Genomic DNA, 111,873 nt, shown 5'->3' on the forward strand with positions numbered 1-111,873 from the left:
CGCTCTGGGGCGCCGCGGACGACGACGCGCCGAACGAGCGCACCATCGACGTCCACGTCCGCCGCCTCCGGCGCCCGACGCACCCGCCCGCTGCCCGCCGGAGTCCGCAACGAACTGCACCGATCCCCTGACCCCCCAGACCCGAGGATCGACCTCTGCTCTCGTTCGTCGCCGACGCGGCCCGGGCCCGATCATCCAGCCCCGCGGGCGCGCCCCGCCCCGACCCGCCTTCGACCACGCAGCGGGCCGTCGAGCAGCCCTTTCCGGGGGAGGGGCGGTGCGCGCACATCTCCGGAGGCCGAGAGGACGTTCCGCCCTCCAGGCGAACGCGGGAAACGCGTGTCAGCGTTTCCCGCTAGCCGGTCGCGACCCGCTCTCCGAATCGCGACCACCGGTGAAGCCGACCGCGGTAAGGAGAGCGCAAGCGCTCTCCTGACAATTCAGAACAGATCCGGCGACGGCGTCGACGCGTAGCGGATGGCGACGTCGGCGTGGCGGTCGAAGCGGTAGCCGACTCCGCGGACGGTGCGCACGATCTCCTCGTAGCGGCCGAGCTTGGCGCGGAGGCGGCGGACGTGGACGTCGATGGTGCGCTCGTTCGGCGCGTCGTCGTCCGCGGCGCCCCAGAGCGAGGCGATGAGCTCGGCGCGCTCGATGGTGCGGCCCTCGCGGAGCACGAGGTACTGGAGGAGCTCGAACTCCTTGTAGGTGAGGGGGGTGGTCTCCTCGTCGAGGATGACGCGCTTGCGGGAGATGTCGATGACGACGCCGCCGGGTGCACGGTCGGGGTCGGGCTCGGCGTCGGAGCGGCGCTTGGCGACGGCGGCCGGGTCCTGCAGCGCGAGGCGGACCACGTCCACGTCGCGGCCGCCGGCGCCCTGCGGGGCGAGGGCGACGGAGGCGTACGTCTCGGCGTCGGGGGCGAGCTGCGCCGTGACGCGCTTCAGCTCCTCGACCAGGCGGCCGAGGTCGACTCCGGCGGCGCGGGCCTTGGCCTCATCGATGCCGACGTAGAGGGCGAAGCCGCGGGCCTCGGTGCCCTGGGGGACGGCGCGGAGGCGGGGCGCTGCGGGCGCGGCGTCGGCGACCGGCTGGAGGCGGGGCGCCTCGGTGGAGGTGGCGGCGGTGACGGGGCGGGTGTGGAGGAGGGTCATGACGAGTCCTTGGCTGGTCGGATCCGGGACGAGTGTCCGAGGGAGCGGATCCGGGTGTGCGCGGTCGAGCCGGCCCGCGGTGCGCGGTGGCGGCAGAGACGGATGCGGGGCATCCAGGGGATCGTCCGCGCCTCGGACGCTCAGCCGATCGTGACGATCAGCGGGCGGAGGCGGTGCGGGGATCCGGCGAGGTCAGTTCCTCATGCACACATTCGACAGCACATGACGGGGCCACCGGCCATCATCATGCCGGCATTCCCGATGGCCTCGAGGGAGGTCGGGGCGTGCAGGGTGTCAGTCATGTCCGTCAGTAAAGCGGAGGCCGGTGCGGTGCGTCAACACTTCCGTGGGGATGGACGGCGCGTCGCGGGTGGTTCCGGTGCTCGGGAGGAGGCGCGAGCCGTGTCGGGGTTCTCGATGCGCCCGCTGAGCGGGCTGCTCGATCAGCAGGACGGGCGGTGCCGGACGGCCGCGGCGGGGGTCGTCGAGACCCTCGCTGCGCCGGCCGACCGGCACGGCTCAGCGGGGCTCCCTGTTCCGGGGCGCGACGCGGGGCCCGCTCGTCCGGGGGTCGGCGGGCTCAGCCCGCGAGGCCGTAGAGGCGGTCGCCCGCGTCGCCGAGGCCGGGGACGATGTAGCCGAGCTCGTTGAGCCTCTCGTCGAGGGAGCCGAGGACGATGGTCACGTCGCGGTCGCCGAAGGCCTTCTCGACGGCGGCCAGGCCCTCGGGGGCGGCGAGCAGGCAGACGGCGGTGACGTCGACCGCTCCCCGGTCGAAGAGGAACTGGATGGCCGCGACGAGCGAGCCCCCGGTCGCGAGCATCGGGTCGAGGACGAAGCACTGGCGGTTCGACAGGTCGTCGGGCAGGCGCTCCGCGTACGTGGTCGGCTCGAGCGTCTCCTCGTTGCGCGCCATGCCCAGGAAGCCGACCTCGGCGGTCGGGATGAGCTTGACCATGCCCTCGAGCATCCCGAGGCCGGCCCGGAGGATCGGGACGACCAGCGGCTGCGGGTCGCTGAGCGCGAGGCCGGTGGTCTGCGTCACGGGGGTCTCGATGGTGACGGTGCGGGTGCGGACGCCGCGGGTGGCCTCGTAGGCGAGGAGCGTCATCAGCTCCTCGGCGAGCTGCCGGAAGGTGGGGGAGGGGGTGCGCTTGTCACGCAGCACGGTGAGCTTGTGGGTGATCAGCGGGTGGTCGGCTACGTGGACGCGCATAAGCTCAATCTACTGGCCGGAGCGGCGCCCCACCGGCCGCAGCGGGCCGCCGCAGGAGGGGGAGCGATGCGCGACAGCGATCTCCGCGTCCCCCGCCGCTCCGAGGAGTGGATGGGCCTGGCGCTCGACGAGGCGCGGCGGGCCGCGGGCTGGGGCGACGTCCCCGTGGGCGCGGTGGTCCTCGACTCGGCGGGTGCGGTGCTCGGGCTCGGGCGCAACGAGCGCGAGCTGCGGCGGGATCCGACGGCGCACGCCGAGGTGGTCGCGATCCGCGCGGCGGCCGAGGCCCGCGGCGACTGGCATCTCGAGGGCTGCACGCTGGTGGTCACCCTCGAGCCGTGCGTGCTCTGCGCCGGAGCGATCCTGGCGGCGCGGATCGACCGCGTCGTCTTCGGCGCGTGGGACGAGAAGGCGGGCGCCTCCGGATCCGTGCACGACCTCCTCCGCGACCGCCGGCACAACCACGTGGTCGAGGTGTACCCCGGGGTCCGCGCCGCAGAGAGCTCGCGACTCCTGCTCGACTTCTTCGCCGACCGCCGCTGACGCCGACTGCCGCTGACGCCGACCGGCGCTGACGCCGACCGGCGCCGAACCCCTCAGCTCGGAGCGCCCAGCCACTCCGTCAGCGCGAGCCGCGTCGCCGCGTGCATCCGCTCGAAGCGCTCCGCCGCGACGTCGCCGGCGAGCGCGGCGGCGTCGTAGCCCGCCGCTCCTGCCCACTCCCCGTCGCCCTCGAGCCACTGCGCGGCCATCGTGCCGGTCAGCTCGGGGTGGAACTGCACGCCGAGGAGCCAGTCCTCCACGGCGAACGCCTGCACCTCGCCCGCCGGCGACGACGCCAGCAGCGCCGCTCCGCTCGGCAGCGCGAAGGTGTCGCCGTGCCACTGCATCACGTCGACGCCGGCCAGGTGCCGGAGCGGGGAGCCGGCGCCCTCCTCCGTGAGCACGACCGGGCGGAAGCCGACCTCGCGGGCCGATCCGGGATGGACGGACTCGCCCAGGGCGGCCGCGATCAGCTGCGCTCCGAAGCAGACGCCGAGCGTGGGACGGCGGTGGTGCATCCGGTCCTGCAGGAGCGCGATCTCGGGGCTGATGAAGGGGTGCCGCGAGGTCTCGTAGACGCCGGCGCTGGAGCCGAGCGTGACGACGAGGTCGGGGGCGAGGATGTCGATCGCGTCGAGGTCCGTCCCTGCGACGGCGTCGACGGCGAACCCCCGCTCGGTCAGCATCGGCTCGAGCGCGCCGAGCCCGGCACCGCGCTCGTTGACGATCGCCAGGGCCCGGCGCATCTCAGGCGCTCCCGTGCGGCGCGGCCGGCGGCGAGGCGGCGGGCGGAGCGACCGTCCCTTCCGCCTCCGTCACGGCCGGACGGGCCGCCGCCGATCCTGCGCGTCCACGGTCGACGTCGGGCTCGAGGTAGATCGTGGTGGCGGCGGGAACGGCCTCGCGGATCCGCCTCTCCGCCGCGTCGATCCCCGCGGCCACGTGCTCGAGGGTCTCGGCGGCCGGGAAGGCGAGCTTCGCGGCCACGAGGATCTCGTCCGGTCCGAGGTAGAGGGTGCGCATGTGGATGACGCGCTCGACGTCGCGCCCGGCCTCGAGCGCGGCGCGGATCGAGGCGGCGTCGGCGGGGGTCGCCCCCTCGCCGACCAGCAGGCTCTTCGTCTCGACGCCCAGCACGATCGCCACGACGATCAGCAGGGTGCCGATCATGATCGTTCCGATCGCGTCGTAGACCGAGTCGCCGGTGATCACGGTCAGCCCCACTCCGAGCAGCGCGAACGTCAGGCCGGTGAGCGCGGCGACGTCCTCGAGGAGCACGACCGGCAGCTCCGGCGCCTTCGCCCGGCGGATGAACTGGAACCACGACTGCGAGCCGCGGACCCGGTTCGACTCCTTCACTCCGGTGCGCAGCGAGTAACCCTCGAGGCAGATCGAGATCACGAGGACCAGGATCGGCAGCCAGGCGTTCTCGAGCTCGTGCGGCTCGGCGATCTTCTCGATGCCCTCGTAGAGCGAGAAGACGCCGCCAACGGAGAACAGGATGATCGACACCACGAAGGCGTAGACGTAGCGCTCGCGCCCGTAGCCGAACGGGTGCTCCTCGTCGGCGGCCTTCCGCGACTTGCGGCCGCCGAGCAGCAGGAGCAGCTGATTGCCGGAATCGGCGAGCGAGTGCACGCCCTCGGCGAGCATGGAGGCGGATCCGGAGAAGAACCAGGCGACGAACTTCGTCAGGGCGATGCCGAGGTTGGCCGCGAGCGCCGCGATGATCGCGGTGCCGCCTCCGGATGCGCTCACGTGGTCTCCTCGGGCTCGCCGCTGGATGGTCGGGCCATCCTACGAGGCCCCGGGCCGCCCCGGTCCCCCTTGCCGCGGGCTCTTCGTAGGATGAGCGGCGTGACCGATGCGCCCGTCCTGCTCCCGTCCATCGCCGTCCTCGGCCTCGGCTCGATGGGGGGCGCGATCCTCCAGGGCCTGCTGGCTCCCGGCGTCCGCGTCGAGGGGGGCGTGCGGGTGACCAACCGCGACTCCGCGAAGGCCGCCGCGTGGGACGGCCACCCGGTGGTCACCGCCTTCGCCACCGCGGACGACCCGGAGGCCAACCGGCGCGCGGTCGAGGGCGCGGCGATCGTGCTCGTGGCCGTCAAGCCGCACATGGTGCCGGACCTTCTCGACGAGATCGCCGATTCGCTCGCCCCGGGCGCGGTCGTCGTCTCCGTCGCCGCCGGCGTGACCGCGTCCACGTTCGAGCGGCACCTGCCGGCGTCCGTCGCCGTGCTCCGCTCGATGCCGAACACTCCCGCGGTCGTGGGCCGCGCCGTCACCGGCCTCAGCGCGGGCACGCGGTCCGGCGACGAGGACCTGGCGCTCGTGCGCCGCCTGTTCGAGACGGTCGGCGAGGTGGTCGAGGTGCCGGAGTCGCAGCTCGACGCGCTCTCGACGATCTCCGGCTCGGGGCCCGCCTACGTGTTCCTGCTGATCGAGGAGCTCATCGCGGCCGCTGTCGCGAAGGGCTTCACTCCGGAGCAGGCGTCGACGATGGTGGTCGGCACGTTCCGCGGCGCGGCCGAGCTGCTCGCGGAGTCCGGCGAGGAGCCCGCGGAGCTGCGCCGGCGGGTCACGAGCCCGAAGGGCACCACCGAGCGGGCCGTCGCGGTCCTGCAGGAGGCCGACCTCGCCGCCCTCTTCACGCGGGCGACCGACGCCGCGCTGGCCCGCGCCCGCGAGCTCGCCGCCTCCTGACTCCGCCCTCCTCTCCGCGAGATGCCGCTCGGGTACGCGACACCCCGGAGCGGGCGTACCGGAGCGGCATCCCGCAGAGGAGGAGGAGGGAGGGGGCGCGGGTCAGGAGCCGAGGGCCGCGAAGCGCTCGATGTCGCTGGGGGTGCCGCTGACCACGATGAGGTCGTGGTTCGAGACGACGGTCTGCTCGGTCGCGTAGGTGAAGGGCTTGCCCGGGCTCTTGACGCCGACGACGGTCACGCGGTGCTTGCGGCGCACGCCCGACTCCGTGAGCGTCAGCCCGCGGATCGGCTTGGGCGGGTACATCTTCGCGAGCACGAAGTCGTCGTCGAACTCGATGAAGTCGAGCATGCGGCCCGAGACCAGGTGCGCGACGCGCTCGCCCGCCTCCGCCTCGGGGTAGATCACGTGGTTCGCGCCGATCCGCTCGAGGATCTTGCCGTGCGAGCGCGAGATCGCCTTCGCCCAGATCTGCGGGATCTTGAGGTCGACGAGGTTCGCGGTGATCAGCACGGACGCCTCGATGGAGGAGCCGACCGCGACGACGGCGACCTGGAAGTCCTGCGCGCCGATCTGCGCGAGGGCGTCGAGCGAGCGGGCGTCGGCCTGCACCGCGTGGGTGACCCGCTCCGACCACTTCTGCACGAGACCGGCGTCGGCGTCGATGGCGAGGACCTCGCGGTCGAGGCGGTCGAGCTGGCCGGCCGTGGCGGCTCCGAAGCGCCCGAGGCCGATCACCAGCACCGGGGCGTCGTACCTGATGCGGTCAACCAACGATGGGCCTCTCTTCCGGTCGTCTGAACAACTGCCTCCGCTGGCTCGCGGCGAGCGCGGCGGCGAGAGTCACGGTACCAACGCGGCCCATGAACATCGTCAGCGCCAGGATGTAGACCCCGGACGGCGGCAGCTCCGCGGTGAGCCCCGTCGAGAGCCCGGAGGTCGCGAAGGCCGAGATCACGTCGAAGAGCACGTGGTCGAGCGAGGCCTTGGTGATGTGCAGGATCAGGACGCTCGACACGGCGACCGTCGTCGCGCCCCACAGCACGACCGAGACGGCCAGGCGCAGGACGTCGTTCGGGATCCGGCGGCCGAACGCCTCCATGTCGTTGTTGCCGCGGGCCTCGGCGAAGGCGGCCAGGAACAGGATCGCGAGGGTCGTGACCTTGATCCCGCCGGCCGTGGAGGCCGATCCTCCGCCGATGAACATCAGCATGTCCGTCACGAGCAGGCTCGAGCCGTTGAGGTCGGGGATCGAGATCGTCGAGAAGCCGCCCGACCGCGTCATCGTCGAGAGGAAGAAGGACTGGAAGACGGTGTCTCCCGCATCGAGGCTGCCGAAGGTCCTCGGATTGTCGAACTCGAGCACGATGTAGAGGACTGCCCCGGCGACGAGCAGGATCACGGAGGTGACCAGCGTCAGCTTCACGTGCACCGACCACTTGCGCGGGCGCCGCCAGCCGCGGGAGAAGGCGTAGATGACGGGGAAGCCGATCGAGCCGAGGAAGACGCCGAGCATCAGGATGCCGAGGAACCAGTAGTCGTCCTCGAACGGGGTGAGGCCCGCGGCGTTCGGGGCGAAGCCGGTGTTCGTGAACGCCATCGCGGAGTAGTAGAAGGAGTGCCAGACGGCCTCGCCGATCGGGATCCCGTCGATCAGCATCCGCGGGAACAGCAGGAGCGCGACGATGATCTCGATCGCGGCGGCGCTGATCGCGACGGTGGCGAGCAGTCCGCCGATCTCGCCCAGGCGCACGGCCTGGCCCTCGGCGACGGGGCCGGAGTGGATCCGCAGCGGGTTCGAGTCGCTGGCGACCATGAGCTTCGCCCGGAGCCCGAGGCGGCGCGAGATCGCCAGGCCCATGATCGAGGCGAGAGTCAGCACTCCCAGAGCGCCGATGTTCACGCCGACGAAGATGATCGAGTGGCCGAACGCCGACCAGTGCGTCGCCATGTCGACCGTCGCGAGGCCGGTCACGCAGATCACCGACATCGCGGTGAAGAAGGCGTCGTGCAGCGGAGTGACGGTGCCCGTGGTGCTCGACACCGGCAGCGAGAACAGCAGGGTGAAGACGAGCACGAGCGCCGAGAAGATGAGGATCGCGAAGCGGGACGGCGAGCGTCCGGCGAAGTCGTCGATGAGGTCGCGGGCCCGCTCGAACCCCGACCAGGGGGAGACGGGCGAGACGCCCACGGGGCTGCGGAACTGCTGCCGAACCACCACGGCGGATCCTCCACTCGATCGCGGCCATGCTACCCGCTCGGTGCCGGGCCCCCGGGGCGCTGACTAGCCTGGGCGCATGGCTGACATCTTCGGGGTGATCGCGGACGGGACCCGCCGGGACATCCTCGCCCTGCTGCTCGAGCAGCGGCGGGACGGCTCGGCCGAGGGCATGAGCGTGTCGCGGATCGTGGCGCGCCTCGAGCTGAGCCAGCCGACCGTCTCCAAGCACCTCAAGGTGCTGCGCGAGACCGGCCTCGTCACGGTGCGCGAGAGCGGACAGCACCGCTTCTACGCGCTCGAGTACGCGCCGCTGGCGGAGGTCGAGGACTGGCTGCTGCCCTTCCTCGCCGAGGACGAGGCGGCCGGCGCCCTGCTCGACGCTCCGACCGCGGCCCGGGCGGAGTCGCTGGGCCGGGCGCTCGCCGAGCGCACCCACCAGGTCAGCACCGTGGTGCAGGACATCCAGCGGGGCGTCAGCGAGGGAGCGACGAAGGTGGCGGAGGCGCTGCGCATCCGCAAGTGAGGGGCGCCGAGGAGCCGGAAACGGTGGAGCCCCGGGTCGTGTAAGCTCGCGGGAGCCAGTTTTTCGTAAGCGGCCGCCCGTCGGGCGGTCGACCCCCTGAACGTTGTGAGGTCTTCGTGGGTTCTGTCATCAAGAAGCGTCGCAAGCGTATGGCGAAGAAGAAGCACCGCAAGCTGCTTCGCAAGACTCGCCACCAGCGTCGCAACAAGAAGTAGGCTCGCGCCTCTTCCCACTCGAGCGTCCGCCCTTCCGGGGTCGGGCGCTCGTCTGCGTTCGGGAGATGATCCCGGCGGCGCTCGCCGTCTCGGCGCCCGTCGCCGGGGCCGCCGTACACTGACCGCATGGTGGACGTGGAGCTGACGCTCGTGGGCAAGCCGGGCTGTCATCTCTGCGACGACGCGCGGACCGTGGTCGAGCAGGTGGTCGCCGATCTGGGCGGCGAGGTGTCGGTCGCCGTCTCGGAGGTGTCGATCCTCGACGATCCCGAGCTGCACGAGCGCTTCGTCGAGGAGATCCCGGTGGTGCTGATCGACGGGCGCGTGCACACCTTCTGGCGGGTCGATCCCGCGCGGCTCCGGCGGGCCCTCCTCGATCGCGGGTGAGCTTCGACCGGGCCGTCCGGACGGAAGCACGACCGCGACGTCCCTCTGACGGGGGACAGGGCGGCTCGCGATAGCTCGCCTCTCGCCCTTACCCTCGTGAGGGGGGAGTGCGCTCCTCCGTGCGCGGACGCAGATCGTCGCCCGTGGAGGAAGGAACCGCCATGCCGTCATCCCGCCGACTCGCCCTGCCCGCCGCCGCTCTCGCGGCGCTCGTGCTCGGCCTGGCCCTCCCCGGAGCGGCCGTCGCGGCACCCTCCGCCTCGACGGTCTCGACCACGGTCGAGCAGCCGGCCGCGACGACCATCCCCGGGGTGCCGGAGGATCCCGAGCAGCCGGGCGACGGCGGCTCCGACCCCGTTCCCGGCGTCCCCGAGGAGCCCTCCGTTCCCGGAGTGCCCGAGGAGCCGGCAGAACCCGAGCAGCCCGCGCCCGTCGACCCCGCGCCCGTGGACCCCGCGCCGGTCGATCCGGCACCGGTCGACCCCGCGCCCCAGCAGCCGAGCCAGCCCTCCACCGGCGGTGGATCGACCGGCGGCGGCTCGACCGGCGGCGGCCAGCAGGGCGGCTCCGGCGGCGGTCAGCCCTCCACCGGCGGCGGATCGTCCTCCGGCGGCTCCGGCTCCGGCGGCGGCACCACCTCCGGCACCACCACCTCCGGCACCGCCGGCTCCTCCGGTGCGGGCGCCGTCACTCCGGCGGCGTCGGCCCCCGGACGCACCGAGCTCGGCACCTCGACCGAGGGCGCGAAGCCGGCGGCCGGTGCGGCGACCGCGGACGTCTTCCTCACCCGCGAGCTCGCCGTCCAGCCGGAGGCGCTCACCGTCGAGCTCGCCCGGTTCTACGGCGTCGGCTTCTCGTACACCGGCTTCGCGAGCGATGAGGCGGTCTCGGCGGTCCTCCGCGACCCGAACGGCACCAAGACCCCGCTGACCCTCGAGGCGGGGAGCGGCACCGCGACCGTGCCGACCGCGCTGATCACCAAGTCGGGCGCCTTCACGGTCGACCTCACGGGCGACCAGGGCTCCGCCGCCAAGGTCGTCTTCCGGCTCGCGCCCTCCACCGGCAACGGCCTCCTGCTCGAGCCGCGCGAGCTCGGCGACGGCAGCACCGAGGCGCCCCGCGGCGCCGTCTGGGGCTTCGACGCCGACGAGGAGGTCGCCGTGGGCGCCTTCGAGACCTCCGGAGCCCGCGCCGACCTGGCCGCCGGCGACGTCGCCGTGCAGTCCGACTCCATCGGCTGGGCCGAGCTGGCGCTGGGCGACGCGGTCGTCGCCGACCCCGACCCCTCCGTCTACTGCGTCGTCGCCTTCGGTCGCGAGTCGCACCGCACGGCAGCCGTGACCGTCTCCTACCGCGACAGCGACACCACGGCCGCACCGTGGGAGGCGCAGCAGGTCTGCGGCACCGCGATCAGCGCCGCGCGCACCGCCTTCCTCAGCACGGCCGCCTCGGCGGGACCGGCCGGCATCACGCCGACCACCGCGCTGATGATCGGCGGCGGTGCGGTCGCCGCGTCGCTCGTCGCCTGCGCGGCCGTCCTGGTCGTGATGCGCCGCCGGCGCATGAACACGGACCTCTTCATCGGCGGACCGCTGCCGCGCACGCAGAGCGACTGACGCGTCCCGAGGACGAGGGAAGGCCCGCGGGACGCGATCCCGCGGGCCTTCCCTCGTCCTCTCCCGGCGCTCAGCCGGCCGCGGTGAAGCGGAGGAGGATCGTCCGCGCCTCCGGCCGCAGCTGGAAGTCGGGCCACACGTCCGGACCGCACGCACGGGAGCCCAGGCCGTGCTGGGCGGCGTCGATCACGAGGACCGCGCGCTCCGACTCCGGCAGCTCGTGCGGGTGCGCGGCGGCCGTGATCTCCTGCGGCGTGTGCCGCGCCAGGGTGAAGCCGGGGAGGCGCCCGTGCAGGTCGCGCGCGGCTTCGATGCGGAGCCGGGGCGAGCCCGCCTCCGTCAGCGTCAGCTCGCGCACGCTGCTGCGGTGACCGCTCTCCTGCGGGCGGGCGTACGGAGTCGTCAGCCGGTCCATGTCCGCCGTGAAGCGCCCCACCCGCGCGGCCCGGAGGCTGTCGGGGTAGGACTCGAGCGGGCCGGTGCCGAACCACTCCGCGCCGTCGATCGACGCGGGCAGGTCGATCCGGATGCCCAGCCGCGGCCAGACGGAGTCCCAGCCCCGGGTCGGCACGAGGTCGACGCGGAGGACCGTGCTCTCCCCGTCGACGCTCCAGCGCTCCTCCATCAGGAGTCCCGCATCGAGGTCCGCGGCCGAGAAGCGGGTCACGCGGCGGAGCCCGGCGGAGGCGTCCACCTCCTGCACGCGGCCGACCAGGCGGTCGAGTCCGGCCTCGCGCCAGCGGGCGGCGGAGGAGGGGGCCGGCATCCCGCGGCCGTCGCCGTCGTACGGGTCGCCGGTGACGTAGCCGGGGAAGCCCGCGCCCTCGTCGTTGTCGGTCGGGGCGCGCCAGAGCTCGGCGCGCGGTCCGTCGACGGGCAGGCCGGCGAGGGAGGCGAGCCGGCCCTCGCGGAACCGCGCGACTCCGAGCGCGCCGCCCTCGAGGGGCGGAGCGGCGCGGACGGCGCGGGTCCACGCGGGCACCGCCGACGGCACGGCGAGGAGGTGCTGACCGGTGGAGAGCACGTGGCCCTCCTCCGCCCAGGCGGTCGAGGCGTCGAGGACCGCGTCGACGGTGAGCCAGGTCTCGCCGCCGGGGCGCACCTCGAGCGGGGGGAGCTCCACGTGCACGGCGTCGCCGGCCGCGATGACCGGGGCGTCGAGCACTCCCTCCGCGGTGACCCGCCCGTCCCGCTCGACCCGCCACGCGAAGCGCAGATCGGCGGTGGAGGCGTCGTGCCGGCGGTTCTCGATGACGACGCCGTCGCCGCGGACCGTGAGGCGCACCGGAGCGACGATCTGCTTCCACTCGAAGAGGCCCGGGCTGGGCGTGCCGTCGGAGAGCACCATGCCGTCCATCACGAAGTTGCCGTCGTGCACCACCTCGCCGAAGTCGCCGCCGTACGCGTAGTACTCGACGCCCTCCGGCGTGCGCGCCCGCAGGCCGTGGTCGCGCCACTCCCAGACGAAGCCGCCGTGCAGCCGCGGGAAGCGGTCGACGAGGTCCTCGTACTGGTCGATCGCTCCCGGGCCGTTGCCCATCGCGTGCACGTACTCGCAGAGCAGGAAAGGCTTGGAGCGCTGCCGAGCGGACTCGCCGGGGGAGCAGCCGAGCAGCGGAGTGAGCGAGCCGTCGGTGCCGATCCGCTCGGTCTCGGGGATCGAGGAGTACATCCGCGAGTAGACGTCGGTGTACGCCCCGGTGTAGTCGCCCTCGTAGTGGACGGGGCGCTCCGGGTCGCGCCCGTGCACCCAGGCGGACATCGCGGCGAGGTTCGCGCCGGTGCCCGCCTCGTTGCCGAGGGACCAGAGCACGATGCTCGGGTGGTTCTTGTCGCGCTCGACGGTCCGCTCGATGCGGTCGAGGTAGGCCTCGCGCCAGGCGGGGTCGTCGCTGGGGTTGCCCGCCCAGCCGACCCGCTCGAAGCCGTGGGTCTCGAGATCGCATTCGAGGACCACCCAGAAGCCGAGCTCGTCGGCGAGATCGAGCAGACGGGGATGCGGCGGGTAGTGGCTGGTGCGGATGGCGTTCACGTTGAAGCGCTTCATCATCGCGAGGTCCTCGCGGGCGGAGTCCTCGTCGAACGCTCGACCGCGGTCGGGGTGCGTCTCGTGGCGGTTGACTCCATGGAAGACGACGCGCTCGCCGTTGACCAGGAAGCGGTCGCCGCGGATCTCGACCGTGCGGAAGCCGAGCCGCAGCGAGACCGTCTCGCCGGCGGAGGCGAGCGTCGCGTCGTAGAGGCGCGGAGCCTCCGCCGACCACGGCTCGACCTCGGGGACCTCGATCGCGGCGATCTCCTCCGCCGAGGCCCAGACCGTCTCGATCCCGAGCCCGGGCACGCGCAGCGTCAGCGGGAACGCGTCGGCCGCGGCGGTCACCTCCGCCTCGATGCGGCCCGTGCCGCCGGCGAAGGAGGAGCGCAGCCACACGTCCTCGATCCCGCCGACGGGGCGCGCGAGCAGGTGCACCGAGCGGAAGATCCCCGGCAGCCACCACTGGTCCTGGTCCTCCACGTAGCTCGAGGCCGACCACTGGTGCACGCGGACCACGACGAGGTTCTCGCCCGGGCGGACGACGCCGGTGACGTCGAACTCCTGCGCGAGCCGGCTGCCGGAGCCGATCCCGATCTCGACGCCGTTGACCCAGACGCGGTAGCGGGACTCGACCCCGTCGAAGCGCAGGACGACCGCCTCGGCGGACTCCCACTCCTCCGGTACCACGACGGTGCGGCGGTAGTCGCCCGTCGGGTTCGCGTCCGGCACGAACGGCGGCTCGGTCGGGAACGGGAACTGCACGTTCGTGTAGGCCGGCAGTCCGTAGCGCCCGTCGCCCTGCAGCACCCAGTGCGAGGGCACCGGCATCAGGTCCCAGCCGGAGTCGTCGAACGACTCGTCCCCGACGGCGTCCACGCCCTCGCCCTCCGGCAGCACGCCGGCGCCGCCCGGGGTCCCCGGAGCGGCGGGGAGCAGGCGGAAGCGCCACTCCCCGTCCAGCGGGAGCGCAGGGGCATCGGTGTGCAGCCACGAGCGGGGAGCCCGGCGGCGGCCGGAGCCCGGTCCGGTGTCCGTCAGGTAGTGGGGGGTCGTCGGGGGAGTCGTCACTTCACGGAGCCTTCCGTCAGGCCGCCGCGCCAGAAGCGCTGCAGCACGATCATGGCGATGGCGAGCGGGATGATCGACAGCAGGACGCCGCCGGTCGTCAGCTCGTAGAACTCGGGCAGGCGGTCGACCTGTCCGAGCCAGTTGTTCAGTCCCAGTGTGATCGGGAACAGGTTCGTGTCCGAGAGCATCACCAGGGGCAGGAAGTAGTTGTTCCAGATCCCGACCAGCTGGAAGAGGAACACGGTGACCAGCGCGGGAGTCAGGATGCGCAGCCCGAGCGTGTGGAAGATCCGCAGCTCCCCGGCGCCGTCGATGCGCGCCGCCTCGATGATCGCGGTGTCCACCGTCGCCTGAGCGTAGATCCGGCAGAGGAACAGCCCGAACGGCGAGACGAGCGAGGGGATCAGCACGCTCCAGTAGGTGTTCGCGATGCCCATCTGGCTGAAGAGCAGGAACAGCGGCAGAGCGGTCGCGGTGCCCGGCACCAGGACGCCCGCGAGGATCGTCCCGAACACGAGCCTGCTGCCGCGGAACTCGTACTTGGCCAGCGCGTAGCCGCCCGCCGCGGCGAGGTAGGTCGCGAGCAGGGCGCCCACTCCGGCATAGAGGACGGAGTTGAGGAACCAGCGGACGAAGATGCCGTCGCCGTAGGTCAGCACCTGCGTCAGGTTGTCCCAGAGCGCGAACGTCGGGGCGAACCAGAAGCCGTAGGTGGCGAAGAGGTCCTCGGTGGTCTTGGTCGCCGCGACGACGACCCAGTAGACGGGGATGAGGAAGTAGACCGCCACGACGACGAGGATCGCGGTGACGATGATGGTCGAGGCGCGGTTGCGGCCGGCCGAGCGGTCGGGCCCGCGTCCGGCTTTCACGGGGCGGTCGGCGGTGACGACTCCGGTGGTCGTGGTCGTCGGGGTCTCGGTGCGGCTCATGACGACCTCCTGTTCGAGATCGAGAGGAACGTGAAGGAGAGCAGGAACGCGACCAGTGCGATCAGGACAGCCTGGGCGGCGGCGACGTTGTAGTCGTTGTAGGCGAAGGCCGTGGTGTACGCGCTGAGGTTCGGCGTGTACTGGCTGTCGATCGCCGGAGCGACCGTCTTCAGCACCTGCGCCTCGGCGAACAGCTGGAGCGTTCCGATGATCGAGAAGATCGTCGTCAGCACCAGCGCGGGGCGGATGAGCGGCAGCTGGATGCTGCGGGCGACGCGCCAGGTGGAGGCGCCGTCGACCTTCGCCGCCTCGTAGAGCTCGACCGGGATCGCCTTGAGCTGGGCGACGATGATCAGCATGTTGTAGCCGGTGTAGCTCCAGAGCGAGATGTTCGCGATCGACCAGAGCACCGTGTCCGCACCGAGGAAGTCGGGCTGGAGCCCGACCACGTTCGCCGCGTCGATGAGCGGGCTGAGGCCGGGCACGTAGAGGAACGACCACAGGATCGTCGCGATCACTCCGGGCACTCCGTAGGGTAGGAAGTAGGCCGCACGGAAGAAGCCGGGGAACTTCGCCGACGCCGACTCGAGCATCAGCGCGAGGACGGTGCAGAGGGCGATCATCACCGGCACCTGGACGATGCCGAAGAGGAACATCCGCCCGATGGAGGCGATGAAGTTGCCGTCGGCGAGGGCCTGCGCGTAGTTGTCGAAGCCCGCGAACCCGCTGGTGACCCCGGCCTCGCCGAAGAGGCCGGAGCGCGTCACCTTCGTGAAGCTGGAGCCGACGGCGACGACGATCGGGACGATGAACGTGAGGACGAACAGGGCCAGGAAGGGTCCGAGGAGGATCCATGGTGCGCGGGCGACCGCGCGGCTGCGCCGGGGCGCGCCCGGCGTCCGCGTGGTGGCCGCGACCGCGGCGGCGGCGGGGGAGGTCGTGGTGGTCATGCGGAGGCCCTCCTGATGCTCAGGCCCTTGTTCTCGAAGACCGTGATGATCTGCTGCTCCGCCTCGGCGACCGCGTCCACGAGCGAGAGCCCGGACGCCTTCTTCCGGAAGCCGTCGCTGAGGATGTTGAAGGACTGCTGCGTGACGGGCCACCAGGACCAGTCCGGGTTCTGCTCCGTCGATGCGGGCACGAGGACGTCCTCGTTGTAGTTCTGCCCGCTGAAGAAGTCGCTCGGACCCTTGCGGGCCGTGCCGATCTCGCCGACGGCGGGAGACCAGCCGATGCCGCTGTTGGCGATCATTGCGTCGATGCCCTCCTGCGTGGTGGTCATCCAGACGGCGAACTCGATCGCCTCCTCCGGGTGCTTGCTGCTCGAGAACACCGCCGCGGTCGATCCGCCGAGGAAGCTCGAGCCGAAGCCGGTGTCGCCCCAGACGGGCATGGGAGCCGCGCGCCACTTGCCCGCGCCTCCGCTGACCCCCTCGATCAGGGCGTCGCCCCAGCTGCCGGTGGCGCAGGAGGCGATGCCGCCCTTCGCCGCGGCCGCGAACCACGCGGGGGAGTAGGCGCCGTAGCCGGTCTGCACCAGATCCTGGTCGATGGCCGTGTCGAAGAAGGAGGCGACGCGCGTCGTGGCGTCGTCGGTCATGTCGATGACCCAGCCGTCCTCCTCCGGGCGCAGCCACTGCGCGCCGGCCTGCGTCGCGAACGCGGCGAAGACCGAGGCGTCGGCGAGGGGGAAGCAGTCGATGTAGGAGCCGGCTCCGCGCAGCTCCGTCGCCACCGCAGCCCAGTCGTCCCAGGTCGTCGGCGGCTCCGCACCCACCTTCCCGAACACCTCGGGCTGGTAGAAGAGCGCCATCGGGCCGCTGTCCTGCGGGATGCCGTAGACGCCGCCGGTGTAGCTGACCTGGCCCCAGAGCGTGGGGTCGTACAGGTCGCGGTACTGCTCGACGCCGTACCGGGTGAGGTCGACCAGGCCGTTGACGAGCATGAACTCGGGGACGGAGCGGATCTCGACCTGGCCGAGGTCCGGCCCGCCGCCCGCGGCGAGGGCCGAGTAGAGCTTCTGGTACCCGCCCGCGTTGCCGCCGGGGATCCAGACGGCCTCGACCTGGATCTCGGGGTGCGAGGCGTTCCAGACGTCGCAGACCTTCTGCAGGTCCTTCAGCCAGCCCCAGTACTGCAGGCGGACCGGGCCGGTGGCCGGCGCGATCGTCGGCGCCGTGTTGACCGAGACGGTGCCCGGTGTCGCGCAGGCCGTCAGGCTCCCGAGTGCCGCGGTGCCGAGACCGGCGGCGATGAGCTGTCTCCGGGTGAACGGATGCATCTTCCCTCACTTCGTCGTGGTGGAGAGCCGGGGAGTCTCACCCGGCGATGATCGGGACGCTACCACGAATTCGAGTAGGTACTCGAAATTGGCGGCACTGCTCCTCCGCCGCCGCTACGCTGGCCGTTCGAGGGGCACGGCGAGGCGCCTCCAGTGCGGAGGAGGGGTCGATGGCGGAGGCGACGAGGCGACGCGGCCCGTACGCGAAGTCGGCCGAGCGCCGCCGCGCCATCATCGAGGCCGCCCACCAGGTCTTCGCCGCACGGGGCTACGCCCGCGGCTCCCTCCAGGAGGTCGCCGACCGCGTCGGGCTCAGCCAGACGAGCCTCCTGCACTACTTCCCGTCGAAGACCGACCTGCTCTTCGCGGTCCTCGAGCACCGCGACCTGATCACGGGCGACGGTTCCTCGCCGCCGGACCCGGAGGAGGGGCTGGTCGCCGGCATCCTGCGGCAGACCCGCTACAACGAGACGGCGCCGGGAGTGATCGAGCTGTACGCCGTGCTCTGCGGCGAGTCGACGACGCAGGAGCATCCGGGGCGCGACTTCTTCGCCGCGCGGTTCCGCCGCCTCCGCAGCGAGTACGCGGCCGAGCTGCGCGAGCTCCAGGCCGCCGGGCGCCTGCGCGAGGGGTCCGACCCGGAGCGGGTGGCGGCGTCGCTCATCGCGCTCTGGGACGGCGTGCAGCTGCAGTGGCTGCTCGAGCGCGACGCGGTGGACATGGTGGCGTGCCTGGCCGACTACCTCGACCTCGTGGTGCTGCCGGCTCCCTAGACGCTTGCGCGAGGGAACCCCGTCCCGTCGAGGGGACCCGCCGTCCGCGGCGGTCTCGATGGTCCGGGGTTCCCGCGACCGGGATCCGCGTCTAGGGCAGCAGGCGGGTCGGGCCGCGGAACAGGTAGGTGACCTCGCGGAGGTTCGCCTGGTTCAGCATCAGCATGATCACGCGCGAGAGGCCCATGCCGAAGCCGCCGTGCGGCGGGACGCCGTAGCGGAAGAAGTCGAGGTAGAACTCGAGCTCCTCCGGGTCGAGGCCCTTCTCGCGGGCCTGCTCGACGAGGACGTCGACGCGGTGCTCGCGCTGCGCTCCGGTCGAGATCTCGACGCCGTTGTAGATGAGGTCGTAGCTGTTGGTGATCGTCCCGTCGCCCTCGCGGCGCATGTGGTAGAACGGCCGGATGCTCGACGCGTAGTCGGTGAGGAACACGAAGTCGTGCCCGAACTCCTCCTGCACGTAGGCCGCGATGCGGCGCTCGCCCTCGGGGTCCATGTCGTCGTCGGCGCGGGGCACCTCGTAGCCGCGCTCGGCGACGATGCGCTTGGCCTCGGCGAGCGGGATGCGCGGGAACGGCGTGGTCGGGACGGTCAGGTCGATGTCGAAGAGCGCCTTCACCTCGGCGCCGTGCTTGTCGACGACGGCGGTGAGGCCGGCGACCATCAGCTGCTCGTGCAGCTCCATGACGTCCTCGTGCGAGTCGATCCAGGAGACCTCGGCGTCGACGCTCGTGAACTCGGTCGCGTGACGCGAGGTGAAGCTCGGGTCGGCGCGGAAGGCGGGGCCGACCTCGAAGACCTTGCCGAACCCGGCGGGCTGCGCCATCTGCTTGAAGAACTGGGGGCTCTGCGCCAGGTAGGCCTTCGTCTCGAAGTACTCGACCTCGAAGAGCTCGGCCCGCGACTCCGAGGCGCTCGCCATGAGCTTCGGGGTGTGGATCTCGATGAAGTCGTGCTCGATCCAGTACGTGCGCAGCGCGTGCTCGAACGTGGTCTGCACACGGGCGATGAGGTTCTGCTCGGGACGGCGCAGGTCGAGGAAGCGCCAGTCCATGCGCTTGTCGATGCCGGAGTCGGGCGCGATCGGCGCCTCCGGGATCGACGCGGCGACGACCTCGAGCGTCTCGAGCTTGACCTCGATGCCGCCGAGCTTCACGCGCTCGTCGTGCTTGAGCGCGCCGGTGACGGTGATGAAGGAGCCCTGGGCGAGGCCGGAGATCTCCTCGGTGATCGCGAGGCGCGCAGCCGACGCGTCGTCGCCCTCGACGGCCTCGCGCACGGCCGGGTTCACCAGCTGCACGGCACCGGACTCGTCGCGCAGGACGACGAACTGCACCTTCTTCTGGTCGCGCACGGTCTCGACCCAGCCGGACACGCGGACGGGTCCGTCCTCGAGCGCGGCGAGCTTCTTGACAGTGGTTCGGGGGAGGCGGGTCTCGTCGGTCACGGTAGGGGAGTCTACTCGGGGGCCGCCGGGCGGGCGCGGAGCAGGAGCACGCGCCGGCCCGCGGCCTCCGGCGCAGCACGAAAGGGGGTGCAGTCGGTCCCCCTGCGTGCTCCGGCGTCGGGCTAGCATCGCGGAGCGAGCGCGCGGCTCGAGAGGATCCGAGGGGGATGTGCCATGGCGGGACCGGGATTCGCGGTCATCGACTTCGAGACGACGGGGGTCCGTCCCGAGCGGGGCGACCGCGTCATCGAGGTCGCTGTCGTCCATCTCGATGCGGAGGGGCGCTTCGAGGTGGCGTTCGAGACGCTCGTGAACCCGGACCGCGATCTCGGTGCGCAGAGGATCCACGGCATCTCGGCGCGCGAGATACTCGACGCACCGTCCTTCGCCGCGATCGCCTCCGATCTGCTGGCACATCTCGACGGTCGGGTGGTCGTCGCCCACAACGCGAGCTTCGAGCGGCGGTTCCTGACAGCGGAACTGGCCCGACTCGGCGTCGAGACGACACTCTCGAGCGAGATGCTGCTGTGCACGATGCAGCTCGCACGCGAGTTCCTGCCGGGTGCGGGGCGCTCGCTCGCCGACTGCTGCGCCGCTTTCGATATCCCGCTGGAGAACGCTCACCGAGCGGTCGTCGATGCGACCGCCACGGGCCGCCTGCTCGCGGAGTACATCGCCGTCTCCGGTGGTCGCGACCCCTGGGACGATCACCTGAGAGAGGCACTCGCCTACGGCTGGCCTCCCGTTCCGCGGAGGCGCACACTGTGGACGCCCCGACCCGCGACCGCCGTGGCTCCCGCCTCCTTCCTGGAGCGCGTCGTCCAGCGGATGCCCGACCACTCCGGACCCGTGGAGCACGGCGAGTACCTCGCCCTCCTGGACCGCTGCCTCCTGGACCGCGTCATCTCAGCGCACGAGGAGCGCGAACTGGTCACCGCGGCCGACGACCTCGGAATCGGTCGTGCGGTCGTGCGCGTCCTCCACGACCGCTACTTCGACGACCTGACCGCGGTCGCCTGGTCGGACGGCGTCCTCGCCGACGACGAGCTGATGGACCTCGCGACTGTCGCCGATCTGCTCGGCATCGATCACGAGCGGCTCGTCGCGGCCACGGAGCCGCGGGACGCCGTCGAACAGCCCGCGCCCGTCGTCGACCGCTTCTCGCTCGAGCCGGGCGACCTCGTCGTCCTGACCGGGGAGATGCGCCGGACCCGCCAGGAGTGGACGACCGTCCTCGAGGACTGCGGGCTGATCGCCCACCCCGGAGTGACGAAGAAGGTCAAGCTGGTCGTCGCCGCCGATCCCGACTCCCTGTCCGGCAAGGCGAGGAAGGCCCGCGACTACGGGATCCCCGTCGTGAGCGAGGACGGCCTCGCCGCCCTCCTGCGCGCATGAGCACCGCACTGATCACCGGCGCGTCCTCCGGCATCGGCCTCGCCTTCGCCCGGGCGTTCGCGCGCCGCGGCTGGAGACTCGTCCTCGTCGCCCGCAGCGAGCAGCGCCTCCAGGAGGCGGCGGCCGGACTGCGCGGCCTCGGCGCCGCGGCGGTCGAGGTCCTGCCCGCGGACCTCGGCGACCGCGAGCAGGTCGAGCGCGTGCGCGCGCGGCTCGTCGATCCGGCCCGACCGGTCCGCGTCCTCGTCAACAACGCCGGCTTCGGGATCGACGGGACCTTCGCCGAGCCGGACGTCGCCGCCCAGGACCACGCCTTCGAGGTGATGGTGCGCTCGGTCGCCGTGCTCTCGGGTGCGGCGGCGGAGGCGATGACCACCCGCGGCCGCGGCGCGATCCTCACGGTGTCGAGCGTCGCGGGCTTCGTGCACCTCGGCCCCTACTCCGCGGTGAAGGCGTGGGCGACCGCCTTCGCGCAGTCGCTGGCCGTCGAGCTGCGCGGCACCGGCGTCCGCTCGGCCGCGCTCTGCCCGGGCTGGGTGCGCACCGAGTTCCACGAGCGGGCGGCGATGGACACCTCCTCCATCCCCTCCTTCCTCTGGCTCGATGCGGACGCAGTGGTGGAGGAGTTCCTCCGCGACGTCGCGCGAGGCTCCGTCGTCTCGGTGCCGTCGGTTCGCTTCGGGGTCCCGATGGCGGTGGTGCGGCACCTGCCCGGCCCGCTCGTGCGCCGGCTCTCGGCGGCGGTCTCGGCGCGCCGCTGAGGCTCCGCTCAGGTCCGGCTCAGGCGACCCTTTCCCGGCGTTCCCCCACGCCGCGTTCCGTACACTTGACGCTCGTGGTTGCCGATCAGATCCATCTCGTGCGGCACGGCGAGGTGTTCAACCCCGACCGGGTCCTCTACGGGCGACTCCCGAACTTCCGGCTCTCGGACCTGGGCCATCGCATGGCGCGCTCCGCGGCGGACGACCTGCTCGAGCGCAAGCGCCACGTCACCGCGCTGATCGCCTCGCCGCTCCAGCGCACGCAGGAGTCCGCGCAGCCGATCTCGCAGGCGTTCGAGCTCGAGATCCGCACCGACGAGCGGGTGATCGAGCCGAGCAACCGCTTCGAGGGGAAGTCCCTCGCCGCACGCAGCTCCGCCCTGCGGAACCCCAAGCACTGGCCCTGGCTCCGCAACCCCTTCGAGCCCAGCTGGGGCGAGCCGTACCTCTCCATCTCGGCGCGGATGTACGCGGCGATCGAGTCGGCGTGGGAGAGCACGGAGGAGGGCGACGCCGCGATCGTCAGCCACCAGCTCCCCATCTGGACGGTCCACCGCGCCCTCGCCGGCGAGCGCCTCTTCCACGATCCGCGCAAGCGCCGCTGCGCGCTCTCGAGCATCACGACCCTCGAGCGGCGCGGGGACGGCTTCGTCGAGGTCGGCTACTCCGACCCGGCCGCCGGCCTGCAGGGCCTGGCCACCGACGTGGGAGCGGTCTGATGCGCCGGCCGATCCGCTTCCGCGCCGCGGGTGCCCTCGCGCTGGTCGCCGCGCTCGCGCTGACCGGCTGCACCCAGGATCCGCTCGCCGACCAGTACCGCAACGGCAGCAACAAGGGCTACATCTCGGGGGACGGCACCGTCACCGAGATCGCCGCCGCCGACCGGGACGACCCCATCGTCTTCTCCGGCACCGACGAGACCGGCGCCACCATCGACTCCGCCGACCTCGCCGGGCAGGTCGTCGTCGTCAACTTCTGGTACGCCAGCTGCGCCCCGTGCCGCGCCGAGGCCGCGGACCTCGAGACCGTCAACACGGAGTTCGCCGACAAGGGCGTGTCGTTCGTCGGCGTCAACGTGCGCGACCAGGCCCCGACCGCGGCCGCCTTCGCCGAGACCTTCGGGCTCGGCTACCCCTCCATCGTCGACACGGACTCGTCAGTGCAGCTCGCCTTCACCGGCACCGTCCCGCCGAACGCCGTGCCCACGACGCTCGTCCTCGACAGGGAGGGGCGCGTCGCGTCGCGCATCCTCGGCCAGCTCCAGGAGGCGTCGATCCTCTCGACCCTCGTGGGCGACACGCTCGCCGAGGGGGAGTAGCGGCGTGGGCGACATCGTCGTCAGCGGTCAGCTCCTGCTGGCCGTGCCGATCGCGCTCCTGGCCGGGCTCGTGTCCTTCGCGTCGCCCTGCGTGCTCCCGCTGGTGCCCGGCTACCTCGCCTACGTCGGCGGATTCACCGACGCCGACGAGCGTGCGGCCCGCGGACGCCGCCGGGTCGTGCTGGGCGTCCTCCTCTTCGTGCTCGGATTCTCGCTGGTGTTCGTCCTCTACGGTGCGGCGGCGGGCACGGTCGGCTTCTGGCTGCGCCAGTACACCGACCTGATCACCCGCGTCCTCGGGCTCGTCGTGATCGCGATGGGGCTCGTCTTCATCGGCCAGTTCTCGTTCCTCCAGCGCACGCTCCGGCCCGGGATCCGTCCCGCCACCGGGCTGATCGGAGCGCCGCTGCTCGGCATCGTCTTCGGCGTCGGCTGGACGCCCTGCCTCGGCCCGACGCTGAGCTCGATCCTCGCCCTCAGCTACGGCGTGGGCTCGCCCTGGCGCGGCGCCCTCCTCGCCCTGGTCTACTGCCTCGGACTCGGCATCCCCTTCCTCCTCGTCGCCTTCGGCTTCACCTGGGTGACCAGCACGCTCGCCTTCGTGAAGCGCCACATCCGCGTGGTCAACATCCTCGGCGGCGCCGCCCTCGTCCTGATCGGAGTCCTGATGGTCACGGGCATCTGGAACACCCTCGTCTACGGATCCCTCTCGGCGGTGATCGATGGCTTCCAGCCGGCGATCTGAGCCCGAGGAGAGCACGCGCCGCCCCGACGAGGCCGCACAGCGGAGGACGGACGCCTCCTTCCGCCCCGCCGACCACTACGACTCCGACGGCACCGTCACGCAGCCGGCGCTCGGGTTCACCGGCTGGCTCCGCTGGATGTGGCGCCAGCTCACCAGCATGCGCACGGCGCTGTTCCTGCTGCTGCTGCTGGCGATCGCGGCGGTCCCCGGATCGCTCGTGCCGCAGCGCTCCTCCGACCCCAACGGCGTGACCCAGTACTTCGTCGACAACCCCGACCTCGCGCCCCTGCTCGACAAGGTGCAGGCGTTCGACACCTACACCTCCGCCTGGTTCTCGAGCATCTACCTGCTGCTGTTCATCTCCCTGATCGGCTGCATCGTCCCGCGCACGCGCCACCACTTCCAGGCCATGCGGTCGCGGCCGCCGCGCACCCCGGCACGCCTGCAGCGCCTCGCCGGCTACACCGTCCGCGAGGTCGAGGGCGCGACGGAGGAGGAGGCCGTCGCCTCCGCCCACTCCGTCCTGCGCCGGGCGGGCTACCGCGTCGAGCGCTACGACGACCCGCGCGGCCGCTGGTCGAGCGTCTCGGCCGAGCGCGGCTACCTCCGCGAGACCGGCAACCTGGTCTTCCACTCCGCCCTGGTCGGCATCCTCGTCGCCGTCGGAGTGGGCGGCGGGTTCGGCTACAGCGGGCAGCGCGTGCTGGTCGAGGGCTCCCAGGGGTTCGCGAACAACCTCGCGGCCTACGACTCCTTCAACCCCGGCCGCTTCTTCGACAGCAGCCAGCTCGACCCGTACCAGCTGACCCTCGACAGCCTCGACGTGAAGTACGAGGAGCAGAACCAGTCGGCGCTCGGCCAGCCCGTCGACTTCACCGCGAACGTCACGACCTCCGAGCGCGGCGGGGCCACCGAGGACCGCACGATCAAGGTCAACGACCCGCTGGCGATCGGCGGCACGAACGTCTACCTCCTCGGCAACGGCTACGCCCCGACGATCACGGTCCGCGACCCCTCGGGCCGGGCGATCTTCACCGACTCGGTGCCGTTCCTCCCGCAGGACGCGAATCTGACCTCCGTCGGCGTCGTGAAGGTCCCGGACGGGCTCTCGGAGCAGCTGGGCCTCACCGGCTTCTTCTACCCGACGCAGGACACGCTGGCCTCCGGGGCGTCGACCTCGATCTTCCCCGACCTGCAGTACCCCGTGCTCTCGCTGAACGTCTTCGCGGGCGACCTCGGCCTCGACGGGGGAGTGCCCACATCCGTCTACGTGCTCAACACCGACTCGCTGACCCGGCTCACCGGCGGCACCACCGGCGTCGCGCCGATCACCCTCAAGCCCGGCGACACGGCCGAGCTCCCGAACGGGCTCGGCAGCGTGACCTTCGACAACACGGGCGCCGACCCGACGCGGATCGGCACCGACAGCGTCAAGCGCTTCGCCTCCTTCGACATCCACCACGACGCGACCCAGGGCTGGGTGCTGCTCTTCGCGATCCTCGTGCTCGCCGGACTCCTCACCTCGCTGTTCGTCCCGCGGCGCCGCGTGTGGGTGAAGGCGACCGCCCAGGACGACGGGGGCCTGCTCCTCGAGTACGCGGGTCTCGCCCGCGGCGAGGACCCCCAGCTGGTGCGCGCCGTTCGGACGATCGCCGACCGGCACGCCCCGCTCGACTGACCCGCCTCCCGGGCGACCCGGAGGCCCCTCCACAGCCGCCGCCCGGCTGGGCAGGGGCCGAGTCTGTGCAAGCGCGAAGGGGCGGGCGGGGCGGCGAGCGATTACCCTGAGGAGGTGATCGCGACCCTCTCGCAGTACTCGGTGCTGTGCCTCTCCTCCGCCATGGGCATCTACGCCATGGCGTTCGTCTTCTTCGCGATCGACCTCGCCCGCCGCGCCTCCCTGGCCGACGGCGAGTCGATCGAGGTCGTCCAGGAGGCGGAGCGCGTCGCCTCCGCGGCCGCCGCCGACCGCGCGGCCAGCGGCAAGGCCACCGTCGCCGCCGCGGGCTCCGGACGCACCGCGACGCTCTCCCGCATCGGCAGCCGCGTCGAGGACGAGGTCTACCGCGCCCCCGCCCGCTCGAAGACCATGCGCATCGGGTTCTCGCTCACGCTCCTCGGCTTCGTGCTGCACCTCGGCGCGACCGTCCTCCGCGGCGTCGCCGCCGGCCGCGTCCCCTGGGCGAACATGTACGAGTTCTCGATGACCGGGACGCTCATCATCATCGGCGTCTTCCTCGCCGTCCAGCTGCGCTGGGACCTCCGCTTCCTCGGAGCGTTCATCACCGGCCTCGTCCTGGTTCTCCTCGGCATCGCGACCGTCAACTACTACGTCGCCGTCGTCCCGCTCCCGCCGGCACTCCAGTCCTACTGGCTGGTCATCCACGTGCTCGTCGCGATCCTCGGCACCGCGTTCTTCGCCCTCGGCTTCGCGCTCTCGGTCACCCAGCTCCTCCAGGCCCGCCGCGAATCCTCCGGCGACAGCCCCCGCTCGGTCCTCCGCTTCCTGCGCACCCTGCCCAGCTCCCTCACCCTCGAGAACCTCGCCTACCGCGTCACGATCCTCGGCTTCATCCTCTGGACCTTCACGCTCATCGCCGGCGCCGTCTGGGCCGAGAAGGCCTGGGGCCGCTACTGGGGCTGGGACACCAAGGAGGTCTGGACCTTCATCATCTGGACCATCTACGCCGGCTACATCCACGCCCGCGCCACCCGCGGCTGGCGCGGCACCCCCTCCGCCTGGCTCGCCATCGTCGGCTTCGCCGCCGTCATGTTCAACTTCGGCGTCGTCAACGTGTTCTTCAAGGGACTCCACGCCTACTCCGGCCTCGACACCGGCATGTGATCGGCGGGGCCTGGCGGGGCCGCTCGCGGCGTTGTCGGCGACGAACGTAGCGCCGCTACGCCCGACCCCTCCGCCTTGCGATCGGGTCGGCGGGGCCTGGTGGGGCCCCTCGCGGCGTTGTCGGCGACGAACGTAGCGCCGCTACGCCCGACGCCTCCGCCTTGCGATCGACCCCACCAGGCCCCGCCGACCGCCCACCAGGACACGCTTTGAGGACGGCTCCGCTTCGCGGTCGCCGCGGGGGGCCTGCGGTTCGCGGTCGGGTCTGGCCGGGCTCCGCTGCGCGGTCGAGTTCGTTGGGCTCCGCTTCGCGATCAGGTCCAGGCGAACTCCGCTTCGCGGTCGGGTCCGGGTGGGCTCCGCTTCGCGGCGGGTCCGGGTGGGCTCCGCTTCGCGGGAGGGCCTGGGGGACGGCGGTCGACGGGTCATGCTGACCGAGTAGCGCGCAGCGCGCGTATCGAGATCCCATGGCGCGAACGCGGGGAGCGAGCCGGTCGAGTTCCCGCAGATGGACGCGCGGGGGGCGGTGCCTGCTGATCGAGTAGTGCGCGGAGCGGGCGTGTCGCGGACAGGGGGCACGGGCGGGCTGCGGGCGGATCCGTGCCTGTCGAGTGGCGGTGGTGGACGCCGGGGGCGACGGCGGACGGGTCAGACGGCGGTGACGACGTCGATGAGGTGGGGGGCGAAAGGAGCGTCGAGGGCGAGGACGACGCGGGTGCGGGCGTCGGAGGGATGGACGCCGCGGTAGATGCCGCGGAGGTCGGCGACGGTCTGGCCGCGGCCGGGGCCGTGGGTGGCGTCGACAGTGACGTGGACGCGCGGGGCGGAGGTGAGGGCGACGGCGTCGACGGCGATCGCGGCGGCCATGGGGTCGTGCATGGCAGCGGTGCGCTCGCCGAAGTGGCCGACGTAGAAGTCGAAGTAGAAGTCGAGCGCCTGCCCGATGGCCTGCGCGAGGGGATCGGGCGACGCGAGCAGGACGGCGCGGTCCTCCTCCGTCAGCAGGTGCCGCATGGTCACATCCAGGGGCACGAGCGTGAGGTCCCAGTCGGCCGCGACGACCTCGGCGGCGGCCGCCGGGTCGTGCCAGATGTTGGCCTCCGCCACGGCGGTCACGTTGCCGGGGACCAGCGCGGCCCCGCCCATCACCGTCACCGAGTGGACGAGGGACGCGATCTCCGGGTGCGCACGGAGGGCGAGCGCGAGATTCGTCAGCGGGCCGATCGCGACCAGCCGCAGCTCGCCCTCGTGCTCGCGGGCGAGACGGAGGAGGAGGTCGGCCGGATCCTCGTCGACCGGCTCGCCGCCCTCGGGCAGCGCGACCCCGCCGATACCGTCGTCGCCGTGCACGTGCGGGGATCCGCCGGCGTAGTCCTCCTCGAGGAAGTGGTGCGCCCCCACGGCGACCGGCACGTCGTCGCGGCCGGCCAGCGCGAGCAGGCCGAGGCTGTTGACGGCGGCCCGGCGGGCGTCGGTGTTGCCGCTGACCGTGCTGATCCCGACGAGGCGGGCCCGAGGCGAGCGGAGGAGGTACGCCAGAGCGAGCGAGTCGTCGATGCCGGTGTCGCAGTCGAGGAAGACGGGGACGGTCGATGCGCTCACGGGGCTCCGATGCTCGAGGGTGGGGGACGCGTCGGGCACCGGCGGCCGACGCTCCCATTCTGCCGCTCCTCCGACGCGGCGCCCGCCGCCGACGATCAGAGCAGCGCGTAGGAGTCGCGGAGCCGCGCCCGCCACCAGGCGAGCCGCTCCGGCGACACGGCGTGACGGGAGAGGAGCTCCTCCGAGACCTCCACGCGGCCGACGGGGATCCCGCCGTCGACCGGCCGCAGCGGCCGCTCCGTGACGTCTGCGGCGAGGAGGGACGCGGTGCCGAGCCCGCAGTCGAAGGGCAGCTCGGGGAGCGCCGCGGCCAGGGCGGCGCCCATGGCGAGTCCGACCGAGCTGTCGATCGCGCTCGAGACCACCGCCGGCAGCCCCGCCTCGGCGACGAGCGCCAGCGCCCGGCGCGTCCCGCCGAGCGGCTGGGCCTTCACGACCAGCAGGTCCGCGGCTCCGGCCCGGGCGACGGCGAGCGGATCGGCGGCCTTGCGGACGCTCTCGTCGGCGGCGATCGGGATGCCCATGTACTTCACCCGGTAGCGCAGCTCCGCCAGCTCGTCGACGCTCGCGCACGGCTGCTCGACGTACTCGAGGTCGGACTCCGCGAGGGCGTGGACGGCGTGCTCGGCCTCGTCGAGGTTCCAGCCGCCGTTCGCGTCCACGCGGATCCGGCCCTCCGGACCGAGCAGGCGGCGGACCTCGACGACCCGGGCCACGTCGTCGGCCAGCGTCTGGCCGCGCTCAGCGACCTTCACCTTCGCCGTGCGGCAGCCGTGGTAGCTCGCGAGCACGGCGGCGACCTCGTGCGGCGCGACGGCCGGGATCGTCGCGTTCACCGGGATGCGGTCGCGCAGAGGCGCCGGCTGCTCGCTCCAGCCGTAGTCGATCGCCGCCCGGAGCCACGCCGCCGACTCCTCCGCGCCGTACTCGAGGAAGGGCGAGAACTCGGTCCAGCCCTCGGGGCCGCGCACGAGCACGATCTCGCGGTGGTCCACGCCGCGGAAGCGGGTGCGCAGCGGCAGAGCGACGACGCGGAGTCCCGCGTCGATCTCGCCGAGGGAGGGGAGCGGGGAGGCGGGCACGACGTCGTCCATCCGGCCATTGTCCACCGGCCGGGGCGACGCGGCGGCCACCCGCGCGCGGGAGGTCGGCGACGCGCGCGCAAGCCCCCGGGATCCCTCCTCCGAGCGCTCGCCGAGGTGCCAGACTGACGAGGCTGCCGTTGGAGTCCGGAGGAGTGCGATGAGCCAGATGCCGATGAGCCCGTCGCCCGCGCCCGCCCCGGGCCCGACGCAGGGCTCCGTCCCCTCCCACCGCCCGCTCGGCAGGGGCGCCTGGATCGCGCTGGGCACGAGCCTCCTCGTGGGCGTCGTCTATACCGGCGTGCTCGGCACGCTCGTCGCCGTCGGAGTGGGCGGCGCGCTCGACTCCGCCGCCGGCAGCGCGTCGACGAGCGCTCCGTCCGAGCCGTTCGGCGACCCGACGGACGACCCGTTCGGCAGCGGGGACCCGTCCGATCCGCTCTACGACTACCCCGGCTACCAGGACGGCGACGCCGTGACGATCCTCGGCCAGCCGTCCGCGGAGGACGTGCGCGCGAGTGCCGAGCAGGCCGTCGCGGCCGTCGAGGGCGCCGTCCCCGAGGAGTGGACCTCGGCCGACGACGAGTACTACGAGCAGTCGCAGAACGCCTACGGCGGGCCCTCCCTCCTCTACGACTACATCTCGGCGACCGAGTACGCCGCCGCCGACGTCTCGACCGACGCCGACAGGCAGGCGGCGGTCGACCGCTTCACTGCAGCGCTCGCGCCCCTCGGCTTCGACGACGTCGAGGTGGCCGACACCCCCGAGGAGTGGTCGGAGGCGGGCTACGAGCTCGACGGCGACCTCTCGGACGAGGAGGCCTCGGCCGCGCTCTGGATCGTCACCGCGCGCTCCTCCACCGACCTCGTGCCCGCGATCGAGCTGGGACTCGTGGACCTCGACGCCGATCCGACCGGCCTGGTCGCCGACATGCTCGACGGAGTCGGCCTCTCGCCGGACCCGCAGGGCGCGTTCCTCGCCGGGTACGCGAACGGGGTCCTCCAGGACGAGGACCGCGGCGAGTTCACCGACCGCCTCGAGGAGTACGGCGGAGTCGCGACGACCTGACCGGGCGCTACAAGCAAGCCCGTCCGCCCGCAAGCCCGAATCGGCAAACCGCCCGCGCCCTACGGTGAGGGGATGGCTGCACCCCGCTCGACCAGGCCCCTGCGAGACTACGCCGCGATCGGAGACGGTCGCACGGTCGCCCTGATCGCGAAGGACGGCAGCGTCGACTGGATGCCCGTCCCGGACCTCGGCTCCACCCCCGCCTTCGCCGCCCTGATCGACGCCGAGTCCGGCGGCTGCGTCGAGCTCGCCCCCGAGGAGCCCGCCGAGGTCTCGCGCGCCTACGTCCGCGACACGAACGTCCTGGAGACCACCTTCACCACCGAGTCGGGCACCGTCCGCGTGACGGATGCGCTCGTCACCGGGATCGCGGGCCGCCTCCCGTGGGCCGAGCTCGCGCGCCGGGTGGACGGCGTCGACGGCGAGGTGCGGATGCGGTGGGCCGTCCGCCCCGGAACGGGTCTCGGCCGGTTCTCCCCGTGGATCCAGAACGCCGACGGCCGCTCGCTCATCCGCGCGGGCGACATCACCATCGGCGTCACCGGCCAGGAGCACGGGCCCGACGGAGACGACGCGCCCTCCGGTGCCGGTGACGAGCTGACGGGCTCCTTCGTGGTGACCGCGGGGAAGGACGCCGTGCGGCACGTCCTGGTCGTGTCGGCCACGCACGACGAGCCGCTGCACTTCCCGGTCGCGAAGAACGTCGACCGCGGCATCGACCGCACGATCCGCAGCTGGCAGGACTGGTCGGAGGAGTTCTCCTACGACGGCCCGTGGTCCGAGGCCGTCCAGCGCAGCGCCCTCGCGCTCAAGCTGCTGATCTACTCGCCCACCGGAGCCATCGCCGCTGCCGCGACCACGTCGCTTCCGGAGTCGCCCAACGGCGGCAAGAACTGGGACTACCGCTTCGCCTGGGTGCGCGACGCCGCGTACACGATGCACGCGCTGGTGCGCTTCGGCCTGCGCGAGGAGACGCACGCCGCGCTGTCCTGGCTCCTCCGCACGATCAAGGAGCACGGCCCGGACCTCCACATCTTCTACGGACTCGACGGCTCCATGCCGACCGTCCTGGAGGAGTTCGACGTCCCGGGCTACGCCGGCATCGGCCCGGTCGTCGCCGGCAACGGAGCGCAGAGCCAGCTGCAGCTGGGCGTGTTCGGCGACCTCTTCGACATCTGCCGCATCTACGTCGACGAGGGCAACGTCCTCGACATCCAGACCGGACGGCTCCTCGCCCGCGTCGCCGACACCACCTGCGACCTGTGGCGCAACCGCGATGCGGGCATGTGGGAGCTGGAGGAGGAGCAGCACTACACCTCCTCGAAGATGGGCTGCTGGCAGGCGCTCGACGCGGCCGTGCACCTGGCGGAGCTCGGCCAGGTCGCGGGCAGCCCCGACCGCTGGCGCTTCGAGCGCGACCGCATCCGCGAGTGGATCGAGGAGCACTGCTGGTCCGAGGAGCTCGGCGCCTACGTGATGTACCCGGGCAGCGAGGAGCTGGACGCCTCGGTGCTCCTGCACGCTCCGAGCGGCTACGAGCGCGGCGAGCGGATGATCTCCACCATCGACGCCCTGGTGAAGGAGCTCGGCCGCGGTGCGCTGCTGTTCCGCTACTCCGGCATGGAGGGCGAGGAGCACCCGTTCGTGGCCTGCTCGTTCTGGCTCGCGTCCGCCCTGGCCTGCGTCGGTCGGCACGACGAGTCGGTCGCCCTGATGGACGAGCTCGTCGCCACGGTCCCGAACGACGTCGGGATCATGTCCGAGATGATCGCGGTCGACGACCTGGCCTTCTGGGGCAACCTGCCGCAGGGGCTCAGCCACCTCGCGTTGATCAACGCGGCCATCACCATCGAGGAGCTGGCGCCGGAGAAGGTCGGCCGCGCGTAACCCCGCCGACGGCGTCCGCGCAACCCGTTGAGGGCCGGCTCCGAGGGGCGTAGACCGGTACCACCCCCTCGCACCGCACCCACAAGGAGCACCTCAGCATGGATCTCGGCATCAGCGGCCGCATCGCCCTCGTCACCGGAGGCGACTCCGGCATCGGCCTGGCCACGGCGCAGCTCCTCCTCGCCGAGGGCGCGACCGTCGTGATCACCGATAAGGACCAGGCGGAGCTGGACCGGGCCGCGGCCGGGCTCGACGCTCCGGAGGGCCGCCTGCACGCCTTCGCCGCCGACGTCACCAGCACGGAGCAGCTCGCCGAGCTGCACCGTCGGGTGGCCGGAGCGGTCGGCGCGATCGACATCCTCGTGCAGTGCGCCGGAGTCACGGGGGCGCAGGGCCTCTTCCACGAGATCGACGACGAGGGCTGGACCAGCACCCTCGAGGTCGACCTGCTCGGTCCCGTGCGGCTCGTGCGCGAGTTCCTGCCCGACCTCCGCACCGGAGGCTGGGGCCGGCTCGTGCTCACCGCCTCCGAGGACGCCGTGCAGCCCTACGACGACGAACTGCCCTACTGCGCCGCGAAGGCGGGCGTCCTCGCCTTCGCCAAGGGCCTCTCGCGCTCCTACGCGCAGGAGGGCCTCCTCGTGAACACGGTCTCGCCCGCGTTCATCCGCACTCCGATGACCGACGCGATGATGTCGAAGCGCGCCGAGCAGAGGGGCACCTCGGTCGACGAGGCGATCTCGTCCTTCCTCGACGAGGAGCGGCCGTACATGGAGCTGAAGCGCCGGGGCGAGGCCGAGGAGGTCGCAGCCGTGATCGCCTTCCTCTGCTCCGACCGCGCCTCGTTCGTGAACGGCTCGAACTACCGCGTCGACTCCGGATCCGTCGCCACGATCTGATCCCCGCAACCACGGGCCCCGCCCAGCGCGCGCACCCCGCGCGTGCGGGCGCCGTCCAGCCGAAGAAGCCAGACTCGGGGCGGGACACCGCACCCGGCACTGCAAGAGAAAGGAACGGTCCATGACCACCACCCTCGAACGCCACGTCGAAGCCCCCGCGGGCTCCGGTGCCAAGACCAGCCGCCGTCAGAACGCCGAGAAGGGCTTCAAGGCCTCCAAGCAGCTGCTCGACAGCCTCCAGATCGTCCTCGTCGACCTGATCGAGCTCCACGTCCAGGGCAAGCAGGCCCACTGGAACGTCGTCGGCAAGAACTTCCGGGACCTCCACCTGCAGCTCGACGAGATCATCGAGGCCGCGCGCGAGTTCAGCGACGACATCGCCGAGCGCATGCGCGCCCTCCACGGGATCCCGGACGGCCGCAGCGACACCGTCGCCGCGACCACCACCCTCCCCGAGTACCCGCACGGCGAGATCGACACGGCCGAGACCGTCGACCTGGTCACGATCCGCCTCGAGAACACCGCCGCCACCATGCGCGAGGTCCACGACCAGGTGGACGAGGAGGACCCGACCAGCGCGGATCTCCTCCACGCGATCATCCAGAGCCTCGAGCAGTACGCCTGGATGGTGTCGGCCGAGAACCGCACCACCTCCGCCGCCAAGTAGGGGCGAGCACCGGAAGGGGACTCCGCGTCAGCGGGGTCCCCTTCCGTCTGCCCGGGCGGTGTCGAGTCGCCGTGCAGTCCGGATCAGTAGGGTCGTGGCATGAGCACGCAGGTCTCCGAACTGTTCGACGCCCACCGCTGGGCGGCCGTCGACGGCTTCGACGCACTCGAGGACATCACCTACCACCACGACCGCTCCGGCCGCATCGCGCGGGTCGCGTTCGACCGGCCCGAGGTCCGCAACGCGTTCCGGCCGCGAACGGTCGACGAGCTGTTCCGCGCCCTCGAGGACGCCCGGACGAACCCGCGCATCGGCGTCGTCATCCTCACCGGCAACGGCCCGAGCCCGCGCGACGGGGGCTGGGCGTTCTGCTCCGGGGGAGACCAGCGGATCCGCGGCCGCGACGGCTACCGGTACTCCGACGGCGAGACCGCCGAGGGCATCGACTCCGCGCGGAACGGCCGCCTGCACATCCTCGAGGTGCAGCGCCTCATCCGCTTCATGCCGAAGGTCGTCATCGCGGCCGTCCCCGGCTGGGCCGCGGGAGGCGGGCACTCGCTGCACGTGGTCTGCGACCTCACCCTCGCCTCCGCTGAGCACGGGCGCTTCAAGCAGACGGACGCCGACGTCGGCTCCTTCGACGCGGGCTACGGCTCGGCGTACTTCGCCCGCCAGATCGGGCAGAAGGCCGCGCGCGAGGTGTTCTTCCTCGCGCGGGAGTACTCCGCGCAGCGCGCCTACGAGATGGGCGCCGTGAACGCGGTCGTCCCGCACGCCGAGCTCGAGACGACCGCGGTGGAGTGGGCCGAGACGATCCTCACCAAGTCGCCCACGGCCATCCGGATGCTGAAGTACGCGTTCAACGCCGTGGACGACGGCCTCGTGGGCCAGCAGCTCTTCGCGGGCGAGACCACGCGCCTAGCCTACGGCACCGACGAGGCCGTCGAGGGACGAGACTCCTTCCTCGAGAAGCGCGAGCCCGACTGGTCGCCGTTCCCGTGGCAGTTCTGAGCCGGAGGGCACGCAGGTGACCCGCCCGCTCGCCGGTGTCGACGCGACGGTCGAGGCCGTCCTCCTCGCTCTTCGCGCGGCCCTGGACGGCAGCGGCCCGGCGATCCGCGTCTCCGCCCCCGGCGCTGCGACCGCCTCCGAGGATGCCGTCGTGCCGCAGCGCGTCGCCGTCGTCGTCGAGACCTCGGGCTCGTCGGGGCCGCCCAAGCGGGTCGCGCTCTCGACAGCGGCCCTGCTCACCAGCGCCTCCGCGACCCTCGCCGAGCTGGGCGGGCCGGGACGCTGGCTGCTCTGCCTGCCGACCCACTACGTCGCGGGACTGCAGGTGCTCGTTCGCTCGCTGACCGCGGAGGCCGATCCGGTCGTCCTCCCGGCCGGCGGCTTCGACGCGGCGGCCTTCCTCGCTCTCGCTCGGACGATGCCGACGGGGGAGCGGCGCTACTCCTCGCTGGTCCCCGTGCAGCTCGCGCGGCTGCTGGACCTCGCCGAGCGCGATCCGGCCGCGGCCGAGGCGCTCCGCTCGTTCGACGCCCTCCTGATCGGCGGTCAGGCGACGCCGCAGCCGTTGCGGGACCGCGCCGCCGCCCTCGGCGTGCGCATCCGCCTGACCTACGGATCGAGCGAGACGTCGGGCGGCTGCATCTACGACGGCGTCCCGCTCCACGACGTGCGGATGCGCGTCGAGGACGGGCAGGTGCTGCTCGGCGGGCCGACCCTCGCGGAGGGCTACCTCGACGCCGACGGCGCGATCGACCACGAGCGCAGCGCCTCCGCCTTCCTCGAGCTCGACGGGAAGCGCTGGTACCGCACGGGCGACGCGGGCTCGATCGTCGACGGGCGCCTCCGGGTGACCGGCCGGCTCGACCGCGTGATCGTGTCGGGCGGGGAGAAGGTCTCGCTCGACGCCGTCGAGGCCGTGCTCCGCGAGGGGCCCGTCCCCGACGCGGTCGTCGTGCGGCGGGCGGACGAGCAGTGGGGCGAGGTCCCGGTCGTCGTGACGGCGGAGGAGGCTCCCGCGCTCACCGACCTGCGCGCCCTGATCGCCGACCGCCTCGGGCGCGCCGCCGCTCCCGCGGCCGTGCTGCCGGTCGGCCGCATCCCCCTCCTCGCCTCCGGGAAGCCCGACCGCCGCGCCCTCGAGGTGCTCGCCGAGCAGGCCTGACCGGCTCCGAGCGTCGACGGGCCGGTGGGTAGGATTCCCTCCGTGTCGAGTACGAGTCGCAAGAAGAAGTCCTCCAGCGGCCGCCCCGGGGGCAGCCCGCGAACGGTCGTCGTGAAGCCCGCCGGTCCCCGCGAGTGGATCGCCGGCGCCCGCCTCCGCACCCTCCCGCTGGCCGTCGCCCCCGTGCTCATCGGCACCGGAGCGACCCAGGTCGTCGACGAGGGCTGGCACTGGGTGCGCGCCCTGCTCTGCCTGGCCGTCTCGCTCGCCCTGCAGATCGCCGTCAACTACGCCAACGACTACTCCGACGGCGTGCGCGGCACCGACGCCAACCGCGTCGGACCCTCGCGGCTGACCGGCTCCGGAGCGGCGAAGCCCCGCCAGGTGCTCACCGTCGCCCTGGTCTTCTTCGGGATCGCGGCCGTCGCCGGCCTCGTGCTCACCGCCCTCTCGGGGCAGTGGTGGTTCCTGATCGTCGGCGCGGCGGCGATCGCGGCCGGCTGGTTCTACACCGGCGGACGCCGCCCCTACGGCTACCTCGGGCTCGGCGAGCTCTTCGTCTTCGTGTTCTTCGGCCTGGTCGCCACCGTCGGCACCACGTTCGTGCAGATCGGCCGCACCAACCAGGAGTCGTGGCTCGGCGCCGTGGCGGCGGGCCTGTTCGCCTGCGCCGTGCTCATGGTCAACAACATCCGCGACATCCCGACCGACCGCCTCTCGGGCAAGCGGACCCTCGCGGTCCTCGCGGGACCGGCCGTGTCCCGGGCGATCTACACGGGCTTCGTGCTGATCCCGTTCGGCATCGCGGTGATCCTCGCGCTGTTCTACCCGCTGGCATGGCTGACGCTCTTCGTGCTTCTGATGATCCTGCCGGCCATCCTGATCACCCTGACGGCGAAGACGGCGAAGGAGCTCATCCTGGCGCTGCAGCTGACCAGCCTGGGCGGGCTCGCCTACGCGGTCATCCTCGGGGCGGCGCTGGCGTTCTAGAGCGGCGGCTCGCACGAGGCGGGCTCGGGTGGGCCGGATTCGGGTGAGATCGGCTGTTGCGCGCCGGGCCTGGTGCGAGCGGGGTCAGCGCGTCAGAGGGGAGGCCTCGCCGGCGGGAGCGCCCGGCTCAGCGGTCGTCGCGGGTCGCGTCGACCGCGGCGTCCTCGACGTCGTCGTCGGTCGGGGCGCGCGGGACGTCCTTGCGGCGCTCGTAGATCGCCTCCGCGATGCGCTCGCGGGGCTTCCTCAGCAGGATGTAGGAGAGGGACAGGCTCGCGATCGCGGCGACGAAGCCCGCGGTGACCGCTGCCGTCAGCTCCGAGTCGACGAAGGTGCGCGCCGGCAGGTACACCAGCACGAAGACGCCGGCGAACATCGCCAGGCGCAGGAGCGAGTAGACGACGACCGCGCGGCTCAGTTTCACCGGGACAGTGTACGTCGGCCCCTGCACGCGGTTCCGTGAGCACCGTGGGAGCCTCCTGTCCAGCGTCCGTGCGGACCCTCCCCGACGGGGGTGCCGGACGTAGACTCGTGTCCATGATCCGCCTCGTCATCGGCCTGCTCGTGGCCCTCGCCGTCTTCACGGTCTACACCGTGATCGACGTCGCGATGAGCAACCGTCACGCCGTGCGGGCGATCCCGAAGTGGTCCTGGCTCCTGGTGGTGCTGATCCTCCCGGTCATCGGTGCGGGACTGTGGTTCTGGATCGGCCGTCCCCGCAAGCAGCGCGCCGCCGGCCGCCGCTACACCGCTCCGGACGACGACCCCGACTTCCTCGGCACCCTCCGCACCGAGCGCGACCCCGAGGAGGAGCGCCTGCAGGCAGAGCGCATCGCCCAGCTCGAGCGCGACCTCGCCGACATGGACGAGCAGGGCGAGGCCGACGGCCCCGGCCGCCGGGATGCCTGAGCACCGGCCGGTCGCCCCCTCCACCCGATTCGCGGTCGACCTCCTCACCCGCTTCGTCGCGCTCGGCGTCCGCGACGTCATCGTCGCTCCGGGATCCCGCTCGCAGGCGCTCGCCCTGGTGGCGGCCGAGCTCGAGACGCGCGGCGACGTCCGGCTGCACGTGCGGATCGACGAGCGCTCCGCGGGGTTCCTGGCGCTGGGCCTCGCCCTCGAATCCCGGATGCCGGCGCTCGTGATCACGACCTCCGGCACGGCGACCGCGAACCTGCACCCGGCTGTGCTCGAGGCGGACGCCTCGGACGTGCCGATGATCGTCCTGACCGCCGACCGGCCCGACGAGCTGCGCGGCATCCGCTCGAACCAGACGGCCGAGCAGCGCGAGCTGTACGGGCGCGCCGTGCGGCTGTTCGAGGACGTCGCTGCTCCGGACGACGCCTCCCTGCCCGAGGACGCGCGGGCGCTCGCCGATCGTGCCGTCACCGCGGCGCGCCGCGGGCCGGTCCACCTGAACCTCTCCTTCCGCGATCCGCTCTCCTCCGCTCTGCCGGACATCGAGCGGATCGAACCGGTCTCGTCGCCCGCCGTCGGATCCGGGATCCCGCGTGCCGTCGTGACCGCCGGCCCTGGTGAGCCGCTCACGGTCGTCATCGCCGGGGACAAGGCGGGCGCCGCGGCCGAGGAGATCGCTCGCGCCGGCGACTGGCCGCTCCTCGCCGAGGTCTCCTCCGGCGCCCGCTTCGGACCGCAGCTCGTCGTCGCCTGGCGTCGCCTGCTCGGCGAGCCCGACTTCGGCGGACGCATCCGCCGGGCGATCGTGCTCGGACACCCGACGCTCTCCCGCGAGGTCCCCGAGCTGCTGCGGCGCGAGGACGTCGAGGTGATCGTCGTGGACGCCGTGCGCGAGCAGTTCTACAACCCCGGGCGGCGCGCCCGCCGCGTCGGAGGCGTCGACGTGGTCCGTCCCGAGGGGTCGCCGCGTCCCGAGCGCGGCGAGCGCGCCTGGGCCGGATCCTGGGTGTCCGCGAGCCGCGCTCTGACGGTCGACCCCGACGAGCTGGACGAGGTCCCCGACGCGGGATCGATGTCGGTCGAGGACCGCCGCGGCTACGCGCGCAACGCCCTCGCCGCGATCAGGGCGCCGCTCACCCGCGACTTCGTCGTCGCCGCGGTCTGGAAGGTCACCTGGCCGCACGACCGGCTGCTGTTCGGAGCGTCGCGGCTGATCCGCGTCGCCGACGGGACCCTGCCGGGCAAGCGGATAGCCGTCCTGGCGAACCGCGGCCTCGCCGGCATCGACGGCACGATCTCGACGGCTCTCGGGATCGCGGTGGCTTCGCAGGCGACCGAGCAGGGAGCCGGCGGAGTCACCCGCGCGGTCCTCGGCGATCTCACTCTGCTCCACGAGGCCGGCGGCCTCCTCCTCCCGCCCGGAGAACGGCGCCCGCGCGTGCAGCTCGTCGTCGTGAACGACGGGGGCGGCACGATCTTCGACGGGCTCGAGGTCGCGTCGAGCTCGCATCCCGACGCGTTCGACCGCGTGCAGTTCACCCCCCAGAACGCCGATCTGGAGGCTCTCGCGCGCGCCTACGGGTGGGGCCACCGTCGTGCGGCGACGCGCGGCGAGCTGGAGCAGGCGCTGACCTCGCCGGGTGACGGGCCGGGCATCGTGGAGATCCGGCTCGAGCGCTGAGTACGCCCGGGTCCGGTCGGACGGTCCTCCACAGGACGTCGTCGGACGCTGTTCTCCCGGGGACGCCTCGTTCGAGCTCCGCACCTCGTCTGCTGATGCTTCGCTGGAGGCATGGCTGATGCGGAGACCGTGCGAGGAGAGGTCCTCGCCCTCGGCGACCGAGCGGCGGCGCTCGCGAGGAGCGCCTCCCCGGTGCTCCTGTCCGCGGCGGAGGCGCTGCACGCGGGACACCGCGCGGCGCTGACCTGTCCCGACGCGTTCGCCCGAGGCTCCTCGGCGGACAGCAAGGATGCGACGGACCTCGTCGAACGGTCGATCCGAGCGGAGTTCGCCGTCGCCCTCGGGGTCTCCGAGCGCACCGCCGCCAGGGAACTGCTGCACGCCTCGCTCCTGATGGAGGAGCTGCCGCAGACCCGTTCCGCGCTCGCCGAGGCCAGAATGCGCTGGGAGGCCGGCCAGCTCATCTGCTCCGTCGCGGCGACCCTCCCCGCAGCGGCGCGCGCGGCCTACGACGACCGGGCCGTCGACCTCGCGGAGACGCTGACCCCGGGGCAGCTGCGCCACGCCCTCGCGCGGGTGCGGGAGGAGCTGCACGACGAGCCCCTCGCCGAGCGGCACGCTCGCGCCCGTGAGGACCGCCGGGTGTGGATGACAGCCGGGATCGACGGCATGGCGACGGTCTGCGCGCACGTCCCCGCGCCCGAGGCCGTCGGAGCGCTCGCCCGGCTCGACCGCATCGCGAGGGATCTGCGGGACGGCGCCGAAGGGGACCGCGATCTGCGGACGCTGGCGCAGCTCCGCGCCGACGCGTGGGCAGACCTGCTCTGCCACGGGGACGTGGCGGGGACCACTCCGGAGGGAGCCGCGGCGCCCTCGACCGGGCTGCGGGCCGAGGTGAGAGTCACCGTGGCGGCGAGCACCGCCGCAGGTGACGACGAGGCGGCCGCCGAGCTCGACGGCTACGGACCGATCCCTGCCGAGACGGTGCGAGCGCTCATCGACGACGACGCCGCCTTCACTCCCGTGCTGACCGACGAGGAGACCGGCGCGGTCGTCTCCGTCGGGCGCCGCCACCGGCTCCCACCGCCGAGGATGAGGCTGCTGGTCCGCCTCCGCGACCAGACCTGCCGCTTCCCGGGCTGCACCCGGCCGGCGTCCTCCACGGAGACCGACCACAGCGTCGAATGGCGGAACGGGGGCGAGACGACTCCCGACAACCTCGCCTGCCTGTGCGTCGCCCACCATCACGTGCGCCACGGCGACCGGTGGACGTATCTGCTCCATCCGGACGGCACAGCGGACTGGACCACACCGACGGGCCGTCGCGTGACGACCCGGCCGCCGGCGCTGCCCGGGCGTCCGCCGGTGGGCGCAGGACGACGGCCGGGGGCTCCCCGGCTCGACGGGGACCCGGCGGGGTAGGCGCCGGGTAGGCGCCGGGTAGCCGACGGCTTCAACGACTCCCGACGTGCGTCAGGCCAGCGCGTCGGTGATCGGGCGGAACTTCATGCGGGTCTCGGCGAGCTCGGACTCGGGAACGCTGTCGGCCACGATGCCGGCGCCCGCCCAGGCCGTGACCGCGCCCTCGGCCGTGACCTCGGCGCTGCGGAGTCCGACAGCCCACTCGCCGTCGCCGTTGCCGTCGATCCAGCCGACGGGTCCTGCGTAGCGACCGCGGTCGAAGGGCTCCAGGTGCTCGATGAGCGCAAGGGCGTCGGCGGTCGGAGTGCCGGCCACTGCGGCGGTCGGGTGAAGAGCATCGACGAGATCGAGCGCGCTGGAGGAGTCGTCCAGAATTCCTCGCACGTCCGTCGCGAGGTGCCAGAGGTTCGGCAGGCGGAGCGTGAACGGGGCGGCGCCGGCCGTCAGCTCCCGTGTGTGGGGCTCGAGCTCCCGGACCAGACTGGCGAGAGCGAAAGCGTGCTCTGAGCGGTCCTTCGGACTCTCGAGCAGAGCGGCTTCCACGTCCGCGTCGGCGAGGGGGTCCGCTCCGCGTGCAGCCGTGCCGGCCAACACCCTCGCCGAGATCTCGCCCCGATCGACCGCGACCAGCGTCTCCGGACTGGCGCCGAGGAATCCGTCCACGGCGAAGCCCCAGCAGTCCGGGTAACGCTCGGTGAGCGCACCCAACATCCGGCGCAGGTCCGCCCCCGGAGGGAGCCGCCCCTTCAGATCGCGCGCGATCACGACCTTGGACAGCTCGCCCGCCCGGATCGTCTCCACCGCAGCAGCGACCGCCGCGCGGTACCCGTCCGGCGACAGCGCACCCGGCGAGAGCGGCACGTGGTACTCCGCCCCCAGCGGCTCCTCGCCCGGCGTATCCGGTCCCTCCGCCTCGCCGATCGTGATCCGCGTCAGCCATGACCGGCCGTCGCGCGTCCCGATCACGGTGCGCGGCACGATCAGCACGCTCGTCGCCTCGGATCGGCTCGAGAAAGCGAAGGTCCCGAACGCGACCAGCCCTGTCCCGGGCAGTCCGACCCGGTCCTCCACCGTCGCCGCGTCGCAGAGCCGACGCCAGGCCGCCGCGGCATCCCGCAGCCGTTCCGGGCCCGAGAACTCGAGGCGCAGGGCCTCGCCGCGTCCGCTGAGGCCGGCGCCGTCGCGCTGCCAGAGGAGGGGCCGCCTCGGGTCGGAGTGGGAGAGGAGCGACTGCGGAGAGTCCAGTGGAGTCGTCTCCGCACGCAGCAGGGGGGTTCCAGCGCCGATGAGCGTCACCTCAGCAGGGTACGCCCGCGCCAGAAGGTGGGACGTCCCATGCCGCGGGGCTCGGGGCGCAGGGCTCCGTTGCTACCGTGATCCGGTCCGGGGCCGCCGCGCGAGGCGGAGCGGGGCGGTCCCGGCGCTTCCCATGGGGGAGCGCGCCGACCGGGCGCGGGACGGCGGATGCACAGCCGCCGTCCCGCGTCTCGCCGTAGACTTGCGGATCGTGACGAAGGCAGACCTCACCAAACGGCCCGACGAGGTCGCCTCGATGTTCGACACCGTGGCTCCCGCTTACGACCTGGTGAACGGACTCCTCTCGGTGGGGAACGACCGGCTCTGGCGGATCGCGACGACTCGCGCCGTCAACCCTGCTCCCGGTGAGCGCATCCTCGACATCGCGGCCGGCACCGGGACGTCGAGCGCGTCGCTGGCGCGGTCGGGCGCACAGGTCGTCGCAGCCGACTTCTCCCCGGGGATGATCGCCGTTGGCCGTCGCCGTCAGGCGGGCAACGACCGGATCGAGTTCGTCCAGGCCGACGCGATGGACCTCCCGTTCGAGGACGGATCGTTCGACGCCGTGACCATCTCGTTCGGTCTGCGCAACGTGGCCGAGCCGAGGACGGCGCTCGCCGAGTTCCTGCGTGTGCTGAAGCCCGGCGGCCGGGTCGTGATCTGCGAGTTCTCGACTCCGCCGATCGCTCCGCTGGCCGCCGCGTACGACTTCTACCTGTCGACGGTCATGCCCGCCGTCGTGCGACTCGCGTCGTCGAACAATCCCGCGTACGACTATCTCGGCGATTCCATCCGGGCCTGGCCGGAGCAGAGCGTCGTCGCCGCCTGGCTCCGCGCGGCGGGCTTCGAGCGTGTGGCCTACCGCGATCTGACCGCGGGCATCGTGGCGTTGCACCGCGGCGTCAAGCCGATCGCGGCGACCCGATGACGACCGGGGTCCGCACAGGCCGAGACGTTAGGGTTTCCCTGTGAACGCCACTGCGCCCGTCGCCCGTCGCAGCCCGTCTCTGACGGCGCAGCTCGGCCTCTCCGAGCGCATCTTCTCCTCATCGTCGGACCGGGCTCTCGCCCGCACGATCGACGCGGGTCTGGAGCAGGTCGAGGAGGGTCTCGTCCGGCAGCTGTCCTTCGCGGACGCCGTGGCCGACGTCTCCACCCGGTACCTCCTCGAGGCGGGCGGCAAGCGTGTGCGCCCGATGCTCACCCTCCTGGCCGCGTCGCTCGGCCGCGGCAACACGCCGCAGGTCCTGCTCGGTGCGCAGGCGATCGAGATCACGCATCTCGCATCGCTGTACCACGACGACGTCATGGACGAGGCGGAGAAGCGCCGCGGCGTCCCGTCGGCGCAGACCGTGTGGGGCAACAACGTGGCCATCCTGACGGGCGATCTGCTCTTCGCCCGCGCGAACCAGCTGATGGTCGAGCTCGGCGACAAGGCGATCCGGCTCCAGGCGGACACGTTCGAGCGGCTCGTCCTCGGGCAGCTGCACGAGACGGTCGGCCCGACCGACGGCGAGGACCCGGTCGAGCACTACCTGTCCGTCCTGGCGGACAAGACCGGGTCCCTGATCGCCGCGGCGGGCCGCACGGGAGTCGCGTTCTCGGAGGCTCCGGAGGAGTACGAGGAGGCCATGCGCGTCTTCGGCGAGAAGATCGGCGTCGCCTTCCAGATCGTCGACGACGTCATCGACCTCTCTCCCCAGCCGGAGGAGACCGGCAAGAACCCCGGCACGGACATCCGCGCCGGCGTGTCGACGCTGCCGATCCTGCGCCTGCGCGAGCGCGCCTCCTCGGATAGGGACGCCGCGGCTCTCCTCGCCCGCATCGAGAGCTACGTGAGCCGCTCGAACGACGCGATCGCGCACACCGAGGAGCAGAGCGCCGACATCTCGGACGCCATCGCCCAGCTGCGCGATCACGAGGTCACCGCGCAGACCCTCGCCGAGGCCCACCGGTGGGCCGACGAGGCCGTGGACGCTCTCGCTCCGCTGCCCGACGGCTCCGTCCGCAAGGCGCTGACGCGCTTCGCCGACACCGTCGTCGAGCGCAACGGCTGACCCCGATCGTCGCGGCGCGCCCTGCGCCGCAGTAATGAGACCGGTTGTGCGCTGCGGCGCCCCGGCAGGAGGAACGCAATGACCAAGCTCAGGCTGGCCATCGTCGGCGCGGGTCCCGCGGGCATCTACGCCGCCGACCTCATGATCAAGGCCGAGAAGAAGTACGACGTCTCGATCGACCTGTTCGAGCACCTGCCGGCGCCGTACGGCCTGGTCCGCTACGGGGTCGCGCCGGATCACCCGCGCATCAAGGGGATCATCACCGCTCTGCGGGAGGTTCTCGATCGCGGAGACATCCGCATCTTCGGCAACGTGCACTTCGGGACCGACATCACGCTCGAGGACCTCAAGCGGCACTACCACGCCGTCATCTTCGCGACCGGCGCGGTGCGGGACGCGCCGCTGGACGTCCCCGGCGTCGAGCTCGAGGGCTCCTACGGCGCAGCGGACTTCGTGAGCTGGTTCGACGGACACCCGGACGTCGCGCGCACCTGGCCGCTCGAAGCCTCCTCCGTCGCCGTCATCGGCAACGGCAACGTGGCGCTCGACGTCTCGCGGATGCTGGCGAAGCACGCCGAGGACCTCCTGCCCACCGAGGTCCCGCCGAACGTCTACGAGGGGCTGAAGGCTTCTCCCGTCACCGACGTGCACGTCTTCGGGCGCCGCGGTCCCGCTCAGGTGAAGTTCACGCCGCTGGAGCTGCGCGAGCTGGGCGAGCTGCGCGACGTCGACATGATCGTCGCCGACGAGGACTTCGACCTCGACCCCGCTTCGGAGGCCGCCATCGCGACCAACAAGCAGGTCATGGTCATCAACCGGGTGCTCAACCAGTGGCGCACCCGCGAGGTCGGGAGCGCCTCGCGTCGTCTCCACCTGCACTTCTGGGCGAAGCCGCTCGAGTTCGTGGACGACGGATCGGGTCGGGTCGGCGCGATCCGGTACGAGCGCACCGAGCCGGACGGCGAGGGCGGCGTGCGCGGCACGGGTGAGATCCGCGAGGTCCCCGTGCAGGCCGTGTACCGCGCGGTCGGCTACTTCGGCTCGCCGCTCGACGGCCTCCCGTTCGACGAGATGCGCGGCGTGATCCCGAACCGCGAGGGCCAGGTCCTGGACGACGAGGACCAGCAGGTCCACGGCGTCTACGCGACCGGCTGGATCAAGCGCGGACCGGTGGGGCTCATCGGGCACACCAAGTCCGACGCCATGGAGACCGTCGCGCACGTGCTCAACGACCAGGCGTCCTGGTGGACGCCCGAGCACCCCGAGGAGGCGGCCGTGGTCGCTCTGCTCGAGGAGCGGGAGATCGCCTACACGGATCTCGACGGCTGGCACCGGCTGGACGAGCACGAGATGGCGCTCGGCGAGCCCGAGGGCCGTGCGCGGGTGAAGGTCGTTCCCCGCGAGGACATGATCGCGATCTCGCGGGCGGAGCCGGCAGCGCTCTGACGCGTGCGCTCCGAACGGCCCTCCGGTGCAGTCCGGAGGGCCGTTCGGCGTTCCGGCGTGGACGCCTTGCGCCTCCTCTAGGATTCGGGCACCGCTCTGGACGGAGACAGCATGACCACGGCCGCGCCCCACGACGTCATCCGGGTGCGCGGTGCGCGCCAGAACAACCTCCGGGGGATCGACGTCGACATCCCGAAGCGGAGGATCACCGTGTTCACCGGGGTCTCGGGCTCCGGCAAGTCGTCGCTGGTCTTCGGCACCATCGCGGCCGAGTCCCAGCGCCTCATCAACGAGACCTACTCCGCCTTCGTGCAGCAGTTCATGGGGTCGCCGGCTCGCCCGGACGTGGAGTCGCTCGACGGACTGTCGGCCACGATCGTCGTCGATCAGGAGCGGATGGGGTCGAACGGCCGGTCCACGGTCGGCACGGCGACCGACGCGTACACGATGCTGCGGATCCTCTTCAGCCGGCTCGGCGACCCGCACGCGGGCACGAGCGGTGCGTTCTCCTTCAACCTGCCGGAGGGGATGTGCCCGCGGTGCGAGGGGACGGGCCGGGTGTCGAGCATTGACCTCGACGCGCTGATCGACCGCTCGAAGTCGCTCGAGGGCGGCGCTCTCGACGCGATCCCCAACTTCGTCGTCGGCGGCTGGTACTGGAAGGGCCTCGCCGAGTCGGGCCTCTATCCGGCCGATGTGCCGATCGCCGATTTCACGCCCGAGCAGATGGACGCGTTCCTCCACCGTCCGGCCACCAAGATGGCCATCGCCGGGATGACGATGACCTACGAGGGCCTCCTGGTGAAGGTCACCCGCCTCTACCTGGCGAAGGAGGCGGCCCAGCCGCACATCCGCGCCTTCGCCGAGCGGGTGGCCACCTTCGCCGCCTGTCCCGAGTGCGGAGGCGGCCGGCTCACCCGCGCCGCACTGGAGTCGTGCATCGGGGGCCGGAACATCGCCGAGTGCGCCGCGCTGCAGGCGACCGACCTCGCCGCGTGGCTCCGCGGACTGCAGGCGCCGTCCGTCGCTCCGATCGTCGAGACCCTCCTCGGGACGCTCGACGCCCTCGTCCAGGTCGGACTCGGCTATCTGTCGCTCGATCGGGAGTCGGGCACCCTCTCGGGCGGTGAGGCGCAGCGGGTCAAGATGGTGCGGCATCTGGGGTCGAGCCTCACGGACGTCACGTACGTCTTCGACGAGCCGACGGCGGGTCTGCATCCGCACGACGTCTCGCGGATGATCGAGCTGCTGCGCCGCCTGCGGGACAAGGGCAACACCGTCCTGGTGGTCGAGCACAAGCCGGAGATCATCGAGATCGCCGATCACGTGGTCGACCTCGGTCCGAGGGCCGGCGCGCACGGCGGCGAGCTGCGGTTCGAGGGGACGGTGGCGCAGCTGCGCACGTCCGACACTCTGACGGGCCGTCATCTCGGTCACCGCGTCCCGCTGAAGGAGGCCGTGCGCCGTCCGACCGGGGTGGTGGAGATCCGCGGGGCCTCCACGCACAACCTCCGCGGCGTCGACGTGGACGTCCCGCTGGGCGTGCTGACCGTCGTCACCGGAGTCGCCGGGTCGGGGAAGTCGTCGCTTCTGCACGGCTCGCTCGCGGGTCGGCCCGGCGTGGTGGTGGCCGACCAGTCGCCGATCCGCGGCTCGCGGCGCAGCAATCCGGCGACCTACACCGGTGTCCTCGACGCGATCCGGGCGGCCTTCGCGAAGGCGAACGGTGTGAGACCGGCGCTCTTCAGCGCGAACTCGGCAGGCGCCTGCCCCGTCTGCAAGGGGGCCGGGATGATCTTCACCGAGCTGGGCCCCGCCGCGACGGTCTCGTCGGTCTGCGAGGAGTGCGACGGCAAGCGGTTCACCGCTGAGGTGCTCGAGTACCGCCTCCGCGGGAGGAACATCCACGAGGTGCTCTCGATGCCGATCGTCGACGCCGCGGAGTTCTTCGCGAGCGGACCGGCGCACACGGTGCTCGCCCGTCTCGTCGACGTCGGTCTCGGCTACCTCACGCTCGGACAGCCGTTGAACACGCTGTCCGGGGGCGAGCGCCAGCGCCTCAAGCTCGCGATCAACATGGCCTCGTCCGGATCCGTCTACCTGCTCGACGAGCCGACCACCGGCCTGCACCTCGCGGACGTCGACACGCTGCTCGGACTGCTCGACCGGCTGGTCGCCTCCGGGAACTCGGTCGTGGTGATCGAGCACCACCGCGCCCTGATGGCGCACGCGGACTGGATCATCGACGTGGGGCCCGGAGCCGGGCACGACGGAGGGACGATCGTCTTCGAGGGGACTCCGGTCGGGCTCGCGGCGGCGGACACGCTGACCGGACGCGCCCTCGCCGAGTACGCGCGCTGACGCGTCCGCAGCCGCGACGCTCGCGGGTCAGCGCGAGAACGGGCCGGACAGGGCCGCCCACTGCAGGAGCATGATCGTCTTCGCGTCGACGATCTGCACGCCGATCTGGGTCAGCGCCTCGTCGAACGAGAGCTCGAGGACCTCGATGTCCTCGCCCTCGTCGGCGAGTCCCGCGAACGCTCCGCTGCGGGTCCCCGCGCGGTAGCGCCCGGCGTAGAAGTGTAGCTTCTCGGTGACCGAGCCGGGGCTCATGAACGCGTCGAACACGTGCTCGAGCCGGCCGACCTCGAGTCCGGTCTCCTCGGACGCCTCGCGGCGGGCGCCCTCCTCGGGCCCGTCCTCGTCCAGGAGACCGGCGGGCACTTCGAGGAGCATCCCGTCGAGGTCGCCGTTCACGTACGCGGGGTAGCGGAACTGCCGGATCAGGACGACGGTGCGCGCGTCGGCGTCGTAGAGCAGGACCGCCGCGCCGTTCCCCCGGTCGTAGGTCTCGCGCTGCTCGCTCGTCCAGCTGCCGTCGCGGTGCCGGTAGTCGAAGCGGGTGGTGCGGAGGACGTACCAGTCGCTCGAGAGGAGGGTGACCTCCTTCACGACCACGTCGGGGTTCCCGACGAGGTCGAGCCCGTCCCTGTCGAGTCCGGTGCGGCCCCGCCGGTCGGGGTCGTCGATGCCGGCGGTCACGCGCGTGCTCCCGTGTGCGTCATTCCTCAGCGGAAGTTGACGAACTGGAGGTCGAGCTCGAGGTCGGCTCCGCGCAGGAGCGCCATGGTCGCCTGGAGGTCGTCGCGGCTCTTCGAGGAGACGCGGAGCTCGTCGCCCTGGATCTGCGACTTGACCGACTTCGGCGCCTCGTCGCGGATGAGCTTGTTGATCTTCTTCGCGTGCTCCTGGTCGATGCCCTCCTTGAGGGTGGCCTCGATCCGGTACTCCTTGCCGGACGCGAAGGGCTCGCCCGCGTCGAGGCTCTTGAGGCTGATGCCGCGCTTGATCAGCTTCGACTGGAAGACGTCGAGGATGGCGTTCGCCCGTTCCTCGGTGTTGGCCTTGATCAGGATCTTCTCGCCGCTCCAGGCGATCGAGGCGCCGACGTTCTTGAAGTCGTAGCGCTGCTCGACCTCCTTGTGGGCCTGGTTCAGGGCGTTGTCCGCCTCCATCTTGTCGATCTTGCTGACGACGTCGAACGTTGAATCTGCCATGGCTCCGAGTTTAGCTTTCAGGCGTGGCGGAGCCCGGCCCCAGGCGCGGCTGGTACTTCTGAGGAGTGCGCCGCGTCCCCGTTCTCGTCCTCGTCCCGCTCGCCGGGCTCCTCCTGGCCGGCTGCGGCCAGCGGCCGCCCGCGCTGACGGTCGAGGAGGGCCTGTCCACCGTGCCTCCCGCGGCGACCGCTCCCGTCGCGGCGGACCCCGTCGTGCTGGAGGATCCCGAGCAGGCCGCGGCGACGCCGGTGCGACTGCTCGCCGACGAGGCGTGGCTGGGCACGGCGTCCGAGGGGAGCGGCATCCCGCTGCGCGCGCTCACCGCCTACGCGGGCACAGCCCTCCTCACGGCGTCGGTCGACCCCGACTGCCGGTTGGACTGGGCGACCCTGGCCGGCATCGGCTACGTCGAGAGCAGGCACGGCACGATCGACGGCGGCGAGCTGGGCGAGGACGGGCGGCCGACGGAGCCGATCTACGGTCCGCGCCTGGACGGAACGCGCTTCGACCGGGTCCCCGACAACGACGGCGGGGCTCTGGACGGCGACGCCGAGGTCGACCGGGCGATGGGTCCGCTGCAGATCATCCCGGCGACGTGGATGGCGTGGGCGTCGAGCGGGTGGGATCCGCAGAACGTGGACCAGCAGGCGGTGACCGCCGCCCGGTACCTCTGCGACGCCGGCGGCGACCTCTCGACGGAGTCGGGATGGCGGGCGGCGATCGCGGCCTACAACCCGGCCGGGAGCTACGCGGGGAAGGTCGCGGAGGCGGCGTCCCGCTACGCGGCGGAGGCGGACTGAGGCCGCGCGGCATCGATTTCCGATCCGCCGGTCGCGTGGGTATCCTTGCTGAGCGCCTCCGGTTGTGAACACGCGGTCGGGTGCGCCACGGCGAGTTACCCTAGCGGCCAAAGGGATCTGACTGTAAATCAGACGGCGTAGCCTTCGGGGGTTCGAATCCCTCACTCGCCACCGAGCAGGAACACCCGGCAGACGCCCCGGCATCACGAGATGCGCGGGGCGTTCCGCATGTCGGGGGATCGCCTTTCCAGCGGAGTGCCTTTCCAGCGGAGTGCCTTTCCGGGGGAGCACCGGTCCGGCGGATCGCCGGGCCCGGCCTCTTCGTCCCGTCGAACCCCGCACGCCGTCGGCCCGGCCTACGCGGTCGCCCGGCCCGCGCCGTCGCCTCAGCCCCGCGCCTCCTGCTCCAGGAACCCCGCGAGGGAGAGCGGCGGCCGTCCGGTCAGCCGCTCGACGTCGGACGAGACGTGCTCCAGCTGTCCGGCGGCGATCGCGGAGTAGGTGCTGACCCAGGCGTCCAGCTGCCAGTCCGGTGCGTTCCAGCGGCGGCGTGACGCGTACGCCTCCTCGAGGGTCTCGTCGACGTACACGGCGGGGCGGCCCGCCGCCGTCAGGGTCGCCGCGACCTCGTCGAGGGTGAGGGCCTCGGGCCCGGTCAGCTCGTAGGCGGCTCCGCGGTGCTCGGAGGGGGAGCGGAGGACAGCCGCGGCCGAGCGGGCCACGTCCTCGCGCGCGACGACGGCGGCACGGCCCGATCCCGCGGGTCCGCGGATCGCGCCGTCGTCGCCGAGCATCGCGGGCAGGAAGTCGAGGTAGAGGTTGTCGCGGAGGAACGTCCAGCCCATGCCCGAGCGGCGGATCGCGTCCTCGGTGGCCGCGTGGTCTCGGGCGAGGGTGAAGACCGCGTCGGGTGCGGCTCCGGCGAAGGAGGTGTAGACGACGTGCTCGACACCCGCGGCGGCGGCTGCGTCGACGAACGCGAGGTGCTCGGCGCGGCGCTCCTCGTTCTCGGAGGCGGAGACCATCAGGAGGAGGCGCACGCCCTCGAGCGAGTCGCCCGCGTCGGCGAAGGAAGAGCGCACCACCTCGGCCCCGGGGAGCTCGGGCGCGCGGGACGGGTCGCGGACCAGCAGGCGGAGGGCGTGACCGGCGTCGGCGAGCTCGCGCGCGACGCGACCGCCCACGGCTCCGGTGGCTCCCGTGAGGGCGATAGGGGTGCTCATCCCCCCATGATGGACCCGATCCCTAGGCTGGGGCCATGAGCGACAACGCCCCCCTCCTCGCCATCGCCCGCTCGATCGCCGTCGAGGCGGCGCACCTCGCCCGCCAGCGGCGGCAGGACGGTGTCGAGATCGCCGCGTCGAAGTCGTCCCCGGAGGACGTGGTGACGGCCGCGGACCGGGAGGTCGAGGAGCTGATCCGCCGGCGCCTGGCCGAGGCGCGTCCGGACGACGGCTTCCTCGGCGAGGAGTCGGGGTCGGGGGGCGGCACGAGCGGGCTGACCTGGGTCGTCGATCCGATCGACGGGACCGTCAACTACCTCTACGGCATCCCCTCCTACGCGGTCAGCATCGCTGTGGTGGAGGGGGAGCCGGATCCCGCGACCTGGACCGCGCTCGCCGGCGCGGTCGTGAACGGAGCGACGGGTGAGGTGACCACGGCCAGCCGAGGCGGGGGAGCCGAGCGGGACGGAGTCGCGCTGCAGGTCTCGGCTCCCTCCTCCCTCTCGCTCGCGCTGGTGGGCACCGGCTTCGGCTACGATGCGGGCCGCCGGATGCGCCAGGGCGCCGTGGTGCAGGAGCTCCTGGGCTCGGTCCGCGACATCCGCCGCATCGGCTCGGCGGCGCTCGACCTGTGCTCGGTGGCCACCGGGCAGCTGAACGCGTACTACGAGCGGGGCCTGAACCCGTGGGACCTCGCTGCGGGCGCCCTCATCGCCGAGGAGGCGGGCGCGCGGGTCGCGGGACTCGACGGCGCGCCCTTCGGCTCCGGCCTGCTCATCGCGGCACCGGATCCTCTTTTCGCCGAGCTGGAGGATCTGCTGCGCCGCCTGCGCGCGGACGAGGTGTAACCGCTCTCCCAGGCCGGGCCGACAAGGATTCCGTGCGCCGAGAGGCGGATCGGCGCAGGATCCCGCCGGGGCTCGCCGCGCGTCGTGCCCCGATCACGCCTGTGCGCGGCGGCCTCTGGCCGGATCCCGCCGGCCGTGGTTATCCTTTATGAATTCGTGATGTTCGCACAGGCTGCGCTCACGGAGCCGAGCGGTGCCTCTCCCTGGAGGCCCGCTCGTCCCCTGCCCCCGACGGAAGACATCGATTTCGTGAGCCCCGATTCGCCCGCCCCCGCTGCCCCTGCATCGACCCCCGGCGAATCGACTCCACCCCTCTCCCGTCGCGAGCTCCGCGAGCGCGAGCGCGCTCTGGCCCTCGCCTCCGACGTCTCGCTCGCGAGCGGCTCCGACGACCTCCTCGCGGCTCCCACGGCGGAGCAGCTGCGCGAAGCGGAGCGCCGCGTCGCCTCGGTCCGCAGCGCCCCGGCCCCCGTCCCCGCACCGCGCGCGACGCCGCTCCGGCCCGTGCGCCGGGCCCGGGTCGGCGGACTCGTCGCCCTCTCCTTCGTCGCGGCCATCGTGGCGGCGACCTCTCTGCCGGCCACATCGCTCCTGACCGCGGAGGACGTGCAGGCGCAGAGCCTCTCGACCCCCGTCGGCGCCGACGCCCGCCGCGGCGCGCAGTCGTTCGTCGCCGGCGAGGTCAGCGCCGAGACGGTCGCCCGCGACGGCTTCGGCGTGCAGGAGCGCAAGACGCAGACCAACGTCGCCGACATCGTCCGCACCTCCGACACAGGCTTCACGAACGACCCGAACGCGTCGATCCAGTGGCCCTTCGCCGTCGGCGTGCCGGTGGGCGACCGCTTCGGCTACCGCAACTGCGCGGGCTGCTCGGTGAACCACGGCGGCACCGACTTCAACCCGGGCGACGGCTCGCCCATCCAGGCGATCGCCGACGGCGTCGTGCGCACGGTCATCGACGGCGAGGGCTCGCTCGGCGTGCACGTGATCGTCGACCACGAGATCGACGGGCAGCTCGTCTCGAGCGTGTACGCGCACATGCAGCACGGCTCGGCGGCCGTCTCCGAGGGCGACCCGGTGAAGGTCGGCCAGCTGCTCGGCCTGGTGGGCACGACCGGCATGTCGACCGGCCCGCACCTGCACTTCGAGATCCGCCTCGACGGCGTGACGAAGGTCGACTCCTACCTCTGGCTCAAGGCCAACGCCGGGCGCTGACCCGGCGGCGGGACGCGGGAGCCGCCGGGCGGACCCCGCGGCCCGCTACTCCGCGCGCAGCCAGACCGTGGTGTCGGCGGGCATCGCCGGCTCGTGCAGCTCCTCCGAGGACAGCACCACGGAGCCGACGGGCAGCTCGACCGGAGCCTCGCCGAGGTTCGCGATCACGGTGACGGCTCCGTTGCGGAACGCCACGACGTCCTCCGGGTAGCCCTCGAGCCACTCGACGGCACCGGAACCCAGGTCCTCGGCACGGCGCACTGCGAGCAGGGACCGGTACAGCTCGAGCGTCGAGCCCTCGACACCGCGCTGGCGGTCGCGCGCGAGCGGCGCCCAGTCGCCGGGCTGCGGCAGCCAGGAGTCGCCGGAGACGCTGAAGCCGTACGCGGGCGCGTCCGCCTCCCACGGGATCGGCACCCGGCAGCCGTCGCGGCCGTAGCGCTCGCCGCCGGTGCGGAACCAGGTCGGGTCCTGACGCGCCGAGTCCGGCAGGTCGATCGCCTCGGGGAGCCCGAGCTCCTCGCCCTGATAGACGTAGGCGGAGCCGGGGAGCGCGAGCATGAGGGCGGTCGCGGCACGGGCGCGGCGCAGCCCCAGGACGGGGTCGGGGAGTCCGGGGGTGCGCGGGCCGATGCCGTAGCCCTGCGGGTTGTCGGACGTCAGGGCCAGGCGGCTCGCGTGGCGCACGACGTCGTGGTTCGACAGCACCCAGGTCGACGGGGCGCCGACGGCGGCGAAGGCCTCGACGGAGGAGTCGATGATGTCGCGGAGGGCGGGTGCGCTCCACGGGGTCTCGAGGTAGGCGAAGTTGAAGGCCTGGTGCATCTCGTCGGGGCGGACCCAGCGGGCGAGCTTGGAGAGCGGCTGCACCCACGCCTCGGCGCAGAGCACGCGGTCGTCCGGGTACTCGGCGAGCAGGGAGTGCCAGTCGCGGTAGATCTCGTGGACGCCGTCCTGCGCCCAGTAGGGGGCGGTAACGGGATCCTCGCCGTCGGCGGGAGCGACTCCGCCCATCGACCCGCTGTCGGCGGGCGGCGTGTAGTCGGGCAGCCCCTCGGCCTTGATCATCCCGTGTGCCACGTCGACGCGGAAGCCGTCGACGCCGCGGTCGAGCCAGAATCGGAGGACCTCCCGGAAGCGCTCGCGCACCCACTCGTTCGTCCAGTCGAAGTCGGGCTGCGAGGTGTCGAAGAGGTGCAGGTACCACTGGCCGCCCGAGCCGTCGGGCTCCATGACGCGGGTCCACGCGGGGCCGCCGAAGACCGACTCCCAGTTGTTCGGGGGCAGCTCGCCCGACTCTCCGCGGCCGTCGCGGAACAGGTAGCGCGCCCGCTCGGCGCTGCCCGCGGGAGCGGCGAGCGCCTCCTGGAACCAGCGGTGGGCGCTGGAGGAGTGGTTGGGGACGAGGTCGACGATGATGCGGATGCCCAGGGCGTGAGCGCGGGCGAGCATCGCGTCGAAGTCGGCGAGGGTGCCGAAGAGCGGATCGACGTCGCAGTAGTCGGCGACGTCGTAGCCCGCGTCCTTCTGCGGCGAGGTCATGAAGGGCGAGAGCCAGATCGCGTCGACGCCGAGCTCGGCGAGGCTCTCGAGGCGCGAGGCGATGCCGGGCAGGTCGCCGATGCCGTCGCCGTCCGCGTCCGCGAAGGAGCGCGGGTAGATCTGGTAGATGACGGCGGTGCGCCACCACTCGGCTCCCCGGCGGTGCTCGGCCTCGGAGTCGGGGCCGGGGGAGTTCTCGGGCGCGCCGGAGGTAGCGGAGTCCAGGGTCATGGGGTCGAGTTTATCGGGCGCCCCGGGGGCGCCGGGGGCACGCCCTCCGCCGTCCCGTACAGTCGACGGGTGATCGATGAGACGCCGGACGAGGCCCGAGCCCGACGCCGACGGGCACTGCTGTGGGTGGTGCCGCTGCTGGTGCTGCTGGTCGGCGGCCTGGTCGCCGTCACCCTCGCGATCGGCGGATTCGCGCTGCGCAGCATGACCGGCGCCTCCGCCGTGCAGCTCGTCCTCGTCGCCTAGGCGGTCGCGGCCGGGCCGTCCTCGTCCTCGGGCGGGGGCGCGGAGGAGGTGCGCGCCCGCTCCTCGGACGCGTGCGCGGTCTCGGGCCCGGTCGCGCGGGCCTGCTCGTCGGCGCGGGTGACCGCCTCCGCGAGCTCGTCGGCGACGAGGTACCCGGGAGAGACGGCCTCGGCCCGGTAGGCCGCCCGGCCGACCATGTGCGCCGAGACGGGCACGGTCAGCAGCTGGAAGCCGATCACCAGCACGATGGTCCCCGCGGCGGCGAAGCCGGGGTTCCGGATGGCGACCGCGAGCATCACGCAGATCAGTCCGAGCACCTGCGGCTTGGTGCCCGCGTGCATCCGGGAGAGCAGGTCGTCGAACCGCATCAAGCCGATCGCGGCCAGCAGCGAGAGCAGGGCGCCGACCAGCAGCAGCACAGCGGTGAGCACGTCGAAGAACAGGTCCATGTCAGTCCTCCTCGCGGTTGGCCATGAACTTGGCGACGCTGATCGATCCGAAGACGGCGAACAGCGCGAGCCCGAGCGCGACGGGCAGGGTCCGCGCGTGGTGGTTGACCGCCATCTCGGCGCCGATCCCGCAGATGATCGTCGCGACGAGCACGTCGGCCGCGACGACCCGGTCGAGCACGGACGGACCGCGGAGGATCCGCACGAGCGCGAGCAGGCAGGCGGCGCCGAAGACCGGCACCAGGATCCAGATCAGCCAGTCGATCACCGGACCACCCCCGATCCGGCCTCGATCGGCCGATTCACGCGCTGCACGTCCTCGCGGGAGCCGATGGCCCGGACGATGCGCGCTTCCGTCCGGAGGACCGTCCGGCGCACCTCGTCGATCCGCTCGCCCTCGTCGTGGGTCACGCCGAGCACGTGCAGGTAGAGGACGTTCAGCTGCGGGTCCACGTCGATCACCAGGGAGCCGGGGACGAGCGAGACGGCCTCCGTCGTCCAGACGAGCATCCCCTCGGAGCGGCTGCGCAGGTGCACGGCGACGATGGCGTTGTGGACCGGGACCGGCAGGGTCAGGATCTGCCAGGACACCCGCACCGAGGCCACCGCGATGTCGGCCAGCAGGCGCAGGAGGAAGAGGAGCACGAACCACGGGTGGATGCGGTTCGAGAACTCGACCGGCGGCAGGTAGAACACCCGGGTGATCAGCAGGGCGACCAGGAAGCCGGTGACGATCGACAGCACCGAGACGTCGTCCCAGAGCAGCACCCAGATGCCGACGAGGGTCACGAACATCGCGACGCGGTTCCAGATGTCGACGCGGCGGCGGGGGCTCATCGCGGCCCCTCCTCTCCGAAGGACGAGTCGCGGTAGACGGTCGCGATGTAGGTCGCGGGGTCGGCGACCGCGCTCGCCGCTCGCTCGCTCGCGTCGTAGAGGGGACCGGCGCCGACGGTCAGCACGACGCCGACGACGACCATCCCCGCGGTGGCGAGCACCATCATCGGCGGCGAGTGGCGGGTGCGGATGCTGCCCGTGTCGTGGGGGTCCTCCTGCAGCTGGTCGATCAGGGGCGACTCGTAGCCGGGCACCTCCTCCTGGCGGCGCCAGAAGACCATGTTCCAGACGCGCGCGACGGCGTAGAGGGTCAGGAGCGAGGTCACGGCCCCGGCTGCGATGACGGCCCAGATCAGCCACGAGGGCTGGTCGGCGGCCGACTCCGTGCCGGCGACGAAGAGCCCCACCTTGCCGAGGAAGCCGGTGAACGGCGGGATCCCGCCGAGGTTCATCGCGGGGATGAAGTAGAGCAGCGCCAGCAGCGGCGAGGCCTTGAGCAGCCCGCCGAGGCGCAGGATCGAGGTGGTGCCGCCGACGCGCTCGATCAGGCCGGTCGCGAGGAAGAGCGTCGTCTGCACCGTGATGTGGTGGATGACGTAGAAGATCGTCGCCGCGTAGCCCGCCGGGGTGCCCACGGCGATCCCGAAGACCATGTAGCCGATGTGCGAGACCAGCGTGAAGGACAGCATCCGCTTGATGTCGGCCTGCGCGACCGCGCCGAGGATGCCGACGATCAGCGTCAGCAGCGCCACCACCAGCAGCACCTCGCTCAGCCTCCCGCCGGGGAAGAGCAGGGTCTCGGTGCGGATCAGCGCGTACACGCCGACCTTGGTGAGGAGTCCGGCGAAGACGGCGGTGACCGGCGCCGGAGCCGTGGGGTACGAGTCCGGGAGCCAGAACGACAGGGGGAACACGGCCGCCTTGATCCCGAAGCCGAGCAGCAGCACCACGTGGAGCACCAGCTGCACGTCGGCGGGGAGCTCGGCGATGCGGATCGAGAGCTGCGCCATGTTGACAGTGCCGGTGGCGCCGTAGAGCAGGCCGATGGCCGAGAGGAAGAACACGCTCGAGACCAGGCTGACGACCACGTAGGTCGTGCCGGCGCGGATCCGCGGTGCGGTGCCGCCCAGGGTGATCAGCACGTAGCTCGCGGCCAGCAGGATCTCGAAGCCGACGTAGAGGTTGAAGAGGTCGCCCGCGACGAAGGCGTTGAGGATGCCCGCCGAGAGGATCAGGTAGGTCGGGTGGAAGATCGTGACCGGCGTCTCGCGGTTGCCGTCGACGAGGCCCTGGCCGACCGAGAACAGCAGGACGCCCAGCAGGGTGATCGAGGTGATCACGAGCATCAGCGCGGCGAGCGGATCGACGACCAGCACGATGCCCCACGGCGGCTCCCAGCCGCCCACGTAGACGGCGCTGCCGCCTCCGTCGCCGGTGAGGACCAGCACGAGCATCACCGAGGAGATCACCAGAACGCTCGAGAGCGTCACGATGTTCACGGTGATCTGCGCGCGCCGGTGGCGTCCGAGGATCAGCGCGACGGCCGCTCCCAGGAGGGGGAGGGTGACGACGAGCGGGATCAGGGCGTTCATCGGTCCTCCTTCCTGTCGTCGGTCATGGCGCTCTCCCCGTGCTTGGCGGCGGTGCCCTCGTCGCTGGACTCGAGCAGGACGTCGAGCGCCCGGTCGTCGGCGGTGGTCTGGGCCGAGATGCCCGCCGCGTCCTCGCGGACGGAGGCGTCGGTCTCGTCGTCCTCCACCTGGTCGGCGTTGGCGAGGCGCCAGCGCCGGTAGATCATCGCGAGGAGGAAGGCGGACACCCCGAAGGTGATCACGATCGCGGTGAGGATCAGCGCCTGCGGCAGCGGGTCGGCCATCTCGGCGGCGATCTGCTCGTAGGAGCGCCCGTCGTCGGTGACGAACGGCGCGATGCCCGAGCGGCCGGCCATCAGCAGGATGAGGATGTTGGTCGCGTTCCCGACGAGCAGGAACCCGATCAGGATGCGGGTGAGGCTGCGCTCGAGCATCTGGTAGACGCCCGCCGCGTACATCACCGCCATGACGACGACGAGGACGAGGGTGATGCTCATGCGCCGTCTCCCCTGCCCGGTCCGCCGACGACCGTGGAGCCGGTGGGGAGCGAGGTCTCGAGCCCGTCGACCGTGCCCTGGCCGGGGCCGGGGGTGCTGTCGGTCGAGTGCGTGACGCCGTCGCCCGAGGGGGAGCCCTGCTCGGCCTCCTCGCCGTGGCGGTCGACCTCGCCGCCGAGGCTGCGGAGGATGTCGAGGGCGAGGCCGATCACGATCAGGTACACCCCGATGTCGAAGAGGGTGGACGTGCCCAGGTGGAGCTCGCCCAGCACCGGCACCTCGAGGTCGAGCCAGCTCGACTCGAGGGCCTCGAGGCCGAAGGCGAGGGAGGAGACGGCGGTGCCGACGGCGAAGAAGAGGCCGAGTCCGAGGACCTTGCCCGCGTCGATCGGCGCGGCCTCGCCGAGCTCGAAGCGGCCGCCGGCGAGGTAGCGCGCGACGAGGGCGAGACCGGCGAGCAGGCCGCCCGCGAAGCCTCCCCCCGGGGTGTTGTGTCCGGTGAAGAGCAGGTAGACCGACACGATCATCGCGGGGTGGAAGAGCAGGCGCACCAGCACCTCGAGCACGATCGAGCGGTTCTCCGGCCGGAGCGTGCGCCCGGCGACGAGCCAGGAGCCGCGGTCGCCGTCGCGCTCGGCGTCGGCGGAGGAGGCGGTCAGGTCCATCGCGCGCTCGCGGCGGTCGTCGGCGCTCTGCGACTCGAGGCGGGGAGCGCCTCCGGCCCGGCTGGAGAGGAAGATCAGGCTCGCGACGCCGGTGGCGACCACGACGAGGACCGAGATCTCGCCCATCGTGTCCCAGGCGCGGATGTCGACGAGCAGGACGTTGACGATGTTGCGGCCCTTGCCCTCCTCGTAGGCGAGGCGGGGCAGCTCGGCCGAGATCGGCGTCGCGGTCCGGGCGCCGAGGGCGATGGTGGCGGCGAGGGCCATGACCGCTCCGACCGCGATGCCGATGACGGCGCGCAGGCGCTTGCGCATCGGCTGGTGCTTCGCGGCGATGCGGGTCGGAAGGCGGCGCAGCACCAGGACGAAGACCACGAGGGTCACCGTTTCGATCAGCGCCTGGGTGAGGGCGAGGTCCGGTGCACCCTGCAGGGCGAAGAGGGCCACCATCCCGTAGCCGGTGGCGCCGGCCAGCAGCACGGCGGCGACCCGGTTGCGGGCGATCGCGCACAGCACCGCCGCGAGGATCATCACGGCCGCGACCGCGAGCTGGCCCGGGCTGTCCCAGAAGACGAGATCGCCCGGCCAGGTGCGGTTGAGGGCGGCCGCACCGCCGACGCCGAGGACGAAGACCGCGAAGATCACCGTCAGGTAGCGGGGGAGCGAGCCGCGCTGGACGAACTCGGTGACCGTGCTGGCGACGCGGTCGAGCCAGCGGACGGTGGCCCAGTAGCCCTCGGCGGAGTCGATCCGGTTGGGCAGCATCGACTGGGCGCGCGCGACGGCGACGCGCTTGGCGAAGAGCAGGAGTCCGACGGCGATCACGAGGGCGCTGAGTGCCAGCGCGGGCTCGAAGCCGTGCCAGAGTGCGAGGTGGTAGCCGCCGTGGTCGGAGGCCTCCGCAGCGGCGGCGAGCTCCGGGTCGGCGTCCGGGGCGGCGAAGCGGAGGGTGTCCGCATAGACGGCGACGAGCGGGTCGAGCACGGAGGCGGCGATCCCGCCGATCACGCTGGCGGCGGCCAGCAGCACCGGGGCGGCGGTGAAGGTCCACGGCTCGGCGTGCAGGTGCGTGTCCTCTAGGCCCTTCTTGCGGGCGAAGGCGCCCCAGAAGAAGCGCGCGGAGTAGGCCACGGTGAGGATCGAGCCGAGGACGAGGCCGACCAGCGCGACCCAGGCCCAGAACGAGCCCTGCTCGATCGCCGAGATCAGGCTCGTGAACACGGCCTCCTTGGCGACGAAGCCCAGCAGCGGCGGGATGCCCGCCATCGACAGCACGCCGACGAGGGCGGCGCCCGCGAGCACCGGCGCCTGCCGTCCCAGGCCGCTGAGCTTGCGGAGGTCGCGCGTGCCCGCGCGGTGGTCGACGATGCCGACGGTGAGGAAGAGCAGCGCCTTGAAGAGAGCGTGGGCGACGAGGAGCGTCAGCCCGGCCAGCGCGGCGTCGCGCGAGCCGAAGCCGACGGCGACGGTCAGGAAGCCGAGCTGGCTGACGGTGCCGTAGGCCAGCACGAGCTTGAGGTCGTACTGCCGGAGCGAGCGCCAGCCGCCGACGAGCATGGTCCAGACTCCGACGCTCACCACCACGGGCAGCCAGACGGAGTCGTCGGCGAAGCCCGGCGCGAGGCGCGCGACGAGGTAGATGCCCGCCTTCACCATCGCGGCGGCGTGCAGGTAGGCGCTGACCGGCGTGGGAGCGGCCATCGCGGCCGGCAGCCAGAAGTGGAACGGCACCAGGGCGGACTTCGAGAACGCGCCGAGCAGCACCAGCACCAGCGCCGTCGACACGATCGGGCCGGAGGGGGCGGCGGCGACGATCCCGGAGAGGCTGGTGGTACCGGCCTGCACGATCAGGACGATGATCCCGACCAGCATCGCCAGCCCGCCGAGAGTCGTGACCAGGAGCGCCTGGAGACCGGCACCCCGGCTCTCCTTGCGCCCGCTGTAGTGGCCGATGAGGAGGTAGGAGAGGACGCTCGTCGCCTCCCAGAAGACGAAGAGGATGATCACGTCGTCGGCCGTGACCAGCCCGTACATCACTCCGGCGAACGCGGACAGGAGCGCTGCGAACCGGCCCAGCGAGGGCTCGTCGCGGCTGAAGTACGTCGCGCAGTAGGCGAGGACCAGGGCGCCGACTCCGCTGACCACGAGGGCGAGGACGATCGAGAGCGCGTCCAGGCGGAAGGAGAGGGCGATGTCGAGCGCGGGGATCCACGGCACGGACTCGCGGATCTCGCCGCCGTCGAGGATCGTCGGCAGGGCGGTCGCGGTGGCGACGAAGCTCGCGGCCGGGATGAGCGCCAGCGCGTAGAACGTCTTCGGCCCGAACCGGCCCACCAGCCAGGGGGTCACCACGGCGATCGCGAACGAGATCACGAGGATGAGGAGCATCACATGTTCCTCCCAAGGTGTACCCAGCGCACAAGTCGGTCAAGAATATCGGAGCGCCCTCCCGCGGAACCTGAGTGCGCGGAGGCTTGACGGCCCCGTCGTGATCCGCCAGGGCCCTACCGTGGGGAGCATGGCCCGCTCGCTCCTCCCCGACCAGCTCTGCCGACTCCGCGTCCACGACCTCGCGACGGGGGAGTCGACGACCGTCTTCGAGTCCGACTCCGTCCTCGTGGAGGCGCCGAACTGGACTCCGGACGGCTCCGCCCTGATCGTGAACGGCGACGGCGGCCTCTTCCGGCTGCCGCTCGAGGGGGCGGCCGTGCTCGAGCCGATCCCGCTCGACGGGGTGCCGGCCGAGCTCAACAACGACCACGTGCTCGCCCCGTCCGGCGGGCTCGCCTACGTCTCGGCGCGCGACGGGCACCTCTACGCGGTCGAGCTCGACGGCTCCGCCCCCGCCCGCCGCCTGACCGCCGAGCGCGAGGGCGCGCGCTTCAAGCACTACCTGCACGGCGTCTCGCCCGACGGCGCGACCCTCGCGCTGATCGGCGGCGGCGACGCCTCCGGGCGGTGGCGGACCGACGTCTACACGATGCCGGCCGGGGGAGGCCCGCTCACCGCCCTGACCGACGACGAGGCGGCCGACGACGGCGTCGACGTCTCGGCCGACGGCCGCACCCTCGTCTTCAACTCCGAGCGGGCCGGAGGAGGCGCGCAGCTCTTCCGCATCGGCCTCGACGGCTCCGCGCTCTCCCGCCTGGTCGAGTCGGACACGGTCGACTGGTTCCCGCACGAGTCGCCCGACGGCGCGCACCTGCTCTACCTCGCCTATCCGGAGGGGACGGCCGGCCACCCCGAGAACGTCGACGTCGAGCTGCGGCTGCTCGACCTCCCTGGGCGCGCGACGCTCGAGCCCGGCCGCGTGCTGGAGCGCCTCCACGGCGGGCAGGGGACGATCAACGTCTCCGGCTGGGCGCCGGACTCGACGCGCTTCGCCTACGCCGACTACCCGCGGCGCTGACAGCCTGAGTCCTTGCCGCGCATGCGCGGGAGGGGGATCGATCGGGGCGGGGTGCGGGACTTGAATCGGGGGATGACCATCGACAGCGCAGCATCCTCCTCCGTCACCCGCTCGCCGCTCGGCGACTCCGGCATCGACGTCTTCCCGCTCTCGCTCGGCGGCAACGTCTTCGGCTGGACCGCGGGCCGGCAGACCTCCTTCGACGTCCTCGACGGCTACACGGCCGCGGGCGGCGACTTCATCGACACCGCCGACGCGTACTCCGCCTGGGTCCCGGGCAACACGGGCGGCGAGTCCGAGACGATCATCGGCGAGTGGCTCGCGCAGCGCTCGGGGGACCGGGACGACGTGGTGATCGCGACGAAGGCGGGCCGCCACCCGCAGTTCACCGGCCTCGCGCCCGACACCGTGCGCGCGGCCGCCCGCGCCTCCCTCGAGCGCCTCGCGACCGACCGGATCGACCTCTACTACGCCCACTTCGACGACGAGGCCGTGCCGATGGCCGACATCGCCGCCGTGTTCTCCGAGCTCGTGGACCAGGGCCTGGTCCGCGCGATCGGAGTGTCGAACTTCAGCGCCGAGCGCGTCGCGGAGTGGCTGCGCATCGCGGGCGAGGAGGGCCTGCACGCGCCCGTCGCGCTGCAGCCGCACTACAACCTCGTGGAGCGCGGGATCGAGGCCGACCTGCTGCCCCTCGCCCGCGAGGCGGGGCTGGCCGTCGTCCCCTACTCCGCCCTGGCGTCAGGATTCCTGACCGGCAAGTACCGCGACGGATCGACGCCCGAGGGTCCGCGCGCCGACGGCGCCTCCCGCTACCTCGACGGCCGCGGCCGCCGGGTGCTGGCGGCGCTCGACGCGGCGGCGGAGGCGCACGGCGCCGAGGTGGCGACGGTGGCGCTCGCGTGGCTCCGCTCGCAGCCCGGAGTGGTCGCGCCGATCGCCAGCGCCCGCGTGATGGAGCAGCTGCCGGCGCTGATCGCCTCGGCCTCCCTTGAGCTGAGCGCAGAGGAGCTCGCCGCGCTCGACGAGGCGAGCCGGGCGTAGCCGCAGACGGGCGGCCGCGGGGGCGCGTCCCCCGCGGTCATCGACGCTCCGCGGAGGTGCTATCGTCTAACGGTGCCAAATCGCGGGCACGCCCCGAGAGGGGCTGTCAGACCCGCAGGTGCGCCCCCTTAGCTCATTGGTAGAGCACTTCCTTGGTAAGGAAGAGGTAGTGGGTCCGATTCCCACAGGGGGCTCCGTTCCCCGCAGGCCAGACCTGCGAAGAACGCGCGGCGGGGTAGCTCAGGTGGTTAGAGCACACGGCTCATAATCGTGGTGTCGCGGGTTCAAGTCCCGCTCCCGCTACAGCGAGAAGGCCCCGGTTCGCGCGTCGAGCCGGGGCCTTCGGCGTTCCTGTCGCGCTCCGCTGCGGTCGGCTCCGGAGCGGAGCGCCGTGATCGTGCCGCCGGGCCGGACTCTCAGAGCCAGCCGTTGCGCTCCGCGATCCGGAGGGCGTCGGCCCGGTTGCGGGCGCCCGTCTTGCCGATCACCGCCGAGAGGTGGTTCCGCACGGTCCCCGGCGAGAGGTGCAGCATCCGGGCGAGATCGGCGATCGATCCTCCGGTGCGCGCGGCGGCGAGCACGTCGGCCTCCCGCTCGGTCAGGGGCGTGCCTCCCTGCGCCAGCGACTCCGCAGCGAGCGCGGGATCGACCACGCGCAGCCCCTGCCCGACCCTCCGCACGGCGTCCGCCAGCTGAGCCGAGGGCGTGTCCTTGACCACGAAGCCCGACGCCCCCGCCTGCATCGCGCGGCTGAGGTAGCCGGGACGGCCGAAGGTCGTCACGATCAGCACGCGGCAGGCCGGCAGCGCCTCGCGGAGGAGCGCGGCGGCGGCGATCCCGTCCAGCCCCGGCATCTCGATGTCCAGCAGCGCGACGTCCGGCGTCGAGGCGAGCGCCGCGGCGACCACCTCGTCCCCGCGGCCGACCTCCGCCACCACGTCGATGTCGGACTCCAGCGAGAGCAGGGCGGCGAGTGCGCCCCGCACCAGCGCCTGGTCGTCGGCGATCAGGAGGCGCAGAGCGCTCACCGTCCGCCTCCGGGGAGGGTAGCCGCGAGGCGGAAGCCCCCGAGCTCGCTCGTCCCGACGGAGAGCCGGCCGCCCGCCGCCTCGACCCGCTCGCGGAGCCCGGCCAGTCCGGTCGAGCCCGCTGCTCCCGGCTGCGGACCCACTCCGTCGTCCGCGATCTCGACCTCGCAGGCGGTGAGGCGGATCCGGCAGCGCGAGGCGCTCGAATGGCGGACGACGTTCGTCGCTCCCTCGCGGATCACCCACCCCACCAGCTCGCGATGCTGCGGGAGCACGGTGTCGGTGGAGGAGGGCAGGTCGGCGGAGATCCCCGCCGCGGCGAGAGCGCCGCGCGCGGCGGCCAGCGCTCCGCTCGCGGTCGTGGCCCGGAAGCCGGACACGGTCGCGCGGACGTCGGCGAGAGCGCCCCGCGCGAGCGACTCCACGTCCGCGATCTCGGCCCGCGCCCGCTCCGGGTCGGCGTCGAGGAGGCGCCCGGCCAGCTCCGACTTCACGGTGATCACCGTCAGCGAATGGCCCAGGATGTCGTGGATGTCGCGGGCGACCCGGCTCCGCTCGCGCTCGGCCGTCAGGACCTCCAGCTCGGCGCGGGTGTCGCGGAGCTGGTTGACGGTGGCGATCGTGCGCGCGAAGGTGGCCATCATCAGGGAGATGGAGAGGATGATCACCGGCACCACGAAGGCGGTCTCGGTGACGCCGTCGCTCTCGAGGCGGACGGCGAGCGTCACGGAGGCGAGGGCTCCGATCAGGGTGGCCGTGAGGCGCCAGGTGAACACGCACATGCCGACCAGGACTCCGACGTAGGTCCAGAGCCCCGTCACGTCCCGCCCGAGCCAGGGGAGGAGGGTGAAGGAGAAGGCGAGCAGTCCGAGGCAGATCAGCAGCCGGCCCCGCGTCGCGAGGGTCCAGGCGAGCGGCGGTGCGACGAGGAATCCGGCGCTGAAAGCGGCGATGAGGGCGACGCCGACGACGCGGCGGGGCCACTCCGGATCGTCGAGGACCGACGGCACGGTCGAGTACACCCAGAAGAGCGAGAAGACCGCTCCCGCGTACCAGCGCAGCGCACGCGGGGTCCAGAGAGCCGTGCGCAGGGTCGCTCCCGGGTCGGCGCCCGCCGCGGCCGGGCGGATCGGCCACCCTGTCTCGCCGTGCCCGGAGGCGGTGGTGCTGCTCACGCGCTCACCCTAGGACGGAGCCGACCGCGGTGGCGCATCCGTCACACCCGCTTCGTGTCGCGGCGGAAGAAGAACACCGTCCCGCCGAGGAGCAGACCGAGCCACACGAGCGCGTCGACCAGAGCGCCGAGGTCGAACCCCTCGCCGGTCAGCGGCGCTCGCGCGAGCTCGCTGATCCCGTAGACCGGCGTCAGGGCGGCGATGCTCTGCAGGAATCCGGGCATGCTGCTCACCGGGTAGAAGAGGCCGCCCAGGAACGCGAGGACCACGATGACCAGGCTCGTGATCTGTGCCGCGTTCTCGCCCGGCACCATGTAGCCCACCATGAGGCCGAGCGTCGTGAAGACGGCGCTCGCGAGCAGCCAGCCCGTCAGTCCGGTCGCGACCCACTGCACCGCCGAGAGCTCGATGCCGCTGGCGGCGCCGACCGCATAGGTGGCGACGACGGCGAGCAGGCCCAGCGCCATCCCGGCGATCATCTTGATCAGAACGTTGACCACGGGGTTCAGCGGGGTGAGCCGCAGCTGCCGGCTCCAGCCCTGCGCGCGCTCCACGGCGACGGCCGCCCCGGTCTGCGTGGCCGACATCATCGCTCCGTACATCGCCATCGACACCATGATGAAGGCCGCGATCGAGACGCCGCCCGCCGCGATCGGAGTCGCGGTCAGCGGCTCGTCGCGGAGCGGGTACCCGACGATGAAGAACATCAGGACCGGGAAGAGGAGGGTGAAGAAGAGGGTCCGCCGGTTCCGCAGCCGCCGCAGGATCTCGATGCGCAGGTAGGTCGTGGTGAAGCCGCCGAGCGCCGGCGAGCGGCGGTCGAGGCGGACGCGGTCGGCGGCGGGGGTCGTGGCGGTCATGCGGAGGCTCCTTCGGAGGTGAGGGCGAGGAAGACGCTCTCGAGGTTCTGGGCGGTGATCTCGACGTCGCGGGCACCGGTGCGGGTGAGCAGGTAGCGGGCGAGGGCGTCGGAGTCGTCGGTGTGCACCGTGATCCGGTCGCCCTGGGCCTCGACGCTGGAGACCTGGGGGAGCGCGGCGAGGGCGGCGAGGTCGGCGCCGGGCAGGGTCGCGTGGACGATCCGGCCGGAGACGAGGTTCTTGATGCTGCTCGTGGTCCCGTCGGCGACGATCCGGCCTCGGCTCATCAGGACGATGCGGTCGGCGTACTCGTCCGCCTCCTCGAGGTAGTGCGTGGCGAAGAGGACGGTGCGCCCGCGCGCCGCGTCGGTGCGGATGGCCTGCCAGAACGCGCGGCGCCCCTCGACGTCCATGCCGGTGGTCGGCTCGTCGAGCAGGAGCAGGCCGGGGTCCGACAGCAGCGCCATCGCGAACCGGAGCCGCTGCTGCTGACCGCCGGAGCACAGTCCCACGCGGCGGGAGGCGAGGTCGGCGATCCCCGCGCGCCCCAGCACCTCGTCGATCGGCCGGGTGTCCGCGAAGAGGCTCGCGGTCAGCTCCAGTGTCTCGTGGACGCTGAGGTCCTTCAGCAGGCCGCCGGTCTGCAGGACGGCCGAGACGAGCCCGTGCGCGATCGCCGTGCGCGGCGAGCGTCCGAACACCGTGACCTCGCCGGTGTCAGGGGCCGAGAGGCCCAGGAGCATGTCGAGGGTCGTGGTCTTGCCCGCGCCGTTGGGACCGAGGAAGGCGACGATCTCGCCGGGCCGGACGGTGAGGTCCACTCCGGCGACGGCGGCGACGGAGCCGAAGCTCTTGGTGAGGGCGGTCGCCTGCACGGCGAGGTCGGTCGAGGTCATGCCCTCAGCCTGTCGAGGGGGTCGCCGCAGTGCCTCGCTCCTCTGTCACCGAGGTGCCGTGACATCCGTCACCCCCGCCCCGGCTCCGGAGCGGGGCGGGCCGCGCCCTCTGCCGGGCGAGGTCTCAGACCGCGCAGCCCGCGAAGAGCACGTCGTCCGAGGAGACCAGGTCCTCCAGAGTCAGCAGGCGGTCGAGGTCGTGGCCGCCGGCCAGGGCGTTGGCGCGCTCCGGTGCGGTCTGGGGGGCGAGGCGCCCCTCCATGACCCCGCCGAGGGCGCGGACGGCGCACGCGGCGACCACTCCCTCCGGGGTGCCGCCGATGCCGAGGACGAGGTCCACGCGGCCCGCGGGATCGGCCGCCTCGATCGCGACCGACACGTCGCCCTCGCCGCGCAGCTCGAGCGCGACCCCGGCCGCGCGCAGAGCCGCGATCAGCCCGGAGTGACGCGGCTTGTCGAGCACGACGACGACCAGCTCCGCGACGGGCTTCCCGAGCGCCGCCGCCAGCCGTGCGGCGTTCTCGGCGGGAGGGAGGTCGAGCGAGACGGCGCCCCGGCCCGCTCCGGAGCAGACCAGCTTGTCCATGTAGAAGACGTCGCGCGGGTCGAACAGCGTGCCTCGCGGGGCCAGCGCGATCACGCTCACCGAGCCGGGGAGCCCCTCCGCCGTGAGCCGGGTCCCGTCGAGCGGATCGACCGCCACGTCGCAGGAGGGAGCGGAGGCGCGGCCGAGGCGCTCGCCGTTCGCGAGCATCGGGGCCTCGTCCTTCTCGCCCTCGCCGATCACGACGACGCCGTCGAACGGAGCGTCGGCCAGCACAGCGCGCATCGCCGCGACTGACGCCTCGTCCGCCGCGACCTTGTCGCCGCGCCCGTACCAGCCGCGCGCCGCCTCGGCCGCCGCGCGCACGGCGGCGGCCACCGCCTCCTGCAGCTCGGCCGGGTAGGCGGGCGACGCGATCAGCCGCAGGCCGCTCATGCGCGCGCGGGCTGAGCGGTCGCGGTGCGGACCAGCCGCTCCAGGGTGCGCAGGCCGTCGGAGGAGAGCACCGACTCCAGGTGCCCCTGCACCGACGCGACGTGCTCGCCGCGCAGGGCGTTGACCACTCCCGTCTCCGGGTCGACCGACACCTCGAGCCCCAGCCGGGGCGTGCGCGCGACGCCGGGGGCGACGGAGGAGAAGGTGTTGTAGAAGCCGATCGCGGCGTCCTCGCCGAACACGTCCACCGCCAGGCGCACGCCCTGGCGGGGCGCGGGCAGCGGCTCGACCGGGAGTCCCGCCAGCAGCGACAGCATCTGGTGGCTGAGGCAGACGGCGAGCATCGGCCGCTCCGCCTCGAGGCGCGTGGTCATCAGCGAGCGCAGGTGCGCGATCCGCGGCTCGGAGTCGTCGCGGGGGTCGCCCGGGCCGGGGCCGAAGACGACGAGGTCGTCGCTCAGCACGTCGGCGACCTCCGACCAGCGCTCGACCCGGGCGTCCATCCCGAGGTGGCGCAGCTGGTGGGCGAGCATCGTCGTGAACTGGTCCTCGTTGTCGACGATCAGCGCGGTGTGCCCGGCGAGGCCGGCGATGTGCTCGGGCGCCTGGGGCCGGAGCCAGAACGAGGCGAGCCGCTCGTTGCGCGCCTCGAGCGCCTCCTGCACGCCCGGCTGCGCGTTCAGGTCGATGGCCGGCGGCACCTCGCGGTGCGGCAGCAGGCCCAGGGCGGAGAGGACGCCCGACGCCTTCGCACGCGTCTCGGCGACCTCGCCCTCGGGGGTGGAGTGGCGCACGAGCGTCGCGCCGGCCGGCACGGTGAGGCGGCCGTCCGCGCGGAGGTAGGCGGTGCGGATGAGGATGGGGGCGTCGACCGTGTAGCCGTGCTCCTCCGGCTCGAAGAGGGCGAGCACGCCGGAGTAGTAGCCGCGCGGCTCCTTCTCGTACTCGGCGATCACGGCGCACGCGTTCTCCATCGGCGAGCCGGTGACCGTGGGCGCGAACATCGTCAGCCGCAGGACCTCGCGAACGTCGAGTCCGGTGCGGCCCTCGAGCAGGTACTCGGTGTGGCTGAGCCGCGACATCTGCTTGAGGAACGGCCCGAGGATGCGGCCGCCGTCCGGGCAGACCGCGCTCATCATCTTCATCTCCTCGTCCACGACCATGAAGAGCTCCTCGCTCTCCTTGACGTCGGCGAGGAACGCGAGCACCTCCTCCCCGGTGGGTCCGGCCGCGGGGTGGCGGAAGGTGCCGCTGATCGGGTTCATCATGGCGACGCCGTCGCGCACCGAGACGTGGCGCTCGGGGGTCGCGCCGACGGCGGTGACCGTCTGCGCGCCGTCGACGCCGGGGGTGTGGATCGCGAAGGTCCAGTACGCGCCGGACTCGTCGGTGAGCAGGCGGCGGAACCAGGCCAGGACCGCCTCGACGGGCGGCGCGTCGGTCTGCGCGACGAAGGCGCGGTTGATGACGAAGTTGGCGCCCTCGCCGCGGCCGATCTCGTCCTCGATCACCCGGCGGACGATGTCGGCGTACTCGTCGTCCGGCACGTCGAAGCCGCGCTCCTCGACCGGGATCTCCCGCTCGGGCAGGAGCCGCAGCACCTCCGCCAGGGGGACGCTCTCGCGCTCGCGCACCACGAGGTTGCGCAGCGGGGCTCCGTCGTCCTTCGCCGCGAAGCCGCGCTCGCGCACCTGCCGGTAGGGCACGAGGGTCAGCACGTCGTCGCCGTCGAGCGGGATGTCGGCCAGGCCCTCGACGTCGAGCACATCGCCCGTGAACACGTCGACGGCGTCGCGGCCCTGGCGGAGGACCACCGCGAACGGCAGCGTCCCGTCGGAGGCGAGGATGCGGGAGAGGAGCGAGGTCATCGTGGTCCTTGAATCGGGTCGTGCCCCACCCGGGCCCTGACATGCAGAACGACCGCCCGGAGGAGGCGGTCGCGTGCGAGGGGTCTGCGCGTCGGTCCGCCTAGGAGGCGGGCCACCAGGGGCTTCGGATCGACGTGCGCACGCGGCGAGTCTAGGGGAGAGGCGGGCGGCGGCCAAGCGGTGTCAGACGGCCGGCCGCTCGGTCGGCTCGCCCCGCAGGGTCCGGAGCAGGAGGGTCGCGCCGGCCGTCGCGGCGGGGGTGGCGACGACCGCGCCCCCGGGGACGAGGAACGCCAGGTAGACGGCGATGCCGAAGCCGAGCGAGACCGCGCGGTGCTCGCCGAGGAGGCGGCGGCGGTCGCGGAGGGAGAGCCCCCGGGCGTCGCCCGCGAACCCGGTCAGCTCGAGCGCGAGGGCCCTCCCGCCGACCAGGGCGCCCGCGACGAGGCCGACGATCGAGCCGACCACCGGCACCAGGCCCAGCAGCACCAGGACCACGCCGATCCCGAGGGAGGTGGCGACCAGCACGGCGGAGTCGCGGAGGCCGCGGCCGACCCCCTGCCAGAAGGTGCTCTCGCGCTCGTCGGGCACGCCGCCGAGGTCGTCCTCGACCCGCCGCCAGATCCGCTCGTAGAAGGGGTCGCCGACCAGCAGGGTCACCGCGGCGAATAGGACCACGCCGAGGGCGAGCACGGCGCCGACCACTGCGATCGAGAGCACCAGGCGGACGGTGGCGGCCGTGCCCTCGTCCCAGCCGCCGGCGAACGGGGTGAGCGCGGTCACCGCGTCCTGCACCCGCGTGAGCACCAGGACCAGCACGCCGACGAAGACCAGACCGACGATCAGGGGCGGGATCGCGCCGAGGAGCATCGCCCGCGGCGAGCGGACCCAGGTGCGGAAGCCGCGGAGGAAGAGCCGGGCACCGAGGCCGAGATCGCGGAGGACGCTCATCCCCCGATCCTCGCAGGTGGGCCCGGGCCGGCGGTCCGGCAGGACACTCGGCCGCACGGGGCGCGGAATCTCAGACCCGCTCGAACGGAGCGAGCAGCCCCGCCATCGCCTTCGTCCGCGGCGCCGCGTACTCGTCGCGCCGCGAGGTGCTGACGCCCATCGCGACGAGCCCCTCCACCAGGCGCACCGCCGAGGCGACGCCGTCGATCACGGGCACGCCCAGCTCCCGCGAGAGGTCGCGGCACAGGTCGGCCATCCCGGCGCAGCCCAGCACGATCGAGTCGGACCCGTCGACGGCCAGCGCTTCGGCGCACTCCGCCAGGATCGCGCGGCGGGCGTCGGAGCGGGGGTCGTCGAGTTCGAGCACGGGGATGTCGCAGGCGCGCACCTGACGGCAGGCGTCGCCGAACCCGGCGCGGCGGGCGATGTCCCAGGCGCGGCCGCTCGTGCGCGAGAGCGTGGTGACCACGCTGAAGCCCCGGCCGACGAGCGCGGCCATGTGCATGGCGGCCTCGGCGATCCCCACGACCGGGCCGCTCGCGATCTCGCGCGCGGCGTCGACGCCCGGGTCGCCGAAGCACGCGATGACCGCGCCGTCGCTGCCGGCCGCCTCCGCCCGGGCGATCTCGTGCAGGACGCCGGGCACGGCGAGCGCCTCGTCGTAGTGGCTCTCGATCGACGCCGGACCCATCGGCGGGGTGACGGCCGTGATCTCGGTGCCGAGCGAGGCGACGGAGCGGGCGGCCCGGCCGATCGCCGCGGTCATCGCAGTGCTGGTGTTCGGGTTGACGACGGTGATGCGCATGGTGGCTCCTCGGTTCGGGTGCCGGGAGAGGGAGGGACCCGCCCGGCGGCCGGTCCGCGGGATGCGGAGCGGCCGGGGCGGATCCCTCCTCCGTGCCGGCCGGATCAGACGGTCGAGCCGTCGCTGACGTGCTCGAGGTCCTCGTCGAGCCGCCCGATCCGCGGCGCGCGCCGCTCGAGCACGGCCATCGCGACGAACCCGAGCCCGCAGCCGAGGAACCAGCTGTAGTCGCCGAGCCAGGTGAACTCCGCGCCTCCCGCCTCCGCGATCCAGCGCGGCACGAGCACCGAGGCGACGGAGGGGACTCCGCCGATCACGGTCGCCCAGACGGCGTTGGGGTTGAAGCCGCGCGAGAACCAGTAGCGGCCCTTCTCGCTCATCGTGTAGAGGTCGTCCACCCAGACGCGCTGGCGGCTGATCAGGTAGTAGCCCGCGATGAGGACGCCGAACAGCGGCCCGATCAGCGCGCCGAGGATGCCGAGCGTGTAGTGGATGGCGGTGTCGTTCGAGTACCAGTTCCACGGGGTGAGCAGCACCGAGCCGACGGCGGCGATCATGCCGCCCATCCGCCAGCTGATCTTCTTCGGGTTGACGTTCGAGAAGTCGAACGCGGGGGAGATGAAGTTGGCGACGATGTTGATGCCGATCGTCGCGATGACGAAGGTGAGCCCGCCGAGGAGCACGGCGAACCAGGTGTCGATCCGCTCGACGGTCTCGATCGGGTCGGTGATCAGCTCGCCGAAGACCGGCACGGTCGCCGACGCGGTGATCACGGTGAGGAGGGAGAAGAAGAGGAAGTTGATCGGGAGGCCGAGAAGGTTGCCGCGCTTCACCGCGCCGTAGCTGCGGGCGTACCGGGAGAAGTCGCCGAAGTTGAGCATCGGCCCCGAGAAGTAGGAGACGACCAGGGCGACGGCCGAGATCATCACCGGCACCGCGGCGGCGAGGTCGAGCGGCTCGCCGGAGCCGAGGGTGAGCGAGATGTTCTCCCAGCCCGCCTGCGACACCAGGTAGACGGCCAGCACGAGCATCACCACGTAGACCGCCGGTCCCGCCCAGTCGATGAAGCGGCGGATCGACTCCATGCCCCGCCAGAACAGCGCGGCCTGCGCGATCCAGAGGATCGCGTAGGAGAGGTAGCCCAGGGCCGAGAGGCCGAGGAACGACGCCTCGGGCGTGTTCAGGGCGGCCATGCCCGGGAAGAACTTGAGGAAGACGATGTTCAGCGACTGCGCCGCCAGGTAGGTCTGCACGCCGTACCAGGCGATCGCGATCAGTCCGCGGATGATCGCCGGGATGTTCGCGCCGCGGATGCCGAAGATCGCCCGGTTGATGACGGGGTAGGGCACGCCGGTGACCTGGCTGGGCTTGGCGACGAGGTTGCAGAAGACCTGCACGATCACGATGCCCACCACCAGGGCGACGAGCACCTGCCAGCCGGCCAGGCCCAGCGCGAAGAGCGAGCCCGCGGTCACGTACCCGCCGACGCTGTGCACGTCCGACATCCAGAACGCGAAGATGTTGTAGCTCGACCAGCGCTGCTTCCGGAGCGGGGCGAGGTCCTCGTTGGAGAGGCGGTCGTCGTAGGCGGCGCTCGCCGCCGCGGCGGGATCCGGATCGACGGGGGGAGCGGTGACTCGGGGTGCGGTGACGCGGTCGGACATGGGTGGATCCACCTCTCGGGCGGTCGTGCGCAGAGCGGCACGGAGCGGATGTGTCAGGGTGGTCGGGACGTCCGGCCGAGGAGGCGGGGCGTCGCGGAGAGCGTTCCGAGTGAAGTCATCACTTCACGCGGGCCACGCTACGAGTCGGGAGGCCGCCGCTCGTTTCGGCTCCGTTACGGCTGTGTGACGATCCGCGAGAGGGGACGGGCCATGCCCTCCGACGACACCGCGCCCGTCGAGGCGGCCGCCCGGGCGATCGCGGACGGTGCTGGACTCGGCGCGCGGCTGCGGGAGCTGCGGCTCTCGGCGGGCCTGTCGCTGAAGGCACTCGCCGGGCGACTCGGCATCTCCGTGAGCGCCGTCTCGCAGATCGAGCGCGGAGCCATGCAGCCCTCGGTCGGCCGGCTGATCGCCCTCGTGGACGCGCTGGGGGTCCCGCTGTCCGCCGTGTTCGACCAGGGCGCGTCGGCGCCGGTCGAGACCGCGGTCGTCCGGGCGCGCGAGTCGGCGCCGGTGGCGCTCGAGGGCGGAGTGCTGTTCCGCCGTCTGGCGCCGCGTCCGCTGGACGCCGTCGACTTCTTCGAGTCGACCTACCCGCCGGGCTCGACCTCGACAGCGCACCGGCAGCTGCTCCGCCACGACGGGTTCGAGATGGGGACGGTGACGCTCGGGGAGCTGACGGTCGAGTTCGAGGACGAGACGGTCGTCCTCGGGCCGGGCGACGCCATCACGTTCCCGTGCGAGCGGCCGCACCGCATGGTCAACACGGGCTCGACCACCGCGATCGCGACCTGGCTGATCGTCCACCGCTGACACCGCGCCGGTGCTTCGCGCCGGACCCCTGGTGGCACCACCTGCGTATGGGACCCTGGTCCTCGCTCCTCCACAACGGGCGGACGACCGTCTCCTGTCCACACCCCGGTCGGGATCGGGGCGCGGCGGGCCCTCGGTGTCGGTACTGCCTGGTGGGCTGGTCTCCTCGACCGAGGGGTGCGGAACGTGGAGGAGCGGATGGACGGCAGGAACGACGAGGGGTGCCCGCGCTGGTGCGCGGGCGAGCACGACGAGCTGGTCGCGGCGGGGGAGCGGCTGCACCGCTCCGCGGCGAGCTCGCTCCCGGTGGTGCTCTGGGCGGGTGGAGACGGGGCCGCGGGCGCGACGGTGCACGTCTCCCTGTGCCGCCCGGGGGAGTCGGGGGAGGACAGGCTCCGCCTGGAGGCCGACGGGCTCGGCGAGGTCGACCTCGATCTCAGCTCGGGGTCGCGGCTGGCCGGCGCGGTGCTCCGGCTACTCGGCGCCGCGTGAGGTGCGCGGCGGGTCGGGTGGCAGGAGGTCCGTCAGCTCGATCTCGAGCGCCTCGCAGAGCGCGAGGAGGGTGTGCAGCGTGGGGTTCGCGGGCGAGCCGGGCTTCGACTCGCCCTTCTCGAACTTCTGGTAGGTGTAGCCCGCGAGCCCGGCCGCGTGGGCGATCCGCTCCTGGCTGGCGCCCTTGGCGATGCGGGCCCGGTGCATGTTGGTGCCGAGCTCGCGGGCGTAGGTCGCCCAGTCGCGCTCGGGAGTGGGTGTCGACATGCCCGCCAGCTTCGGAGAAGTTCGGCCGCGGGTCAGCCATACACGGATGGGAAATTGCCGGTGGTCATACCCGGGTGACCACCGGCGGCGCCTCCGGAGCCCCGAGGGCCCCGCGACGGCAGCGCCTAGTATGGCCGGGTGCCAGTGAACCCCGAACTCGTCGGGCGCGTCTTCGCGCCCACGGAGCCCTATCAGGTGGGGCGCGAGAAGGTGCGCGAGTTCGCCCGCGCCGTCTCCGCGACCTCCCCCCTGCACCACGACGTCGAAGCCGCCCGCGCCGCCGGGCACCCCGACCTCGTCGCTCCGCCCACCTTCGCCGTCGTCGTGCAGGAGTTCACGCTCCAGCAGCTGCTCGCCGAGCCCGACGGCGGGATCGACTTCAGCCGCGTCGTGCACGGAGACCAGCGCTTCGTGCTGTCCCGTCCGGTCGTCGCCGGCGACGAGCTGACCGCGACCCTCTCGGTCGCCGCCATCAAGAAGCTCGGCGCCCACTCGATGGTCACCACCGAGTCCCGCATGGTCGACGCGAGCGGCGAGCACGTCGTCACCGCGATCTCGACCCTCGTGGTCAGGGGAGACGAATGAGCACCGCACTGCCCGCCCTCGCCGAGCTGAGCGTCGGCCAGGTCGTCGCCGAGAGCCGCTTCCCGATCGACCGCGGCACCCTGGTGCGCTACGCGGGCGCCTCGGGCGACTTCAACCCCATCCACTACCGCGACGACGTCGCCGCCGAGGTCGGCCTGCCCGGCGTGCTCGCGCACGGCATGCTCACGATGGGCACCGCGGTGCAGGTCGTCGTCGACTGGGTCGGCGACCCCGGACGCGTGGTCGACTACCAGGTGCGCTTCACCCGCCCCGTCGTGGTGGACCCGCGCGACGGCGCCGCGATCGACGTGGTCGCCAGGATCGGTGCTGTGAACGCCGAGGAGGGCTGGGTCCGCGTCGACCTCGCCGTCTCGGTCGAGGGCCAGTCCGTCCTCGGCAAGGCCCAGGCCCGGGTCCGACTCGCGTGACCTCCGCGCCGCTGCTCTCCGCCCTGACCACCCTCCGCGTCGGCGGACCCGCCGAGCGCCTCGTCGAGCCCGCCACCGAGGCGGAGCTGGTCGAGACGCTCGTCGGCCTGTGGTCGGACGACGAGCCGTGGCTGCTGCTCGGCGGCGGCTCCAACCTCCTCGTGGGCGACGACGGGGTCGAGGGCACGGTCGTGCGCGTGCGCACCACCGGCGTCGAGCGGCTCCCCTCCGACGAGCCGGGGCGCGTGCTCCTGCGGGTGCAGGCGGGCGAGTCGTGGGACGGCCTCGTCGCGACGACCGTGGAGCGCGGCTGGGCGGGCCTCGAGGCCCTCAGCGGCATCCCCGGCACGGTCGGGGCGTCGCCGGTGCAGAACATCGGCGCCTACGGCCAGGAGCTCTCGGACACACTGGTCGCGGTCGACTTCCTCGACGAGGGCGCCCGCGAGCCCGTCCGGCTGACGGCGGAGGAGCTGCAGTTCGCCTACCGCACCTCCGTGATCAAGCAGGGCCGCCGGGGCGCGGTGCTGGCCGTCGAGTTCGCGCTCGAGGAGGTCGGCGCCGAGGGCGACGGCACTCCCGTCGCCTACGGTCAGCTGGCGTCGGCGCTCGGAGTCGCGCTCGGCGACCGCGTGCCGCTCGCGCGGGTGCGCGAGACCGTGCTGGCGCTGCGTGCGGGCAAGGGCATGGTCCTCGATCCGGAGGACCCGGACACCGCGAGTGCCGGCTCCTTCTTCACCAATCCCCTCGTCACGAGCGCGTTCGCCGACTCCCTGCCGCCCGAGGCGCCGCGCTGGCCGGTCGAGCCGACGGCGGAGGCGCCCGTCATCACTCCGCTCGCCGCGGTCGAGGCCGGAGCGCCCGTCGGGCTGCCCGTGCCTCCCCGCGCCGACGGCCTGGTGAAGCTCAGCGCCGCGTGGCTGATCGAGCATGCCGGCGTCTCGCGCGGTTTCGCCCTGCCCGGCTCGCGGGCCGCCGTGTCGAGCAAGCACACCCTCGCCCTGACCAACCGCGGAGGAGCGACGGCCGAGCAGGTCGCCGAGCTCGCCCGGTACGTCCAGGGCCGCGTCCTGGCGGAGTTCGGCGTGCTGCTGCACCCCGAGCCCGTCGTGGTCGGCACCGCGGTCTGAGTCGGCGCGGTCTGCGCGCGCAGGCCCCGCGCTCCCGGGGACGCGCGCCCTCCGGCCGCGGCCTCCTCCGGCTCAGCTGTCGCGGCGGATCCAGCGGAAGCCGAAGCGGCAGGCGACGAGCCCCACGACGAGCCAGATACCGAGCACCAGCGCGACGCCGCCGAGGTCCCACGACCCGTTCACCTCCGCCTCCTCGAATCCGCTCGGCAGGAACACGGCGCGCATGCCCTGCGCGATCCACTTGAGCGGGAAGACGCTCGCCGTGTTCTGCAGCCAGTCCGGCAGCGTCGTGAACGACAGGTACGACCCCGAGATGAACTGCAGCACGAGCAGCGGCGGCACGATCACGGCGGTCGCGCTCTTGCCCGAGCGGGGCAGCGCCGAGACGGCGATGCCGAGGATGGCCGACGTCGCGACTCCTGCCAGGTAGACCCAGGCGAAGGTCGCCCATCGCCCGCTGTCGGTGGGCAGCTCGACCGAGAACACCGTCGCTGCGACGAGGAGCAGCAGGGCCGTCTGCGCGAGGCTCGTCACGAGCACCTGGCCGAACTTGCCGATGAAGTAGCTGAAGACCGGCAGCGGTGCTCCCGCGAGGCGCTTGAGCGTGCCGTCGCCGCGCTCGACCGCGATGTCGACGCCCAGGTTCTGGACGCCCGAGAGCAGGATCCCGGCCGCGGCCAGGCCCGGCACGTAGTACTCCGCCATCGGGATGCCCGGGTCCTGCGGGTTCGCCTGCATCACCGCGGTGTCGCCGAACGCGACCGAGAAGATCGTCAGGAGCAGCACCGGGAAGAGGAAGGTGAAGAACACCTGGTCCGGAGCGCGGAAGTACGAGCGGATCTCGTAGCGGGCCCGGGCGAGTCCGAGGCGGACGGTGCGTCCCGGGCCGGTGGAGAGAGTGCGGGGGCGGGTGGCGACGGCGGTCACGCGGGTTCTCCGATCAGGTCGACCGCGTCGCGGTCCTCGCGGATGAGGTCGAGGTAGATGTCCTCGAGGCTGGGGCGGACGACCTCGAGCGCCGTCGGCTCCCCGATCCGGGCGTGCAGCTCGGCGACGGTCCGGGCGGGCTCGGTGGTGCGCAGCCGGTGCAGCACGCCGTCCTCGCGCCACTGCACGATCGGGACGCGCGCCTCGTCCCCTCCGATCGCGCTCATCGGGCCGATGGCCAGGAGCCGCCCGCCGGAGATCACGGCGGCGCGGTCGCCGAGGCGGGCGGCCTCGTCGAGGTAGTGGGTGGTGAGCAGGATGGTCGTGCCCTCGCTCTTGAGCAGAGCGATCAGGTCCCAGAAGGAGTGGCGGGCCTCGGGGTCGAATCCCGTGGTGGGCTCGTCGAGGAACACCAGCTCGGGGCGGCCGATGATGCCGAGGGCGACGTCGACGCGGCGGCGCTGGCCGCCCGAGAGGCGCCCGATGCGCGAGCGGGCCTTGGACGTCAGCCCGACGGCCTCGATGGTCTCGTCGACGTCGCGCGGTCGCGGATAGAGGCTGGCGAAGTGCGCGATCTGCTCGCGGACCGTCGCGTTGCCGGACTCGCCGCTGGACTGCAGGACGATCCCCAGACGCGCCTTCCACGCCAGGTCGCCGTGGCGCGGGTCGACCCCGAGCACCGACACCTCGCCGCCGGAGCGGTCGCGGTAGCCCTCGAGGATCTCGATGGTCGTCGACTTGCCGGCGCCGTTCGGGCCGAGGAGCGCGAAGGTCTCGCCCCGGTGGATGTCGAAGGAGACTCCCGCGACCGCCGGAGCGCCCCCGTAGTCCTTCCGCAGGTCGCGGACTCGGACGGCGTGGTCTTCGCTCATCGTCACAGCGTGCCCTGTCGCACCCCTCCGGCGACAGTGATCCCCGATTTCCGCCTCCCTCTTGCCCTCCCCGCCCCGAGATGCCAGGCAGCCCTCACCTGTCGGACAGGCCCGTCGCAGTACCCGCCGTCACCGTGCGGCACGGTCGAGCGGCGATCGGCGATCCGCGTGTCACGGATCGTCGTCCGCGCTGCGCACCCCGCTCTCTGCGACGCACCCCCGTCGTCGAGCCGCCGCTGCCGATCGACGGCGCAGGCGGAGGAGGGCTAAACGGTGCCGAAGAGCCGCTGCAAGCGGCGCACGCCCTCGAGGAGCGCGTCGTCGCCGAGGGCGTAGGACAGGCGGAGGTAGCCGCTCGGACCGAAGGCCTCGCCGGGGACGGTGGCGACCTCGGCCTGCTCGAGGATGAGGTCGGCGAGCTCGAGGGAGGTCGTCGGGGTGGTGCCGTTCCACTCGCGGTTCAGGAGCCCGTTCACGTCGGGGTAGACGTAGAACGCGCCGCCGGGGGTGGGGCACTCGATCCCGTCGATCGCGTTCAGCTCGGCGACGATGGTGCGGCGGCGGCGGTCGAAGGCCAGGCGCATCTCCTCGGCCGGCTCCTGCGGGCCGGTGAGGGCGGCGATCGCGGCGCGCTGCGAGATGTTCGAGACGTTGCTCGAGAGGTGCGACTGGAGGTTCGAGGCGCCCTTGATCGCGTCGGCCGGGCCGACCATCCATCCGACGCGCCAGCCGGTCATCGCGTAGGTCTTCGCGACGCCGTTGACGAGGATCGTCCGGTCGCGCAGGGCCGGCACCGCCTCGACGATCGAGGTCGCGTGCTCGAGCGGGCTCGCGTCGTCCTGGTCGCCGGTGGAGTAGACGAGGTTCTGGTAGATCTCGTCAGCGATGATCCAGAGGCCGTGCTCCTCGGCCCACTCGCCGATCTCGCGGGTCTGCTCGGCCGAGTAGACGGCGCCGGTGGGGTTGGAGGGGGAGACGAACAGGAGCACCTTGGTGCGCTCGGTGCGCGCGGCCTCCAGCTGCTCGACCGTGACCAGGTAGCCCTGGTCGGCGCCCGCGAACACGTCCACCTGCACGCCGCCGGCGAGCTTGATCGCCTCGGGGTAGGTGGTCCAGTACGGGGTCGGCACCAGCACCTCGTCGCCGTCGTCGAGGAGGGTCTGGAAGGCCTGGTAGACGGCCTGCTTGCCGCCGTTGGTGACCACGACCTGCGAGGGGTCGACGGCCCATCCGGAGTCGCGCGCCGTCTTCTCCGCGATGGCCGCGCGGAGGTCGGGGAGGCCCGCCGCGGGGGTGTAGCGGTAGTTCCTCGGGTCGAGCACGGCGGCCGAGGCGGCCTCGACGATGTGCTCGGGAGTGAGGAAGTCGGGCTCGCCGGCGGCGTAGGACACGACCGGGCGGCCCTGGGCCTGGAGGGCCTTCGCCTTGGCGTCGACCTTCAGAGTGGCGGACTCGGCGATGGCGGCGATGCGGGCGGAGATGCGCGTGGTGGAGGACACGACGGCCAGCGTATCCTGCGCGCGCACGGGGCTCCGAGGCCCCCCGCCGCTCGGCTGGACACGCCCTGCGGGTCCACGTACACTCGTCCGAGGTAGTCGATCTCTGCCCTCATCCACAGCGCCCGCGAGGGTCGCGGCGGTGGGGCGGCGGGTCGGTCTCCTCCTCGGATGCTCGCAACGGCATCCATAGGGCGGTGGCTCAATTGGTAGAGCAGCGGTCTCCAAAACCGCAGGTTGCAGGTTCGAGCCCTGTCCGCCCTGCACATCGATGCCCGTCGCACGCGGTCCCCGCGACGCTGCGGTCATCGGTCCAGGGCCGCCCATGACGGGCGGTCGGCCACACCGGAGGTTCCGGTGCGGGAAAGGTGCGTGCAGGTGGCCGGGAAAGCAGTCGACGAGCCGAGCGAGGACGTCGTCGCGATCGCCAATCAGCAGCGAGCCGCGCGGCGCAACCCGTTCGCGCGCATCGCCCTCTTCATCCGGCAGGTCATCGCCGAGCTGAAGAAGGTCGTGACGCCCACCCGCAAGGAGCTGGGCAACTACGTCGTGGTCGTGCTGATCTTCGTCGTCATCATGATGGCGCTGGTGTCCTTCCTCGACTGGGTCTTCGCCCTGGCCGTGACGTACGTGTTCGGCACACCCGCCGCCTGACCCGAGAGCATCCGGGCCGCGCGAGCGGAGGGTGCCGGCGACAGCGGGACGCGCCCCGAGGGGCGCGACCGATCGATCGAGAGAGAGTTGTGACGAGTGTCTGACAGAAACCGCGACGACGTCGACTGGGCGACGGCTGCCGAGCAGTCGTCGGAGGTCGAGGAGGAGCAGGAGGGCGACGTCCAGTCGCAGGCTGAGGACGCCGTCGAGCCCGCCGAGCAGGGTGCGCTGAGCATCATCGACGAGAACGAGTCCGAGGACGACCTCGCCTCCGACCTCGAGGCAGCGCTGGACGCCATCGGCTCCGTCGACGACCCCGAGGCCGACTCCGCCGTCGACGAGGCCGCCCACATCGACACCGTCGAGGAGGCCGAAGCTGCCCTCGAGGCCGTCGAGGACGAGGCCGAGGTCGCCGCCGAGGACGCCGAGTCCGCCGGTGAGGACCTCGCCGACATCGACCCGTACGAGGCCTTCCGCACCGAGCTGCGCGGCAAGCCGGGTAAGTGGTACGTCATCCACTCCTACGCCGGCTTCGAGAAGCGCGTGAAGTCGAACATCGAGAACCGCAAGGTCTCGCTCGAGGCCGAGGACTACATCTTCGAGGTCCAGGTCCCGATGGAGGACGTGGTCGAGATCAAGAACGGCCAGCGCAAGATGGTCACCCGGGTGCGCATCCCCGGCTACGTGCTGGTGCGCATGGACCTCAACGAGGACTCGTGGTCGGTCGTCCGCCACACCCCGGGCGTCACCGGCTTCGTGGGCAACGCCCACAACCCGACCCCGCTGCGGTTCGAGGAGGCCTTCACGATGCTGAAGAGCCTCGTCGAGATCAAGGACGTCGCCCCCTCGAAGACCTCTGGTGCCAAGGGCCAGAAGCAGGCCCAGCGCGTGCTGCCTGCCGAGGTCGACTTCGAGATCGGCGAGACGATCACCATCAAGGAGGGCTCGTTCGCGGGTCTTCCCGGCTCGATCAGCGAGATCAAGCCCGAGAGCGGCAAGCTCACCGTGCTCGTCTCGCTCTTCGAGCGCGAGACCCCGGTCGAGCTGTCGTTCGACCAGGTCACCAAGCTCTGACGCGTCGCCTCCGCGGCGCATGAACGCCCCCTCCGCAGGTCGGAGGGGGCGTTCGCCGTTCCGGGCGGCGCTCCCTCCGGCACCGCCCCACGCGCACCCGGGCGTCGGCCCCTCCTCCGCCCTGTCGGGGGTGGCCCCGCTCGTGTAAGCTCGTACGGGTTTTCGTATCGGCGCCCGCCCCTGTGCGCGCCGGACGACCCTCCTCCACCGCGATCCGGCACCGTCGGATGCGCGGGAGAGCGGCCGGGAGCCCCCGACCGCTCGAACCCTGAGAAAAGGAATCAGAATGGCCCCCAAGAAGAAGGTCACCGGCCTGATCAAGCTCCAGATCAAGGCCGGCGCGGCCAACCCCGCGCCCCCGATCGGTCCGGCGCTCGGTCAGCACGGCGTCAACATCATGGAGTTCTGCAAGGCGTACAACGCGCAGACCGAGTCGCAGCGCGGCAACGTCATCCCCGTCGAGATCACCGTCTACGAGGACCGCTCGTTCACCTTCGTGCTGAAGACCCCGCCCGCGGCGGAGCTCATCAAGAAGGCCGCCGGCGTCGCCAAGGGCTCCTCGACCCCGCACACCGTGAAGGTCGCGAAGCTCACCCAGGCGCAGGTCCGCGAGATCGCCGAGGCGAAGCAGGTCGACCTGAACGCCAACGACATCGACGCCGCCGCGAAGATCATCGCCGGCACCGCCCGCTCAATGGGCATCACGGTCGAGTAGCGCGACGCGCTGCTCGACGGCGGGAGCGACGCGCCCACCGGCGCGGACCCACCGCGGAAGCCTCGAGAACCCGACGGCGGCCCCTCAGCGGGGTCGCGCGCCCGGTCCGGAAGCGCCTCCGCAGGACCTCTCCGCCTCCCGCGAGCAGCACGCACGGCCGCGATCGCGGCACCACCAGAACTCCATCACCCCCGTGGGAGAGCCCGCCAGGCTCTAGAACCACATTCTCGTTTCAAGGAGAAACAACATGGCACAGAAGTCGAAGGCCTACCGGGCCGCCGCGGCCAAGCTCGAAGAGGGCAAGTTCTACACGGCCGACGAGGCCGTCGCGCTCGCCCGCGAGACCGGTTCCGCCAAGTTCAACAGCACCGTCGAGGTCGCCCTCAAGCTCGGTGTCGACCCCCGCAAGGCCGACCAGATGGTCCGCGGCACGGTCATCCTGCCCCACGGCACGGGCAAGACCGCCCGCGTCATCGTGTTCGCCACCGGTCCGGCCGCCGAGGCCGCGCTGGCCGCCGGTGCCGACGAGGTCGGCGGCGCCGAGCTCATCGAGAAGGTCGCGGGCGGGTACACCTCGTTCGACTCCGCCGTCTCGACCCCGGAGCTCATGGGCCAGGTCGGCCGTCTCGGAAAGGTGCTCGGCCCCCGCGGCCTCATGCCCAACCCGAAGACCGGCACCGTGACCCCGGACGTGGCGAAGGCCGTGACCGAGATCAAGGGCGGAAAGATCGAGTTCCGCGTCGACAAGCACGCCAACGTGCACCTCGTCGTGGGCAAGGCCGCGTTCACCGAGGAGCAGCTCCAGGAGAACTTCAAGACCGCGCTCGACGAGATCCTCCGCCTCAAGCCGTCCTCCTCGAAGGGCCGCTACATCCAGAAGGCCGCCGTCTCGACGACCTTCGGCCCCGGCATCCCGCTGGACGTCAACGTCCTGGCCTGAGCCGGGCACGAACTGACGTGAGGAGGGGGTCCGCTTCGGCGGGCCCCCTCCTTCGTCGTCCCGGCATACTGGACCGGTGATCCGCCGCTCCGCTCCGTCGCGCCTCCCGTGACCGTCCGCCGGGCGTCCCCCGCCGACGCCGCCGCCCTGGCCGAGCTGGCCGCCGCGACCTTCCCGCTGGCCTGCCCGCCGCACACCACCGCGGAGGCGAAGGCCGAGTTCGTGCGCACCGTGCTCTCGGTCGAGCGCTTCCGCGACCACCTCGCCGATCCGCTCCGCTCGCTCCTGGTCGACGACGACTCCGGCGCGCTGACCGGCTACGCGATGCTCGTGCGCGGGGAGCCCGCCGACGCCGACGTCGTCGCGGCGATCCGGCTGCGTCCGACCGTCGAGCTCAGCAAGTTCTACCTCCTGCCCGGCCGGCACGGCTCCGGAGCGGCGGCCGCGCTGATGGCCGCGACCCTCGAGGAGGCGCGGGCACACGGTGCCGCGGGCGTCTGGCTCGGCGTCAACGAGGAGAACGCGCGTGCTCAGCGGTTCTACTCCAAGCACGGCTTCGCGGTCGTCGGCCGCAAGCGCTTCCTCGTCGGCGACCGCTGGGAGGACGACTTCGTCCTCGAGCGCTCTCTCGCCTGACCCTCCCCGCGAGACGCCACCCGAGTACGCGATCCGCTCCGCGTGGCGTATCCGAGTGGCCTCTCGCCGAGGTCAGCCCTCGGAGACGGTGAGGACGATCTTGCCGCGGGTGTGGCCCGTCTCGAGCTGCTCGTGCGCCTCGCAGGCGCGGGCCAGGGGGAAGATGCCGTCGATGAAGACGCGGACGTCGCCCGACTCGAGCAGGCGCGAGACCACGCCCAGGGTCGCCCCGTCGGGAGCGACGCGGTAGGTGGAGGCGCGCACGCCCGCAGCGGCCGCCTCCTCGAAGAACCCGGGCCAGCTCCCGGTGGGCGCGTTCACGATCAGGCCCCCGGGGCGGAGGACCCTCAGCGAGCGCGAGCCCGTGTCGTCGTGGACGTTGCCGACCAGATCGATGACCACGTCGACGCCGGACAGCAGCTCGTCGAAGCGCTCGGCGGTGTGGTCGATCACCTGCGCGGCGCCGAGCTCGTGCAGCCACTGCAGGTTGCGGGTCGAGCCGGTCGCGATCACCGAGGCGCCGAAGTAGGCGGCGAACTGCACCGCGAAGTGGCCGACTCCGCCCGACCCGGCGTGGATGAGGATCCGCTGACCCTCGTGCGCCTTGGCGAGCTCGACGACCATGCCCCAGGCGGTGAGCGCCGCGAGCGGGACGCCGGCCGCTTCGACGTGGGAGAGCGTCGACGGCTTCCGCGCGATGGAGACGCTCGGCACGCTGACGTACTCCGCGTAGGAGCCCGAGTAGCGCGGCACCATGACGAAGCCGTAGACCTCGTCGCCCGGCCGCAGCGGATGCGCCGGGTAGGGGCTCGAGACGACGACGCCCGAGAAGTCGTGGCCGAGGACCGCCGGGTAGGAGGCGATCTGCGAGGCGACCCCCTGGCCCGCGCGCGTCTTCGCGTCGAGCGGGTTCACGCCGGCCGCGACCACCTTCACGGTGAACTCGGCGTTGATGGCGGAGGGTGTCGGCACGGTCGCCAGGTGCAGTGCGGAGGCGTCGCCCGGCGCGTCGATCACCGCCGCCGTCATCGTGTCGGGGAGGACGACCTCCTCCGGGATCTCGCCGATCGCGAGGCCGTGCCCGAGCGCGCTGGTGTGCATCGTCGCCTTTCCTGTCGCTGAGGCGTGCGGGTGGAGCGTGCCGAGGACGTCGCCCCCGATCCCCGCATCCGACGCCGCGACCAGTCAATCGAGGCAATGAGTCGGCGCTGTTACGGGGGTGTCACCCTCGGGAGAAGATTGGCGCGCGGAGCCGCGGGCGCCCGGTCTGGCACGATGAGGGGATGCGACGCCGACGTACCCTGCTGGTCGGCGGTGCCCTCCTTGTCCTGGCCGGGCTCGTGGTCCTCCTGGCCGCCCGGATCAGCATCGGCACCAGCCGCTGGGTCTACGTCAGCGAGATGGGCGCGCCGGACCTGCCGACGGCGGGCGCCTTCGAGGCCGCTCTTCTGCTCGTGGCGGCCGGCGGCGCGCTGATCGCCGCGGGCGCCTGGCCGGTGCGCGCCCGCCTGCTCCCCGCCCTCCGCCCGGCGGGCGCGATCCTCCTGGCGGCCGCCTGCTTCGCGCTCGCCTCGCAGGTGACCTGCACGGCGGGCTGCCCGCTGCCGGTCGGGCCGGCCTTCCGCTGGCAGGACCTCATCCACACCTCGGCCGCCGTGCTCGGCTTCGGGGCCGCCTGCGCCGCGATGCTCCAGCTGGCGACCGTGCGGGGGCGCCCTGCGGTCGCGCGGCTCTCGCTCGCTGCCGGGATCTCGGTGGCGGTCGTCGCCGGGACGGGCGGGATCCTGTCGCTCCTGCGCGTGTGGCTGCGGCTCGGCGGCACGCTCGAGTTCGTGGCGACCGCGATCGCAGTGCTCTGGCTCGCGTTCGTCGGCCTGGTGCTCGCGCTCGAGGACCTCAGCGCCGAGCGAGCCAGCCGCGGACGTGCCCGCGGATCCGGTCCTGCTGAGCGGCGAAGCCCTCGTCCCGCGACGGCACCCGCTCGCAGTCCGCATCCGGAAGAGCCCTAGCCCACGCCTCCGCGACCTCGATCGGGTGCACGGGGTCGCGCTCGGCCGCGATCACCAGGGTGCGCGCGATGACCTCGCCCAGCTCTCCGGAATCGCGGTAGGCGGCGTTCCGCGGGATCTGGGCGAGACGGACGGCGCGCTCGGCCGCGCGCGGAGAGCGGAACTGCAGCGTCAGCGCCTCCGCCGACGCGGGGGACACCTCGGCGGCGCGCGCGAACAGGCCCGAGGCGCGGAACATCCGCTCGCCGCGCTTCGCTCCGTGGTCGTGCAGCAGCTGCGCGATGACGGGGAACACGGTGAGGTTCTCGGGCAGCGGCTCGGCGGTGAAGGCGGGGCGCACGAAGACGGCGCGGTCGATCGGCAGCACGCGTCGGACCGCGAGGCGCAGGGCGATCGCGGCGCCCATCGAGATGCCGAGCACCGTGAGCGGCTTGTGCGCGGCTCCGGCGCGCACGACCTCCTCCGTCACCTCGTCGGCCAGCGCCTCGAGGGCGAAGTCGCCGGGCGCGCCGAGCAGCTCAGAGGCGCCGTGGGCACGGACGTCCGGAGCGATGACCTCGCTGCCGGCGGGGAGGGCGGAGCGCAGCAGCCCCAGCGGCTGGGAGCGGTCGCCGCCCAGGCCGTGCAGGAGGAGGACCGTCACCGGGCGCGCGTCCGCTCGTGCAGCTCGGCCATCAGCATCCCCGCCAGGCGGACGAGGATGTGGATCTCGTCCTCGTCGCGGTCGACCCAGCGGGAGTTCGGCTCGCCCTCGATCGGCACGAAGTCGCGGTGCTGCTCCCAGACGACGAGCGTGCGCTCGGCGCCGAGGACGTACTGCTGCCAGAAGACCTGCCGCAGGTAGTGGCGCGGGATGCTCCGCCACGGCTTGGTCGTGGTCTTGATCTCGCAGAGCTCGAGCCGGCCGTCCTCGCGGAGGCCGATGCCGTCGGGCGTGGCGAGGTGGCGCCGCTCCTGGCTCGCGTGGAAGAGGGTGCTGCTGGGCTCGATCGCGTGCTCGCTCCGCACCCAGGCGGCGATCTCGGGCTCGCGGGCGCGGCCGTGGTCGGTGAAGGCGTTGCCGCCGAAGCCGGTGCCGTAGAGCTTGTCGAGCGCGGCCCTGCCGATCGCGGCGGGGGAGGAGAGGCGGGCGACATCGGTCGCCGTGATGCCGCGCGAGCGGGCGCGGAGCCAGGCGACGCGGTCCGAGGAGTCGGCGACGACCCTCCGGAGGTGCGGGGGCTCGGCGTCCGTGAAGACGGGCTGCGTCTCCCAGGGGAAGGAGAGCTGCAGGTCGGGCACCGATTCATTCTCTGCCCCCTGCGGCGCCCGGTCGAATCGGCACGCCGACCCGCGGCGTCTCACCGGGGCGGGACGGCCCGCGCCGGCGGCTCAGGCGTCGAGGAAGGCGTCGACGTGCGCGGGGGAGAGGAGGTGGCGCCGGACCATCAGGGCGGCACCGCGGACGCCTCCGCCCTGGGCCGCGGCCTGCACGATGTCGAGCGCGCGGGTCGCCAGGGGGAGGGAGCGGCGGTAGACGACCTCGCGGACCCCGGCGAGGACCTCGTGGCTGGCCTGGGCGATGCTGCCGCCGACGACGATGACGGACGGGTTCAGGAGGTTCACGCAGGTGGCGAGCACCTCGCCGATGTCGCGGCCGGCGGCGCGCGTGAGCTCGACCGTGGTGGGGTCCCCGCCGGTCAGCAGGGTGACGACGTCGGAGGTGCTGGCGGCGTCGATCCCGGACTCGGTCAGCCGGCGGGCGATCGCCGAGCCGCTCGCGATCGCCTCGAGGTCGGCCTCGCCGCGGTCGCCGGGGACCTGCACGTGGCCCAGGTCGCCCGCCGCTCCGAGGGCTCCGCGCTGCAGGGCGCCGCCGCTGACGATCCCGGCTCCGATGCCGGTGGAGACCTTCACGTAGAGGAGGTCGTCGACGTCGGCGTAGTGGTCGGCGTGCTCGCCGAGCGCAAGCAGGTTCACGTCGTTGTCGACGAGGACGGGCACGGGGAGGCGGCGGCCGACGAACTCCGGGATGTCGAAGCGGTCCCAGCCGGGCATGATCGGCGGCTTCACAGGGCGGCCCGTCGCGTGCTCGACGGGTCCGGGGACGCCGACGCCGACTCCCGCGAGCGGGCCGGCCGCCGGAGTCCGGCCGAGCAGGGCCGCGGCGACGTCGAGGGCGTGGCCGAGGACGGCGAGGGGGCCGTCGGCGATGGCGATGCTCTCGCGGCGGCGGGCGAGGACCGTGCCGTCGAGGTCGGTCAGGGCGACGACGGCGTGCGCGGCGCCCAGGTCGACGGCGAGGAGGGTGCGCGCCCGGGGGTCGAAGGCCACGCGGGCGGCGGGGCGGCCTCCGGAGGAGGGGGCGTCGTCCTGCCGGGCGACCAGGCCGGAGGCGGTGAGGACGTCGAGCTGGGCGGAGACGGCCGCGCGCGGCAGGCCCGTCTCGGCGACCACGTCGGCCCGCGTCCGGGGCGCCCCGTCGGCCAGCAGGAGCAGCAGCTCGCCGACCGCGCTGACGGTGATGCGGCGGCGCGGGGACATGGCCAGAGTCAACCACAGCGCCCGTGCTTCTGTGCGGCGCGTGCCCGACTTGGCGGGCGCGCAGGGCTAGTTTTGCTTGTCCGTGAGCAAAAGTCCGCGTAGGGTTCGAGGCACACCTTCCGATGCGATCAGGAGCCCCACCGGTGGCCACACCCCCAGACCTCTCTGTCCAGCTGTACTCGGTGCGCGAGCCGCTCGCGGCCGATCTGCCCGCCACCCTCGACCGCCTCGCGGCGATCGGCTTCACCACGGTCGAGCTCTTCGGGTTCGTCGACCTGGCCGACGCCTACCGCGCGGCGCTTCCGGCCAGCGGACTGCGCGCTCCCAGCGCCCACGCGCGCCTCCTCGGCCCGCAGGGCGACGCCACCGTCGACGAGATCCTCGACACGGCCGCCTCGCTCGGCGTCGAGACCGTGATCGACCCCTTCGTCGACCCGACCCGCTGGACCACCGCGGACGACGTCGCCCGCATCGCCGACGAGCTGAACGCGCTGGTCGACTCCGCCGCCGCCCGAGGCCTGGTGCTCGGCTACCACAACCACGCCTTCGAGTTCGAGAACCGCGTCGACGGCCGCAGCGCCTTCGAGCACCTCGCGAGCCTGCTCGACCCGCGCATGGTCCTCGAGCTCGACACCTACTGGGCGGCCGTCGGCGGCGACGACCCGGTCGAGGTTCTCGGACGCCTCGGCGATCAGGTGCGCTTCCTGCACGTGAAGGACGGCCCGATCTCGGCCGACACCCAGGAGCAGCTGCCCGCGGGCGAGGGCGCGATGGACGTCCCGGCGATCCTCGCCGCCGCTCCGCAGGCCCTGCCCGTGCTGGAGTTCGACGCCTACGCCGGCGACATCTTCGAGGGCCTGGAGTCGGCCCACCGCTACGTCTCGGGGCTCGGCGCATGAGCGGCACCGGCCGCGTGGGCGTCGGCGTCATCGGCGCCGGCAACATCAGCACCCAGTACCTGACCAACCTCACCGTCTTCCCCGACCTCGAGGTGCTCTTCGTCGCCGACATCGACCTCGAGCGGGCGAGGACCCAGGCCGAGGCCTTCGGCGTCCCCGCCTCCGGCACCGTCGAGGAGCTCCTCGCGCACGAGGGCATCGAGATCGTCGTCAACCTCACGATCCCGGCCGCGCACGTCGAGGTCGCGCGCCGCGCGGTCGAGGCGGGCAAGCACGTGTGGACCGAGAAGCCCTTCTCGCTCGACCGCGACAGCGGGATCGAGCTGCTCGCGCTGGCCAAGGAGAAGGGGCTGCGCGTCGCGACCGCTCCCGACACCTTCCTGGGCGCGGGCCTCCAGACGGCGCAGCGCGTGATCGAGAGCGGAGCCATCGGCACGCCGCTCTCGGCCCTCACCCTCTTCCAGGGCCCCGGCCCCGAGTCGTGGCACCCGAACCCGGAGTTCTTCTTCGCCGAGGGCGGCGGACCGCTGCTGGACATGGGCCCGTACTACATCACCACGCTCGTGCAGAACCTCGGCCCCGTCGAGAGCGTCACCGCCGTCTCGTCCCAGGCCCGCGCCACCCGCGTCGTGGGCTCCGGCCCGAAGGAGGGCACCGAGTTCCCGGTGACCATCCCGACGCACATCGGCGGCCTGCTCCGCTTCGAGTCCGGGGCCTCGGCCCAGGGCGTATGGAGCTTCGAGTCGAGCCTGCCGCGCACCGGCTTCGTCGAGATCAACGGCTCCGAGGGCACCCTCGTCCTCCCCGACCCGAACCAGCACGACGGCGAGATCACCCTGCACCGCCGCGGGTCCGCCGAGCCGGAGGTCATCGCGGCGACCGGCTCGACCGCCTCCCGCGGCACCGGCGTGCTCGAGCTCGCCCGTGCGATCCGGGCCGACCGCCCCGAGGCCGCCTCCGGAGACCTCGCGTACCACGTCACCGACGTGATGCTCTCGCTCCTCGAGGCCGCCGAGACCGGCGAGAAGGTCCTCGTCACGAGCTCCGTGACGCCCCGCCCCGCACTGCCCGAGAGCTGGGACCCGACCGAAGCGACCCTCTCCTGATGCCCGCGCCCCTGCGCGTCGGCGTGCTCGGCGGCGGCTTCATGGCGGCCGTGCACAGCCGCGCGGCCCGCAGCGCCGGAGCGGTGCTCGCCGGAGTCGCCTCCTCCACCCCGGAGAAGGGCGAGCGGGCGGCGGCCGAGCTCGGCGTCGAGCGCGCCTACCCGGACGCCCGGGCCCTGATCGAGGACGAGAGCATCGACCTCGTGCATGTCTGCACCCCGAACGCCACGCACGCCGCGCTCGCGCTCGCGGCGATCGAAGCGGGCAAGCACGTGGTCTGCGAGAAGCCGCTCGCCGCGACGCTGCGGGAGGCGGAGTCGCTCGCTGCGGCCGCGTCCTCCGCCGGCGTGGTGGCGACCGTCCCGTTCGCCTACCGCTTCCACCCGATGGTGCGCGAGGCCCGTGCCCGCGTCGCCTCCGGCGAGACCGGCCGTCTGGTCACCGTCCGCGGGAGCTACCTCCAGGACTGGCTGCTGGGCGCCTCCGACGACAACTGGCGCGTCGACCCGGCCGCCGGCGGCCGCTCGCGCGCCTTCGGCGACATCGGCTCGCACCTGGTCGACCTGCTGGAGTTCGTCACCGGCGACCGGATCGACTCGCTCGCCGCGATCACGAGCACCGTCCACGCCGAGCGCGGCGGCCGCCCGGTGAGCACCGAGGACGTGGCCGGCCTGATCGTCCGGCTCGAGAGCGGCGCCGTCGGCACGCTCCTCGTCTCGCAGGTCACCGCGGGCCACCGCAACGAGCTGGTGCTCGAGGTGTCCGGGCTGGAGGAGTCGCTGCGCTTCGAGCAGGAGCTCCCCGAGACGCTGTGGGTCGGCCGGCGCGACAGCGCCCTGCTGGTGCCGCGCGACGCCTCGATCCTCGCGCCCGATGCGGCCCGGCTCTCGATCGTGCCGAGCGGTCATCCGATGGGCTATCAGGACGCCTTCACGGCGTTCGCCCGCGACACCTACGCCGCCGTGGCGGGCGCCGACGTGGAGGGTCTGCCGACCTTCGCCGACGGCCTCCGCGCGGCGCGCATCACCGAGGCCGTGCTCGACGCGGCCGAGACAGGCGCCTGGGTCACCCTGCCCGCCGCCGACGACCGGACGGAGATCGCCGCATGAGCGACGAGAAGACCTACCCCGCCACCCACCCCGTGACGCTGTTCACCGGCCAGTGGGCCGATCTGCCCTTCGAGGAGGTCGCCCGGCTCGCCGCCGAGTGGGGCTACGACGGACTCGAGATCGCGGCCTCGGGCGACCATCTCGACCTCAAGCGCGCGGACGAGGACGACGCCTACGCCGCCTCGCGCCTGGAGATCCTCGACCGCTACGGCCTCGAGGTCTTCGCCATCTCGAACCACCTCACCGGCCAGGCCGTCTGCGACGACCCGATCGACTTCCGCCACAAGGCACTCGTGCGCGACTACACCTGGGGCGACGGCGACGCGGAGGGGGTGCGGCAGCGCGCCGCCGAGGACATGAAGCGCTCGGCGCGGGTCGCCCGCAAGCTCGGCGTGGACGTGGTCGTCGGCTTCACCGGCTCGAAGATCTGGCCCTACGTGGCGCAGTTCCCGCCGGTCCCGGCCTCCGTCATCGACGAGGGGTACGAGGACTTCGCGACCCGCTGGAACCCGATCCTCGACGAGTTCGACGCGAACGGCGTGGTCTACGCGCACGAGGTGCACCCGTCCGAGATCGCCTACGACTACTGGTCGAGCGTGCGCACCCTCGAGGCGATCGGGCACCGCCCGGCCTTCGGCTTCAACTGGGATCCGTCGCACATGATGTGGCAGGACATCGACCCGGTCGGCTTCATCGTCGACTTCAAGGACCGGATCTACCACGTCGACTGCAAGGACACCCGCCTGCGCCCGAAGAACGGCCGCGCCGGCGTGCTCGGCTCGCACCTGCCCTGGGGCGACCCGCGCCGCGGCTGGGACTTCGTCTCGACGGGGCACGGCGACGTCCCGTGGGAGGACGCGTTCCGGGCGCTGGAGTCGATCGGCTACTCCGGCCCGATCTCCATCGAGTGGGAGGACGCCGGGATGGACCGCCTCCACGGCGCGAAGGAGGCCGTCGGCTTCATCCGCTCGCTGCTCTGGAGGACCCCGACCGCGTCGTTCGACGCCGCGTTCTCGAACCAGTAGCCGCGCGGCTCCCCTCGGCGGGATCCCGCTCCGGTCCGCAGGCCACGTCGCCCGCGCCGGATCGGGGTCCTGCAGGCGGGGGTGGGGTCAGTCCGCGGCCTTGGCGGCGCGCTCGGACTTGATGCGGGCCTGCTCGCGGCGGACCTCCGCGTAGCGGTTCTGCTCGACGCGCAGCCACTCGGGGACCTCGTCGAGCAAGGCCTGGATCTCGGGAGTGGTCAGCGCCTCGGTGACGCCGCCGCGGGCGAGCCCCGAGATGGAGACGTTCAGCCGGGAGGCGATGACGGAGCGGGGGTGCGGCCCCTCCTCGCGCAGCTGCACGAGCCAGGCGGGCGGGTTCGCGGCGAGCTCGTCGTACTGCTCGCGCGTGATCGCCGACTCCTGGAACTCCTCCGGGGTCGCGGGCAGGTAGACCTGCAGCTTCTTCGCCGCGGTCGCAGCCTTCATCGTCTGTGTCGCCTTGGCCATGCGGCAACCCTACCGGCGCGGCGCGGACCACCTACCCTGAGGGGATGAGCGAGCAGCCCGAGACCGTCGACCCGCAGGCCGCTTCCGAGGCGGAGGGGCGTCCGGAGGGCGAGGCGGACGCGGCGGCGGACGACGCGTCGGCCGGATCGGGTGCGGTCGGCGCCGGAGCCGGACCCGAGTCGGACGACACGGACGGCGCCTCCGAGGACGGCGACTCCGACGACCTCGACTCCGACCACCTCGACTCCGCCGACCTCGACGCCGAGGACAGCGACGCCGGGGACAGCGATGTCGACGACGCCGCCGACTCCGACGACGCCGACTCCGACGCCGAGGACGCCGTCCCCGCCGGCCCCGTGCTCGCCGTCGCCCTCGTGCCCGGCGTCACCCCCACCAAGTGGACCCGCGTCTGGGGCCAGCGCCGCTCCGATCTCCCGCTGCGCATCACCGTCGTCGCCGAGCGCGATCAGGAGCAGGCGCTGCTCGACGGCCGCGCGCAGCTGTCGTTCGTCCGCGGCGACGTCTCCTCCTCCGCCCTCAGCTCCATCCACCTCTACGACGAGCAGCCCGTCGCCGTCGTCGGCCGCGAGCACGTCCTGGCCGCCGCGGAGGAGCTCGACGTCGCGGAGCTGGCCGGCGAGCACCTCCTCCAGGACCCGGAGGACGTGCCCGAGTGGGCCGCGGTCGCCGAGGAGATCGCGGACGGCTCGCGGCGCCCGCTGCCGCGCATGGCCGGCCTCGACGACGCGGTCGAGCAGGTCGCGGCCGGCGTGGGCGTTCTGATCGTGCCGCAGTCGGTGGCGCGCGTGCACAGCCGCAAGGACGTGACCGCAGTGCCGGTGACCGGCGTCGCTCCCTCCTCCGTCCACCTCGCCTGGGTGACGGACGACAAGGGCGACGACGTCGAGGACTTCATCGGAGTCGTCCGCGGCCGCAGCGCGAACACCACGCGCGGCACCGCCGCGACGCCGAAGGTCGAGTCGCGGGCGAAGGCCGCCAAGGCGAAGGCCCGGGAGGCGCGCGAGAAGGCGGAGAGGGCCGGCGGCGGCAAGAAGAAGCCGGCCCGCGCCACGGCGTCCGCGCCGGCGGTGCGGCGCACCCGCAAGCCCCGCGGCCGCTGACCGTGGTCGACGACGCCGACTGGTCGCTCCGCCCCGCGACCTCGGAGGACGCGGCAGCGATCGCCGAGCTGCGCGCGGTCGTCATGCGCCCGTCGCTCGAGACGCTCGACCGCTACGACGAGCACCGCGTGCGGCACCGCTTCCTCGACGGCTACCGGCCCGAGCTCACCCGGGTGATCGAGCTCGACGGCGCCTTCGCCGGGAGCATCGCCGCGCGGGTCGAGCCGGACGCGGTCTGGATCGAGCACTTCTACCTGGCGCCGCACGCACAGGGACGCGGAGTCGGCGGCGCCGTCCTGAGTCGGGTGATGGCGGAGGAGGCGCGGCCGGGTCTGCCCTTCCGGCTCGACGTGCTGAAGCGCAGCGACGCCCGCCGCCTCTACGAGCGGCACGGCTTCCGGTTCGAGCGCGCTCTGGAGTGGGACGACATCCTCGTCGCGCCGCCTGTCTCCTGACCCCTGATCGGGGAGGACGACGGGGCGCGGGCCGCCGCTAGCATGAGCGCGATCCCCTCCGCCGGGTCGGCCGCAGGGCGACCTCCTCCTGGAAGCAGGCGCTCCGCCGTGTCCCCGCTCGTTCTGAGGTCCGCCGCCTCCGCGGTCCTCGTCGCCGCCCTGGCGATCACCTCCAGCCCGCTCGCCTCCGCCGCATCGGCGGCCGCGCCGTCGGCCGCCCCCGTCGCCGCATTCGGCGCCGCCTCCGACGCGCCCCGCTCGATCGTGCTCCCCGAGGGGCAGCCGCTCTGGCAGCCCAGCGCCGAGTCCCCCCTGCCCGCCGTGCCGGACGAGGCGCCGAGCGCCGCCCGTGCGAGCGCTGCGGCGTCGATCAGCGGCCGTGTCGTGGTCGAGGAGGCCGACGGCTCGATCGCGACCACCACTCCCCGCGGCGCCCTCCTGAACGTCGAGGTCTGGTCGAGCGAGGCGGGGCTCCTCGGGAACCACTCCGTCGCCGGCGACCTCACCTTCAGCATCGACGGGCTCACCGCCGGGCAGACCTACTACCTGCTGATCAAGGACAACGCCGACCTGTACGCCGACCTCTGGTCGGGCGGCAGCGCCGTCGCCCGCAGCGCCGAGCCGCTCCAGGCCCCGGCGGCCGGCGTGCAGCTGCGCACCGCACGGCTGGGGACGCTCGAGGGACGCCTGAGCGGCGTCGCGGGCGACCAGCGCGTCGACATCTGGTACCGCGACCCGGGAACCGACGGCTACTTCCGCACCGGCGAGCTCGACCTGATCACGGGCGGCGACAACCCGTACTCGTTCCAGCAGGTCGTCCCCGGCGACTACCTCGTCCGGGCGTCGAGCCGCGACGACGTGATCGACGACAGCTACTGGGACCACGTCCTCCGCTCGGGCGACGCGGGCGACGTGCGCGTCCCGGTGGGCGGATCGGCCGCCGGGATCGACCTCTCGCTGAGCAGCGACTACCAGCAGTACACCGGCCGCCTCGCCGGATCGGACCGCTACGCGACCTCGGTGGAGGCGACGGGCTACTTCTCCCCGGGCATCCCGGTGCTCTACGTGGCCAGCGGGGCGAACTGGCCGGATGCGCTGAGCGCCGGCCCGGCCGCCGCCGCTCTCGGAGGCGCGCTCCTGCTCACCGATCCCGACCGCCTGCCTCGGGTCGTCTCCGACGAGATCCGCCGCCTCCGCCCGGAGCGGGTCGTGGTCGTCGGCAGCGAGCTGAGCGTGAGCCCCGGGGTCCTCTCCGCGATCCGCTCGATCGTCGGCGGCACCGAGCGCATCGGCGGGACGGACCGCTACGACACCTCCCGCCGGATCGTCGCAGACGCCTTCGGCACCGGCCCCTACTCGAACATGTTCGTCGCGACCGGCACGAACTTCCCCGACGCCCTGTCGGCCGCACCCATCGCCGGCTGGCGAGCGCAGCCCGTGCTGCTGGTCGACGGTGCGACCTCGGGCGCCGACTCCGCGACCGAGACCGCAGTGCGCGACTTGGCGCCGGAGCACGTGGAGTTCCTCGGCGGTGACCCCTCGATCCGGGACGCGTACGTGGCGGACTTCGCGCGTCGCGGCCTCGCCCCCTCGGTCTCGAGGATCGCCGGCCGCGACCGCTACGAGACCAGCGTCGAGCTGAACAGCGCCTACCCCCAGTCGCTGCTGCAGGACAGCGTCTTCCTCGCCGCGGGGTCCTCCTTCGCCGACGCCCTCTCGGGAGCGACGACGGCGGCGGCGCTGGGCTCGTCCGTGCTGCTGACCGAGCGCGACTGCGTGCACGACTCGACGCTGCGCTTCCTGGCCTCCAACTCGAAGAACTACGCGTTCCTGCTCGGCGGGGAGCCGACGCTCACCGAGGACGTGGCGAACCTCCGCAACTGCGAGTACGACTTCTGACGACGCGTGCTCCCGGGGTCCGGGGCTAGGGTGCGACCATGCCCACGAGCGATGAGACCTGGACCCTGGCCGAGCACGACGTACCGGTGTACCGCAGCGGTGAGGGCGGCCGGGCGCTGATCCTGATCCACGAGGTCTGGGGCGTCGACGGGCACATCCGCTCGGTCGCGGACCGCTACGCGGCCGAGGGCTACAGCGTCGTCGCGCCCGAGCTCCTGGCCGACAGCGGCCTGCTCGAGCAGCTCGACGAGGAGCAGCGCGCCGACTACGACCACCCCGTGCGGCGCCTGCCGCGCCAGGTCGAGCTGCGCACCTTCTTCGCCCCCGTCTTCACTCCGGAGCACGCGACGCGCACCGTCGCGATCCTCCGCGCCCTCGTCGAGCGGCTGCTGCGCCAGGAGGGTGCGACCAGCGTCTCCGTCACCGGGTTCTGCTACGGCGGCACCTTCTCGTGGGCGCTCGCGCTGGCCGAGCCGCGGCTGGCCGCTGCCGTGCCGTTCTACGGGCACGTCACCGCGTCCGCGGAGGACCTCGCCGCGCTGCAGGTGCCGGTGCTGGCGTTCCTGGGCGACCAGGACGCTCCCCTCGTCGAGCAGGTGCCGCGCATCCGCGAGGCGACCGAGGGCAAGGACGTCGAGGTCGTCGTCTACCCGGGAGCAGGCCACGCCTTCTTCAACGACGCGAACGAGCAGACCTACCAGGCCGAGGCGGCGACCGACGCCTGGCCGCGGGCGCTCGCGTTCCTCGGAGCGCACGCGGGCTGAGCGGGCCCCCGACGGACGGCGCCCGGCACAGCGGCGCTGAGCTCGCCGACGGCCTGAGTCAGCGCGGTCGGACCGGCAGCCAGCCCCGCCGGGCCGCGAGCACGCCGGCCTGGAAGCGGCTCTCGGCGCCGAGCAGCTCGAAGAGACCGGCGATGTGCCGACGGCAGGTGCGCACGCTGAGGTCCAGCCGTGCCGCGAGCGCCTCGTCGGTGAGCCCGGCGGCGAGGCCCTGCAGGATCGACCGCTGCACCGCGGAGAGGGAGGGCTCCTCCTCGGCACCTGCCGCGTGCAGGGGCGCTGCGAACTCCCACGCCGCGTCGAACACGCGCGCCACGGTCGCCGCGAGCTCGGGGGAGCGGACGACCAGGGCGGCGCGGTCGTCCTCGTCGCGGGAGCGGGCGACGATCGCGAGGGAGCGGTCGAAGACCACCAGCCGGAAGGGCAGCACCGGGAGGGTCCGGAACCGCGCGCCCAGCGGCTCGAGCTCCGCGACCGAGCGCCGGAGGGCCGTGTTGTCGCGGCGGCGGTCGTGGTACAGCGTCCGCCTCGCGATGCCGCGCCCGAGCAGCTCGCGGTCGACGGCGTCGCTCGCCTCGTGCCGCTCCACGCTGCTGGTGCCGGGAGCGGCGATCAGCACCTCCTCCGAGGCTCCGCGCTGCAGGTCGAGGAGCAGCCGGAGGACGGTCGCCGGGTCCTCGATCACCTCCACCTGCTCCGCGGCGGCGAGGGCGCTGCGGGCGCTCCGGTACGCGGGGACGAGGGCCATCAGCTCGCTGCGGCGGCGGGTGATCCCGGTCTGCAGCTCGAGGAGGCGCCGCTCGTCGTCGGCGATCAGCTCGGCCAGGGCGATGTCCGGTGCGGCCGTGGCGAGCGACTCCGCCCCCGCGTGCAGCGGAGCGAGCAGCCGGAGCCCGATCAGCTCGTCGCGCGCCTCGCGGAGGCCGTCGACGGTGACGCCGAGCTCGTCCGACGCGCTCTCGAGCGACCAGTCTCCGCGCACGGACGCGTGCAGGTACAGCGCGATCGCGTTCTCGCTCAGCACCGGCGGCCCCCCGTTCTCCCGACCCTCCCGAGTGTAGGAGGCGCGCATTCAGCGCCGCCGCGCGAGAACCGCGACGACGGCGAGCTCACCGGCGAGGACCAGCGCCACCGCTCCGAACACGGCCGGGCCGACCAGCGCGGCGAGCGGAGTGAGACCGGCGTTCGCGAGGAGGGGGGCGAGGAGACCGATCACGACGCCGGTGCGGCGGGCGGGGGGCTGCCGGCGGGCGACGGCGACGACGCTCAGCGAGGTCGCGGCGGCGGCCGCGAGCACGAGCACGAGGACAGCCGCGGGGTGCGGCTCCCCGAGCAGGAGCAGCGCGGCCAGCGCGGCCCAGGCGAGGGCGCCTCCGGCGGCGACGGGGCGGAGGTGCGGGGTGGCGGCGGGTGCAGTGGCGGTCATGGTCCGTCCTCTCGTCGTGGTCCTCCGAGCCTCGCGGAGGGCCGTCGGCGGCACCAGATCAGCATCCGGGCACGGCAGCATCCGGACATGCGGCGGACCCCCCGGCCCCGCGCGGGGCGGAGGGTCGGGGGCCCGCCCAACGCACGGGCAGGCTCCGGCCGTGGCAGCATCCGGTCAGCCGGCCTCGCGCAGCCTCCCGCCGGCGAGGTGCAGGCAGCGCTGCGCGCGGCGGGCGACGGCGGAGTCGTGGGTGACGATGACCAGCGTCAGCCCGCGCTCCCGCCACAGCTCCTCGAGCAGCAGCATGATCTCGTCGCGGGTGCCCTCGTCGAGGGCGCCGGTCGGCTCGTCGGCCAGGAGCACGCGCGGATCCTTGACGAGCGCGCGGGCGATCGCGACGCGCTGCTGCTGGCCGCCGGAGAGCTCAGCGGGCAGGTGGTCGACCCGGTCGCCCAGGCCGACCGAGACGAGGGCCGCTCGGGCCCGCTCGGCGCGCTCGCCGGCGCGGATCCTCTGCGGGGCGAGAGCGGTCTCGACGTTCTCGAGCGCGGTGAGCGTCGGGATCAGGTTGAAGCTCTGGAAGACGATCCCCACCTCCGTCGCGCGCACGGACGCCAGGACGCCGTTCCCCGCGGAGGAGAGCTCCCGGTCGTCGAGGAGGACGGTGCCGGAGGTCGGCCGGTCGAGGGCGCCGAGCAGCTGAAGCAGGGTCGATTTGCCCCCGCCGGTCGGCCCCTGGACGGCCACCATCTGGCCGTCGGGGATGGTCAGGGTCACGTCCGCGAGCGCGGTGACCGCGGTTCTCGCGGTGTCGTAGCGCTTGCTGACGTCGGTGAGGGTGTACACAAGTGGTCCTTTCGAGAGGGGGACGGAGCGGTGGCGGATCAGGAGGCGGAGCGCAGCGCCGCGGCGGGGCGCAGGCGGGCGGCCCGCCAGCCGCCGAAGGCCCCGGCGAGGAGTCCGCCGAGCACGGCGAGACCGACGGCGAGCAGGATCACCGGCACGGTGACCGGTAGGGAGAGGACCACGTCGGCGGTGGTCGCAACGGCCCGCTGTGCTCCGGGCCCGCCGAAGCCCCCGGGTCCGGCGGCCTGAGCCGTGGCCGTCGAGCCCGACAGGGTCGGCCCGACGGCGTTGACGATCGCCACTCCGATGAGCCCCAGCAGCATGCCGGCCGCGCCACCGAGGAGACCCTGCACCACGGACTCGCCCGCCACCTGGCGGACGATCGCGCCGTCGCTCCAGCCGATGGCCTTCAGCGTGCCGAACTCGCGGGTGCGGCGGGCGACCCCGGAGACCGTGAAGAGGATCGCGATCAGGAACGCGGCCGCCAGCACCAGCAGCGAGAGCCACGTGCCGAGGTCGGCGACGAGCTCGCCCGCCGTCGAGAGCGAGCCCGAGACGGTGGAGGCGAGGTCGGCCTGGGTGGCGACCGTCGTGTCCGGCAGGGCGGCCTGCAGCGCGGCCTGGATCGCGGAGATGTCGTTTGCCGACGCGGCCTGCACGTACACGGACGAGATCATCCCGGCCTGCCCGGAGAGCGTCTGCGCCACGTCGAGCGGGACGTAGGTGTCGGAGGCGCTGCTCGCCTCGGTCGAGTCCGAGGTGACGATGCCGACCACGGCGAAGTCCGTGCCGCCGATCGCGAGCGTCGATCCGACCGAGAGCCCGGCCGTGGTGGCGTACGCGGAGTCGACGACCACCACGTCCTGCCCGGCGTCCTCGGCCGTGAGCGTGCGGCCGTCGGTGAGCGCGACGTCGGCCAGTGGGCCGATCGCGGAGCCGGAGGGGTCGAGTCCGAGCACCGAGAACGAGTCGACGCCGAACGACGAGCCCCCTGCGCCGTCGGGTCCGCCCGCCGGGGGAGCGCCGGCCCCGTCTTGATCCGTCGGTGCGGCGGCGTCGTCCGTGCCGGTCTGCGTCCGCCCGGGCAGCTCGCCCGAGAAGGTCGTGCTGGTCAGCGCGAGCACGCCGATGGCGGTTCGCACGTCGTCGACGCCGAGTGCGGTCTGCACGGCGGAGGAGTCGAAGGTCGCGGTGCCGCGGTCTGCTTGCAGCAGGGAGCGGCTGACAGAGGTGGTGCCGTCGTCGGTGGTGCCGTCCTCCGAGCCGAAGTCGAAGCGCTGCCCGCCGCCGGAATCGTCGGCGGGTGCGGCGGCGGCCCGGGTGACGGTGATGTCGGTGCCCACTCCATAGACGGATCCGAGGACCGATGCCTGCGCGGTGCGGACGCCGGCGGCGAAGGAGGTGACGAGGATGACGAGGGCGATGGCGAGCGCCAGTCCAGCGGCGACGATCATCGTCTGCCGTCGCCGGTGGGTGAGCTCGCGCCGGAGGTAGATGGCGAACACGGGGTCCTTCCGAGAGGGGCCGGGCACGGGATCGCTCGGCTTCCTCGACCGTAGGGAGACCTCCTCTCCGGACCTTCGCTGTCGGCTATGGGCACCCGATGAGCGCAGCCGCTCCTTCCGGCGCGCTCCTGCTCCCCGGGCGCCCGCTCTTCCCGGGGCGGTGCCCGCGGTCGTAGGCTCGCGCTCATCTGCAACGGGAGGGGCCGACGATGACCGCCACGAGAGAGACGTCCGCCCCGCCCGAGCTCAAGCGGGTGCTCGGCCCCAAGCTGCTGCTGCTGTTCGTGGTCGGCGACATCCTCGGCACCGGGATCTACGCCCTCACCGGGCAGGTCGCGGCCGAGGTGGGCGGGGCCGCGTGGCTCCCCTTCGTGATCGCGTTCGTCGTCGCCACGCTCACCGCCTGCTCGTACCTGGAGCTGGTGACGAAGTACCCGCAGGCGGCGGGCGCCGCGCTCTACGCGCACAAGGCGTTCGGGATCCACTTCGTCACGTTCCTCGTCTGCTTCACCGTGATGGCGAGCGGGATCACCTCGGCCTCCGCCGCCTCGGGCGCCTTCGCGAGCAACTTCGCGATCGGCTTCGGGCTCGGGGACGGCGCGGGGACGCGGCTGAGCATCGCGCTGGTGTTCATGGTCTGCATCGCCCTGGTGAACCTGCGCGGTGTCGCCGAGAGCGTCGGGCTGAACGTGGTGCTCACCCTGATCGAGCTCTCGGGCCTGCTGCTGGTGATCTTCGTGTGCTTCTTCGCGGTGTTCGGCGGGCAGGCCGACTTCTCGCGGGTGGTCGCGTTCGAGGCGCCGGAGGACAAGTCGCTGCTGCTCGCGGTGAGCACCGCGACCTCGCTGGCGTTCTTCGCGATGGTCGGATTCGAGGACTCCGTGAACATGGCGGAGGAGACGAAGGAGCCCAGCCGCATCTTCCCGCGCGTGATGCTCACGGGTCTCGGCATCACCGCCGTGGTCTACGTGCTCGTGTCCACGCTCGCCGTCGCGATCGTCCCCGTGGGGGAGCTGGCCGGCAACGACACTCCGCTCGTCACGGTCGTCGAGGCCGCGGCGCCCGACTTCCCGATCTCGACGCTCCTGCCCTTCATCTCGCTCTTCGCCGTGGCCAACAGCGCGCTGATCAACATGATGATGGCCAGCCGCCTGCTCTACGGGATGAGCCGCCAGGGGGTGCTGCCACCGTTCCTGCAGAACGTGCTGCGCGGACGGCGCACGCCGTGGGCCGCGATCCTCTTCACGACGGTGATCGCCCTGCTCCTCACCGCCTACGTGTCGCGCGACCCCTCCGACCCCATCGCGGTGCTGCTGGGTGGGACCACGTCCCTCCTCCTGCTGGCGGTCTTCGCCGTCGTCAACGTCTCCGTGCTGGTTCTGCGGCGGCAGCCGGTCGAGCACCGTCACTTCCGGACCCCCACCGTGCTGCCGGTGCTGGGCACGATCGCCTGCGTCTACCTGGTGCTGCCGATCACCTCGGGACGCGACACGGCCCAGTACGGGATCGCGGGGGTGCTGCTCGTGATCGGCGTCCTGCTCTGGGCGGCGACCTTCATCGACCGGCGGGTCCGCGGCTATGCGCGCACCGCGGCGATCGCTCCGGAGGAGCTCGACGCCGATCCCGCGGAGGACGCATCGGAAGCGCACAGCGACGGCATCGGCCGGTCATAGCCGATCCATAGGGAACTCCCGATACTGGAGTCATGAGCACCCCGGCCCCCTCGAAGCACCTCGCCCCCGCGCAGCGCACCCGCCTGAAGCGGGCCGACGGGACGCCGATCCGCGTCCTCGTCGTCGACGACGAGAGCACCCTCACCGACCTGCTCCAGATGGCGCTGCGCTACGAGGGCTGGGAGGTGCGCACCGCCGCCGAGGGCCGCGCCGCGATCACGATCACCCGCGAGTTCCGGCCCGACGTGATCGTGCTCGACGTGATGCTCCCCGACATCGACGGCCTCCAGGTCCTGCAGCGGGTCCGCGCGGACGGCAGCGAGACCCCGGTCCTCTTCCTCACCGCGAAGGACGCGCTCGACGACCGGATCGCCGGGCTCACCGCCGGCGGGGACGACTACGTCACCAAGCCCTTCTCCCTCGAGGAGCTGGTCGCCCGGATGCGCGGTCTCATCCGCCGCAGCACCCTGCTCGCCAACGACGCGGACGACCCCGAGGTCGTCGTGGGGGACCTCGTGCTGAACGAGGACAGCCACGAGGTCCGCCGGGGCGGCGACGAGATCGAGCTGACCGCCACCGAGTTCGAGCTGCTGCGCTTCCTGATGCGCAATCCGCGCCGCGTGCTCAGCAAGGCCCAGATCCTCGACCGGGTCTGGTCGTACGACTTCGGCGGCAAGTCGAGCGTGGTCGAGATCTACATCTCGTACCTGCGCAAGAAGATCGACGCCGGCCGATCGCCGATGATCCACACCGTGCGCGGCGCCGGCTACCTCCTGAAGCCCGCCGACCAGTGAGCCGCACCGGCCGCCCGTCGCTCGGCGACTTCGCGACCCGCTCCGCCCTCCGCAGCTCCCGCCGGGGCCGGCGCGCGCCGTGGACTCTGCGGCGGCGGATGGTCGTCGCCGTGGTCGCGCTCGTCGCGGTGACGGCGGGCGTCGTGGGAGCGGTGAGCGTGCTCTCGGCGCGGTCGATCCTCTACGGCAGCACGGACGCGTCGCTCAGCCAATCGGTCACGCGCCTCCAGGACTTCGACGGGCCGAGCCGCTTCGGCGGGTCGAGCGCGATCGAGCAGGCCACGACCTGCCCCAGCGGATCCTTCGGCGGCGGCCCGAGCCAGAACCTCAGCACCATCACCGCCGTCCAGGGCTCGGACGGCTCCTTCATCGGCGCCTACGTCGACGCCGACGGGGTCTGCCGGCAGTTCTCGGACCCGGCCGACTCGGTGCTCGCGGCGGCCGTCGCCGCGGGGGGCGAGGAGGCGACCATCGAGCTGCCCGGGAGCCTCGGGACCTACCGCGTGCGCGCGGCGGCGGTCGAGGGCTCCGTCGTCGTCGTCGGCGTCCCCCTGGGCGAGGTCGCCGAGACGCTCGCCTCCCTCACCTGGGTGGTCGTCGTGGTGGTGCTGCTGGCGATGCTGCTGGTCGCCCTCGTCGCCACCGCGATCATCCGCGTGGCCCTGCGGCCCCTGGAGCGGGTGGAGGCGACGGCGACCCGCGTGGCCGAGCTGCCGCTGGACCGCGGCGCCGTCGAGCTGGTCGAGCGGGTCCCGGAGGAGGACGCCGACACCCGCACCGAGGTCGGCCGCGTCGGCGCCGCCTTCAACCGCATGCTCGACCACGTCACCGGTGCCCTGGAGTCGCGGCAGGCGAGCGAGGACAAGGTGCGGCAGTTCGTCGCCGACGCCTCGCACGAGCTGCGGACCCCCCTCGCGGCGATCCGCGGCTACGCGGAGCTGCCCCGGCGCGGCGGGACCGAGCTGCCGGAGTCGGCGGCCTACTCCCTCGATCGGATCGAGTCCGCCGCCACCCGGATGACCTCGCTGGTCGAGGACCTCCTCCTGCTCGCCCGCCTCGACGAGGGCCGCGACCTCGAGAAGGAGCCCGTCGACCTGACGCTGCTCGTGATCGAGGCGCTCTCGGACGCGCACGCCGCGGGGCCCGACCACGAGTGGGACCTCGAGCTCCCCGAGGAGCCGATCGAGATCCGCGGCGACGGCTTCCGGCTGCACCAGGTGGTCGCCAATCTGCTGCGGAACGCGACCGTGCACACGCCCCCCGGCACCCGGGTCGTGGCGGCGCTCGCCGAGGAGGTGTCGGAGGGGCGGCCGATCGCGGTCGTCACGGTCACCGACTCCGGCCCGGGCATCGCGCCGGAGCTGGTACCGGTGCTGTTCGAGCGCTTCGCCCGCGGCGACTCCTCCCGAGCGCGCACGACCGGATCGACGGGGCTGGGGCTGGCGATCGTGGCGGCGGTCGTCGACGCCCACGGCGGGCGCGTCCTCGTCGCGTCCGAGCCGGGGCGGACGAGCTTCCGCGTCGAGCTGCCGGCGGGCTGAGGGCAGGGACGGCGGTCTCCCGCCGCCCGCCCTAGACCGAGACGCCCAGTCGGCGGCGCGCGTCGTCGAGGGTCCGCACCACGGCGACCACCTCGTCGAGCGGGTGCAGCGGCGACTCGGTGCGCCCCTCCGTCACGTACTGCGCGACGTGCAGCGCCTCCCAGGCGAGGCCCTCGCCGCCCTGGAGCGGCGTCTCGTCGATCCACGACCCGCTCTCGGAGCCGCGGGTGAGCGTCACGCCGCCCGGCGTCCAGAACGACGGGTGCACGTCGATCCGCCCCGCCCGCCCCGCGACGCTCGCCGCGTGGCGGGTGTCGGCCAGCACGGTCGAGGTGGCCACCGACTGCACCCCGTGCGCGTGGCTGCCGACGATCGTCGCGGTCGCGTCGACGCCGGTCGAGCTCATGCTGCCGGCGACGACGGTGCTCTGCGGGGTGCCCGCCACCATCGAGACGAAGGAGGAGGCGTAGACGCCGACGTCCAGCAGGCCGCCCCCCGCGAGCGCCGGGTCGAAGATGCGGCTGGAGGGGTCGAAGTCGAAGGCGGCGCCGAAGTCGGCCGAGACGACGGCGGGAGCGCCGACCGCCCCGTCGGCGAGCAGCTGCCGCACGACGTCCATGTGCGGCAGGTAGCGCATCCACATCGCCTCCATCGCGAAGACTCCGGCGTCGCGCGCGGCGTGCACGATCATCTCGGCCTCGCCCGGGGTCGGCGCGAACGGCTTCTCGACCAGGATGTGCTTGCCCGCGGCGATGGCGAGCAGCGCCTGGCGCGCGTGCTCCGAGTGCGGGGAGGCGATGTAGACCACGTCGACCTCCGGATCCTCGACCACGGCCTCGTAGCCGGCCGAGGCCCGCTCGATCCCGAACCGGCTCGCGAACCGCTCCGCGCGCTCGAGCGAGCGGGAGCCGACCGAGACCACGCGCTGCCGGGTGTGCTTCTGGAGCGCCTCGACGAACGAGCCGGCGATCGAGCCGGGCGCGATCACCCCCCAGCGCAGGACGGGGGAGTCGAGGAGGGAGGGGAGTCGGGGCTCGGGAAGCGTCAGTGCCATGCGTCCACGCTAGGGCCCCTGCCCGGCGGGGGCGAGGGGGTGCGCGGCGGTCCCCTAGGGTGTGACGGCACGCGCAGTCGCGGGCGGAGGAGGACGTCATGCCCGAGTGGTACACCCTGGGCGTCGTCGCCCTCGTGATTGTCGTGGTGGTCGTCGCGATCGTGCGGTTCCGGTTCAACCCGGTGCTGGCGCTGGCCGTGGGAGCCGCCGCGATCGGCCTGCTCACCGGGCTCGGCCCCGTCGACACCGTCTCCACGATGACCACCGGCTTCGGCGAGGTGATGATGGAGGCTGGCCTCCTGATCGGCTGGGGCGTGCTCATCGGCGCGATGCTCAACGAGATGGGCGCCGTCGTCCGGCTCGTCGAGGGCCTGCTGCGCGTCTTCGGCCGCCGCGGGATCCCCTACGCGCTGGGCCTGTCCTTCGCCACGTACCTGCAGACGATCTTCGTCGACGCGCTGATCGTGATCGCGGCCCCGCTCGCGCGCCGGATCGCGCCGCGGCTGGGGCGCGCGGGCACCGGCATCGTCGCCGTGACCTTCGCCGTCGGGCTCGAGACGGGCATCGTGATGATGGTGCCCGGCTTCGCCGCGGTCGCGCTCGCGGGGCTGCTCGGAGTGCCGCTGGGCGTGATGATGCTCGGCGGGTTCGCGGTGGTGGCGCCGACGGTCGTGGTCACGATCCTGCTGATGTCGCTCGCGTTCCGCCTCGGCTTCTGGGACCCGGCGCGCGACGAGCAGCTGGTCGTGCGCGACGACACGACCGGGCTCGCGACGGTGGGGGCGGCGTCGGCCGCGGACGGCGGACGGCTGCCGTCGTTCGGCGCGCGGGGGAGCGGCGGGGCGTCCTCGGGTGGAGCCGGAGCGATGTCGGGCGGGTCGTCCGGCTCGTCCGTCGAGGACGCGGCGGGTCCCGCTGAGGCGCAGGACGCCCACGCCGCCCGCGAGCGCCCGCTCCTGCTCCTCTTCGCGCCCATGCTCCTCGCCCTCCTGCTCATCGCCGCGCAGGCGGTGCTCACCGTCTCCGGGATCGAGCTGCCGGTGCTGCAGTTCCTCGGGAACCCCGTCATCGCGCTCCTCCTCGCCGTGATCGGCACCGGAGTGGTCGGCCGGTCCACCGTGGGAACCGCGCGGATGGAGAAGGCGGTCGCCAAGGGCTTCCAGGACGGCGGGCAGATCTTCCTGCTCACCGGCGTCGGCGGGGCGCTCGCTGCGGTGATCGCGCAGGGCGACCTCGGCGAGATCCTGAAGGGCTACTTCTCGACCTCGGCGACCGCGCCGCTGCTGCTCGTCTGGGTGATGGCGGCCGTGCTGCACATCGCGGTCGGCTCGGTCACCCTCTCAGCGATCACGGCGGCCGGAGTCGTCGCGCCGGTCGCCGCGACACTCGGCCTCGACCCGCTGCTGATCGCACTCGCCGCGGGTTCCGGCGCGCTGTTCTGCATCCACGTCACCTCGAACACCTTCTGGCTGCTGCAGAGCTTCCTCGGCCAGTCGGTCCGTGGCGCCCTCAAGTCCGTGACCGTCGGCGTCTCCCTCGCTTCCGTCCTCGCGCTCGCCGCCACGCTCGTCCTCTCCCTCTTCCTCTGACCGGGCCCTCCCTCCTCCTTCCGCCGGATGCCACTCGGCTACTCGAGTCGCCGGGCCAGGCGTACCGAAGAGGCATCTCGCGGAGGTGACCCGGCCGACACGTGACGGAAACATGGAGCCTCTATCTTCCTGAGAGGGTTCACATCCGATTCGGAGATCCAGACGCCGACGGGGGCCCGATCCGTTCCGTCACGCCTCGACAAGGGAAGAACTCCGCTTGAGATCTCGAACCGCCCTCGCCTCCGGATGCGCCGCGCTCGCGCTCGCCGCCGGCGGCCTCCTGGTCGCCCCGCCGGCGACCGCCACGACGACAGCACCCGCCGACTACACCCGCGTGGACATCGTGCGTCCGCCGTCCGCTCCGATCGCGGTGCCGACCAGCTATCCGCAGCAGACCCCGCTGACCGAGGTGCCCGTCGACCCGACCGACGCCTCGCTCCTGCGCGGAGTCACCCCCTACGACGCCATCGCGCCGCAGCTGAACGCGCTCGCCGCCCGCTCCGACCGGGTCTCGACCCAGGTGGTCGGGAAGTCCGGCCTCGGCCGCGACATCTACCTGGTCACCGTCACCGCCCCCGAGACCGAGGCCGAGACGGCGCAGCAGGCCGAGTGGCGCGACCGGCTCAAGTACGAGCCCGCCGCCGCGGCCGCCGACGCCGAGCTGATGGACGGCTACAAGGTGCCGGTCTGGTTCAACGGCAACATCCACGGCAACGAGTGGGAGGGCAGCGACGCGATCCTCGAGTACATCGAGGGCGTCGCCACCGCCGAGGACGCGGAGACCGAGGCGCTGCTCGAGGGCAACCGCCTCTACTTCACCGTCACCAACAACCCCGACGGCCGCGCCCTCGGCCAGCGCGCCGTCGCCGCGGGCTACGACCCGAACCGCGACATGATCACCGGAGCCACCAGCGAGGCGGCCGTGATCCGCGATCTCTCGAGCGTGCTCCAGCCCACGTACTTCATCGACATCCACGGCTACACCGGGATCCTCCAGGTCGAGCCCTGCGGCCCGCCGCACGGCGAGAACTACGAGTACGACCTCTTCCTCCCGCACGCCTACGCGACCGCGCTCGAGATCGAGCGCCGCGTCGTCGAGGCCGACGTGCCCGGCAACACGTACCTCGCCGAGGACGGCAGCGCCACGACGGACAACACCGGGAAGATCCTCATCCCCTACCGCGACATCCGCGCGGGCTGGGACGACTGGCCCCCCATCTTCGCCCCGCAGTACGTCGCCTTCCAGGGCGCGATCACCAACACGGTGGAGCTTCCGCTCGGCCGCACGGCCAACAGCACTCCGGAGGAGATCGCCCAGGGCCAGGCCAACGCGGACATCGACGTCGAGGTCGCCGGGATCGTCATGGACGCCTCCGTCGACTACATCGAGGCCAACCGCGACGCGCTCCTGAGCAACCAGGTCGCCATCTTCGAGCGCGGCGTCACCGGCGCCCCCGCCGTCGAGATCCCCGCCGACGTCTCCGCGGCCGACCTGCCCGCGGGCGTGCCGACCGAGTGGACCGTGATCTGGGACGAGACCGACGTCTACACGACCGAGTACCCGCGCGCCTACGTCATCCCCGTCGACGGCACGCAGCGCTCCGTCTCGGACGCCGAGACCCTCGTCGCGCAGCTGCTCGCCCACGGCGTCGAGGTGTCGCGGACCACGGCCGCGACGAGCGTCGGAGGAGTCTCCTACCCCGCGGGCACCTACCTGGTCGACATGCACCAGTCGGTCCGCGGCCTCGCCAACGTCCTCCTCGCCGACGGCAGCGACATCTCGAGCCGCGTGCCCGAGATGTACGACGTCTCGGCCTGGAGCCTCTCGCTCCTCTGGGGCGCCGACGTGCAGGCGATCGGCTCCACCACCGACGACCTCCCGGCCGTCGGCCTGGAGCCGGTCACCGCCGTCGCTCCGATCGGCTCCGTCCCGGCAGACGCCGACTACCTCGCCTTCGAGCCGCGCGGCGTCCTGGAGTACCAGGCCGTCAACGCGCTGCTGGCCGACGGTGTCGCCCTCGAGCAGTTCGAGGACGGCACCATCGCCCTGCGTGCCGACGCCGCCGGGCTCGCGGCCGCCGAGGGAGCCGCCGCCGCCTTCGGCGTCGACTTCACGGCGACCACCGCCGACCGCGTGCGCGCCGAGGACGGGAAGGCGCTCGACGCCCTCCGCGTCGCCTACTCCGGCACGAACGAGGACCGCGACGCGCTGGCCAAGCTCGGCTTCGCCGACGCGGTCGCCGTCGACGCGGCCGCGCTCACCGCAGGCACCGCGACCCTCGAGGGCGCCGACGTGCTCTACGTGGGACGCGCTCTCTCCTTCACCCCGGAGCAGGCCGCGGGCCGCACCGTGGTCGAGGAGTTCCTCGCGGCGGGCGGCGACGTCGTCGGCCGCGGTGGCGCTGGAGCGGCCTTCGTGTCCGACTTCGGCCTGGCCGAGCTGACCGCGCAGACCGGCACCAGCGGCTCCAACGGCATCGTCTCGGTCGAGACGCCCGCCGGCGGAGTCCTCGGCGACTATCCGCAGGACACCGCGTTCGTCTCGCCGGCACTGTGGTTCGCCGGTTTCGACGAGTCGGTCGCGGTCGAGCAGAGCTACTCGGAGGACGGCACGTTCGTCGCCGGGCACTGGGTCGACTCCGACGGTCAGTCCCGGAGCGACGCGGCCGGGCAGGCCTCGGCCGTCTCGTTCTCGACGGAGTCGGGCACCGAGGGCTTCCTCTTCGGCACCTCGCCGGTGTTCCGCAACCACCCGGTCGGAGCGTTCAGCGACGTCGCCCGGGCGCTGCTCGCCGTGGCGCCGGAGGGCGCCGCCGTCGAGCTGCCGGGGACTTCGGAGCCCACGCCGACGCCGGAGCCGACCGGCTCGCCGGAGCCGACCGCGACTCCCGAGCCCACGGCGACTCCTGAGCCGACCGGCTCACCGGAGCCGACCGCGACCCCCGAGCCGACGGCGACGCCTGAGCCGACCGTGACGCCCGAGCCGACCGCGAGCCCCGAGCCCACGTCGACCCCGGAGCCCACCGTCGTGCCGACGGCCGGACCGACCGCCACGGCCGCGCCGATCACCGCACCGACCGGCCCCGGCGGTCTCCCCTCCACCGGAGTGGAGACCGGCTCCTGGCTGCTGCTCTCGGGAGGTGCTGTCGCCCTCGGCCTCGGCTCGCTCCTGATCGCCCGCAGTCCGCCGTGGCGGAGCTGGGCCTGCACCGCCTCGCCCGCCACGAGGAGGAGGACGTCCTGCTCGAGGTCCACGCCCGCGACTCCCGCTCGGTCGC

At 72.8% G+C, this 111,873-nt stretch carries 106 protein-coding genes and 4 tRNA genes; 62 read left to right on the forward strand and 48 right to left on the reverse strand.

What is annotated here, in order from left to right:
- Positions 1-440: 440 nt before the first annotated feature.
- Together C5C59_RS09025 and upp are read right to left on the reverse strand one after the other, a co-directional pair.
- On the reverse strand, positions 441-1,154 hold the full coding sequence (locus tag C5C59_RS09025) for a winged helix-turn-helix domain-containing protein (protein WP_104239095.1): 714 nt from the start codon (positions 1,152-1,154) through the stop codon (positions 441-443).
- A 580-nt stretch (positions 1,155-1,734) separates the two neighbouring features.
- Positions 1,735-2,370 carry a uracil phosphoribosyltransferase gene (upp, locus tag C5C59_RS09030; protein WP_104239094.1) on the reverse strand — a complete coding sequence of 212 codons (636 nt, stop codon included), beginning with the start codon at positions 2,368-2,370 and terminating at the stop codon, positions 1,735-1,737.
- A gap of 66 nt (positions 2,371-2,436) precedes the next feature.
- Between upp and C5C59_RS09035 the strand changes: the two genes are divergently transcribed.
- The gene (locus C5C59_RS09035) at positions 2,437-2,913 is read left to right on the forward strand and encodes a nucleoside deaminase (RefSeq protein WP_258062677.1); all 477 of its coding nucleotides are present in this window, start codon (positions 2,437-2,439) and stop codon (positions 2,911-2,913) included.
- Between the two features lie 53 nt (positions 2,914-2,966).
- Here the strand turns inward: C5C59_RS09035 and C5C59_RS09040 are convergent, their stop codons facing one another.
- Together C5C59_RS09040 and C5C59_RS09045 are read right to left on the reverse strand one after the other, a co-directional pair.
- Positions 2,967-3,659 carry a gamma-glutamyl-gamma-aminobutyrate hydrolase family protein gene (locus tag C5C59_RS09040; RefSeq protein ID WP_104239093.1) on the reverse strand — a complete coding sequence of 231 codons (693 nt, stop codon included), beginning with the start codon at positions 3,657-3,659 and terminating at the stop codon, positions 2,967-2,969.
- 1 nt (position 3,660) lies between these two features.
- Positions 3,661-4,671, reverse strand: a complete 1,011-nt coding sequence (locus tag C5C59_RS09045) for a cation diffusion facilitator family transporter (protein WP_104239092.1) — start codon at positions 4,669-4,671, stop codon at positions 3,661-3,663.
- Positions 4,672-4,761: 90 nt separating this feature from the next.
- On the opposite strand from C5C59_RS09045, the gene proC reads away from it, so the two are divergent.
- Positions 4,762-5,616, forward strand: coding sequence for a pyrroline-5-carboxylate reductase (proC, locus tag C5C59_RS09050; protein ID WP_104239091.1), 855 nt, complete (start codon positions 4,762-4,764; stop codon positions 5,614-5,616).
- Between the two features lie 102 nt (positions 5,617-5,718).
- On the opposite strand, the gene C5C59_RS09055 is transcribed toward proC, so the two are convergent.
- Both C5C59_RS09055 and C5C59_RS09060 read right to left on the reverse strand, forming a co-directional pair.
- Positions 5,719-6,390 carry a TrkA family potassium uptake protein gene (locus C5C59_RS09055; protein WP_068255410.1) on the reverse strand — a complete coding sequence of 224 codons (672 nt, stop codon included), beginning with the start codon at positions 6,388-6,390 and terminating at the stop codon, positions 5,719-5,721.
- The gene (locus C5C59_RS09060) at positions 6,383-7,753 is read right to left on the reverse strand and encodes a TrkH family potassium uptake protein (protein WP_258060566.1); all 1,371 of its coding nucleotides are present in this window, start codon (positions 7,751-7,753) and stop codon (positions 6,383-6,385) included. Before C5C59_RS09060 ends, C5C59_RS09055 begins: the two co-directional genes overlap by 8 nt.
- A gap of 160 nt (positions 7,754-7,913) precedes the next feature.
- On the opposite strand from C5C59_RS09060, the gene C5C59_RS09065 reads away from it, so the two are divergent.
- From C5C59_RS09065 to C5C59_RS09080, 4 genes are all read left to right on the forward strand, one after another.
- Entirely contained in the window at positions 7,914-8,360 is a 447-nt protein-coding gene (locus C5C59_RS09065) for a helix-turn-helix transcriptional regulator (RefSeq protein WP_104224854.1), read from the forward strand.
- 116 nt (positions 8,361-8,476) lie between these two features.
- Positions 8,477-8,575, forward strand: coding sequence for a 30S ribosomal protein bS22 (locus C5C59_RS09070; protein WP_003792170.1), 99 nt, complete (start codon positions 8,477-8,479; stop codon positions 8,573-8,575).
- Between the two features lie 126 nt (positions 8,576-8,701).
- On the forward strand, positions 8,702-8,962 hold the full coding sequence (locus tag C5C59_RS09075) for a glutaredoxin family protein (protein ID WP_104239090.1): 261 nt from the start codon (positions 8,702-8,704) through the stop codon (positions 8,960-8,962).
- A gap of 161 nt (positions 8,963-9,123) precedes the next feature.
- On the forward strand, positions 9,124-10,578 hold the full coding sequence (locus tag C5C59_RS09080) for a hypothetical protein (RefSeq protein WP_104239089.1): 1,455 nt from the start codon (positions 9,124-9,126) through the stop codon (positions 10,576-10,578).
- A gap of 70 nt (positions 10,579-10,648) precedes the next feature.
- Here C5C59_RS09080 and C5C59_RS09085 read toward each other — a convergent pair whose 3' ends face one another.
- Genes C5C59_RS09085 through C5C59_RS09100 form a run of 4 tightly spaced genes read right to left on the reverse strand, consistent with a single transcriptional unit; the run spans position 10,649 to position 16,891 of the window.
- Complete coding sequence (locus tag C5C59_RS09085) at positions 10,649-13,681, reverse strand: glycoside hydrolase family 2 TIM barrel-domain containing protein (RefSeq protein ID WP_219812479.1); 3,033 nt, start codon at positions 13,679-13,681, stop codon at positions 10,649-10,651.
- Positions 13,678-14,610 carry a carbohydrate ABC transporter permease gene (locus C5C59_RS09090; RefSeq protein ID WP_104239088.1) on the reverse strand — a complete coding sequence of 311 codons (933 nt, stop codon included), beginning with the start codon at positions 14,608-14,610 and terminating at the stop codon, positions 13,678-13,680. Before C5C59_RS09090 ends, C5C59_RS09085 begins: the two co-directional genes overlap by 4 nt.
- Entirely contained in the window at positions 14,607-15,560 is a 954-nt protein-coding gene (locus C5C59_RS09095; protein WP_104225918.1) for a carbohydrate ABC transporter permease, read from the reverse strand. The genes C5C59_RS09090 and C5C59_RS09095 overlap by 4 nt, the downstream gene beginning before the upstream one ends.
- Positions 15,557-16,891, reverse strand: coding sequence for an ABC transporter substrate-binding protein (locus C5C59_RS09100; protein WP_104239087.1), 1,335 nt, complete (start codon positions 16,889-16,891; stop codon positions 15,557-15,559). The genes C5C59_RS09095 and C5C59_RS09100 overlap by 4 nt, the downstream gene beginning before the upstream one ends.
- A 170-nt stretch (positions 16,892-17,061) precedes the next feature.
- Here C5C59_RS09100 and C5C59_RS09105 point away from each other — a divergent pair, with 170 nt between their 5' ends.
- Entirely contained in the window at positions 17,062-17,664 is a 603-nt protein-coding gene (locus C5C59_RS09105) for a TetR/AcrR family transcriptional regulator (protein WP_258062679.1), read from the forward strand.
- Between the two features lie 91 nt (positions 17,665-17,755).
- On the opposite strand, the gene aspS is transcribed toward C5C59_RS09105, so the two are convergent.
- Positions 17,756-19,111 carry an aspartate--tRNA(Asn) ligase gene (aspS, locus tag C5C59_RS09110; RefSeq protein ID WP_258062680.1) on the reverse strand — a complete coding sequence of 452 codons (1,356 nt, stop codon included), beginning with the start codon at positions 19,109-19,111 and terminating at the stop codon, positions 17,756-17,758.
- Positions 19,112-19,285: 174 nt separating this feature from the next.
- Here aspS and C5C59_RS09115 point away from each other — a divergent pair, with 174 nt between their 5' ends.
- From C5C59_RS09115 to ccsB, 7 genes are all read left to right on the forward strand, one after another.
- Positions 19,286-20,506: an exonuclease domain-containing protein gene (locus C5C59_RS09115; RefSeq protein ID WP_104239084.1), complete on the forward strand. Its 1,221-nt coding sequence runs from the start codon at positions 19,286-19,288 to the stop codon at positions 20,504-20,506.
- A complete protein-coding gene (locus C5C59_RS09120; RefSeq protein ID WP_104239083.1) occupies positions 20,503-21,267 on the forward strand; it encodes an SDR family oxidoreductase in 765 nt (254 codons plus the stop codon). Before C5C59_RS09115 ends, C5C59_RS09120 begins: the two co-directional genes overlap by 4 nt.
- A 74-nt stretch (positions 21,268-21,341) precedes the next feature.
- Positions 21,342-21,986: a histidine phosphatase family protein gene (locus C5C59_RS09125; RefSeq protein WP_104239082.1), complete on the forward strand. Its 645-nt coding sequence runs from the start codon at positions 21,342-21,344 to the stop codon at positions 21,984-21,986.
- The gene (locus tag C5C59_RS09130; protein WP_104239081.1) at positions 21,986-22,585 is read left to right on the forward strand and encodes a TlpA disulfide reductase family protein; all 600 of its coding nucleotides are present in this window, start codon (positions 21,986-21,988) and stop codon (positions 22,583-22,585) included. Before C5C59_RS09125 ends, C5C59_RS09130 begins: the two co-directional genes overlap by 1 nt.
- A gap of 4 nt (positions 22,586-22,589) precedes the next feature.
- Positions 22,590-23,330: a cytochrome c biogenesis CcdA family protein gene (locus C5C59_RS09135; protein ID WP_258062681.1), complete on the forward strand. Its 741-nt coding sequence runs from the start codon at positions 22,590-22,592 to the stop codon at positions 23,328-23,330.
- Positions 23,308-25,008, forward strand: coding sequence for a cytochrome c biogenesis protein ResB (locus C5C59_RS09140; RefSeq protein ID WP_104239080.1), 1,701 nt, complete (start codon positions 23,308-23,310; stop codon positions 25,006-25,008). The genes C5C59_RS09135 and C5C59_RS09140 overlap by 23 nt, the downstream gene beginning before the upstream one ends.
- 162 nt (positions 25,009-25,170) lie before the next feature.
- Positions 25,171-26,175: a c-type cytochrome biogenesis protein CcsB gene (ccsB, locus tag C5C59_RS09145; RefSeq protein WP_104224871.1), complete on the forward strand. Its 1,005-nt coding sequence runs from the start codon at positions 25,171-25,173 to the stop codon at positions 26,173-26,175.
- A gap of 648 nt (positions 26,176-26,823) precedes the next feature.
- Here ccsB and C5C59_RS09150 read toward each other — a convergent pair.
- Positions 26,824-27,777: a nucleoside hydrolase gene (locus tag C5C59_RS09150; protein ID WP_104239146.1), complete on the reverse strand. Its 954-nt coding sequence runs from the start codon at positions 27,775-27,777 to the stop codon at positions 26,824-26,826.
- 95 nt (positions 27,778-27,872) lie between these two features.
- Positions 27,873-28,871, reverse strand: coding sequence for an o-succinylbenzoate synthase (locus C5C59_RS09155; protein WP_104239145.1), 999 nt, complete (start codon positions 28,869-28,871; stop codon positions 27,873-27,875).
- A 148-nt stretch (positions 28,872-29,019) separates the two neighbouring features.
- On the opposite strand from C5C59_RS09155, the gene C5C59_RS17220 reads away from it, so the two are divergent.
- From C5C59_RS17220 to C5C59_RS09190, 7 genes are all read left to right on the forward strand, one after another.
- Entirely contained in the window at positions 29,020-29,928 is a 909-nt protein-coding gene (locus tag C5C59_RS17220) for a hypothetical protein (protein ID WP_181133454.1), read from the forward strand.
- Positions 29,929-30,000: 72 nt separating this feature from the next.
- Complete coding sequence (locus C5C59_RS09165) at positions 30,001-31,815, forward strand: glycoside hydrolase family 15 protein (RefSeq protein ID WP_104239143.1); 1,815 nt, start codon at positions 30,001-30,003, stop codon at positions 31,813-31,815.
- Positions 31,816-31,913: 98 nt separating this feature from the next.
- Complete coding sequence (locus C5C59_RS09170) at positions 31,914-32,714, forward strand: SDR family NAD(P)-dependent oxidoreductase (RefSeq protein WP_104225910.1); 801 nt, start codon at positions 31,914-31,916, stop codon at positions 32,712-32,714.
- A 121-nt stretch (positions 32,715-32,835) separates the two neighbouring features.
- Positions 32,836-33,381 (forward strand): Dps family protein, encoded by a 546-nt coding sequence (locus tag C5C59_RS09175; RefSeq protein WP_104239142.1) that lies wholly within the window; start codon positions 32,836-32,838, stop codon positions 33,379-33,381.
- Between the two features lie 99 nt (positions 33,382-33,480).
- A complete protein-coding gene (locus C5C59_RS09180; protein WP_068255374.1) occupies positions 33,481-34,392 on the forward strand; it encodes a 1,4-dihydroxy-2-naphthoyl-CoA synthase in 912 nt (303 codons plus the stop codon).
- A gap of 16 nt (positions 34,393-34,408) precedes the next feature.
- The gene (locus tag C5C59_RS09185) at positions 34,409-35,554 is read left to right on the forward strand and encodes an AMP-binding protein (RefSeq protein ID WP_104239141.1); all 1,146 of its coding nucleotides are present in this window, start codon (positions 34,409-34,411) and stop codon (positions 35,552-35,554) included.
- 42 nt (positions 35,555-35,596) lie between these two features.
- Positions 35,597-36,544 (forward strand): 1,4-dihydroxy-2-naphthoate polyprenyltransferase, encoded by a 948-nt coding sequence (locus C5C59_RS09190; protein WP_374953789.1) that lies wholly within the window; start codon positions 35,597-35,599, stop codon positions 36,542-36,544.
- A gap of 127 nt (positions 36,545-36,671) precedes the next feature.
- Here C5C59_RS09190 and C5C59_RS09195 read toward each other — a convergent pair whose 3' ends face one another.
- Positions 36,672-36,968, reverse strand: coding sequence for a DUF4229 domain-containing protein (locus C5C59_RS09195; protein ID WP_104239140.1), 297 nt, complete (start codon positions 36,966-36,968; stop codon positions 36,672-36,674).
- Between the two features lie 113 nt (positions 36,969-37,081).
- Between C5C59_RS09195 and C5C59_RS09200 the strand changes: the two genes are divergently transcribed.
- The 3 genes from C5C59_RS09200 (at position 37,082) to C5C59_RS09210 (ending at position 40,565) form a co-directional block, all read left to right on the forward strand.
- Positions 37,082-37,453 (forward strand): PLD nuclease N-terminal domain-containing protein, encoded by a 372-nt coding sequence (locus C5C59_RS09200; protein WP_104225908.1) that lies wholly within the window; start codon positions 37,082-37,084, stop codon positions 37,451-37,453.
- Entirely contained in the window at positions 37,446-39,143 is a 1,698-nt protein-coding gene (menD, locus tag C5C59_RS09205) for a 2-succinyl-5-enolpyruvyl-6-hydroxy-3-cyclohexene-1-carboxylic-acid synthase (RefSeq protein WP_104239139.1), read from the forward strand. Before C5C59_RS09200 ends, menD begins: the two co-directional genes overlap by 8 nt.
- A 111-nt stretch (positions 39,144-39,254) precedes the next feature.
- A complete protein-coding gene (locus tag C5C59_RS09210) occupies positions 39,255-40,565 on the forward strand; it encodes an HNH endonuclease signature motif containing protein (protein ID WP_104239138.1) in 1,311 nt (436 codons plus the stop codon).
- A gap of 51 nt (positions 40,566-40,616) precedes the next feature.
- Here C5C59_RS09210 and C5C59_RS09215 read toward each other — a convergent pair whose 3' ends face one another.
- Complete coding sequence (locus C5C59_RS09215) at positions 40,617-41,861, reverse strand: isochorismate synthase MenF (protein WP_374953895.1); 1,245 nt, start codon at positions 41,859-41,861, stop codon at positions 40,617-40,619.
- Between the two features lie 211 nt (positions 41,862-42,072).
- On the opposite strand from C5C59_RS09215, the gene ubiE reads away from it, so the two are divergent.
- The 4 genes from ubiE to C5C59_RS09235 all read left to right on the forward strand — a co-directional run bounded on the left by ubiE (position 42,073) and on the right by C5C59_RS09235 (position 47,725).
- Positions 42,073-42,789: a bifunctional demethylmenaquinone methyltransferase/2-methoxy-6-polyprenyl-1,4-benzoquinol methylase UbiE gene (gene ubiE, locus C5C59_RS09220; protein WP_258062683.1), complete on the forward strand. Its 717-nt coding sequence runs from the start codon at positions 42,073-42,075 to the stop codon at positions 42,787-42,789.
- Between the two features lie 40 nt (positions 42,790-42,829).
- Positions 42,830-43,918, forward strand: a complete 1,089-nt coding sequence (locus tag C5C59_RS09225; RefSeq protein WP_104239136.1) for a polyprenyl synthetase family protein — start codon at positions 42,830-42,832, stop codon at positions 43,916-43,918.
- A gap of 78 nt (positions 43,919-43,996) precedes the next feature.
- Positions 43,997-45,364: an FAD-dependent oxidoreductase gene (locus C5C59_RS09230; RefSeq protein ID WP_104239135.1), complete on the forward strand. Its 1,368-nt coding sequence runs from the start codon at positions 43,997-43,999 to the stop codon at positions 45,362-45,364.
- Positions 45,365-45,475: 111 nt separating this feature from the next.
- The gene (locus C5C59_RS09235; protein WP_104239134.1) at positions 45,476-47,725 is read left to right on the forward strand and encodes an excinuclease ABC subunit UvrA; all 2,250 of its coding nucleotides are present in this window, start codon (positions 45,476-45,478) and stop codon (positions 47,723-47,725) included.
- Between the two features lie 27 nt (positions 47,726-47,752).
- On the opposite strand, the gene C5C59_RS09240 is transcribed toward C5C59_RS09235, so the two are convergent.
- Entirely contained in the window at positions 47,753-48,406 is a 654-nt protein-coding gene (locus C5C59_RS09240; RefSeq protein ID WP_104233413.1) for an NUDIX domain-containing protein, read from the reverse strand.
- 26 nt (positions 48,407-48,432) lie between these two features.
- Positions 48,433-48,921: a YajQ family cyclic di-GMP-binding protein gene (locus tag C5C59_RS09245; RefSeq protein ID WP_104223606.1), complete on the reverse strand. Its 489-nt coding sequence runs from the start codon at positions 48,919-48,921 to the stop codon at positions 48,433-48,435.
- A 65-nt stretch (positions 48,922-48,986) separates the two neighbouring features.
- Between C5C59_RS09245 and C5C59_RS09250 the strand changes: the two genes are divergently transcribed.
- Together C5C59_RS09250 and C5C59_RS09255 are read left to right on the forward strand one after the other, a co-directional pair.
- Positions 48,987-49,721: a hypothetical protein gene (locus C5C59_RS09250; protein ID WP_104239133.1), complete on the forward strand. Its 735-nt coding sequence runs from the start codon at positions 48,987-48,989 to the stop codon at positions 49,719-49,721.
- An 89-nt stretch (positions 49,722-49,810) separates the two neighbouring features.
- Positions 49,811-49,892, forward strand: a tRNA-Tyr gene (locus tag C5C59_RS09255).
- 215 nt (positions 49,893-50,107) lie between these two features.
- Here C5C59_RS09255 and C5C59_RS09260 read toward each other — a convergent pair.
- The gene (locus C5C59_RS09260; protein WP_104239132.1) at positions 50,108-50,944 is read right to left on the reverse strand and encodes an SDR family oxidoreductase; all 837 of its coding nucleotides are present in this window, start codon (positions 50,942-50,944) and stop codon (positions 50,108-50,110) included.
- Positions 50,945-50,979: 35 nt separating this feature from the next.
- Here C5C59_RS09260 and C5C59_RS09265 point away from each other — a divergent pair, with 35 nt between their 5' ends.
- Together C5C59_RS09265 and C5C59_RS09270 are read left to right on the forward strand one after the other, a co-directional pair.
- Positions 50,980-51,792, forward strand: coding sequence for an inositol monophosphatase family protein (locus tag C5C59_RS09265; protein ID WP_104223609.1), 813 nt, complete (start codon positions 50,980-50,982; stop codon positions 51,790-51,792).
- Between the two features lie 249 nt (positions 51,793-52,041).
- Positions 52,042-53,007, forward strand: coding sequence for a M23 family metallopeptidase (locus C5C59_RS09270; RefSeq protein WP_181134868.1), 966 nt, complete (start codon positions 52,042-52,044; stop codon positions 53,005-53,007).
- Between the two features lie 45 nt (positions 53,008-53,052).
- On the opposite strand, the gene C5C59_RS09275 is transcribed toward C5C59_RS09270, so the two are convergent.
- Positions 53,053-54,780, reverse strand: coding sequence for a glycoside hydrolase family 13 protein (locus C5C59_RS09275; protein WP_104238299.1), 1,728 nt, complete (start codon positions 54,778-54,780; stop codon positions 53,053-53,055).
- Between the two features lie 69 nt (positions 54,781-54,849).
- On the opposite strand from C5C59_RS09275, the gene C5C59_RS17225 reads away from it, so the two are divergent.
- Positions 54,850-55,026 (forward strand): hypothetical protein, encoded by a 177-nt coding sequence (locus C5C59_RS17225; protein ID WP_159939698.1) that lies wholly within the window; start codon positions 54,850-54,852, stop codon positions 55,024-55,026.
- Here the strand turns inward: C5C59_RS17225 and mnhG are convergent.
- Genes mnhG through C5C59_RS09305 form a run of 6 tightly spaced genes read right to left on the reverse strand, consistent with a single transcriptional unit; the run spans position 55,023 to position 61,454 of the window.
- Entirely contained in the window at positions 55,023-55,475 is a 453-nt protein-coding gene (gene mnhG / locus C5C59_RS09280; protein WP_244229587.1) for a monovalent cation/H(+) antiporter subunit G, read from the reverse strand. The two genes, C5C59_RS17225 and mnhG, sit on opposite strands and share 4 nt — an antisense overlap.
- A gap of 1 nt (position 55,476) precedes the next feature.
- Positions 55,477-55,743: a monovalent cation/H+ antiporter complex subunit F gene (locus tag C5C59_RS09285; RefSeq protein WP_308470711.1), complete on the reverse strand. Its 267-nt coding sequence runs from the start codon at positions 55,741-55,743 to the stop codon at positions 55,477-55,479.
- Positions 55,740-56,312: a Na+/H+ antiporter subunit E gene (locus C5C59_RS09290; RefSeq protein ID WP_104238298.1), complete on the reverse strand. Its 573-nt coding sequence runs from the start codon at positions 56,310-56,312 to the stop codon at positions 55,740-55,742. Before C5C59_RS09290 ends, C5C59_RS09285 begins: the two co-directional genes overlap by 4 nt.
- Positions 56,309-57,904 (reverse strand): Na+/H+ antiporter subunit D, encoded by a 1,596-nt coding sequence (locus tag C5C59_RS09295; protein ID WP_104238297.1) that lies wholly within the window; start codon positions 57,902-57,904, stop codon positions 56,309-56,311. Before C5C59_RS09295 ends, C5C59_RS09290 begins: the two co-directional genes overlap by 4 nt.
- Positions 57,901-58,401, reverse strand: a complete 501-nt coding sequence (locus tag C5C59_RS09300) for a Na(+)/H(+) antiporter subunit C (protein ID WP_104223614.1) — start codon at positions 58,399-58,401, stop codon at positions 57,901-57,903. Before C5C59_RS09300 ends, C5C59_RS09295 begins: the two co-directional genes overlap by 4 nt.
- Positions 58,398-61,454, reverse strand: coding sequence for a Na+/H+ antiporter subunit A (locus tag C5C59_RS09305; protein ID WP_104238296.1), 3,057 nt, complete (start codon positions 61,452-61,454; stop codon positions 58,398-58,400). Before C5C59_RS09305 ends, C5C59_RS09300 begins: the two co-directional genes overlap by 4 nt.
- A gap of 130 nt (positions 61,455-61,584) precedes the next feature.
- Between C5C59_RS09305 and C5C59_RS09310 the strand changes: the two genes are divergently transcribed.
- The 4 genes from C5C59_RS09310 to C5C59_RS09325 all read left to right on the forward strand — a co-directional run bounded on the left by C5C59_RS09310 (position 61,585) and on the right by C5C59_RS09325 (position 63,822).
- A complete protein-coding gene (locus tag C5C59_RS09310; protein ID WP_104238295.1) occupies positions 61,585-62,475 on the forward strand; it encodes a PD40 domain-containing protein in 891 nt (296 codons plus the stop codon).
- Positions 62,476-62,547: 72 nt separating this feature from the next.
- The gene (locus C5C59_RS09315) at positions 62,548-63,519 is read left to right on the forward strand and encodes an aldo/keto reductase (protein ID WP_104238294.1); all 972 of its coding nucleotides are present in this window, start codon (positions 62,548-62,550) and stop codon (positions 63,517-63,519) included.
- A gap of 122 nt (positions 63,520-63,641) precedes the next feature.
- A tRNA-Thr gene (locus tag C5C59_RS09320) sits at positions 63,642-63,713 on the forward strand.
- Positions 63,714-63,748: 35 nt separating this feature from the next.
- Positions 63,749-63,822: transfer RNA gene (locus C5C59_RS09325), tRNA-Met, on the forward strand.
- 113 nt (positions 63,823-63,935) lie between these two features.
- Here the strand turns inward: C5C59_RS09325 and C5C59_RS09330 are convergent.
- The 9 genes from C5C59_RS09330 to C5C59_RS09370 all read right to left on the reverse strand — a co-directional run bounded on the left by C5C59_RS09330 (position 63,936) and on the right by C5C59_RS09370 (position 73,745).
- A complete protein-coding gene (locus C5C59_RS09330; RefSeq protein WP_181074522.1) occupies positions 63,936-64,547 on the reverse strand; it encodes a response regulator in 612 nt (203 codons plus the stop codon).
- Complete coding sequence (locus C5C59_RS09335; protein ID WP_258059741.1) at positions 64,544-65,722, reverse strand: sensor histidine kinase; 1,179 nt, start codon at positions 65,720-65,722, stop codon at positions 64,544-64,546. The genes C5C59_RS09330 and C5C59_RS09335 overlap by 4 nt, the downstream gene beginning before the upstream one ends.
- Positions 65,723-65,763: 41 nt before the next feature.
- Positions 65,764-66,582 carry an ABC transporter permease gene (locus tag C5C59_RS09340; protein WP_104238293.1) on the reverse strand — a complete coding sequence of 273 codons (819 nt, stop codon included), beginning with the start codon at positions 66,580-66,582 and terminating at the stop codon, positions 65,764-65,766.
- Positions 66,579-67,478: an ABC transporter ATP-binding protein gene (locus tag C5C59_RS09345; protein ID WP_104238292.1), complete on the reverse strand. Its 900-nt coding sequence runs from the start codon at positions 67,476-67,478 to the stop codon at positions 66,579-66,581. Before C5C59_RS09345 ends, C5C59_RS09340 begins: the two co-directional genes overlap by 4 nt.
- A gap of 124 nt (positions 67,479-67,602) precedes the next feature.
- On the reverse strand, positions 67,603-68,457 hold the full coding sequence (locus C5C59_RS09350) for a fructose-bisphosphatase class II family protein (RefSeq protein WP_104238291.1): 855 nt from the start codon (positions 68,455-68,457) through the stop codon (positions 67,603-67,605).
- The gene (locus tag C5C59_RS09355) at positions 68,454-70,325 is read right to left on the reverse strand and encodes an anthranilate synthase family protein (RefSeq protein WP_104238290.1); all 1,872 of its coding nucleotides are present in this window, start codon (positions 70,323-70,325) and stop codon (positions 68,454-68,456) included. The genes C5C59_RS09350 and C5C59_RS09355 overlap by 4 nt, the downstream gene beginning before the upstream one ends.
- 183 nt (positions 70,326-70,508) lie before the next feature.
- Positions 70,509-71,276: an EI24 domain-containing protein gene (locus tag C5C59_RS09360; RefSeq protein WP_104238289.1), complete on the reverse strand. Its 768-nt coding sequence runs from the start codon at positions 71,274-71,276 to the stop codon at positions 70,509-70,511.
- 70 nt (positions 71,277-71,346) lie between these two features.
- A complete protein-coding gene (locus C5C59_RS09365) occupies positions 71,347-72,081 on the reverse strand; it encodes an aspartate/glutamate racemase family protein (RefSeq protein WP_104238288.1) in 735 nt (244 codons plus the stop codon).
- A gap of 104 nt (positions 72,082-72,185) precedes the next feature.
- Positions 72,186-73,745 (reverse strand): NCS1 family nucleobase:cation symporter-1, encoded by a 1,560-nt coding sequence (locus tag C5C59_RS09370; protein WP_104238287.1) that lies wholly within the window; start codon positions 73,743-73,745, stop codon positions 72,186-72,188.
- Between the two features lie 210 nt (positions 73,746-73,955).
- On the opposite strand from C5C59_RS09370, the gene C5C59_RS09375 reads away from it, so the two are divergent.
- Entirely contained in the window at positions 73,956-74,558 is a 603-nt protein-coding gene (locus tag C5C59_RS09375) for a helix-turn-helix domain-containing protein (protein WP_104238286.1), read from the forward strand.
- Positions 74,559-74,756: 198 nt separating this feature from the next.
- A complete protein-coding gene (locus C5C59_RS09380; protein WP_104238285.1) occupies positions 74,757-75,050 on the forward strand; it encodes a DUF6907 domain-containing protein in 294 nt (97 codons plus the stop codon).
- On the opposite strand, the gene C5C59_RS09385 is transcribed toward C5C59_RS09380, so the two are convergent.
- On the reverse strand, positions 75,033-75,317 hold the full coding sequence (locus tag C5C59_RS09385; RefSeq protein WP_104223625.1) for a helix-turn-helix domain-containing protein: 285 nt from the start codon (positions 75,315-75,317) through the stop codon (positions 75,033-75,035). The two genes, C5C59_RS09380 and C5C59_RS09385, sit on opposite strands and share 18 nt — an antisense overlap.
- A gap of 138 nt (positions 75,318-75,455) precedes the next feature.
- On the opposite strand from C5C59_RS09385, the gene C5C59_RS09390 reads away from it, so the two are divergent.
- Genes C5C59_RS09390 through C5C59_RS09400 form a run of 3 tightly spaced genes read left to right on the forward strand, consistent with a single transcriptional unit; the run spans position 75,456 to position 77,457 of the window.
- Positions 75,456-75,902, forward strand: a complete 447-nt coding sequence (locus tag C5C59_RS09390) for a MaoC family dehydratase N-terminal domain-containing protein (protein WP_104227045.1) — start codon at positions 75,456-75,458, stop codon at positions 75,900-75,902.
- Positions 75,899-76,330, forward strand: coding sequence for a MaoC/PaaZ C-terminal domain-containing protein (locus C5C59_RS09395; RefSeq protein ID WP_104238284.1), 432 nt, complete (start codon positions 75,899-75,901; stop codon positions 76,328-76,330). The genes C5C59_RS09390 and C5C59_RS09395 overlap by 4 nt, the downstream gene beginning before the upstream one ends.
- Complete coding sequence (locus C5C59_RS09400) at positions 76,327-77,457, forward strand: UDP-N-acetylmuramate dehydrogenase (RefSeq protein WP_104223628.1); 1,131 nt, start codon at positions 76,327-76,329, stop codon at positions 77,455-77,457. The genes C5C59_RS09395 and C5C59_RS09400 overlap by 4 nt, the downstream gene beginning before the upstream one ends.
- Positions 77,458-77,529: 72 nt before the next feature.
- On the opposite strand, the gene C5C59_RS09405 is transcribed toward C5C59_RS09400, so the two are convergent.
- From C5C59_RS09405 to C5C59_RS09415, 3 genes are all read right to left on the reverse strand, one after another.
- Positions 77,530-78,384 (reverse strand): ABC transporter permease, encoded by an 855-nt coding sequence (locus C5C59_RS09405; protein WP_104223629.1) that lies wholly within the window; start codon positions 78,382-78,384, stop codon positions 77,530-77,532.
- Entirely contained in the window at positions 78,381-79,256 is an 876-nt protein-coding gene (locus C5C59_RS09410; RefSeq protein WP_104223630.1) for an ABC transporter ATP-binding protein, read from the reverse strand. Before C5C59_RS09410 ends, C5C59_RS09405 begins: the two co-directional genes overlap by 4 nt.
- A 266-nt stretch (positions 79,257-79,522) precedes the next feature.
- Positions 79,523-80,764 carry a pyridoxal phosphate-dependent aminotransferase gene (locus C5C59_RS09415; RefSeq protein WP_374953278.1) on the reverse strand — a complete coding sequence of 414 codons (1,242 nt, stop codon included), beginning with the start codon at positions 80,762-80,764 and terminating at the stop codon, positions 79,523-79,525.
- 179 nt (positions 80,765-80,943) lie between these two features.
- Here C5C59_RS09415 and C5C59_RS09420 point away from each other — a divergent pair.
- From C5C59_RS09420 to C5C59_RS09445, 6 genes are all read left to right on the forward strand, one after another.
- Positions 80,944-81,016, forward strand: a tRNA-Trp gene (locus C5C59_RS09420).
- A gap of 114 nt (positions 81,017-81,130) precedes the next feature.
- Positions 81,131-81,406 carry a preprotein translocase subunit SecE gene (secE, locus tag C5C59_RS09425; RefSeq protein WP_068208793.1) on the forward strand — a complete coding sequence of 92 codons (276 nt, stop codon included), beginning with the start codon at positions 81,131-81,133 and terminating at the stop codon, positions 81,404-81,406.
- A 96-nt stretch (positions 81,407-81,502) separates the two neighbouring features.
- A complete protein-coding gene (gene nusG, locus C5C59_RS09430; protein WP_104223631.1) occupies positions 81,503-82,480 on the forward strand; it encodes a transcription termination/antitermination protein NusG in 978 nt (325 codons plus the stop codon).
- A gap of 286 nt (positions 82,481-82,766) precedes the next feature.
- The gene (rplK, locus tag C5C59_RS09435) at positions 82,767-83,195 is read left to right on the forward strand and encodes a 50S ribosomal protein L11 (protein ID WP_104223632.1); all 429 of its coding nucleotides are present in this window, start codon (positions 82,767-82,769) and stop codon (positions 83,193-83,195) included.
- Positions 83,196-83,442: 247 nt separating this feature from the next.
- Positions 83,443-84,135, forward strand: coding sequence for a 50S ribosomal protein L1 (gene rplA, locus C5C59_RS09440; RefSeq protein WP_104223633.1), 693 nt, complete (start codon positions 83,443-83,445; stop codon positions 84,133-84,135).
- A 108-nt stretch (positions 84,136-84,243) separates the two neighbouring features.
- Complete coding sequence (locus C5C59_RS09445; RefSeq protein ID WP_104238283.1) at positions 84,244-84,771, forward strand: GNAT family N-acetyltransferase; 528 nt, start codon at positions 84,244-84,246, stop codon at positions 84,769-84,771.
- Between the two features lie 72 nt (positions 84,772-84,843).
- Here C5C59_RS09445 and C5C59_RS09450 read toward each other — a convergent pair whose 3' ends face one another.
- A complete protein-coding gene (locus C5C59_RS09450; RefSeq protein ID WP_374952914.1) occupies positions 84,844-85,872 on the reverse strand; it encodes an NADP-dependent oxidoreductase in 1,029 nt (342 codons plus the stop codon).
- A 182-nt stretch (positions 85,873-86,054) separates the two neighbouring features.
- Between C5C59_RS09450 and C5C59_RS09455 the strand changes: the two genes are divergently transcribed.
- A complete protein-coding gene (locus C5C59_RS09455; protein WP_104223635.1) occupies positions 86,055-86,780 on the forward strand; it encodes a DUF998 domain-containing protein in 726 nt (241 codons plus the stop codon).
- Here C5C59_RS09455 and C5C59_RS17230 read toward each other — a convergent pair.
- The 3 genes from C5C59_RS17230 to C5C59_RS09470 form a co-directional block, all read right to left on the reverse strand.
- Positions 86,668-87,423 carry an alpha/beta fold hydrolase gene (locus tag C5C59_RS17230; RefSeq protein WP_181134869.1) on the reverse strand — a complete coding sequence of 252 codons (756 nt, stop codon included), beginning with the start codon at positions 87,421-87,423 and terminating at the stop codon, positions 86,668-86,670. The two genes, C5C59_RS09455 and C5C59_RS17230, sit on opposite strands and share 113 nt — an antisense overlap.
- The gene (locus C5C59_RS17235; RefSeq protein ID WP_104238303.1) at positions 87,420-88,052 is read right to left on the reverse strand and encodes a YqaJ viral recombinase family protein; all 633 of its coding nucleotides are present in this window, start codon (positions 88,050-88,052) and stop codon (positions 87,420-87,422) included. Before C5C59_RS17235 ends, C5C59_RS17230 begins: the two co-directional genes overlap by 4 nt.
- Before the next feature lie 99 nt (positions 88,053-88,151).
- Positions 88,152-89,303 (reverse strand): ROK family transcriptional regulator, encoded by a 1,152-nt coding sequence (locus C5C59_RS09470; RefSeq protein WP_104238282.1) that lies wholly within the window; start codon positions 89,301-89,303, stop codon positions 88,152-88,154.
- A 143-nt stretch (positions 89,304-89,446) separates the two neighbouring features.
- Between C5C59_RS09470 and C5C59_RS09475 the strand changes: the two genes are divergently transcribed.
- Genes C5C59_RS09475 through C5C59_RS09490 form a run of 4 tightly spaced genes read left to right on the forward strand, consistent with a single transcriptional unit; the run spans position 89,447 to position 93,442 of the window.
- On the forward strand, positions 89,447-90,202 hold the full coding sequence (locus C5C59_RS09475; RefSeq protein ID WP_244230510.1) for a sugar phosphate isomerase/epimerase: 756 nt from the start codon (positions 89,447-89,449) through the stop codon (positions 90,200-90,202).
- Positions 90,199-91,308 (forward strand): Gfo/Idh/MocA family protein, encoded by a 1,110-nt coding sequence (locus C5C59_RS09480; RefSeq protein WP_104234231.1) that lies wholly within the window; start codon positions 90,199-90,201, stop codon positions 91,306-91,308. The genes C5C59_RS09475 and C5C59_RS09480 overlap by 4 nt, the downstream gene beginning before the upstream one ends.
- A complete protein-coding gene (locus C5C59_RS09485) occupies positions 91,308-92,417 on the forward strand; it encodes a Gfo/Idh/MocA family protein (RefSeq protein WP_104238280.1) in 1,110 nt (369 codons plus the stop codon). The genes C5C59_RS09480 and C5C59_RS09485 overlap by 1 nt, the downstream gene beginning before the upstream one ends.
- Positions 92,414-93,442, forward strand: coding sequence for a sugar phosphate isomerase/epimerase (locus C5C59_RS09490; RefSeq protein ID WP_167299019.1), 1,029 nt, complete (start codon positions 92,414-92,416; stop codon positions 93,440-93,442). The genes C5C59_RS09485 and C5C59_RS09490 overlap by 4 nt, the downstream gene beginning before the upstream one ends.
- Before the next feature lie 87 nt (positions 93,443-93,529).
- On the opposite strand, the gene C5C59_RS09495 is transcribed toward C5C59_RS09490, so the two are convergent.
- Complete coding sequence (locus C5C59_RS09495; protein WP_104223641.1) at positions 93,530-93,910, reverse strand: DUF5997 family protein; 381 nt, start codon at positions 93,908-93,910, stop codon at positions 93,530-93,532.
- A 44-nt stretch (positions 93,911-93,954) separates the two neighbouring features.
- On the opposite strand from C5C59_RS09495, the gene C5C59_RS09500 reads away from it, so the two are divergent.
- The 4 genes from C5C59_RS09500 (at position 93,955) to C5C59_RS09515 (ending at position 98,149) form a co-directional block, all read left to right on the forward strand.
- Positions 93,955-95,031, forward strand: a complete 1,077-nt coding sequence (locus C5C59_RS09500; protein ID WP_104238279.1) for a LysR substrate-binding domain-containing protein — start codon at positions 93,955-93,957, stop codon at positions 95,029-95,031.
- A 2-nt stretch (positions 95,032-95,033) separates the two neighbouring features.
- Positions 95,034-95,486 carry a GNAT family N-acetyltransferase gene (locus C5C59_RS09505; protein WP_258062687.1) on the forward strand — a complete coding sequence of 151 codons (453 nt, stop codon included), beginning with the start codon at positions 95,034-95,036 and terminating at the stop codon, positions 95,484-95,486.
- A gap of 108 nt (positions 95,487-95,594) precedes the next feature.
- On the forward strand, positions 95,595-97,385 hold the full coding sequence (locus C5C59_RS09510) for a cell wall-binding repeat-containing protein (RefSeq protein WP_104238278.1): 1,791 nt from the start codon (positions 95,595-95,597) through the stop codon (positions 97,383-97,385).
- Positions 97,386-97,423: 38 nt separating this feature from the next.
- Complete coding sequence (locus C5C59_RS09515) at positions 97,424-98,149, forward strand: dienelactone hydrolase family protein (RefSeq protein WP_104238277.1); 726 nt, start codon at positions 97,424-97,426, stop codon at positions 98,147-98,149.
- Between the two features lie 58 nt (positions 98,150-98,207).
- Here C5C59_RS09515 and C5C59_RS17565 read toward each other — a convergent pair whose 3' ends face one another.
- From C5C59_RS17565 to C5C59_RS09535, 4 genes are all read right to left on the reverse strand, one after another.
- Positions 98,208-99,191, reverse strand: coding sequence for a helix-turn-helix transcriptional regulator (locus C5C59_RS17565; protein WP_104313640.1), 984 nt, complete (start codon positions 99,189-99,191; stop codon positions 98,208-98,210).
- A gap of 48 nt (positions 99,192-99,239) precedes the next feature.
- Positions 99,240-99,593 (reverse strand): hypothetical protein, encoded by a 354-nt coding sequence (locus C5C59_RS09525; protein ID WP_104238275.1) that lies wholly within the window; start codon positions 99,591-99,593, stop codon positions 99,240-99,242.
- 174 nt (positions 99,594-99,767) lie between these two features.
- Entirely contained in the window at positions 99,768-100,439 is a 672-nt protein-coding gene (locus C5C59_RS09530; RefSeq protein ID WP_104238274.1) for an ABC transporter ATP-binding protein, read from the reverse strand.
- 38 nt (positions 100,440-100,477) lie between these two features.
- Positions 100,478-101,944, reverse strand: coding sequence for an FtsX-like permease family protein (locus C5C59_RS09535; RefSeq protein WP_104238273.1), 1,467 nt, complete (start codon positions 101,942-101,944; stop codon positions 100,478-100,480).
- Positions 101,945-102,153: 209 nt separating this feature from the next.
- Here C5C59_RS09535 and C5C59_RS09540 point away from each other — a divergent pair, with 209 nt between their 5' ends.
- Genes C5C59_RS09540 through C5C59_RS09550 form a run of 3 tightly spaced genes read left to right on the forward strand, consistent with a single transcriptional unit; the run spans position 102,154 to position 105,952 of the window.
- Complete coding sequence (locus C5C59_RS09540; RefSeq protein WP_104238272.1) at positions 102,154-103,617, forward strand: APC family permease; 1,464 nt, start codon at positions 102,154-102,156, stop codon at positions 103,615-103,617.
- Positions 103,618-103,649: 32 nt separating this feature from the next.
- Entirely contained in the window at positions 103,650-104,411 is a 762-nt protein-coding gene (locus tag C5C59_RS09545; RefSeq protein ID WP_104223650.1) for a response regulator transcription factor, read from the forward strand.
- On the forward strand, positions 104,408-105,952 hold the full coding sequence (locus C5C59_RS09550; RefSeq protein WP_219812137.1) for a cell wall metabolism sensor histidine kinase WalK: 1,545 nt from the start codon (positions 104,408-104,410) through the stop codon (positions 105,950-105,952). Before C5C59_RS09545 ends, C5C59_RS09550 begins: the two co-directional genes overlap by 4 nt.
- Before the next feature lie 31 nt (positions 105,953-105,983).
- On the opposite strand, the gene C5C59_RS09555 is transcribed toward C5C59_RS09550, so the two are convergent.
- A complete protein-coding gene (locus C5C59_RS09555) occupies positions 105,984-107,006 on the reverse strand; it encodes a Gfo/Idh/MocA family protein (protein WP_104238271.1) in 1,023 nt (340 codons plus the stop codon).
- A gap of 98 nt (positions 107,007-107,104) precedes the next feature.
- Here C5C59_RS09555 and C5C59_RS09560 point away from each other — a divergent pair, with 98 nt between their 5' ends.
- Both C5C59_RS09560 and C5C59_RS09565 read left to right on the forward strand, forming a co-directional pair.
- Positions 107,105-108,595 carry a GntP family permease gene (locus C5C59_RS09560; protein ID WP_104238270.1) on the forward strand — a complete coding sequence of 497 codons (1,491 nt, stop codon included), beginning with the start codon at positions 107,105-107,107 and terminating at the stop codon, positions 108,593-108,595.
- A gap of 217 nt (positions 108,596-108,812) precedes the next feature.
- On the forward strand, positions 108,813-111,873 hold a 3,061-nt coding region (locus C5C59_RS09565), incomplete at its 3' end, for a M14 family zinc carboxypeptidase (protein WP_104251265.1).

Origin of the sequence: Rathayibacter sp. AY1F4, from assembly GCF_002931775.1 — a bacterium.
Classification (GTDB): Bacteria; Actinomycetota; Actinomycetes; order Actinomycetales; family Microbacteriaceae; genus Rathayibacter.

Excerpts from the sequence above, each read along its gene's own strand:
- C5C59_RS09345 (WP_104238292.1), bottom strand. The coding sequence starts at position 67,478 with ATGACCTCGACCGACCTCGCCGTGCAGGCGACCGCCCTCACCAAGAGC.
- C5C59_RS09305 (WP_104238296.1), bottom strand. The coding sequence starts at position 61,454 with ATGCTCCTCATCCTCGTGATCTCGTTCGCGATCGCCGTGGTGACCCCC.
- C5C59_RS09310 (WP_104238295.1), top strand. The coding sequence starts at position 61,585 with ATGGCCCGCTCGCTCCTCCCCGACCAGCTCTGCCGACTCCGCGTCCAC.
- C5C59_RS09380 (WP_104238285.1), top strand. The coding sequence starts at position 74,757 with ATGGACGGCAGGAACGACGAGGGGTGCCCGCGCTGGTGCGCGGGCGAG.
- rplA (WP_104223633.1), top strand. The coding sequence starts at position 83,443 with ATGGCACAGAAGTCGAAGGCCTACCGGGCCGCCGCGGCCAAGCTCGAA.
- C5C59_RS09155 (WP_104239145.1), bottom strand. The coding sequence starts at position 28,871 with ATGGACGACGTCGTGCCCGCCTCCCCGCTCCCCTCCCTCGGCGAGATC.
- C5C59_RS09370 (WP_104238287.1), bottom strand. The coding sequence starts at position 73,745 with ATGTCCGACCGCGTCACCGCACCCCGAGTCACCGCTCCCCCCGTCGAT.
- C5C59_RS09065 (WP_104224854.1), top strand. The coding sequence starts at position 7,914 with ATGGCTGACATCTTCGGGGTGATCGCGGACGGGACCCGCCGGGACATC.
- menD (WP_104239139.1), top strand. The coding sequence starts at position 37,446 with ATGCCTGAGCACCGGCCGGTCGCCCCCTCCACCCGATTCGCGGTCGAC.
- C5C59_RS09355 (WP_104238290.1), bottom strand. The coding sequence starts at position 70,325 with ATGACCTCGCTCCTCTCCCGCATCCTCGCCTCCGACGGGACGCTGCCG.
- C5C59_RS09470 (WP_104238282.1), bottom strand. The coding sequence starts at position 89,303 with ATGTCCCCGCGCCGCCGCATCACCGTCAGCGCGGTCGGCGAGCTGCTG.
- C5C59_RS09555 (WP_104238271.1), bottom strand. The coding sequence starts at position 107,006 with ATGGCACTGACGCTTCCCGAGCCCCGACTCCCCTCCCTCCTCGACTCC.
- ccsB (WP_104224871.1), top strand. The coding sequence starts at position 25,171 with ATGGGCATCTACGCCATGGCGTTCGTCTTCTTCGCGATCGACCTCGCC.
- C5C59_RS09290 (WP_104238298.1), bottom strand. The coding sequence starts at position 56,312 with ATGAGCCCCCGCCGCCGCGTCGACATCTGGAACCGCGTCGCGATGTTC.
- C5C59_RS09035 (WP_258062677.1), top strand. The coding sequence starts at position 2,437 with ATGCGCGACAGCGATCTCCGCGTCCCCCGCCGCTCCGAGGAGTGGATG.
- mnhG (WP_244229587.1), bottom strand. The coding sequence starts at position 55,475 with ATGGACCTGTTCTTCGACGTGCTCACCGCTGTGCTGCTGCTGGTCGGC.
- C5C59_RS09560 (WP_104238270.1), top strand. The coding sequence starts at position 107,105 with ATGCCCGAGTGGTACACCCTGGGCGTCGTCGCCCTCGTGATTGTCGTG.
- C5C59_RS09500 (WP_104238279.1), top strand. The coding sequence starts at position 93,955 with ATGAGCGAGCAGCCCGAGACCGTCGACCCGCAGGCCGCTTCCGAGGCG.
- C5C59_RS09140 (WP_104239080.1), top strand. The coding sequence starts at position 23,308 with ATGGCTTCCAGCCGGCGATCTGAGCCCGAGGAGAGCACGCGCCGCCCC.
- rplK (WP_104223632.1), top strand. The coding sequence starts at position 82,767 with ATGGCCCCCAAGAAGAAGGTCACCGGCCTGATCAAGCTCCAGATCAAG.
- C5C59_RS09495 (WP_104223641.1), bottom strand. The coding sequence starts at position 93,910 with ATGGCCAAGGCGACACAGACGATGAAGGCTGCGACCGCGGCGAAGAAG.
- C5C59_RS09265 (WP_104223609.1), top strand. The coding sequence starts at position 50,980 with ATGAGCGACAACGCCCCCCTCCTCGCCATCGCCCGCTCGATCGCCGTC.
- C5C59_RS09170 (WP_104225910.1), top strand. The coding sequence starts at position 31,914 with ATGGATCTCGGCATCAGCGGCCGCATCGCCCTCGTCACCGGAGGCGAC.
- C5C59_RS09115 (WP_104239084.1), top strand. The coding sequence starts at position 19,286 with ATGGCGGGACCGGGATTCGCGGTCATCGACTTCGAGACGACGGGGGTC.
- C5C59_RS09260 (WP_104239132.1), bottom strand. The coding sequence starts at position 50,944 with ATGAGCACCCCTATCGCCCTCACGGGAGCCACCGGAGCCGTGGGCGGT.
- C5C59_RS09230 (WP_104239135.1), top strand. The coding sequence starts at position 43,997 with ATGACCAAGCTCAGGCTGGCCATCGTCGGCGCGGGTCCCGCGGGCATC.
- C5C59_RS17220 (WP_181133454.1), top strand. The coding sequence starts at position 29,020 with ATGAGCCAGATGCCGATGAGCCCGTCGCCCGCGCCCGCCCCGGGCCCG.
- C5C59_RS09375 (WP_104238286.1), top strand. The coding sequence starts at position 73,956 with ATGCCCTCCGACGACACCGCGCCCGTCGAGGCGGCCGCCCGGGCGATC.
- C5C59_RS09075 (WP_104239090.1), top strand. The coding sequence starts at position 8,702 with ATGGTGGACGTGGAGCTGACGCTCGTGGGCAAGCCGGGCTGTCATCTC.
- C5C59_RS09540 (WP_104238272.1), top strand. The coding sequence starts at position 102,154 with ATGACCGCCACGAGAGAGACGTCCGCCCCGCCCGAGCTCAAGCGGGTG.
- C5C59_RS09090 (WP_104239088.1), bottom strand. The coding sequence starts at position 14,610 with ATGAGCCGCACCGAGACCCCGACGACCACGACCACCGGAGTCGTCACC.
- C5C59_RS09455 (WP_104223635.1), top strand. The coding sequence starts at position 86,055 with ATGCGACGCCGACGTACCCTGCTGGTCGGCGGTGCCCTCCTTGTCCTG.
- C5C59_RS09395 (WP_104238284.1), top strand. The coding sequence starts at position 75,899 with ATGAGCACCGCACTGCCCGCCCTCGCCGAGCTGAGCGTCGGCCAGGTC.
- C5C59_RS09210 (WP_104239138.1), top strand. The coding sequence starts at position 39,255 with ATGGCTGATGCGGAGACCGTGCGAGGAGAGGTCCTCGCCCTCGGCGAC.
- C5C59_RS09385 (WP_104223625.1), bottom strand. The coding sequence starts at position 75,317 with ATGTCGACACCCACTCCCGAGCGCGACTGGGCGACCTACGCCCGCGAG.
- C5C59_RS09025 (WP_104239095.1), bottom strand. The coding sequence starts at position 1,154 with ATGACCCTCCTCCACACCCGCCCCGTCACCGCCGCCACCTCCACCGAG.
- proC (WP_104239091.1), top strand. The coding sequence starts at position 4,762 with ATGAGCGGCGTGACCGATGCGCCCGTCCTGCTCCCGTCCATCGCCGTC.
- C5C59_RS09120 (WP_104239083.1), top strand. The coding sequence starts at position 20,503 with ATGAGCACCGCACTGATCACCGGCGCGTCCTCCGGCATCGGCCTCGCC.
- C5C59_RS09100 (WP_104239087.1), bottom strand. The coding sequence starts at position 16,891 with ATGCATCCGTTCACCCGGAGACAGCTCATCGCCGCCGGTCTCGGCACC.
- C5C59_RS09410 (WP_104223630.1), bottom strand. The coding sequence starts at position 79,256 with ATGAGCGAAGACCACGCCGTCCGAGTCCGCGACCTGCGGAAGGACTAC.
- C5C59_RS09295 (WP_104238297.1), bottom strand. The coding sequence starts at position 57,904 with ATGAACGCCCTGATCCCGCTCGTCGTCACCCTCCCCCTCCTGGGAGCG.
- C5C59_RS09515 (WP_104238277.1), top strand. The coding sequence starts at position 97,424 with ATGCCCACGAGCGATGAGACCTGGACCCTGGCCGAGCACGACGTACCG.
- C5C59_RS09175 (WP_104239142.1), top strand. The coding sequence starts at position 32,836 with ATGACCACCACCCTCGAACGCCACGTCGAAGCCCCCGCGGGCTCCGGT.
- C5C59_RS09450 (WP_374952914.1), bottom strand. The coding sequence starts at position 85,872 with ATGCACACCAGCGCGCTCGGGCACGGCCTCGCGATCGGCGAGATCCCG.
- C5C59_RS09105 (WP_258062679.1), top strand. The coding sequence starts at position 17,062 with ATGGCGGAGGCGACGAGGCGACGCGGCCCGTACGCGAAGTCGGCCGAG.
- C5C59_RS09545 (WP_104223650.1), top strand. The coding sequence starts at position 103,650 with ATGAGCACCCCGGCCCCCTCGAAGCACCTCGCCCCCGCGCAGCGCACC.
- C5C59_RS09485 (WP_104238280.1), top strand. The coding sequence starts at position 91,308 with ATGCCCGCGCCCCTGCGCGTCGGCGTGCTCGGCGGCGGCTTCATGGCG.
- upp (WP_104239094.1), bottom strand. The coding sequence starts at position 2,370 with ATGCGCGTCCACGTAGCCGACCACCCGCTGATCACCCACAAGCTCACC.
- C5C59_RS09245 (WP_104223606.1), bottom strand. The coding sequence starts at position 48,921 with ATGGCAGATTCAACGTTCGACGTCGTCAGCAAGATCGACAAGATGGAG.
- C5C59_RS09525 (WP_104238275.1), bottom strand. The coding sequence starts at position 99,593 with ATGACCGCCACTGCACCCGCCGCCACCCCGCACCTCCGCCCCGTCGCC.
- C5C59_RS09200 (WP_104225908.1), top strand. The coding sequence starts at position 37,082 with ATGATCCGCCTCGTCATCGGCCTGCTCGTGGCCCTCGCCGTCTTCACG.
- C5C59_RS09350 (WP_104238291.1), bottom strand. The coding sequence starts at position 68,457 with ATGAGCGGCCTGCGGCTGATCGCGTCGCCCGCCTACCCGGCCGAGCTG.
- C5C59_RS09490 (WP_167299019.1), top strand. The coding sequence starts at position 92,414 with ATGAGCGACGAGAAGACCTACCCCGCCACCCACCCCGTGACGCTGTTC.
- C5C59_RS09180 (WP_068255374.1), top strand. The coding sequence starts at position 33,481 with ATGAGCACGCAGGTCTCCGAACTGTTCGACGCCCACCGCTGGGCGGCC.
- C5C59_RS09315 (WP_104238294.1), top strand. The coding sequence starts at position 62,548 with ATGACCATCGACAGCGCAGCATCCTCCTCCGTCACCCGCTCGCCGCTC.
- C5C59_RS09165 (WP_104239143.1), top strand. The coding sequence starts at position 30,001 with ATGGCTGCACCCCGCTCGACCAGGCCCCTGCGAGACTACGCCGCGATC.
- C5C59_RS09360 (WP_104238289.1), bottom strand. The coding sequence starts at position 71,276 with ATGAGCGTCCTCCGCGATCTCGGCCTCGGTGCCCGGCTCTTCCTCCGC.
- C5C59_RS09235 (WP_104239134.1), top strand. The coding sequence starts at position 45,476 with ATGACCACGGCCGCGCCCCACGACGTCATCCGGGTGCGCGGTGCGCGC.
- C5C59_RS09480 (WP_104234231.1), top strand. The coding sequence starts at position 90,199 with ATGAGCGGCACCGGCCGCGTGGGCGTCGGCGTCATCGGCGCCGGCAAC.
- C5C59_RS09080 (WP_104239089.1), top strand. The coding sequence starts at position 9,124 with ATGCCGTCATCCCGCCGACTCGCCCTGCCCGCCGCCGCTCTCGCGGCG.
- C5C59_RS09040 (WP_104239093.1), bottom strand. The coding sequence starts at position 3,659 with ATGCGCCGGGCCCTGGCGATCGTCAACGAGCGCGGTGCCGGGCTCGGC.
- C5C59_RS09365 (WP_104238288.1), bottom strand. The coding sequence starts at position 72,081 with ATGCGCATCACCGTCGTCAACCCGAACACCAGCACTGCGATGACCGCG.
- C5C59_RS09095 (WP_104225918.1), bottom strand. The coding sequence starts at position 15,560 with ATGACCACCACGACCTCCCCCGCCGCCGCCGCGGTCGCGGCCACCACG.
- C5C59_RS09340 (WP_104238293.1), bottom strand. The coding sequence starts at position 66,582 with ATGACCGCCACGACCCCCGCCGCCGACCGCGTCCGCCTCGACCGCCGC.
- C5C59_RS09130 (WP_104239081.1), top strand. The coding sequence starts at position 21,986 with ATGCGCCGGCCGATCCGCTTCCGCGCCGCGGGTGCCCTCGCGCTGGTC.
- C5C59_RS09275 (WP_104238299.1), bottom strand. The coding sequence starts at position 54,780 with ATGACCCTGGACTCCGCTACCTCCGGCGCGCCCGAGAACTCCCCCGGC.
- C5C59_RS09300 (WP_104223614.1), bottom strand. The coding sequence starts at position 58,401 with ATGAGCATCACCCTCGTCCTCGTCGTCGTCATGGCGGTGATGTACGCG.